This is a genomic window from Sandarakinorhabdus sp. FBCC-B8862 (assembly GCF_059745315.1).
In genome coordinates, this window is record NZ_CM185574.1 from 168,128 (window position 1) to 279,684 (window position 111,557).

A 111,557-nucleotide genomic window follows, 5' to 3' on the forward strand; every position below is an offset into this window, starting at 1 on the left:
TTTCGCGCTGAACAGTATCAGGCACTTGGCCTTCGCCCGGCCTGTGGCACGGAAATTGCACGCCAAACTGTGAAAAACACGAACATACGGGCGCGATGTCAAACTGGTTTCAGAATGCGCACAGCAGCCGCATCGTCTGGATTGCGGGCCTGATCGTTGGCGCCACCGCCGGTGGGGTGGCCGGCTGGCTGCTCGGCCACTGAAACCGGCCGGCGGGTACCGCCAGCCCCCTTATCGCCAACCCAACGCTTCCACCATGATGTGGAAGATCAGATTTTGCTCCATCACGCCGCGTACCAGGTCAGCGCGTGGGCCTTCGCCAAACAGCGCCACATCCTCCCCGCCATGGCTTTCGCTGCCGGTGCCATAGGTCTTGATGGCGAGATAATTGGGATCATTGGGCGGCAGCGTGCGTGACAGGCCGCGGCTGACAAACGGGCCGTTGGCATAGCTGAGCGTCGTCATCGGCTGGCCGCGGTCATCAAGCGCATAGCCCTCCGGGCTCAGGCCGCCATCGCCCTCCCCGCCGGATTTCGGCGGCTTGATATAACCCAATATGTCGTTGCCGCGCTCGGGATAGCCAGCAATGGTCAGCACATGGCTGTGATCGGCCGTGACCAGCACCAGCGTTTCATCAAGGTTCACCGTCTTCAGCACTTCCGCCACCGTCGCGCTGAACATCTGCGCTTCCTTCAGCGCGCGATAGGGATTGCTGCCATGGTGGGCATGATCGATGCGGCCGCCCTCGATCATCAGATAATAGCCTTTGCCGCCGCGCGCCTTGGCGCCGGCTTCCAGCTTGGCCAGCGCAAAGCGCGCCATCTCGGGCAGGCCAGGCTCCGCCTCGTCCTTGCGGTCATGTTCAAAGCTGATGTGATCGGCGTTGAACAGGCCCAGCACCGGGGCCATGTCGCGGCTGGCCAGGGCGCGCAGGCCCTTGGCATCGCCCACAAAGCGGCCACTCGACGCCTTGCTCCATTCCTCGATCAGGTTGCGGCCATCGTCGCGGATGCCGCCCTTGCCCATGGGGAGGAAGCGGGCGAGGCCGCCGCCAAGCGCCACATCGAAACCGCCCTTGAAGGCCACCAGCTGCGCCGCCAGATCGGGGCAGCCCGATGTGCGCGCCGCCGCCGGATAGGCACGGTCCGCCCCTTCCCAATCGCGGGACGGCACATGGCCATAAACGGCGGCCGGCGTGGCATGGGTGATGCGGGTGGTGGTGACAATGCCCAGCCCCATGCCGTTGGCCCGCGACATTTCGGCCAGCGTGCGCGGCAGTTTCTCGGGCGTCTTACAGGCTTCGGGCCCCTGATCGGCGCCGAAATTGATCACGCCGATGCGGGTTTTGACGCCGGTGTTGAAGCTGCTGGCCGTCCCGGCGCTGTCGGGCACCTGGGCGTTGCTGTTGTAGGTCTTCACCAGCGCGGTGTTGGTCATCCGGTCCCACGCCAGGCTGTTTTCCTCGCCGCTGGACGGCGCGCGGCCATCGATCGGGCGCTGGCCATCAAAGATGCGGGCCGCGGTGATGGTGGAAATGCCCATGCCATCGCCCACCATCAGGATGACATTCTTCGCCCGCTTCGGCCGGTTCACCACTTTCAGCCGGGCCTCCAGCGCGGCGCGGCCATCGGCCCACCACTGATCCTTCACCGGCGTGTCGAGCACCGGCGCGGCAAACACGGGAGTGGCCAGCACGGCAGCCAGCAGCAAAGCACGCATGATCATGAAAACCCCTCTGCCCCAGGCGTGTTACAGCAATTTGATGTCGCGCAGCCGTTCCATCAGATAATCATGCGCGGTGATGGCCGGCTCTGCACGCGGTCCGCCGGGCAATGCCTCGATCAGATAATCCGGGCGGAAATGCAGGAAGAACGGTGTTGAATAACGCGCCACGCCCATGCGTTCCGGCGCCGGGTTGACGACACGGTGGGTGGTCGATGGCAACCGGTGCCCCGTCAGCCGTTGCAGCATGTCGCCCACGTTGCACACCAGGCTGCCCGGCGGCGCATCGATGAAGCGCCATTCGCCATCCTTGCCCAGCAATTGCAGGCCGGCCTCCTCGGCGCCCAGCAACAGGGTGATGACATTGATATCCTCATGCGCGCCGGCCCGGATCGCCCCGGCTGTTTCCGGCGGCACCGGCGGATAATGCAGCAGGCGCAGGATCGAATTTCCGTCGCGCACCGGGTCCACGAAGAAATCCGGCGCCAGGCCCAGGTGCACGGCAATGGCGCGCAGCATCTTGGCCCCGGCCTTGTCCAGCGCATCGAACAGCGCCCACACGGCGGGGTGGAATTCCGGCACCTCGGTTGGCCACAGATTGGGCGGCATCACATCGGCATAGGGGTGGCCGGCCGGCAGCTCGCGGCCGACATGCCAGAATTCCTTCAGGTCGGCCTTCGCATGGCCCTTGGCCGCCTCGATCCCGAACGGGGTCAGGCCGCGCTGGCCGCCGCCGCCGGGCACGACATAGGCACGCTTCACATCCTCCGGCAGAGCAAAAAAGGCCTTGGTGGCGGCATTGGCGCGATCGATCAGGCCCTGATCGATGCCATGATCGGAAACCACGGCAAAGCCGGTGCGGGCAAAGGCATCGCCAAACCCGGCAGCCGCGGCGGCCAGATCGGTGTCAACCAGCGAAAGCGGGATCGGCTTGATATCGGCAGAAAGCGTCATGGCTTCCCTTTGCCCCGGAATTTGCCGGCGTGCCAGTCCCCAAGAATACGGATGCAGGCTGTTGACCGCGCCGTGCCCGGCTGGCCACAAGGCCATCATGCGCGCCCTTCGTCTTGCCCTGCCCCTGTCGCTGTTCGCCGCCCCGGCCCTGGCCGAACCGATTCCGCCGCCGGTCGCCGCGATGATCGATGCCGCCGCCGCCAATCCCGATCAATTGAAGGTGGTGGCCGACATCGCCCGGAAAACCAACCCGGCCAGCATTGCCGAAATCGATGCCAAGGTCGCCGCCATCAATGCCGCCGCCGCCCGGGCGCGGGAGGAGCGGCTGGCAGCCCAGGGGTTGTTCGAGGGCTGGACCGGCAACGGCGAATTGGGTGGCTTCATCTCGAGCGGCAACACCGAAAACCGCGGACTGGCTGTCGGCATCAACCTCACCAAGGAAACCCGGCGCTGGAAGCACGGGCTGCGCGGCCAGGTGGATTATCAGCAGGATCAGGGCGTCACCTCGCGCGAACGCTATTTCGCCGGTTATGAAGGCAACTGGAAGTTCAGCCCGCGCGGCTTTGCCGTGCTGGCGCTGAACTATGAGCGTGACCGCTTCACCGGCTTTTCCAGCCGCTTCACCCAGGCGCTCGGCCTTGGTTACCGGCTGGTCGATGGCGCACGCCTGACCATTGCCGTCGATGGCGGCCCGGCCTTGCGGCAGACGCGCTTCACCACCGGCAACAGCGAAAGCGTGCTGGCGGCGCGCGCCGCCGTGAACGGCAAATGGCTGATCACGCCCAACCTGACGCTCACCGAAACCGCCACCTATTATGCCGACAATGTGAACAGCTCGCTGCTGTCGCTCACCCAGCTTTCGGCCCGGCTCAACGGCCGGCTTTCGGCGCGGCTCAGCCTGCAGATCAACAACGAAGGCAATCCGCCGCCGGGCCGCGAAAACACCGATACGGTGACGCGCGCGACCTTGGTGTACAACTTCTGAAAGCCGCCGCCAAAGCCTGTTGACCCGGTTTGGAGGCGCCACTATAGCAGCGCCTCCCGCGACCGTGTGGCAGCGTAGCTCAGTTGGTGAGAGCGCCGGATTCATAACCCGGAGGTCGGCAGTTCAAATCTGCCCGCTGCTACCATCCCGCAATCGGAAACGCCCATGAACCCACCCGCCTGGTCGCTTGTTGTCCACGGTGGCTGCGGGCAGTTGACGCCCGATACCCTGCCGGGGCCGGAGGCGGACTGTCGCGCCGGGCTGGCTGCGGCGCTTGCCGCCGGCAAGGCAGTGCTGGCGGCGGGCGGCACCGCGGTGGATGCCGTCGTCGCCGCGGTGAGCGCGCTGGAGGATCATCCGCTGTTCAACGCCGGGCGCGGGGCGGTGTTCACCGCCGAGGGCCGCACCGAACTGGATGCGGCCGTGATGGACGGGGCGCACCGCAAGGCCGGTGCCGTGGCCGGGGTGACGCGCACGAAGAATCCGGTGCAACTGGCCCGCGCGGTGATGCAAAATTCGCCGCACGTGCTGCTGGCCCGCGATGGCGCCGATGTGTTCGCGCTGGAACAGGGGATGGAGCAGGTGGAGCCCGGCTGGTTCCGGGTCGAAAGCCGCTGGCAGGCGCTGCAGGCCATGAAGGCGGCGGCGGCGCGGGGCGAGGATGTGTTCGATGCCGATCTGAAATATGGCACGGTCGGCGCGGTGGCGCGCGATGCCCATGGCCATCTGGCGGCGGCCACTTCCACCGGCGGCCTCACCGGCAAGCGCTGGGGCCGGATTGGCGACAGCCCGCTCATCGGCGCCGGCACCATCGCCGATGATCGCAGCCTGGCTGCATCCTGCACCGGTTCGGGCGAAGCCTTCATCCGCGCCGGCGTGGGGCATGAAATGGGCGCGCTGGTGCGGCTGGCCGGGCTTTCGGCAGCGCAAGCGGCGGCGCACGCGCTGGCCGATGTGCAGGCGCTGGGCGGCACCGGCGGCATCATCTACATCGGCAGCGATGGCCGGCCGGGCTGGGCCTTTTCCACGCCCGGCATGTTCCGCGCCCGCGCCACAGCCTGCGACGAGGATGAGGTGGCAATCTGGGGCCGCGACGGCTAAGCCTCTCTCCACACACTGGGGAGATTAGCCATGTCGATTCCTGCTGCCTGGGCCGGCCGCCTGTCCATTCCGGTCATCGGTTCGCCGCTGTTCATCATCTCCGTCCCGGAACTGGTGATTGCCCAGTGCAAGGCCGGCGTGATCGGCAGCTTCCCCAGCCTCAACGCCCGCCCCATCGAACAGTTCGAGGAATGGCTGCAGCGCTTGAACCGCGAGCTGGGGCCCAATGATGCGCCTTATGCCGTCAACCTCATCGTCCACCGCTCCAATGATCGGCTGATGGCCGATCTGGAACTCTGCGTGAAATACAAGGTGCCGATGATCATCACCTCGCTGGGCGCGCGCGAGGATGTGAACGAAGCGATCCACAGCTATGGCGGGATCGTGATGCACGATATCATTAACGACAAGTTTGCCCGCAAGGCGGTGGAAAAGGGCGCCGATGGCCTGATCGCCGTGGCGGCCGGGGCCGGCGGCCATGCCGGGACCACCAGCCCGTTCGCGCTGATCCAGGAAATCCGCGAATGGTTCGATGGCCCGCTGGCGCTTTCGGGCTCGATCGCCACCGGCGATGCCGTGCTCGCCGCCCAGGCGATGGGCGCCGATTTCGGCTATATCGGCAGCGCCTTCATCGCGACCGAAGAAGCCCGCGCCGCCGAAGGCTACAAGCAGATGATCACCGAAAGCGCCTCGTCGGACATCGTCTATTCCAACCTGTTCACCGGCGTGCACGGCAATTATCTGCGCCCGTCGATCGTCAAGGCCGGCATGGACCCTGACAATCTGCCGACCAGCGACCCGTCGGCGATGAACTTTGGCAGCGGCGGCAACACCGAAGCCAAGGCCTGGAAGGACATCTGGGGCTGCGGCCAGGGCATTGGCGCGGTGAAGCAGGTGGTGCCGGCCGCCGACATGGTCGCCCGCCTGGTGCGCGAATACAACGCCGCCAAGGCCCGGTTGATGGGCGCGGCGGCATGACCGTCGAACTCAACGCCCGCACCCGCCTGATCTGGCTGGCCGGCGCCATCGTCATGGGCCTGATGAGCCAGTGGTGCATGGCCTTCGGGCCCTGCGGCGCGCCGGTTTGACCTGAACATCCTCCCCCTCTGGGGGAGGTGCCCGCAGGGCTGAGGGTGCGGCAAGGATCGCGCTTGCAGGCCCCCTCCGCCTCCCTGCGGTCGGCACCTCCCCCAGAGGGGGAGGACCATTTTGCGTACCGTCTGGTTGGCGTTCAGCCCCTCAGCCGATCCGTTCGGCCCCGGCCGCCCGCTTGTCTTCCGGCGCTGCGGCGCGCGGCTTCACGCCCAGGCTGATCAGCAGCGAAGAGGACACGAAGATCGACGAATAGGTGCCAACCACGATGCCCAGCACCATCGCCGCGGTGAAGCCGAAGATCACTTCCGGGCCCAGCACCAGCAGCGCGATCAGCGCGGCGAGCAGCGTGACCGAGGTCATCACCGTGCGCGGCAGGGTCTCGTTCACCGAAAGATCGATGATCTGCTTGATGTCCATCTGGCGATATTTGCGCAGATTTTCGCGCACGCGGTCGTCGATCACCACCTTGTCGTTCAGGCTGTAACCGATGATGGTCAGCACGGCAGCGACGATGTTGAGATCGAACTCCAGCTGGGTGAGGCTGAAGAAGCCCAAAGTCACCACCACGTCGTGCACCAGCGCCACCACGGTGGAGACGCCGAAATACCATTCGAAGCGGAACCATGTGAACAGCGCGACGAACAGCATGGAGAGGCCCACGGCCCACAGCCCATCCTTGATCAACTCGCCCGACACCTTGCCTGACACGCTTTCGACGCGGGCGAACTTGACGCCCTGATAATCCTTCTCCAGCGCGCCGCGCACCTTGGCGACCACGCGCTGCACGGCGGCCTGATCGCCTTCCGGCAGCGGCAGGCGGATGAGGATGGTGCGGTCGTTGCCGAATTCCTGCAGGGCGCTGTCGCCCACGCCGATACGGTCCACCCGTTCGCGCAGGCCGTCCAGCGCTGGGGCCTGGGCAAATTCCACCTGCATGGTGAGGCCGCCGACAAAATCGACGCCCAGGTTGAGGCCGCGCACCGCCAGCAGGCCGGCCGCGCCAATGGTGAGCAGCAGCGTCAGCGCGAAGGCGACGAAGCGGAGTTTGACGAACCCGATGTTGGTGTTGTCGGGAACAAGCTTCAACGGCATGGCCTTATCCTTTCCCGATCAGATGCTCAGGGCCTGCGGCCGGGCCTTGGCAACCCAGCGCGACACCATCAGGCGCACCACGGTGACGGCGGTGAACACCGAAGTGGCGATGCCGATGGAGAGCACCACGGCAAAGCCCTTGATCGGGCCGGAGCCGAAGGCGAACATGATGATGGCAACGATGATGTTGAGGCTGTTCGCGTCCCAGATCGTGCGCGTGGCTTCCTTGAAGCCCGTTTCGATGCTGGTGACGACGCCCCTGCCCTTGCGCTGTTCTTCGCGGATGCGTTCGTTGATCAGCACGTTGGCATCCACCGCGGCACCGATGGTCAGCACCATGCCGGCAATGCCTGGCAGCGTCAGGGTAAAGCCGCCGGCCGACATGATGCCCAGGATCATAATGACGTTGATGGCCAGCGCCGCCACGGCATAGATGCCGAACCGGCCATAGCACAACACCATCAGCAGCGAGACCGCGAACACCGCCACGCCCGAGGCGATGGCCCCGGCGCGGATCGAATCGGCGCCCAGATCGGGGCCGACGGTGCGTTCCTCCACCACCTTCAGCTCCACCGGCAGCTTGCCGGAGCGCAGCAGGATCGCCAGTTCATTGGCGGTCTGCACGGTGTAATTGCCCATGATGATGCCGCTGCCGCCCAGGATCGGCTCGTTGATGTTGGGCGCGGAGATCACCACGCCATCGAGGATGATGGCAAAGGGCCGGCCGACATTCTCGGTGGTGGCCTGGGCAAAGCGGCGGCCGCCGGTGCTGTCAAAGCGGAACGACACGGCCGGCGCGCCATTCTGATCGGTGGAGACCTGGGAGTCGACCAACTGGTCGCCGGTGATGATCGCGCGGCGCTTCACCACCATCTGCCCGCCCTGCTGAACCGGCAGGATCTGGCTGCCGGGCGGGGCGCGGCCGGCGGCCACTTCGGTGGGGTCGGCGGTGATGTCGGCCAGCTTGAATTCCAGCTTGGCGGTCTTGCCGAGCAGCGCCTTCAGCGCTTCGGGGTCCTGCAGGCCGGGCACCTGCACGACGATGCGGGTGGCGCCCTGGCGCACGATCGTGGGTTCACGCGTGCCCAGCTCGTCGATGCGCTTGCGGATCACTTCCACCGCCTGGGCCATCGCGCTGTCCACCGCGGCGTTGATGCCGGCCTGGGTGGGCGTCAGGATGATCTGCCCCGGCGCATCGCCGCGCGCCACATCCACTTCCCGTGATGTCGACAGGCCCAGCGGCGAGGTCACCTTGGTCAGGATCTGCACCGCCTGATCGACACGGGCCGGATCATTCACCGTGAAGCTCAGCCGGTTCTGGGCCAACGACAGATCGGTGAAGGCAATCGGCCCGCCTTCGGCCGCGCGCAGTTCGCCGCGCACGGTTTCTTCCAGGCTCTCCAGCTTGGCCTTTTCAACATCGGTCGGCAGCGCTTCCAGCATGAGGTGGGAGCCGCCGCGCAGATCGAGGCCCAGGGACAATTGGCTCTTCGGCAGGCCATCGGGGATGCTGGCCAGCATCGAAGGCGGCAGCGCGTTGGGCAGCGCCAGCAGCGCGCACAGGCCGATCGTCAGCCAGATCGACCAGATTTTCCACTTCGGAAAGTCGAGCACGGGCTTATTTCTCGTTCGCCGCCGCCGGAACCCCGCGCGGCTTCACATCGGCCAGGGTGGATTTCAGCACGACAAAGCGCACGTTCGGCCCGGCTTCCACCTCAACCTCATTCTCGGTAACGCGCACGGCCTTGCCGATGATGCCGCCGCCGGTCACCACATCATCGCCCTTCTTCACCGCATCCACCATGGCGCGATGCTGCTTCACGCGGTTCTGCTGCGGGCGGATGATCAGGAAATAGAAGATGGCGAAAATGGCCAGATAGGGCAGGAAACCGATCAGAGCGGCCGTGCCGCCGGCCGCCGCCGCGCCCCCTGCTGCCTGGGCATAGGCCGGGCTTGCAAACATCGCTGTCTCGCTTTCAATAGGCTGGAAATCTAAAGTTCGCCACAGGCTCTAGCGGCTTGCACAGACACGTGCAACCGCGCCAGACCCGGCGGCGATCCCAAGCCCATATCAGGTGCACGATGACATTCGACAAGAGCCATGCCTTGCTGGAACGGATCGCCACCGCGCTGGAACGGCGTTACCCGCCTGCACCACCCGCCGCTGATCCGGCCCATGGCCATTGGTTCGGCTGGAACGGCCATGGCCTCACCGCCCTGCCCCCGGCCCGCACCACGCCACTGGCGCTCTATCAGGGCGTGGATGCCCAGGCCGCGGCTTGCCTCGAAAACAGCCGTCGCCACGCGGCCGGCCTGCCTGCCCATGATGTGCTGCTGTGGGGGGCGCGCGGCATGGGCAAATCCAGCCTGGCGCGCAGCGTGGTCGCTGATCTGCTGTCTAGCGGCCATGATATCGCGCTGGTGCAGCTGATGCTGCCGGCGCTGGCCAGCCTGCCCAGCCTGTTTGCCGTGCTGGCCGACACCAGGCGACCCTTCCTCCTGTTCCTCGATGATGTCTCGCTGGGCGCCGATGCCGCCGAAGTCCATGCCCTGCGCTCCCTGCTGGATGGCGGGGTGCAGGCCCGGCCCGATCATGTCCGCCTGATCGTCACCAGCAACCGCCGCCAGCTGGTGCCGCGCAGCATGGCCGACAATGATGCCATCAACCCGCGCGATGCCGCCGACGATCATCTGGCGCTGGCCGACCGCTTTGGCCTGCGCCTCGGTTTCCACCCGTGTGATCAGGCCGATTATCTCGCCATGTGCGCCGCCTATGCCCAGGCCCATGGCCTCACCTTCGATCCCGCCGCTGCGCTGGCCTGGGCCGTGGCGCGCGGCGCCCGGTCGGGCCGGGTGGCCTGGCAGTTCACCGTCGAACAGGCCGGCGCACAGGGCGTGCCATTGCCAAGCTGAACGGCCGACAACCGGCCATTCAGGGCCGGCTCACGCCGCTGCGGCCACTCTGGCCCCGTCAACCAGAGAAAGGCCCGCGATGCGTCCGATGCTTGCCCTTGCCGCCCTGCTGCCCCTGCTCGCCGCCCCCGCAGCAGCCCAGTATCGCGGCGATGATCGTGCCGGATGGGGCGGCGGCTGGGGCGGCAACCAGCTGATCCGCCTGCGCTGCGAAAGCTGGAATTATCGCGAAGCCACCTGCGCCGCCCCAGTGCCAATTGCCAGCGTGCGACTGGCCCGCGTTATCGCCGGCGATTGCCGCGATGGCGCCACCTGGCGCTGGGATCGCGGTGCCATCCAGGTGCGCGGCGGCTGCCGGGCCGATTTCGAGGTCATCGCCGCCAGCAACCAATGGAACGGCGGCGGCCAGTGGGGTGGCAACCAGTGGGGCGGTCGCGACATCGCCTGCGAAAGCTGGAACTGGCGCCCGGCAAGCTGCCCGGTGCCGGGCGCGCGCGGCGTGCGGCTGGCCCGCGTGCTGGGCGGCACTTGCATTGAAGGCCGCACCTGGACCTATGATCGCGGCCTGATCCGGGTCCGCGATGGCTGCCGGGCACGTTTTTCGCTGTATTGATGTGCTGCGACACTGCCGGGCGGTTGCCCTTGCCGGGCTCCGCCCTATATTGCCGGGCGATCTTCCTTACTGAGGCGAAGTCCGTTGAAATTGCTTGGCACGTTGTGGCGCGTTCTGGTCGGCATCAAGGATCTGCTGGTCCTGCTGTTGCTGGCGATCTTCTTCATCGCGCTGTCGGCGGCGCTGTCGTCGGGCAAGGTCGCGCGGGTGCCCGATGGCGGCGCCCTGGTGATCGCGCTCGATGGCGCCATTGTCGATCAGGCCAGCGAAACCACCCCGTTCAACGCCGCCAGCGGCAATGTGCCGGCCGAAGTGCAGACCCGCGATCTGGTGCGCGCCATCGATGCCGCCGCGGCCGACAAGCGCATCAAGGCGCTGGTGTTGGAACTGGATGGCTTCATGGGCGCCGGCCAGGCCAATATCGAAACCGTGGTCGCCGCGCTGGAACGATTCAAAAAGGCCGGCAAGCCGATCCACGCCTGGGCCACCGCCTACACCGACGACAGCTGGCTGCTCGCCGCGCCGGCCACGCGCATCTGGGCCAATCCGCTGGGCGGTGTCATCCTCACCGGGCCGGGCGGTTCCAACCTCTATTTCGCCCGCGCACTGGACAAGCTCAAAATCGATGTGAACGTGTTCCGGGTTGGCACCTACAAGAGCTTTGTCGAGCCCTACACCCGCGCCAGCGCCTCGCCCGAAGCGAAGGCCGCCGATCAGGCCCTGGTCAACAGCCTGTGGCAAAGCTGGCTGGCCGAAGCGAAGCGCCTGCGGCCCAAGGCCGATATCCCGGCCTATATCGCCCAGCTGCCGCAGCGGCTTGGCCGCTTTGGCGGCGATGGCGCCCGCGCCGCGCAGGATGCCGGGCTGGTCGACCAGCTGGGCAGCCGCGATGATCTCGATGCCGCCATGGTCAAACTGGTGGGCGAGGATGAGCTGGCCGATTGGGGCCACTATGCGGGCGTCAGCCTTGACGATTATCTGAACGCCATCGGCGGCCAGCAGAAGAGCAGCGGCGACGCCGTGGGCGTTGTCTATGTCACCGGCAATATCGTGGATGGCGAGGCCCCGCGTGGCACCGCCGGCAGCGCCACCATCCGCGCCGCGCTGGAAGAAGCGCTGGAGAAGGAACCCGATATCAAGGCGCTGGTGGTGCGGGTGGATTCCGGCGGCGGATCGGTGACGGCATCGGAAGAAATCCGCGCCGCGCTGGTGGCGGCCAAGGCCGATGGCCTGCCGGTGGTCGCCAGCTTTGGCCCGGTGGCGGCCAGCGGTGGTTACTGGGTCGGCACAGCGGCGGACGAAATTTATGCCCAGCCCTCCACCATCACCGGTTCGATCGGGGTGTTTGCCATCCTGCCGAGCTTCCCGCGCGCCCTCAACGAGATCGGTATCAACGCCGATGGCGTGAAGACCACGCCCTACAGCGGCGAGCCCGATGTGGTTGCCGGCCTGTCGCCCGAAGTGCGCCAGGTGCTGCAGATGGGGGTGGAGGATATCTACCGCCGCTTCCTGGGCGTCGTCTCCACCGCCCGCAAACTGCCGGTGGCGGAGGTTGACCGCATCGCGCAGGGCCGCGTGTGGGCCGGCGCCGAAGCGCAGAAGCTGAAGCTGGTCGACAAGTTTGGCACGCTGGATGCCGCCGTGAAGGCCGCCGCCGCCAAGGCCGGCATCAAGGGCGAACCCCGGGTGATCGACATCGAAAAGCCGGTGCCGGAATGGCAGAAGGCACTGGAAAGCTTTGGCAAGGCCGAGGCCGACGAACAGGCTCAGGCCCGTGACCCCTGGGCCCGGTTGATGCAGGCCTCCCGCCTGCGCATGGCGGCCGCAGTGGCCGATCTCGGCACCATGGCCAGCGGCCGCAGCGCCACCATGCAGGCCGCCTGCGTGGAATGCGCCGTCGCCGGCTCCCCCCGCCCCGCCGCGCAAGCGAAAGCCGAACACTGGCTGGCCCGCCTGATCCGCGCGCAATAAGGCAACATCATCCTCCCCAAACTCGTTTGGGGAGGTGGCGCCGCAGGCGACGGAGGGGCCTCGACGCCCTGACAAGAGATCCTCCCCCTTTGGGGGAGGTGCCGACCAACGGGAGGCGGAGGGGGCTGTGCTGGGCCGGCATGTCGAAAACAAGCCACCCTTGCCGCGCCCCCTCCGCCCTGCGGGCACCTCCCCCGGAAGGGGAGGATCATACCGCCCCTCAATCCTCCCGATACCCCGGCAGCTTCAACCCGGTGCGAATGGCCAGCGCCCTCAAGCCAAAACCCGCCGCCGCCCCGGCCAGCCCCGCCGGCCAGGCCGACAGGCCCACCAGCGTCAGCCCAACATAAACCCCCGCCCCCAATGCCGAGGCCGAGACATAAATCTCCTTGCGCAGCAGGATCGACGGCTCGCCCGCCAGAAGATCGCGCACAATCCCGCCGAACGTGGCCGACAGCACGCCCATCACCACCGCCGGCAGCGGCGGCACGCCCAGGCTGAGGGACTTGGCCGCGCCCAGCACCGAATAGGCACCCAGCCCCACCGCATCGAACCACAGCAGCGCGTTCAACTGCCAACGGTCCGCCCGCAGCATCCACACGGCGGCGGCCGCCACCAGGCAAACGCCGAGATAATCCGACCGGCCAACCCAGAACACCGGTGCACCGATCAGCAGATCCCTGAGCGTGCCGCCGCCAATGCCGGTGACGGCGGCGAAGAAGGCGAAGGTCACGATGGTCTGCTTTATGCGCGCGGCGGCCAGCGCGCCTGACACGGCAAACACCGCGACCCCCGCCATGTCGAGCGCGGCCAGCACCGGTTCGATCGGCACGGGAAGTGCCAAGGGACCAATCGGCGCTGCCATCACCGCCGCCAGAAATGCCGGACGGTGAGCAGCGCCCCGGTGAGGACAACGCCCAGCGACAACAGGGTGGCGATGATGATCAGCGGGTGGTGGGTGTTCTCGCGCTCGGTCCAGTCCATGATATGCAGGCCCCAGAACAGATCATAGAAGCGCCACCACGGCGTGCGGACGGCGCCAATCTCGCCCTGGCTCGTGACATAGACGCGGGTGTCATCGCCGAACGCCACCCGCCAGCCCCTGGTCTCGCGCCAGTCGTTGGCCGGCTGTGCGGGCGTCACCGGTGTGACCACCGCCGGGCCAGTCATCATCGTGCCCGCCCGCGCCACCGCTTCCGCTTCGCGCGCCGTGATGGCAATGGGCAGGCCGGTCGCGGCATCGATCAGGCGCTTGCCCTGCCCGTCGGTCAGCTTCCACACCGGCCGGCCGAGCAGCTGGCCCAGTTCCAGCCGTTCCACATCCGCCAGCGCCGGCAGCCGCGCCGGCATCGCCAGCGAGGTGGGAGCAGTCTTGCGCAGATCGGTGCCGCGCACCGTGTCCATCGGCCGGGCCACCATCACCAGCCCCGACGCCACCCACAGGATGATCTGGATGCCCACAATCACCCCACCCCAAAGGTGGAGCCAACGGACTATGCGGGTGGCGCGCGGCGAGAGCATGGCGCCGGTGTAGCCGGGAGAGCGTCGGTCGTCACCCCTGCCCCCTGCTGACCTGCCGCAACGCACACAACCCGTCGCCCCGAACATGATCCGGGGCTTGGCTTTGCTCCCTAGACCCGATTGCGTTTTTTCTGGAATCCCAAACCCGCTCATGCCGAGCTTGTCGAGGCACGCACTGCGCTTGTGGCGTGCCTCGACAAGCTCGGCATGGGCGGCTCGATCCAGCTGCAATCGAGTCTAGCCGCATTTTCCCGCGGTGCGCCAGCCGTCACCCGCGCCAGACCTGCGGACACCAGCGCCGCCCCGTGCAGGCACCGCCGCACCGGCTGCGGTCACCGCACCCCCAAATGCGGCCACCCTTTTGGCCACATTTGCTACGCCCTTCCCGCCGATTCGACCGCAATCAAGCTTGGCTAGGCCGGCTGAAATCAAATTTCTGTTTTGTATTCAGATGCTTGGTTCAGCCGCTGTCCTACACCTGCCAGGATATGAGACATTTGGCTGTTCCTTGAAAATTCACCATCCAGCGCCGTGCCGTCAGCGCGGCAGAGCCAATCAGTCGGCCCACTGCAATCCCTGCGGCAGACTGTCGGCGCTATAGTCCAGTTGCAGAACCCTGCGCCGGCCCGGCGTACTGGCGCGGTCCGATCGGTGGAAGATGGGTGTTCGGTAGATCCAGAGGTCGCCCGCCTCTGCAAGGCAGTGCCGGCGGGGGAATTGCTCGGCCAAGCCGGCAACATCTGCGGCCGCAGCACGCTGCCGGTGCGAACCAATGGCGACTTCGAGCGGTGCATTGCTTGCGGGGCAATCATCGATGTGCAGACGCACGGTCAGCATGGCGGCCAGCAGTGCGAACGGGGGTTCGACATGGCACACGCCCTGCTTGATCGACCAGGGGCCATAGCCGGCAACTGCAAAACGCTCCCGCACAGCGATCGTGCGATCCTGATGCCATGGCACAAGCCAGTTGGCAGCTTCTGTCTTGTCGAACCAGAGGGCACGAATGGCGCGCGCACCTGGCAGCAGCGGGTCAATTGTTGCGGAAAGGGAACGCAAGACAGGTGCCAGCGCCGGATCGGCAGTGGACAACCTGGCACCGGCCCTGACCATCCCCTGGCTTTCGGTGAGTTCCGCCAGAAGCGGGCGAGCGACAACCGCCCGGACCATCAGACATCCGTCGCGATCAAGGCGTTCGCGATCGCTTGTCATCACATGTGGATGGGCTTGCCCGTCACCGCCATGGCAGCTTCCTTCAGCGCTTCCGAATGGGTCGGATGGGCGTGGCAGGTCAGCGCGATATCCTCGCTCGATGCGCCAAACTCCATCGCCTGCGCGGCCTGGGCGATCATCGTGCCGGCCATGGCGCCGATGATGTGGACGCCCAGCACCCGGTCGGTCTTCGCATCGGCGAGGATCTTCACGAAGCCATCGGTGTCGCGGTTGGTCTTGGCGCGGCTGTTGGCGGCAAACAGGAACTTGCCGGCCTTGTAGGCAATGCCTTGCGCCTTCAGTTCTTCCTCGGTCTTGCCGACGGTGCCGACTTCCGGGTGCGTATAGACCACGGCCGGGATCACGGCGTGGTTCACATAGCCGGCAAGGCCCGCGATATTGTCGGCGCAGGCCAGGCCTTCGTCTTCGGCCTTGTGGGCCAGCATCGGGCCTTCCACCACGTCGCCAATCGCCCAGATGCCGGGCACGGCGGTGGCGAAATGATGATCGATGGGGATGCGCCCCTTGGCATCGAGCGCAAGGCCGGTGGCCGCAAGGTTCAGCCCATCGGTGTTGGGCCGGCGGCCGATGGAGAGCAGGACGACATCGGCCTCGATGGTTTCAGCAGCCCCGCCAGCGGCCGGCTCAACGGTGACCGTGGCCGCATTGCCATTGCGCGCCACGCTTACCACCTTGGTTGAGGTTTTCAGCACAAGGCCCTGCTTTTTCAGGATACGGGCAAAGGCGTCGGCCACTTCGATATCCATCGCCGGCACGATGCGCGGGGCATATTCCACCACGGTCACCTTCGCGCCCAGCCGCCGCCACACGCTGCCCATCTCAAGGCCGATATAGCCGCCGCCGATCACCACCAGGTGGCCCGGCACCTTGGGCAGGCTCAGCGCTTCGGTGGAGGTGACGATCACCTCGCCATCCGGCACCATGCCGGGCAGAAGCGCCACTTCGGAGCCGGTGGCGATGATGAAGTTCCTGGCGGTGAACGTCCGCTCACCCACCTTCACCGACTTGGCATCGACAAAGCTGGCTTCGCCCTTGATCCATTCCACCTTGTTCTTCTTGAACAGCATCTCGATGCCGCCGGTCAACTCCTTGACCGCCTTGTCCTTTTCACCCAGCAGGGCAGACAGGTCGAAGCTGATGTTGTCGGCCTTCACGCCAAACTTGGCGAGATGCCCGCCGGCCAGTTCCTCATAAAGATGGCTGCCATTCAGCAGCGCCTTCGACGGGATGCAGCCGACATTCAGGCAGGTGCCGCCCAGTGTGCCGCGCTTTTCGATGCAGGCCACCTTCAGCCCATGCTGCGCCGCGCGGATGGCGGCGACATAGCCGCCGGGGCCGCCGCCGATGACGACGACATCAAATTCGGGACTGGCCATGGTCTGGCTCCTTAAAGGTCGATCAGCAAACGGGCTGGATCTTCAATGGCTTCCTTGACGCGAACCAGGAAGGTCACCGCCTCCTTGCCGTCGATCAGCCGGTGATCGTAGGACAGCGCCATGTACATCATCGGGCGGACGACGATCTGGCCATTGCGCACCACCGGCCGGTCCTCCACCCGGTGCAGGCCGAGGACGCCCGATTGCGGCGGGTTGAGGATTGGGGTGGAGAGCAGCGAGCCGAACACGCCGCCGTTGGAAATGGTGAAATTGCCGCCCTGCATTTCCTCGATCTTCAGCGTGCCCTTGCGGGCGCGCTCACCGAAATCGGCGATCTGCTTTTCAATCTCGGCAAAGCTCTTGGCCTGAGCGTCCTTCAGGATCGGCACAACCAGGCCGCCCGGCGAGGAGACGGCGACGCCGAGGTCGGCATAATCCTTGAACACGATCTCGTCGCCTTCGATCGCGGCGCCAACGGCCGGCACATCCTTCAGCGCCAGCACCACGGCCTTGGCAAAAAACGACATGAAACCAAGGCGAACGCCGTGTTTCTTCTCGAAATGATCCTTGTATTTCGCCCGCGCCTCGATCACGGCCGACATGTCCACATCGTTGAACGTGGTCAGCATGGCGGCGGTGTTCTGGGCTTCCTTCAGGCGGCGCGCGATCGTCTGGCGCAGCCGGGTCATCTTCACCCGCTCCTCGCGCCGCGTGGCCGGGGCCGTGATAGCAACCGGCGCAGCCGCAACCGGGGCGGCTGCGGCCGATTTCACCCGGGCGGTGCCGGCTTCAATGGCGGCCAGCACATCCCCCTTGGTCAGGCGGCCATCCTTGCCGGTGCCGCTGATGCTGGCCGGATCGAGATTATAGGTGTCGATCAGGCCGCGGACGGCCGGGCTGATGGCGTCATAGGCCGGGGCCTCCACCACCGGCGCCGGCGCGGCAACGGGGGCTGCAACCGGGGCCGCAGCAGGCGCCGGTGCCGGGGCAGCGGCGGCGCCGCCTTCGAGGATACGGGCGATCAGCGCGCCCACCGTCACCGTGTCGCCGGGCTGGAACATCTGTTCGCCCATCACGCCGGCCACTGGCGATGGCACTTCTACCGCCACCTTGTCGGTTTCCAGCGCCACGATCGGCTCATCGGCGGCGACCGCCTCGCCCGGCTGTTTCAGCCACTGGCCCACGCTGGCTTCGGTGATGGATTCGCCCAGGGTGGGCACGATGACATCAGTGGCCATGTTCTTGCCTTCTTACTTCTTCTTGAGACCGCCGCGGATCGCGGCCTTGACTTGGGTCGAGGTGGCGCCCAGCGCCTCGGCCACCAGCTTGGCCTGTTCGGCGTTGTGGCGCTTCAGCAGGCCTGTGGCGGTGGCGGCCGCGGCGGCGCGGCCGGCATAGACCGGGCGGCGGCCCAACGCCTGTTCGATGCGTGGGGCAATGAAGCTCCAGGCGCCGCCGTTCTGCGGCTCTTCCTGGGCCCAGACCACGGTTTCCAGATTGGGGAACTTGGCGGCATATTCGGCCACGACATCGCCCGGGAAAGGATAAAGCTGCTCGACACGGAGCAAATAGACATCGTCGCGGCTGTCCTTCTCGGCAGCGTCGAGCAGGTCATAATAAACCTTGCCGGTGCACAGCACGAGCCGCTTGATCGCCTTGGGATCGCAAGGCTTCAGATCGTCGAGGCAGCGGTGGAAGGTGGTGGCGGGGCCCATTTCCGCCAGGTTCGACACCGCCCGCTTGTGACGCAGCAGCGACTTGGGCGTGAACACCACCAGGGGCTTGCGGAAATCGCGCAGCATCTGGCGGCGCAACAGGTGGAAGAAATTGGCCGGCGTGGTGCAGTTCGCGACCTGGATATTGTCTTCCGCGCACAGGCTCAGGAAGCGTTCGACGCGTGCCGAGCTGTGTTCCGGGCCCTGCCCTTCGTATCCGTGCGGCAGCAGCATGACGAGACCGTTGGCGCGCAACCACTTGATTTCGCCCGATACGATGAACTGATCGATGATGGTCTGGGCGCCGTTGACGAAATCGCCGAACTGGGCTTCCCACAGGATCAGGCTTTTCGGATCGGCCAGCGCATAGCCATATTCAAAGCCAAGCACGCCGAATTCCGACAGCGGGCTGTCCAGCACCTCGAACCGGCTGTCCATCGCCTTCAGCGGCACATAGCGGCTGCCGTCCTTTTGGTCGGTCCACACCGCGTGGCGCTGGCTGAACGTGCCGCGGCCGCAATCCTGGCCCGAAAGCCTGACGCCATAGCCATCCTTGAGCAGCGAGCCAAAGGCCAGCGCCTCGCCCGTGGCCCAATCGACATTGGCGCCAGTGGCAAACATCTCGGCCTTGGCATCGAGCACGCGGGCGAGCGTGCGGTGGATGTTGAAGCCATCGGGCACGGTGGTGAGCTGCTTGCCCAGTTGGTGCAGTTCGGTCATCGACACGCCGGTCATTGCGGCGCGGCGGCTGTCGATCGCTTCCTTCGGCCGGCCCAAGCCCGCCCAGCGGCCACCAAACCAATCGGCAGCATTGGCCTTGAAGCCGGCAGCGGCATCGAATTCCGTCTCCAGCATGGCGACATAGGCATCGATCATCGCCTTGTAGCCATCGGCCGGCACCACACCTTCGCGCGCCAGGCGCTCGGCATAAATCTCGCTGACCGGGCGCTTCTTGCCGATCACGGCATACATCAGCGGCTGGGTGAAGCTGGGCTCATCGCTTTCGTTGTGGCCAAAGCGCCGATAGCACCACATGTCGATCACCACATCGCGGCCAAAGCGCTGGCGGAATTCGGTGGCGACCTTGGTGGCATAGGTCACGGCTTCGGGATCATCGCCGTTCACGTGGAAAATCGGCGCCTGCACAATCTTGGCTACGTCCGACGGATAGGGCGAAGAGCGGGCGAACTGTGGGCTGGTGGTGAAGCCGACCTGGTTGTTCACCACGAAATGGATGGTGCCACCGGTGTTGTAGCCATTGAGGCCAGAGAAGCCGAAGCATTCGGCCACGATGCCCTGCCCGGCAAAGGCGGCATCACCGTGCAGCAGCACCGGCATCACCTGGCGGCGGGCTTCATCGCCCATGATGGTCTGGATGGCGCGCACCTTGCCCAGCACCACCGGGTCCACCGCTTCCAGGTGGGACGGATTGGGCACCAGCGACAGGTGTACGCGATTGCCATCAAATTCGCGATCGGTGCTGGTGCCGAGGTGATATTTCACATCGCCCGAACCGCCGACATCATCGGGATTGGAGGAGCCGCCGGCAAATTCGTGGAAAATGGTGCGGAACGGCTTCTGCATCACGTTGGCCAGCATGTTGAGCCGGCCGCGGTGTGGCATACCGAAGACGATTTCGGTAACGCCCAGCTGGCCGCCGACCTTGATGATCGATTCCATCGCCGGGATCATCGCTTCGGCGCCATCAAGGCCAAAGCGCTTGGTGCCGACATATTTGCGGCCCAGGAACTTTTCATACTGCTCGGCTTCGACCAGCTTGTTCAGGATGGCGCGCTTGCCGTTGGCGGTGAAGTGGATTTCCTTGTCGCGCCCCTCGAACTTCTCCTGCAGGAAGCGGCGTTCCTCCACATCGTTGATGTGCATATATTCGAGGCCGACATTGCCGCAGTAGTTGCGCTGCAGGATGCCGACGAGCTCGCGGATGGTGGCCGTTTGCAGGCCGAGCGCGCCACCGATGTGGACGGGGCGATCAAGATCATTCGGGCCAAAGCCATGATAGCCCGGCGTGAGATCGGCCGGCAGATCGCGGACGGCAAGGCCGAGCGGATCGAGATTTGCGGCAAGGTGGCCACGCACGCGATAGGTGCGGATCAGCATCAGCGCGCTGATCGCATCCTGGGCGGCCCGCGCGATCTGTTCCGGGCTGGCACCAGCGGCGGCAGCCTGGGCCGCGGCCTTGCCGGCGGTCTTGGCGCTGCTTTCGGCGAACATGCCGGCCGCATCCAGGCCACGTGTCAGATCATCGCCCGGCAGGATCGGCCAGTTTGGCCTGGCCCAACTCGGCCGCGGCCGGTCATCGGCGCCGGGCAGCAGGGCTTCATTGTCCATCGTGGCAGTCCTTAACTCTGGCCTCAGCTCTCGCGATTCTGCCTTGTTTAACGGCACATGGCGGGAATGTCATGACAAACTGTCGCATGCCGGCCATGCAAGGAGGGCATGCGGGGGTCGGTCCTCCCCCTGTGGGGGAGGCGCCCGCAGGGCGGAGGGGGACGCCCCCGCCCCTCCATCGCCTTCGGCGGTCCCCCTCCCCGCCCTTCGGGCAGGGAGGATCAATCAGCCCTTCAGCACCTCAACCAGGGTTTCGCCCAGCAGCGACGGCGACGGCGACACGCGGATGCCGGCGGCTTCCATCGCAGCAATCTTGCTTTCGGCATCGCCCTTGCCGCCCGACACGATCGCGCCGGCATGGCCCATGCGGCGGCCGGGAGGCGCGGTGCGGCCGGCAATGAAGCCCACCATCGGCTTCTTGCGGCCACGCTTGGCCTCGTCGATCAGGAACTGGGCGGCCTGTTCCTCGGCGTCGCCACCGATTTCGCCGATCATGATGATGGATTGGGTCGCCTCGTCGGCGAGGAAAAGTTCCAGCACGTCAATGAAATTGGTGCCGTTGACCGGGTCACCGCCGATGCCAACGGCCGTGGTCTGGCCCAGGCCGACGTTGGTGGTCTGGTGCACGGCCTCATAGGTGAGCGTGCCCGAACGCGAGACGACGCCGACGCTGCCCTTGCGGAAAATGTTGCCCGGCATGATGCCGATCTTGCATTCGCCGGGGGTGAGCACGCCGGGGCAGTTCGGCCCGATCAGGCGGGTCTTCGAACCTTGCAGGGCGCGCTTGACGCGCACCATGTCGAGCACCGGAATGCCTTCGGTGATGCAGACAACCAGCGGGATTTCGGCGGCAATGGCTTCGCAAATGGCGTCAGCAGCGCCGGGCGGCGGCACATAGATGACCGAGGCATCAGCACCCGTGGCTTCGCGGGCCTGGGCCACGGTGTCAAAGACCGGCAGGCCGAGGTGGGTGGAACCGCCCTTCCCCGGCGCGGTGCCGCCGACGACCTTGGTGCCATAGGCGATGGCCTGTTCCGAATGGAACGTGCCCTGCTTGCCGGTGAAGCCCTGCGTGATGACGCGGGAGTTTGCGTTGACGAGGATCGACATGGCTCAGGCCGCCTTCTTCACTTCGGCGACGATCTTGGCCGCCGCATCACCCAGATTGTCGGCCGACACGATCGGCAAACCGGAACCGGCAAGGATCTGCTTGCCGAGCTCGACATTGGTGCCTTCAAGGCGCACCACCAGCGGCACCGCGAGGCTGACCTCCTTCGCCGCAGCGATGATGCCTTCGGCTATGATGTCGCAGCGCATGATGCCGCCGAAGATGTTGACCAATATGCCCTTCACCGCCGGATCCTGCAGGATCAGCTTGAAGGCGGCCGTCACCTTCTCCTTGGTGGCGCCGCCGCCGACATCGAGGAAATTGGCCGGTTCGGCGCCGTTCAACTTGATGATGTCCATGGTGGCCATGGCGAGGCCGGCGCCGTTGACCAGGCAGCCGATGTCGCCATCCAGCTTGATGAAGGCCAGATCATATTTGCTGGCTTCCACTTCCGCCGGGTCTTCCTCGGTCAGGTCGCGCAATTCGGCCAGATCGGGGTGGCGGTACATGGCGTTGCTGTCGAAGCCGACCTTGGCATCAAGCACCATCAGCTTGCCATCATCGGTAATGGCCAGCGGGTTGATCTCCATCTGCGCCGCATCGGTGCCGATGAAGGCGGCATAGAGGCGGGTGGTGACATGCTCGGCCTGCTTGGCGAGATCGCCGGTGAGGCCAAGCGCAGCGGCCACGGCGCGGCCATGATGGGGCATGATGCCGGTGGCCGGATCGATGGTGATGGTGTGGATCTTTTTCGGGTGGTGGTGGGCCACCTCTTCAATGTCCATCCCGCCTTCGGTGCTGGCGACGATGGCAATGCGGCCGGTGGCGCGGTCGACCAGCATGGCCAGGTAAAGTTCCTTGGCGATATCCACGCCGTCGGTGACGTAGAGGCGATTGACCTGCTTGCCGGCCGGGCCGGTCTGGATGGTCACCAGCGTGTTGCCCAGCATGTCGGTGGCGGCGGCGCGCACATCATCAGCCGAACGGGCCAGGCGCACACCGCCCTTGGCTTCCGGCGGGAGTTCCTTGAACTTGCCCTTGCCGCGGCCGCCGGCGTGGATCTGCGCCTTCACGATATAGAGCGGGCCGGGCAGCTTGGCTGAGGCCGCCACCGCTTCATCAACGCTCATCGCGGCAAAGCCGATCGGCACCGGAACGCCGAACTTGGCCAGCAATTCCTTGGCCTGATACTCATGAATGTTCATTGAAAATCCTCACCCCTCGATCGCCGTGATGCTGCCCCTGGTTCAGGCCAGCGACGGATCGATGCCCTTGCAGGCCGCCAGCAGTTCCTTCACCGCATCCACGCTCACCTGGAAATTGGCCTTTGCCGACGGCGACAATTCGATCTCGACCACGCGCTCGACGCCACCGGCACCAAGGATGACCGGCACGCCGACATAAAGATCGGATACACCATATTGGCCGGTCAGGTTCACGGCACAGGGCAGCAGGCGCTTCTGGTCATAGAGATAGGCCTCGGCCATTTCGATGGCGCTGGTGGCGGGCGCGTAATAGGCGCTGCCGGTCTTCAACAACGCGACGATCTCGCCGCCACCCGAGCGGGTGCGCTGCACGATGGCATCGATACGCTCCTGCGTGCTCCAGCCCATCTTGATCAGATCGGGCACCGGAATGCCGGCAACGGTCGAGTATTCGATCACCGGAACCATGGTGTCACCATGGCCGCCGAGCACGAAGGCGTTCACATCCTTGACGCTGACCTTGAACTCATCGGCGAGGAAGTGGCGGAAGCGGGCGGAGTCGAGCACGCCGGCCATGCCGCAGACCATGTGATGCGGAAGGCCCGAAAACTCGCGCAGCGCCCACACCATGGCATCCAGCGGGTTGGTGATGCAGATTACGAAGGCGCCCGGCGCATGAGTCTTGATCCCCTCGCCCACCGCCTTCATCACCTTCAAATTGATGCCCAGCAGGTCATCCCGGCTCATGCCCGGCTTGCGGGCAACACCGGCGGTGACGATGATCACATCGGCACCAGCAATATCGGCATAATCGTTGCTGCCCTTCAGGTTCACGTCAAAGCCTTCGACCGGGCCGCACTGGGCCAGATCAAGCGCCTTACCCTGCGGCACGCCTTCCACCACGTCAAACAGCACGATATCGCCCAGCGCCTTCTGCGCGGCGAGGTGCGCCAAGGTGCCGCCGATGTTGCCGGCGCCGATCAGGGCGATTTTCTTGCGAGCCATGGGGTGGGCCTTTCTCTCTTGAGTCGGTCAGAATGTCGCAGGTTGGATAGAGGCTGGCGGCCCAGTGTGCAACCGCAGCAATTCCCTATCCGGGCAAAAGAGGGAGGCCGTTTCAGCCGCCGTGGCCAAGCGCCAGATAATCCGCCGACTGCATTTCCATCAGGCGGCTGACCGTGCGTTCAAATTCGAAGCTGGAATCGCCGGCAGGATAGAGATCAGCCGGCTCGGCATCCGCCGCGGCGATCAGCTTGACGCGTCGTTCGTAGAGTGCGTCGATCAGGTGGATGAAGCGGATCGCCTCGTTGCGATTTTCCGGGTTCAGGCGCGGGATACCGACGATGATCAGCGTGTGATAATGGCGCGCAATCGCCAAATAATCGGCCGCGCCCAGTGGCTGCCGGCACAGGCGGGCAAAGCTGAACACGGCAACGCCCTTAAGGGATTTCGGCACATGCAGCAGGCGTCCACCGCCGACCGGCAGCTCGGCCGAGGGCACATGGGCACGATCTTCTGGGGGATAATCGGTGAGGCGGAAGAAGGCGGCCGAGCAGGCTGCCGTGGCCTCCGGACCATTGGGCACATGCCAGGTGGCGCCGCCGCCAAGGCGCTGCAGCCGATAATCAGTGGGGCCATCCAATGTAACCACGTCCATCCGCTGCCCAATCAGATCGATGAAGGGCAGGAACAGGTGGCGGTTGAGGCCGTTGAGGTAGAGGTCCTGCGGCGGGCGGTTGCTGGTGGTGACGATGGTGGTGCCACGCTCCATCAGGGCGGTGAACAGGCGGGACAGGATGGCCGCATCGGCGATGTCCTTCACCTGCATTTCATCGAAACACAGCAGTCTTGCCTCGGCCGCGATGGCATTGGCGACGCTGATCAGCGGGTCAGTCTCTCCGGCTTCGCGGGCGATGTGGATGCGGCCATGCACATCGGCCATGAACTCGTGGAAATGGGCACGACGCTTGGGGGTAACGGCAGACGTGGCAAAGAACAGGTCCATCAGCATGGACTTGCCGCGACCCACGCCGCCCCAGACATAGACGCCCCTTGGCGGCACCGGCGCGGCCCTGCCAAACAATCGGCCAAGCAGGCCGGGCGCCGGAGCCGGGCGGACCAGATCCGCCTCCAGCGCGGCAAGGCGGCGGGCCACTGCGGCCTGGGCGGGATCGGGTTTCAGTTCCCCCGCCGCCAGCAACTGGTCATAACGGCTGAGAAGATCAGTCAACCTGGGTTTCGCCCGGCCTTGTGGCATGGCCTTCGCCGGTTGGCCTCGCGGTGCGCGGGATCTTGCGCATCGTGCCGGTGAAGCTGGCGAGGTTGACACCATCCTGCGTCACCAGCCCGCGCACGAACAGCATCTTGCCGGTTTCCTTCAGGATCTCGCCATGCGCCTCGATCGGCTTGCCGACGATTCCGGCGGAGAGAAAATCGGTCGCGCACGACAGGGTGACGGCGGCGCTGTTTTCCAGCTGACGGAAGATGAAGGCGAACATCGCCATGTCGATGAACGACATGATGAAGCCACCGTGCAGATAGCCCAGGCCGTTCGAATGCTTGCGCGCGGTTTCCATGCGGCACTCGACGCCGCGGGCGCCTTCGCGGAAATAGAAATCGCCGAGCATGGAAGCAAAGCGGCCATCCGGATCCCGGCGCCAAACAGTCCAGCCCGCGTTGGGCCCTTCGGTGATGGTTTCGCGTGACATGGCGTGGCGGTTAGCGCCGCTGGGCCACAGCGTCCAGCTGGCTTGGCATCAGGCGCGAGCCTTGACCAACGCGCCGGTGGGCGCCGGGCGGGCGGCGGCCAGGGCTTCTTCAGCCAGTCGTTTGTCTTGCATCCGCTTGGTGGCGACGATCAGACCACAGAACAGGAAGGCGAGATAGGCCGAGTCCGTGTTGCTGACCACGGCGCAGTTGATGGTGTAGCCAATCAAGCCAACTGCGGCGGCACCGGCATATTCCTCCACCTCATTCGCCGCACGCATGAAGCATCTTATGCCGAGCCAGGCACTGCGCAGGAACATGCCGAAATAGGCGATGAAGCCCAGAAAACCGAGATCGACCAACATGTTGATATAGAGGCTGTCAACGATCTTGCGGCCGCGCACATCAATCCCGACCTGTTCGATGGAGTTGCCGAGCCCGATGCCGACCGGGTTCTTGCGCAGCTGTTCGCGCGCATTGGCCCATTGCTGTTCGCGCGCATCGTTGCTGCCGGCGTGCTGCTTGCCGCCAAACACATACATCTGGGCGGTGTGGCTGGTGGCGAGCACGCCGCCCATCATGCCGATGATCAGCAGCACGATGGTGGCGCGAATGGAGAATTTCAGAATATCGCGGCGGTTGCCATCGGCCAGGCTGCGCACCACCGTCATCACCGAGAAGCAGACGACCGGCACGATACAGGCGATGATGGCGGTGCGGGCATTGGCAAACCAGGCGGTGTGGAGGATCAGCGGGATGATTGCGAGGCCGAGGATCCGGAACCGGCCTGTCATGCGGGTAATGGAATACATCACCATCGGCATCATCAGGCTGAGGTAAAGCGTGTAGTAGAGCACGACCGGGAAGGTGGAGCGGATCCGGTAGCGGCTGTCACCGATGCGGGCCTGCGGCGACAGGATGCGCGCCAGCCACTCATCATCGATGCGCATGAACGACGGAATATGCTCTGCCCAGGGCGGGATCTGCATATAGTTTTCCAGCACCGCGACCATCATCGAATAAATCGCCGTGCAGGTAACAACCGCATAGATCAGCTTGAAATTGCGCGGCTTGTGCAGCATCGACGCGGCCAGGATCACGGCAGAGAAATTCATCAGATCCTGCAGCGCCCAGAAGGACAAGGTGTCGGGGATGCTCGGCGCCATCGGCAGCACGACGATATTCAGCAGTTCATACAGAAGGAACAGGCTGATCAGCGTGCGATCATAGGACAGGATATCGACGATCTGGGCCCGCGTGTTGCTGCGCTGTGGGAAATAGATCAGCATCAGGCTGAGGATCACGGCCAGCACGATGCGCGGTGGTGTCAGCCACGGCAGGCCGGGAATGATCACGGCCATATAGGAGGGCCAGACGATGATGCTGGCAATGAAGGTGAGCAGCACCGGCATGAAGGGCAGATCCTGCGCCTGGCCCTTGCTGTGGGCATCGGCATCGGGCAGCATCCAGATCACCACGCCGAGCAGACCCAGCACCGGCAGCATGGCGACCTTCAGCAACTGGGTGCCCCCAAGGGCTGTCATCCCGCAGGCATAGACCACCATGATCATCATGATTGTGATCAGGCTGATCTTCAGCACCGGGAACCAGGGCTGGAATTCCAGGCGGTTGTAGGGCGGCAGGATGCGGGTTGACCGGCGGATCAGCGCAGTCTGGCTTGCCAATGCAATGCTCACCCGGTTCACCCCATCTTCACACGACGTTCCAAGTCCGCCAGACGACGGCCCTGTTGCACAATACGGCACCCACAGCAGCAGGTTGCAGTGCAATGGCTATCATTGCCGATGCTGCACTGCAAGGTAGGCGTTCACCCACGGCTACCGTGACGCCCTGGCTTCAGCCTGCGCGTTCCAGCATCATCAGCTTGATTTCGGCAATTGCCTTGGCCGGGTTCAGCCCCTTGGGGCAGACATTGGCACAGTTCATGATGGTGTGGCAGCGATAGACGCGGAACGGGTCCTCCAGCGCATCCAGGCGCTCGCCGGTCATCTCGTCACGGCTGTCGGCCAGCCAGCGATAGGCTTGCAACAGGATGGCGGGGCCGAGGAACTTGTCGCTGTTCCACCAGTAGGACGGGCAGGCGGTAGAGCAGCAGGCGCACAGGATGCACTCATAGAGGCCGTCAAGCTTCTCGCGCTCTTCAGGCGACTGGATCCGCTCTTCCCCAGACGGCGCCGGGGTCACGGTCTGCAGCCAAGGTTTGATCGAGGCATATTGGGCATAGAAATGCTTGAAATCAGGGACGAGGTCCTTGATCACCTCCATGTGCGGCAGCGGGGTGATCACCACCTCGCCCTTTACCTCCTCGATCGGCTTGGTGCAGGCCAGCGTGTTGGCGCCATCAATGTTCATCGAGCAGGAACCGCAAATGCCTTCTCGGCAGGAGCGGCGGAAGGTGAGCGTGGGGTCCACCTCGTTCTTGATCTTGATCAGCGCGTCCAGAACCATCGGGCCGGTGGCATCGAGATCGAGCGCGTAGGTGTCATAGCGCGGGTTCTGCCCATCGTCCGGGTTCCAGCGGTAGATCCTGAAGTTCTTGGTCCGCGTCGCGCCAGCGGGGGCCGGATAGGCCTTGCCGTTGCCCTTGATGACGCTGTTGGGGGGGAGAGAGAATTCAGCCATGGTCCATTACCGCCTGATCAATAGGTCCGCGCCTTGGGCTTGATATATTCGATCTCGTCCGACAGCGTGTAGGTGTGGACCGGGCGCTTGGCGAGTTCCACTGCGCCATCGCGGAACCAGCCGAGGCTGTGCACCATCCACTGATTATCGTCGCGATTGGGAAAATCCTCGTGCATGTGGGCGCCGCGGCTTTCATGGCGGGATTGCGCCATGTGCATGGTCAACACGGCTTGGCCAATCATGTTGTCGAGCTCCAGCGTCTCGATCAGATCGGTGTTGAACACCATTGAACGGTCGGTGGTGCCGATATCGGCCATGCGCTGATAGACGGCGTCGATCTTCCGCACGCCTTCATCAAGAATTTCGCTGGTGCGGAACACGCCGGCATTGGCCTGCATCGTCTTCTGCATGGCGAGGCGCACCTCGGCTGTGCTGGAACCGCCCTTGGCATGGCGGAAGCCATCAAGGCGGCCCAAGGCGAAATCGGCATTGTCGGCCGGCAGCTTCTGGTGCGGGGCGTTCGCTTTCTGGATGTTGGCAATGCGATGCGCGGTGGCGCGGCCGAAGACGACCAGATCGATCAGGCTGTTGGACCCGAGGCGGTTGGCACCATGCACCGAAACGCAGGCGGCTTCGCCCACGGCGAACAGGCCGGGCACGACCTGATCAGGGTTGCCATCCTTCAGGGTGACGACTTCGCCGTGATAATTGGTCGGGATACCTCCCATGTTGTAGTGGACGGTCGGCACCACCGGGATCGGCGCCTTGGTCACATCGACGCCGGCAAACACCTTGGCGGTTTCGGAAATCCCAGGCAGCCGCTGGGCCAGCACGCTGGCATCAATGTGGTTGAGGTGCAGGTGGATATGGTCGCCTTCGGCACCAACGCCGCGACCTTCGCGGATTTCCATGGCCATCGACCGCGAAACCACGTCGCGGCTGGCAAGATCCTTGGCCGACGGGGCATAACGCTCCATGAAGCGTTCGCCCTTCGAATTGGTGAGATAGCCCCCCTCCCCGCGCGCGCCTTCGGTGATCAGCACGCCGGCGCCATAGATGCCGGTGGGGTGGAACTGCACGAATTCCATGTCCTGCATGGCAACGCCGGCACGGATGGCCATGCCGCCGCCGTCACCCGTGCTGGTGTGGGCAGAGGTGGCGGAGAAATAGCAGCGGCCATAGCCACCGGTCGCCAGCACCGTCTGGTGGCTGCGGAAGCGGTGGATGCTGCCGTCTTCCATGTTGAGCGCGATGACGCCCTTGCACTCGCCATTCACCATGATCAGATCGATGGCGAAGTATTCGATGTAGAAATCGCAGCTGTACTTCAGGCTCTGTTGATAGAGCGCGTGCAGCATGGCGTGGCCGGTGCGATCGGCTGCGGCGCAGGTGCGCTGGGCGGGCGGGCCGGCGCCCATGTTCTGCATCATGCCGCCGAACGGGCGCTGATAGATGCGCCCGGCTTCGGTGCGGCTGAACGGTACGCCGAAATGCTCAAGTTCATAGACGGCGGCTGGCGCTTCGCGGCAGAGATACTCGATGGCGTCCTGATCGCCCAGCCAGTCCGAACCCTTCACCGTGTCATACATGTGCCAGGTCCAGTGATCCGGCCCCATGTTGCCCAGCGCGGCCGCGATGCCGCCCTGCGCTGCCACCGTATGGCTGCGGGTGGGGAAGACCTTGGTGATGCAGGCGGTTTTCAGGCCGGCTTCGGCGATGCCCATGGCGGCGCGCAGGCCAGAGCCCCCGGCCCCCACCACAACCGCATCATAGACGTGATCGATGATCTGATAGGCTTGCACCACGAAATATCCTCAGGCGGCAGACAGGGCGATCTTCAGCACCGAAAACAGTGCGAAGGCAGCCAGAACGAATGTGTAGAAATTCAACGCGAGCATGGCGATGACGCGCTTTGACCCATGGAGATAATCCTCCAGCATGACCTGAACGCCCAGGCGGAAGTGCCAGAAAACGCTGACGACCAGCAGGCACATTGGCACTGCCACGATCGGTTGCGACAGCCACAGGCGGGCGCTGGCATAATCAAGGCTGGGCAGCCGAGCGAGGCTGAAGACGAACCACAGCACCAGGAACAGGCTGGCGACGGCCGTCACTCGCTGGAGCCACCAATGATGGACCACACCGCCGCCGGCCGCACCAAGACCGCGAACCTTGCCCAGTTGAGTCCCATTGCCCATGATCAGAGCCCCTTGCCGAGCAGGATATAGGCCCAGAAGGCCAGGGTGGCGATGGCGCCAAACACAAAGGCGCCCTGCGCCATGCGGCGCGAGGTGACGAGGTCATAACCTTCGCCGGCATCCATGATGAAGTGGCGCAGCCCGCTGCCCATGTGCTGGAACATCGCCCAGGTCAGGCCAAAGCCGACAATCACGCCCAGTGGCGAGAAGACGACATCCTGGAAGAAACGATAATATTCCGGACCGCTGGCCAGGGCCGCCAGCCACCAGGCAAAAATGACCACGGCACCAAAGGCCAGGGCATGACCAGTGACGCGGTGGACGATGGAGACCGCCATGTGCACCCGCCATTTCCAGATGGTGAGGTGCGGGCTCAGCGGGCGCGGAGCGGGCGCAGTTGGACGAGAAGCCATTGATCCCCCTTTCGCCCAGCACCGGGTGTCCCGGTGCGGGCGTGATCATCACATCAGCGCTTTCATAACGCGCTGGCGCTGCGGTGCAACAGAGAAGCCACTGCCACGTTCAGCCGCACTGGATGAGCACGGTTCGTTCGAGGCCGGCATAACGATGCACCAGCGCGTCGCGATAGGCATCATTGGCCATCATGTTCAGGAAATGTTGGCGGCTGGGATAGCGGACCAGCAGCAGCTTGTCCCAATCGGTTGCATCGGTGCCGGGCTGGCCGATGAAGACCTGTTCGCACGGGCCATCATAGAGCACCTCGGCCTGGCTGATGGCACCCACGGCCACGGTAAAGGCGTGCTGATAGCGATCGTAAGCCGCCTTCCCGGAGCAGGCGGCCATGCCCAGCTCCTGTGGATATTGGGCGGTATCGCGGAATTTCAGCAGGTTCATCATCACCACCGGGCCGTCGCGTCCATGGTCGCGCAGGTGTCGCACCTGGTCGCGGGTGGGGTCGATGCCGGCATCGTGGTTGCTGTGGGATGGAATGGCCATGTCGGGACTCGCGGTTGTGGACAATCGAGCGTAGCATGCGCTCCAAGACCGCCAAGAGGCGGCGAACATGGGGAGGATATCATGGCGACTCTGTCACCCGCCGCCGGCCTTGATGTGCCACTGTCGGCCATCGATGTGTCGGACGCGACGCTTTATGCCACCGACAGCTGGCGGCCGGTGTTCGCACGCCTCCGGGCCGAGGCGCCGGTGCATTTCCAGCCAAACAGCCCGTTCGGCCCCTATTGGAGCGTGAACCGCCATGCCGACATCATGGCGGTAGAGGCCCGACCCGACATTTTTTCGAGCAGCCATGAATTTGGCGGCATCACCATCCTGGACCTGTTTGACGAGTTCAACCTGCCGCAGTTCATCGCCATGGACCGGCCCAAGCACAGCGAGCAGCGCCGCGTGGTGGCGCCGGCCTTCGGCCCGTCGGAAATTGCGCGCATGGCCGTGGCGGTGCGGCGGCGCACGCAGGAACTGCTCGACAGCCTGCCGGTGGGCAGCGAATTCGACTGGGTCGATCAGGTGTCGATCGAACTCACCACACAAATGCTGGCGATCCTGTTTGATTATCCCTGGGAAAAGCGCCGCGATCTGACCCTGTGGTCGGACTGGGGCGGCGATATCGAGGCGGCGATCAACCCGGCGACCAACCTGATCCGCCACCAGCATATGCTGGACATGACCCACGCGCTCGACGCGCTGATGGCGGAGCGCAAGGCCAAGCCGCCCAGCGGCGACCTGATCAGCGCCATGGCCCACAGCGAGGCGATGGGCGACATGCCGTTCAAGGAACGCACGGGCAATTACATCCTGCTGATCGTTGGCGGGAACGACACCACGCGCAATTCGATGTCGGGCCTGGTGCAGGCTTTCAATCGTTTTGATGGCGAGTGGGCCCGTCTGGAAGCCGATGCCAGCCTGATCCCCAATGCGGTGAGCGAATTGATCCGCTGGCAGACGCCGCTGGCCCATATGCGCCGCACCGCGCTGGCCGACGCCGAAATCGCCGGCGTGCCGGTGAAGCAGGGCGACAAGATCGTGCTGTGGTACATCAGCGGCAACCGCGATGAAGATGTGTTCCCCGATGCCGAGCGCTTTGATGTCGGCCGTGCCAACGCCCGGCGGCACCTGTCATTCGGCTTTGGCGTGCACCGCTGCGTCGGCGCGCGGCTGGCCGAACTGCAATTGTCGGTGCTGATCGAGGAATTGCTGGCGCGCCGGCTGTTTCCGCGCCAGACCGGCCCGGCCGAATATGTGCCGCAGGCGTTCGTGCATGGTTTCCGCAAGCTGCCGGTTGTGCTTGAACGGCGCTGATGCCGAAGATTGATCCCGCTGCCCTGCCCGTCAACCGAGGCTCCAACTATCTGCCGCCCTATCAGGAGGCGGTGGCCGGCCGCGTTTGGCAGGCGGTGGCGGCGGCCGGTGAGCTGACGCAGTTTGGTGCCAATCTGGTCACCTTGGAGCCCGGTGCCTGGTCGAGCCAGCGCCATTGGCACAGTCATGAAGACGAGATGGTGGTGATGCTGGCTGGCGAGGCGGTGCTGGTGGAGGAGGATGGCGAAACGCTGCTGCGGCCGGGTGACATCGCCTGCTTCCCGGCCGGCAGCGCCAACGGCCATCATCTGCAGAACCGCAGCGCCCTGCCCTGCCGATTCCTCGCCATCGGCACGGACCGGATCGAGATCGACGAATGCCATTACCCCGATATCGACATGCACCTGGATCCCCAAGGTTTTCGGCGCAAGTCATGATGGGGCGGCGCCGCTTTCTGGCCGCTGGCTTGGCCAGCCTGCTGCCGGCCCGCCTGGCTGCTAGCCCGCTGCGCCAGGGGGCAACGGCACCGGGCATCCGGATCGCGCCTGATCGGGAAGCCATGGTGGCCGTGCCCGGCGGGCGCATTTATGTGCGGATCAATGGTGCGCTGGATGGGCCGCGCCCGCCAGTTCTGTTCATCCACGGCGGGCCGGGCGGATCGCACTGGGGCTGGCTGAACGCCACGGCATTGGCCGACGAGCGGGCGGTAATCCTGTATGACCAGCTGGATTGCGGCCGATCGGACCGGCCGGGCAATCCGGCCAATTGGACGGTGCCGCGCTTCCTGGCCGAGATCGAGGCGATCCGTACGCACTTCGGCATCGCGCGGTGGCATGTCCTGGGCGGCAGCTGGGGCGGCACGTTGGCGCTGGAATATGGCGCCACACGGCCGGCGGCACTGGCCAGCCTGGTGCTGCAATCGCCGCTGGTGGCAACATCAGTGTGGCTGGAGGATGCCGCGTTGCTCAAGGCCGACATGCCTGCCGATGTGCGGCAGCTGCTGGATGCCTGTGACACGCCGGGCGCGGCCCCCGAAGCCGCCTGCCAGGCCGCCACGGATGCCTTTTATGCGGCCCATGTCCGCCAGGTGATGCCGCCGCCGGCCATCGCCGCCTATCGCGATGCCCTGCCTGCGCCCTTTGCCGCCGGGCTCTACAACCATATGTGGGGCCGCGCCGAATTCACCTGCACCGGCACATTGAAGGACTATGACGGGCGGCCGCTTCTGGCCCGGCTGACTGGCCCGCGCAGCCTTTTTGTGGCCGGCATTGATGACGAGGCCCGACCGGACACCGTCCGCCGCTTCGCCGATCAGGCCGGCGCCCAATTTGCAGCGGTGCCGGGCGCAGCCCACAGCATCATGCTCGACAATCCCGCCGCTTACCTCGCCTTGCTCAGCCCGTGGCTGAAGCAGCAAGACGCTTGAACGTGGAGTAGCGCGGATTGTCGACGGCGCATTTGGCCTGTGCAATAGCCAGCAAGGCATCGATCAGGCCCGGTGTCGCTTCGCACTTGCGGCCATCGCGGAGATCGGCACACAGGCTGGCACGCAGCGTGTCGAGGCTGTCATCCCGGCCCATCACCCCAGCCAGCAGTGCCTGTTCCCTTGCCTGCGGGGTTTGGGCCAGTTCGCGTGCCACGATGGCCAGCGCGTTTTGCGCCACCTTGGCATGAAAGGCGCGACGGCCCGAAATTTCGGGTTCCAGCTCGGCCAGGAAGAGCTGCACCGCTTCGATCAAGGTGGTGGCTTCGATCTGTTCGGCCATCACAGGCTCCCGAACTTCAGCAAGTGCATCAGGTCAAGCTCCACCTCGCTCACACGGCGGCCGATTGCAGCGCGCTCCACATTGCGCAGCCGGCCCGACACATGGTCGTCGCCCAATTGCAGGCAGGCAATCCCCCATTTCAGCGTGCCCCACACTTCCCACACATGGGCGCGCGCCCGGTCCACCGGGCCACCGCCGGCGGCTTCATAGGCCTGATAAAGAGCATCGCGTTCGCCAAAGCCGCCCACAGGCTTTTCCCACAGGCCAAAGCGCCAGGCGTTGCAGCACAGCCAGCCCAAATCCTCGTGCCCGTCGCCCAGATGCGCCAATTCCCAATCGAGCACCGCCACCAGGCCATCGGGCGCCACAAGGAAATTGCCGGACCGGAAATCACCGTGGACGATTGCAATGGCCGGCCTGTCCTCCACCCGGTCCTTGAGCCATGCAAAGGCCAGATCGAACACCGGCGAATTGACGCCAAAGCGGCGATAATTGGCGAACATGCGCGCCAGGCCTTCCGCCGTGCTGCCGGTCGGCAATTTGAGGCCAGCGGCGCTGGCCAGCGGCAGGCGGTGCAGCTGCGCCAGCACGGCGCCGCATTGGCCGGTCAGGATGGCGCGCGCCGGGGCGTAATCAGGCAGCTTCAGCCATTTCGGCGCCAGCGCCTCGCCCGGCAGCCGCGCCATGATGAAACCCTCACCCAGGCCATCCTCGGGACCGAGCACCCGCACCACCTCGGCCACCGGCAGGCCGGCCTCGAACGCGATCTGCTGCAACCGGGCCTGATCGGCGCGCGGCAGCCCGCCTTCGGGCACTGTGCCGGTGGCGGCGCACTGCAGGATCAGCGGCCAGGGCTGGCCATCGCGCACCGCATCCACGGAATAGGTGGCCGACGATGCCCCGCCTGACAATTGCTCGATCCGCACCACATCGGCGTCGATCAGCGTAGCTACATGGCCAGGCGCGGGCGTTGCCATCAATCGCTGACCAGGCGGGCGTAGGACAATTCGTCAAACCATTGATCACCTTCGCGCCAGCTTTGGATGAAGCGGCCTTCGAGGCGGAACCAGTTGCGCTCCAGTACACGCTGGGCGGCGCGATTGCGAATGTCGGTCACAGCCATCACCCGGCGGCGACCACGGTGGAACAGCAGGCGCAACATGCCCTCCACGGCTTCGCTGCCAATGCCCTTGCCGCGTTCGGCCGGATCCACGGCAAAGCCAATTTCGGCCGTGGCGTTGAACGGCGGCGAAAAACGGATACCCAGATCCCCGATCATGCGGCCATCCTTGGACAAGATGCTGAACTGTTGCCACCCATCGGAATCGGGAGCCGCGCGGCTCTGCATGGCGGCGATCATCGCCACGCTTTCATCCATGCTGCGGGTGACTGGATCATAAAGGGCGCTGGCACGGATGATGTGCCACTCGCGCGCTTCGGCCACCCGCATCGGCCGGATCGACAGTCGTTGTGTGCTGAATTCCCAATCGGCCATGGGCGGGCGGACTCCGTTGTTATGTGACATGTTCGTTGCACGGCGGCCACAGTGGGGCAAGCATGATGCGCCCCCCCCGTTGCAAATTGGTTTACGCGCTGTAATCCTTGCTTCGTTGCCCGATCAACGGGAACAATCGGGGCTGCCCCCTGTCAAACGGGCCCCGGATTTTGGGAAGGATTGTCATGCGATTGAACGATATTTCGCGTCAGGCTGCGTTGCGCGCACTGTTCCTGCTTGGTGCCGCCAGCCTTGCCGCCCCGGCGCTGGCGCAGGCGGCTGCCCCCGCCGCCGCTGCTGACGAGACTGCAGAAGATGAAGTGATCATCGTCACCGCGTCGAAGCAGGCCAAGACCCTGATCGACACGCCGATTGCCGTTTCGGTGGCCAGCAAGGCGACGCTGGAAGTGGCGCAGATCCGCGACGCGCTTGATCTGCAGACGCTGGTGCCCAGCTTGCGTGTGTCGCAGTTGCAGTCTTCGGCCAACACCAACTTCATCATCCGCGGTTTCGGCAACGGTGCCAACAACGCCGGTATCGAACCGTCGGTCGGTGTGTTCATCGATGGCGTCTATCGCAGCCGTTCCGCCGCCCAGATCGGCGACCTGCCCAGCCTGGAGCGGGTGGAAGTGCTCCGTGGGCCCCAGTCGACCCTGTTCGGCAAGAACGCCTCGGCCGGTATCATCTCGGTCGTCACGGCCGAGCCCAAGTTTGATTTCGGCGGTTCGGCCGAACTTTCCTATGGCAATTACAACGCGGTTGTCGCCCGCGCCGAAGTGACCGGCCCGATCAGCGACACCATCGCCTTCAGCCTGGCGGGCAACTACAACCGTCGCGATGGCTATGTGCGCAACGTCACGCTCAATCGCGACGACAACGAGCGCAACCGTGGTGGCATTCGCGGCCAGCTGCTGTTCAAGCCGTCGGATGATTTCAAGCTGCGCCTGATCGCCGATTACGACAAGATCGACGAAGTCTGCTGCTCGGTGGTCAACATCGTCGATGGCCCGACCGGCAATGCCGTGCGGGCGCTGGGCGGCCAGCTGATTTCCAACCAGCCGCTGGCGCTGACCTCCGCCACCAACTTCCCGTCGACCAACAAGATCGACAATTATGGCGTGTCGGCGCAGGCCGATTACAAGGCGGGCCAGTTTGACCTGACCTTCATCGGCGCCTGGCGCGGCGTGAAGCTCAACACCAATGCGGACAGCGACTTCACCAGCGCCGACATCATTGGCGCCAACCGTGGCCGCAACGCGATTGACACCTACACCGCCGAATTCCGCATCGCGTCGAAGTTCGATGGGCCGATCAACTTCCTGCTTGGCGCCTTCTATTTCAACGAAACCATCGATGCGCAGGCGGCGCTGACGTTCGGCCGCGATTTCCGCGGCTATGCCAGCGCACTGTCGGGCGGTGCCTACACCAACCTGGAACCGACGCTGCGCGCGCTGCTGCCGGGCACCCCGGCCGGCCAGTTCGGCGGCCAGGGCCAGGGCCGGTTCGAAGATTATGACTACAAGAACCGCGCTATTTCGCTGTTCGGCACCGTGGATTGGGAACTGCTGGACGGCCTGACGTTCACCGCTGGCGGCAACTACACCCATGACAGCAAGCGGGTGGCCACCAATGTGACCAGCACCGATGTGTTCTCGGGTCTGGATCTGGTCCGTGCTGGTGTGAATGCCGGGGTGCCGGCCACAGTTGCGGCCAACCCGCAGTTCAACCCGTTCCTCGGCCTGCGCGCGCTGCAGTTCCTGCCGCCGTTCCTCAACTTCCCGAACGCGGTTGAAAATGGCCGTACGTCTGACAGCAATTTCTCCTACACGCTGCGGCTGTCGTACAAGTTCAATGAAAACCTGAACCTCTATGCAACGCACGCGACTGGCTTCAAGGCGAGCTCGTGGAACCTGTCGTCGGATTCGCGGCCGTTTGCGACCGACTTCATCCCGGGTTCGACCGCACAGTCGCCGGCGCCGGCGGCGTCGCCGATCCGCACCGCGCTGGGCGCGAACCTGCCGGTGAATCTGACCACCGGTTCGCGCTATGCCAATCCGGAATATGCCACCGTCTATGAAGTTGGCATCAAGGGCCAGTGGGAAGGCTTTGCCATCAACTTGGCGGCTTTCCGCCAGATCCTGAATGGCTTCCAGAGCAACGTGTTCTCCGGCACCGGCTTCATCCTGGCCAATGCTGACCAGCAATCGGTCAACGGTCTGGAAATCGACACCTCGATCTCCCCGATCCGCGACCTGCGCGTGACGGCCAGCCTGACCTATCTGGATGCGAAGTTCGATCGCTTCCCGGGTGGTGCTGCGCTGGTGGCGGGCAGCTTCTCTACAGTGCCGCTGGATCTTAGCGGCCAGCGCGTGGCAGGCACGCCGCAGTATGCGGCTTCCTTGGGCGTGGATTACACCGCCCGGCTGACAGATGCGGCCAAGCTGATCTTCCACGCCGATTATCAGCATGAAAGCCCGACCCAGATTGCCCAGGGCACGGTGACGCTGCGCCGGACCGTGGACAATCTGAACACCTCGGTCACGCTGAACCTCAACAACAAGTTCGACATTTCGGTTTGGGCCCGCAACCTGACCAACCAGGCCTGGATCACCACAATCTTCCCGGGCGTGGCGCAGGCCGGCACCCTGTCGGGCTATCGCAACCAGCCGCGCACCTTTGGTGCCCTGGTGCGCTATCGCTTCTGATCAGGCGGTCTTGCTGCGACAAAGGGGGCGCGCCGGCAACGGTGCGCCCCCTTTTTCTTGCAAAAGCCCACGCAGGCAGGCTTAAGGCGCGGCGTGAATCCGTGGGAAATCCTGGCGGCGGGCTTTGGCCTGGCCAACATGCTGCTGCTGGCGCGGCGGTCGGTGTGGAATTATCCGGCCGGCATGCTGATGGTGGCGATCCTGGCCGGAGTGTTCCTGCAATCGAAACTTTATGCCGTTGCCGGGCTGCAGCTGTTTTTTTTCGTCGCGCAGGCGCAAGGGCTTTGGGCCTGGCTGCGGGCGCCGAGGCAGGATGATGGCGCAATTGACGTGCGGCGGATGCCGCGCCGAGGCTGGCAGACCGTGATCGGCGCCGGCCTGGGAGCATCCGTGCTGCTGGCAATGTTGCTGCATGAAACCGATGCGGCAGCGCCCGTTGCCGATGGCACGGTGGCGGGTTGGTCATTGGTGGCGCAGTTGCTGACCAATGGCCGCTATCTGGAAAGCTGGCCGGTCTGGGTGTGGGTGAACATCCTGTCGGTCTGGCTTTATGCCAGCCAGGCTTTGTGGGTGACGGCGGCGCTCTATGCCGTTTTTCTGGCCGTTGCGCTGTTCAGCTGGCGGTTGTGGCAGCGCGCTGCCGTGGTGGAGCGGGCCTGAACGCGATGCTGCATGTGTGCTTTACCGGCGTGGAATCCACCGGAAAATCAACCCTGGCCGAAGAGCTGAGCGAGCAGTTGGGCGGCGCGTTGATGCCGGAATATGGACGCGAATATGCCGAAACCATCGGCACCGATTTCACGCCGGATGCGCTGCGCCTTATCGCGGTGGAGCACGAACGGCGGCGCGGCGCTCTGATCGCGGCGCAACCGGCGCTGTTGATCGAGGATACCGATATTGTCACCACCGCCGCCTGGTTCCGCATGCTGCACCGGACACGTGATCCGATGCTGTCGGCGATGCCGGCGCGGGCGGATCTCTATCTGCTGTTTGCGCCCGATACGCCTTGGGTGGCCGATGGCACGCGCCAGTTTGTTGGCACGGAGCGGTTGCGGTTCCAGCGGGTGATCGAGAATGAACTGGCCTTGCGCGGCATTGCGCCCGTGCTGATTTCGGGCAATTGGGCCCAGCGGCGCACACAGGCCGAAACCGCCATCCGCACCACGCTTGCCAAACGGGAGGCCCTGTCATGACGACCATCCTGCTCACCGGCGCGTCGCGCGGCATTGGCGCTGCCGCCCATGTCGCCCTGGCTGGCGCTGGTTGCACAGTGATTGGCCAGTCCACCGCCGGCGGCAACGGCCTGATTGCGGCCGATTTTGCCCAGCCGCGCGCCGCCGATGTTTTGTGGGCGCAGGCGCTGGAACTGGCCTGTGGGCGTATCGATGTGGTGGTCAACAATGCCGGCGTGTTTGAAGCGGCTGATATCGAAGACGCCGATGGCTTTGCTGATGCGTGGGCGCGCAGCATCGCCATCAACCTGCAATCGGCCGCCGACCTGTGCCGCCATGCCGTGCTGCATTTTCAGCAGCATGGCGGTGGCCGCATCATCAACGTGGCCAGCCGCGCCGGCCATCGCGGCGATTCGCCGAAGCATTGGCATTATGCGGCGGCCAAGGGCGGCATGCTGGCCATGACCAAGAGCATCGCCCGCGCCTATGCCGAGCAGAATATCCTGGCCTTTTCGATCACACCCGGCTTCACCATGACGGGCATGGCGGAGGATTATCTGGCCAGCCGCGGCGGCGACAAGCTGCTGGCCGATATCCCCCTCGGCCGGGTCGCAATGCCGGACGAGGTAGCCGAGACCATTCGCTGGCTGGCCACCACGGCGCCGGCCTCGCTCACCGGGGCGACCATCGATATCAATGGCGCATCCTATGTGCGCTGATGTGAGGAACTGAGATGCCGAACGTCACGGTTGTGGGCGCCCAGTGGGGCGATGAGGGCAAGGGCAAGATTGTCGACTGGCTGTCGGCCCGTGCCGATGTCGTGGTGCGCTTCCAGGGCGGACACAACGCTGGCCATACGTTGGTGGTGGGTAACCAGACCTACAAATTGTCTCTGCTGCCATCTGGAATCGTGCGCGGCACCCTGTCGGTGATCGGCAATGGCGTGGTGTTCGATCCCTGGCATTTCCGCGATGAAGTCGCCCGCATTGCCGGCATGGGTGTTTCGATCACGCCCGACAATCTGGCCGTATCGGAATCCGCCCCGCTGATCCTGCCGCTGCACCGCGATCTGGATGCCCTGCGCGAGGATGCGATGGGCGCCGGCAAGATCGGCACGACCCGGCGCGGCATCGGCCCGGCCTATGAAGACAAGGTCGGCCGCCGGGCGCTGCGCGTGATTGATCTGGCGCATCTGGATGCGATCGAACCGCAGCTGGAGCGGCTGCTGGCCCACCATAATGCCCTGCGCGCTGGCTTTGGCGTGGCGCCGGTGGATGCGGCCGAGTTGAAGGCACAGCTGGCCGATGTGGCGCCGGCCGTGCTCCCCTACATCCAGCCCGTCTGGAAGCGGCTGCGCGATGCGCGCTGGCGGCGGGACCGCATATTGTTCGAGGGCGCGCAGGGCGTGCTGCTGGATGTTGATCATGGCACCTGGCCCTTTGTCACCTCGTCCAACGTGGTGGCCGGCCAGGCGGCCGCCGGTTCGGGCATGGGCCCGGATGCCACCGGCTATGTGCTCGGCATCGTGAAGGCCTATACCACGCGGGTCGGTTCCGGCCCCTTCCCCACCGAGCAGGACAATGCAGTGGGCGAACGGCTGGGTACGCGTGGCCATGAATTCGGCACGGTGACGGGCCGCAAGCGCCGCTGTGGCTGGTTTGATGCCGTCCTGGTGCGCCAGGCCATCGCCGTGGGCGGCATCACCGGCATGGCGCTGACCAAACTGGACGTGCTCGACGGGCTGGAGACGATCATGATCTGCACCGGCTATCGCCTTGATGGCCGGGAGTTGGATTATCTGCCCGCGCATCCCGCCGAACAGGCCCGGGTCGAGCCGGTCTATGAGGCGTTCGAAGGCTGGAGCGAATCGACGGCCGGTGCGCGCAGCTGGGCGCAACTGCCGGCGCAGGCGATCAAATATATCCGCCGCATCGAGGAATTGACCGAATGCCCGGTGGCACTGGTTTCGACCAGCCCCGAGCGCGACGATACCATCCTGGTGAAGGATCCGTTCCGCGATTGAGCGATGAGAACAGGTCAAGTACAAGCCTGTCATGTCGCTTGTCCCCCTGTTGCTTGCTGCCGCCACCAGCTTCAGTTGCATCGCCCCGACCCATCATGATGGGGACAATGTGCGCTGCGCCAATGTGGAGGAGAGCATCCGGCTGCAGGGCATTGATGCGCCGGAGATGCCGGGCGCCTGCCGGCCAGGCCGGCAATGCACCCCGGGCGATCCCTATGCGGCGCGCGACCATCTGCGCGGGCTGACCCGGGGGCGGCCCCTCGCCTGCGAGGCCGAAGATTACGACCGCTATGGCCGGGTGATCGCCCGCTGCAGCGTGGATGGCGTGGACTTGAGCTGTGCGATGATCGCATCGGGACTGGCGGTGCCGCGTTATGCCGCCATTGATTGCGGCAACGTTGCGGCGCCGTCTGAGCCGGAGGTGGCCCAACCCGCACCGCAACAGCCGATGGCCGAACCCGAGTGGCCGGTGATTGACCGGGTGGTGGTGCCCGATGATGCGCCGCCGGCCGCCATGCAATTGCCGGACTGGCCATGGCTGGCGGCAGGCTGGTTGGCGCTGATCAATCTCCTCACCTACATCATGTTCGCTATCGACAAGGCGCGGTCCCGCGCGGCGCGGCTGTGGCGGGTGCCGGAACGCTGGCTGCACAGCCTGGCGGCGCTGGGTGGCAGCCCGGCCGCCTGGCTGGCCATCCATCGGCTGCGCCACAAGAGCGCCAAGGGCAGTTTCAAGCTGCCGCTGCTGTTGATCAGCGGCTTGCAGATTGGCGCGCTGGCGGGCGGCATCTGGTGGTGGCTCAATCCGCTGGCCCGGTGACGGAGACCGTCCGGCCGCGCGGCAATTGCAAAACGTCGGAAGTTGACGAAGTTGACACAATTTCCCAGTGCGACAATTGAAAACAGGCAATATTTCTCCATGCTGTCCGCATGGATCAATTGGAAATTTTACATTTTAGACAGAGCCACAAGACGGAATGATGACAGGTTTGGCCGATGTAGGACAGGCCTGAAGAGCTGGATTGGGTGTTCCTGCTGGCTGTTGCTGCCCACATTGATCGCCTGCGTCGCTCAGGCCAACCGGGCAATTTGATTGGCGCTGCCGGCCGTGCGGGCTTATGGAACGGCCATGAGCACATATGATTTCGACCTTTTCGTGATTGGTGCTGGTTCGGGTGGGGTGCGGGCCAGCCGCATTGCCGCCGGCCATGGCGCGCGCGTGGCGGTGGCCGAGGAGTTTCGGGTTGGCGGCACCTGCGTGATCCGCGGCTGCGTGCCCAAGAAGCTGCTGGTCTATGGATCGCACTTTGCCGAGGATCTGGAGGATGCCGCGCGTTTCGGCTGGCAGATCGAGGCCAAGCGCTTTGACTGGCCGACGCTGCGGGACAATGTGGCGGCCGAAGTCGACCGCCTGAACGGCCTGTATCAGAACACGCTCGACAACAACAAGGTGACGACCCTTTTGGGCCATGCCCGGCTGGTCGATGCCCACACGGTCGAGGTGGACGGAGAAGACGGCGTTCGGCGCCACACGGCCGGCACCATCCTGATCGCCAGCGGGGCGCGGCCGTTCATTCCCGATGTGCCGGGTGCCGAACATGGCATCACGTCGAACGAGGTGTTCCACCTGCCCGAACTGCCGCGGCGCATGGTGATTGCCGGTGCCGGCTATATCGCCACCGAATTTGCCGGGGTGTTCCACGAACTGGGCAGTGATGTGACGCTGATCAACCGCAGCGACACCATCCTGCGCGGCTGGGAACCGGCGCTGGCCGATCGGCTGCTGACCATTTCCATGGCCAAGGGCATCAATTTCAAGCTGAACTGCCGCCTGGAACGCATTGAGAAGACGGATGCTGGCCTGGTGCTGCACTTTGCCGATGGCAAGCGCATCGAAACCGATGTGTTGTTGTGGGCGCTGGGCCGGGTGCCCAACACCGAAGGGCTGGGCCTAGCCGAGGTGGGCGTTTCCCTCAACGACAAGGGCGCGATTGCGGTGGATGCGGACAGCCGCACCAGCGTGGCGAACATCTTTGCTGTGGGCGATGTGACCGATCGGGTGCAGTTGACGCCGGTGGCCATCCGCGAAGGCCACAGCTTTGCCGACCGGCAGTTTGGCGGCAAGAGCTGGCATGTCGATTACCGCGCCATTCCGTCGGCCGTGTTCTCCAACCCGCCGCTGGGCAGCGTGGGGATGACCGAGGCCGAAGCGCGCAACGCCTATGGCCAGGTGAAGATCTACACATCCGATTTCCGGCCGATGAAGAATGTGCTGGCCGGCCGCAACGAGCGCGCGCTGTACAAGCTGGTGGTGGATGCGGCGAGCGACCGGGTGGTGGGTGCCCACATGATCGGGCCCGATGCGCCGGAAATCCTGCAGGCTGTGGCCATCGCGGTGAAGGCCGGGCTGACCAAGGCGCAGTTTGACGAGACAATGGCGCTGCATCCGACGATGAGCGAGGAGCTGGTGCTGATGCGCTGAAGCGCGGCCAACGCGCGGACTCGCGCGAAGCCCGTTCGACGTCACAAACGCCCCTGCCCCTTCGGGCCCCTCCGTCGCCCTGCGGGCGCCACCTCCCCAAACAAGTTTGGGGAGGATTGTTGCACCCACGGGCAAAATGCCGCAAAGCACCACCGTCATGACGAAGAACTGGTCCCCCGACAGCTGGCGTGCTTGTGAAGCGCGGCAATTGCCCACCTACCCCGATGCCGGGGCTTTGAAGGCTGTGGAGAGCGAGCTGCGCTCCTATCCGCCGCTGGTGTTTGCCGGGGAAGCCCGTGACCTGACCGACCGGTTGGCCGATGTGGCGGCCGGCAAGGCCTTTCTGCTGCAGGGCGGCGATTGCGCCGAAAGCTTTGCCGAATTCCATCCCAACACCATCCGCGACACCTTCCGCGTGCTGCTGCAGATGGCGGTGGTGATGACCTTTGCCAGCAAGATGCCGGTGGTGAAGGTGGGCCGCATGGCCGGCCAGTTTGCCAAGCCGCGCTCCGGCGATTTCGAGGAGCAGGACGGTGTGTCGCTGCCCAGCTATCGCGGCGACAATGTCAACGATATCGCCTTCACGCCGGAAGCGCGCACGCCTGATCCGCAGCGCATGGTGCGTGGCTATCTGCAATCGGCAGCCACGCTGAACCTGCTGCGGGCCTTTGCCAGCGGTGGCTATGCCAATCTGCACCAGGTGCACAAATGGAACCTGGACTTTGCCGCGCGCAGCCCCTGGGCCGATCAATATGCCCAGCTGGCCGACCGGATCGGCGAAGCGCTTGATTTCATGGCCGCCATTGGCCTGTCGCCCGATACGGTGCCGCAGTTGAAGGGCACGAGCTTCTTCACCAGCCACGAGGCGCTGCTGCTGGGCTATGAAGAGGCGATGACCCGGCAGGACAGCCTGACCGGCGATTGGTATGACACGTCGGCCCATATGTTGTGGATTGGCGATCGCACCCGCTTTGCCGGTTCGGCGCATGTCGAATTTCTGCGCGGGGTGGGCAATCCGCTGGGCCTGAAATGTGGCCCGTCGCTGGAGCCGGACGATCTCATCCGCCTGATCGACACGCTGAACCCCGGCAATGTGCCGGGCCGGCTGACCCTGATCACCCGCTTTGGCCATGACAAGGTGGAGCAGCATCTGCCGCGCCTGATCCGCGCCGTTGCCCGCGAAGGCCGGCATGTGCTGTGGAGCTGTGACCCGATGCACGGCAACACGATCAAGGCGGCCGGTGGCCTGAAGACCCGGCCGTTTGACCGTATCCTGATGGAAGTGAAGAGCTTTTTTGCTGTGCACCGCGCCGAGGGCAGCCATGCGGGCGGCATCCACCTGGAAATGACCGGGCAGGACGTGACCGAATGCACCGGCGGCGCCATCGCCATTTCGGATGAAGGCCTGGCCAGCCGTTATCAGACGCAGTGCGACCCGCGCCTGAACGCCAGCCAGAGCCTGGAAATGGCGTTCCTGATTGCCGAGGCACTGAAGGCCGAACGCGAGGCGATTGAAAGCAGCCGCGCCGCCTAAAAATCGACGCGGCATTTACAATATTGTGACGAATCGCGTGTATTGGCGAAAGCCAAGGCACTCGATTGGCCATGCGCGCGGTTTAACCGGTTGCAAACATTGGTTGACGATTGCTTGCGTTGCCAGTTGCGTTGCATTGCAGCTTGTGATCACCGGCCATTGTGATTTGGCCGGATTGGCGTTTGATTTGTTTATATTGTTGTTCGTTCAAATATCGGAACCAGGATTACCGGCAGCGCGCCGTGTGAGGGGGGAAAGAGCCGGCCCTGTTGCAGGGGTCCGGCTCTTTCTTTGTTTGTATCCCTCTGGAAACTGGCAATGGCGGCCTGTGGGCCAACACCGCATGCAGGGCAGAGAAAGGATCTTGCCATGCCCTATCCCCTGCCCAACGCCAGCCATGATCTGACCGGCCAGCTTGCCATCATAACCGGCGCGTCGTCGGGACTGGGTGCCCGCTTTGCCCGCGTGCTGGCCGCCGCGGGCGCAACCGTGGCCGTTTGTGCCCGCCGGGTGGACCGTTTGGAGGCGCTGGTGGCAGAGATCAGCGCCGCCGGTGGCAAGGCCCGGGCCTTTGCCCTGGATGCCGCCGATCAGGCCCAGTGCGTTGGCCTGGCCGAACGGGTGGAGGCGGAACTCGGCCCGGTATCCATCCTGATCAACAATGCCGGCATTCCCGATGCAGCGCGAGCGCACAAGGTGAGCCTGGAGCTGTACAACCAGGTGATGGCGGTGAATGTGAATGCGCCCTGGCTGCTGTCCACCAGCCTGGCGGCGCGGCGGCTGGCCGACGGCGGGGCCTTGCGCATCGTCAACATCGCATCGATGGCGGCGTTTGAATACAACGGCCATGGCGCGGCGCTGTACAGCATGACCAAGGCCGCCGTGGTGCGGATGACCGAGGTGCTCAGCGTGGAGTGGGCGAAATTCCCGATCAACGTGAACGCCATCGCGCCCGGCGCCTTTGCCAGCGAGATGATGGACGGGATGATGAGCCGCATGGGCGACATCACGCAAGCGTTCCGCCGCAAGCGGCTGGGCGATCCGGCGATGATGGATTCGACCCTGCTCTATCTGGTCAGCCCGGCCGGCGAAGCGGTGACCGGCACGATCATCAAGATTGATGACGGCCAGTCAAACCGCTGAGCCCCTGCCCTATTTGCCGGCTGCTTCCTTGGCCTGCAGCTTCTTGGCCTGTTCGCCGACATAGGCGCGCACCGCTTCAACCTGGGCGGGCGTGTACCAGCGGCTGAAGGCGATCATGCCGTTGGCCTTCAGCGCGCCATCATGCACGACGGCCTTCCAGGCTTCGGCATCGCTGAGCAGGCCGGAGCGGCGCAGATCGGGCAGCACGCCTGAGGCATGGGCATCGGGACCATGGCAGAAGGCGCAGTTTGAACTGTAGATGGCGGCACCCTCGCTGATCTGGGCCGGGGTGAACATGTCCTTCGGTGGGTTGGCGGCGGCGAACACAGGCTCGGTGGCCTTGGGCAGTTTGGCCTTGCCGCCCAGCTTGAACACCAGCAGCCGGCCGTTGCGGGCCTCACGCGGGTCTTCAAAGGCGCTGGTCAGCGGATAGGCGCCGCCATATCCGACCATGATCGCCACATATTGTTCGCCCTTCACGGCATAGCTGATCGCCGGGGCGATGATGCCAGTCTGTGCCTTGAAGTTCCACAGCTTGGTTCCGGTGCTGGCGTTGAAGGCCTGGAAATCCCCGGCGCCGTTGCCCTGGAACACCAGATTGCCGGCGGTGGCCAGCGTGCCGCCGTTCCACGGCCCGTCATAAGTGATTTCCCAGGCCGGTTTCTGTGCCACCGGATCCCAGGCGATCAGCCGGCCTTTCAGCGAGGCCTTGATCGCCTTGAACTGGGCCATGTCGTCGGGCACCGAACCGGCATCGGTGTTGATGCCCAGGTTCCAGGCGCCTTCGCGCCGCACGAAGCCGGCCTGCGCCATGTAGAGCTGCGGGATTTCCTGTGCCGGCAGATAGACGAGGCCGGTGCGCGGGCTGTAGCTCATCGGATGCCAGTTGTGCGCCCCCAGTGGTGAGGGGAACACCACGGCGCCGGCGGTGCGATAGCGGGCTTCGGGCACTTCGATCGGGCGGCCGGTCTTCATGTCGACGCCGGTGGCCCAGGTCTGGCTGGCAAAGCTCTTGGCCGAGATGAGCTGGCCATTGGCGCGATCGATCACATAGAAAAAGCCATTCTTGGGCGCCTGCATCAGCACCTTGCGCGGCTTGCCATCGATCATCAGGGTCGAAAGGATGATCGGTTGGGTGGCGGTATAGTCCCAGGTTTCGCCGGGCGTCGTCTGATAATGCCAGAGATATTCGCCGGTTTCGGGCTTGAGCGCCAGGATCGAGGACAGGAACAGATTGTCCCCCTTCCCGTCCGACCGGATCATGTGGTTCCAGGGCGACCCGTTGCCGACGCCGATATAGAGCTGATCCAGTTCCTGATCATAGACGATGGCATCCCAGGCGGTGCCGCCGCCGCCGCCCTTCCAATATTCGCCGAACCAGGTGCCCTGCGCCTTGGCCGCCAGCACGCTGTCAGACACTTCGCCATCGGGGCCGTTGGCCGGGTTGCCGGGCACGGTGAAGAAGCGCCACTTCTTCTTGCCGGTCATCGCATCATAGGCGGTGACATAGCCGCGCACGCCCAGTTCGGCGCCGCCGTTGCCGATGATCACCAGCCCCTTCACCACGCGCGGCGCACCGGTGATGGTGTAGGGCTTGGTCGTATCGGTGAAGGTTTGTGTGGACCATTTGGGCTTGCCGGTGGCGGCATCCAGCGCGATCAGCCGGCCATCCAGCGCGGCAACGAAGACGAGGCCGTTCCACACCGCGACGCCGCGATTGACGACATCGCAGCAGGCGCTGTGGCCGCGGCCCTTGTCCACCTTGGGGTCGAAATGCCATTTCACCCGGCCGGTGACGGCATCAAGTGCCATCACGTTGGACCAGCTGGTGCTGGTGTAGATGGTGCCATCCACCACGATCGGTGTGGATTCCTGGCCGCGGTTGGTGGGCAGATCGGCATACCAGGCAAGGCCCAGCCCGCCGACATTGCCGCTGTTGATCTGGGTGAGATCGGCAAAACGCTGTTCGGCGTAGGAGCCGCCATGCGTCATCCAGTTGCCCGGTTCGGTGCGGGCATTGGCCAGGCGCTGGGCATCCACGCCGCGCACCCCGCTGCCGGGCCCGCCCGAAACCGCACCGGCTCCGGCCAGCAGCCCGGCTGTTGCCAACAGGCAGAACGCCTTGGTTCGCCGCTTCATTGCACCCTCCCCAGTGTGACTTTCGGATCAGACTATGGGCGCGGTGGAATCATGCAAGCCTGATAATATCACAGGCCCGGCGGCAGGCGACCGTGGTTCAGCGGCCGCTGGTCTGGGTTGGCGCCGGCTTGGCAGGCGCGCGCTGCGCCTGTTCCTGCTTGCTCTTGGCGGCGGCGGTCGTTGCCTGCGCCTTTGCCTTGGCCTGCTGCAGATAGACGAGATCGGCGTGGCGCTGGGCCAGCGCCGGTGTGGCGGTGAGCGCGGCGGCGATCAGGGCCAGAGCGGCGGGGCGAAACATGGTCATCGGTCCATTCCTGTTTTTCATTACCAGGGTGTAATGTTGTTGCGATGACACAAGAAATCAAGGCCGATGCTCAAAATATGTGCAAACTACGCCTCACCTGGGCACGTTTTGCATTATTTTGCCTGCAATCGGCGCGATTCAGCCCGGAATGGGCAGGCTGTTGATCCAGGCGTTGAACGCCACCACCACGCCGGCCACCATCATCAGCACCGCCTTGGTGCGATTCCCGCCGGGCTGGCGCAGCAGCCACAGGCCGCCCAGCACCAGTGCCAGCGCCGCCACCAGCGCCAGGCCGGTGACGGGCGTGATCTCGGCCGGCATCAGGCCAGCACGCGGGCGATGGCCGCCTGCCATTGCGCCCGGCGATGGCCGCGGGCGGCGGCATCGATGGCGGGGTGGAAGCTGCGATCGGCGGCGGCCATGGCGGCGGCGGCGCTTTCCAGATCGGCAAACAGGCCGGCGCCCACACCGGCCAGCATGGCAGCGCCCATGGCGGTGGTTTCAATGACGCGCGGCCGTTCCACCACCAGGCCCAGGCTGTCGGCCAGATCCTGGCACAGCCAGTTGTTGGCCACCATGCCGCCATCCACGCGCAGGCGGGCGGCGGCGACGCCATCGGCGGCGAGCGCATCGACCAGATCGGCGGTCTGCTGGCCCTGCGCCTCCAGCGCGGCGCGCACGATATGGGCGCGGGTGGTGCCGCCCGACAGGCCGCAGATCAGACCGCGCGCATCCGGGTTCCAATAGGGCGCGCCGAGGCCGGCCAGCGCCGGCACAAAGCTGACGCCGCCATTGTCGGCCACGCTTTGGGCCAGGCTTTCGGATTCGGCGCTGCTGGCGATGATGCCCAGCCCGTCGCGCAGCCATTGCACCGCCGATCCGGCGACGAAGATGGCGCCTTCCAGCGCATAGGCCGGTTTGCCGGCCAGCCGCCATGCGACGGTGGAGAGCAGCCGGTTGCGGGAAACCGGCGCGGTGGCACCGGCATGGGCGAGCAGGAAGCAGCCGGTGCCATAGGTGGCCTTCAGCGCGCCAGGTGACAGGCAGCCCTGGCCAATCGCGGCGGCCTGCTGATCCCCCGCAGCGCCGGTGATCGGCACCTCGCGGCCGAGGAGGCTGGTGTGGGCGAGCGTGCCGGCGCAATCGGTGATGGCCGGCAAGACCGCCGCCGGCACGCCGAACAGGGCAATCAGCTCCGCATCCCATTCGCAATTGGCCAGATCCATCAACAGGGTGCGGCTGGCGTTGGTGGCATCGGTGACATGCGCGGCGCCGCTGCTCAATTTCCAGATCAGCCAGCTTTCGACCGTGCCCACGGCCAGGCGGCCATCCCGGGCGGCGTCGGCAACCATCGGCCAATTGTCCAGCGCCCAGCGGATCTTGGTGGCGGAGAAATAGGGATCGAGCAGCAGGCCGGTCTTCGCCTGCACGCGCGGTTCGAGGCCGGGATCGGCGGCCTTCAGTTGCGCGCAATAGTCGGCGGTGCGGCGATCCTGCCAGACGATGGCATGGCTCAGAGGTTCGCCGGTGGTGCGATCCCAGAAGCAGATGGTTTCGCGCTGGTTGGTGATGCCGATGGCGGCGATGCGATCGATGCCGACGGTGGCGGCCACCTCCTCGAGGCAGGCCTTTGACAGCGCCCAGATTTCGCCGGCGTCATGCTCCACCCAGCCGCTGGCGGGATAATGCTGGGTCATCGGGCGGCCCGCACTGGCGATGATGTCGCCGCTGCCCGAAAAGGCAATCGCGCGGGTGGAGGTGGTGCCGGCATCGAGCACGAGGATGAGCTGATCTGTCATGTCGCCTTTTCTAGGACCAGAAAGGCCGTTAGGGAAGGCGCGTGAGCGATATCAACACCCTCTTCGATCTGGCCATCATCGGCGGCGGCATCAATGGCGCCGGCATTGCCCGCGATGCCGCCGGGCGCGGCTTTTCGGTGGCAGTGATCGATGCCGGAGATGTGGGCGGCGCCACCTCTTCGGCCTCGACCAAGCTGATCCATGGTGGACTGCGCTATCTGGAATATTATGCCTTTGGCCTGGTGCGAAAGGCGCTGGCCGAGCGGGAGGTGCTGCTCGACATCGCGCCGCATATCACCTGGCCGCAGCCGTTCGTGCTGCCGCACGCGCCGGGCATGCGGCCCGAATGGCTGCTGCGGCTGGGCACGTTCCTTTATGACAATCTGGCCCGGCGCGAAGTGGTGCCGGGATCAGCGAAGATTGATCTGCGCAGCGAGCGCGCCGGCCGCGCGCTGGCCAGCGATTATCGCAGCGCCATGCGCTATTGGGATGGCTGGGTGGATGATGCCCGGCTGGTGGTGGAAAATCTCAAGGATGCGCGCGAACGCGGCGCGCTGGTGCTGCCGCGCACGCCGGTGGCCCGTGCCGCCCGCGTTGGCGATGTCTGGGAAATCACGCTGGCCGATGGCCGCCAGATCCGCGCGCTGCGCCTGGTCAACGCGGCCGGGCCGTGGGCGGAGGATGTGGCGCGGCGGGTGATGGGCCTGAATGATGCGCCGCCGCTGCGGCTGGTGCAGGGCAGCCATATCGTGACGCGGCGGGTGCACCTGGGCCGCGATGCCTTCATGCTGCAGCAGCCCGATGGCCGCATCATCTTCATCATCCCCTATGAGCGGGATTATTCGTTGATCGGCACCACCGAAGGCGATGTGCAGCGGCCCGAAGATGCGGCGGTGAGCGATGCCGAGGTGGACTATCTGCTGGCGGCTGCCAACCGCTATCTGGCGCGGCCGTTGACTCCGGATGATGTGGTGCACCGCTTCGTCGGCGTGCGGCCACTGATCCTGGAAACCGGCAAGGGCGACAAGGAGACCACCCGCGATTACCGGCTGGTCGAACATGCCGGGCTGGACGCGATGACCGTGGTCGGCGGCAAGATCACCACCTATCGCGTGCTGGCCGAGGATGTGATGGCGCGGATTGCGCCCAAATCGAAACCCTGGACCGGCAGTGCCCCCCTGCCCGGTGGTGCCATCGAACGGGCGCGCGGCGAGCATGGCCAGGCCGCCTTCAAGCGCTGGCTGGAGATGCTGCAGCGGCGCGAGGCCAATTATGATCCCAAGCTGATCAAGCGGCTGGCGACCACCATTGGCGCCCCGGCCGAGGCGCTGCTGGCCGGCGGGCTGGGCCGCAACCTGGGCGGCGTGTTCGAGGCCGAGCTGGACTATTTCCGGGCCCAAGAATGGGCGCAATCGAGCGCCGATGTGCTGTGGCGGCGCACCAAGCTGGGGCTGCATCTGGATGCCGCCGCGCAAGGCCAGGTGGCGCGCTGGTTTGGCGAGGAGCCGGTGGCGGCGACCGAGATTCCGGCGGGGCATCGCTTTGCGCGGCCAGGTATCGCCTGAGGAGCCGTGACATGCCGCTGACCAGCCTGTTGATCGCCGCCGCCGCGCCGCTGGCCGGGCTGTGGGTGGTGGGCGAAGCGGCCGATTGCAGCAAGCCGGGCGCCAACGCCTGGGTGTTGATGGCCGATGGCATTTATGCCGAAACCACCCTGCCCCAGGGCCCGATCACCGCGGTTGGCCGCTGGCGGGATGGCGGCGACCGTTTGATCTATACCCACGCCCATATTCCGTTCACCGCCGATGCGCCGGAACGGGCGATGGTGATGACCGAGCGGACGGATCAGCGCCTGGCGATGACCGCGCCTTCGGGCCGCAAGCGGGTGTTCAGCCGCTGCCCGGCCGGCAGCCTCAGCGCGCCGCCGGGGCAGCCGCAGCACTGACCGCCCGGCGATAGAGATGCCAGGTGGCGTGGCCGAGCACCGGCAACACCACCAGCAGGCCGAGGAACAGCGGCAGCATGGCCAGGAACAAGCCGGCGGCGATCAGCACCGCCCAGGCGAGCATGATGGCGCCATTGGCCCTGACCACGGCAAAGCTGGTGATGATGGCGCTGAGGAAATCGACGTCGCGGTCCACCAGCATCGGCAGGCTGATCACGGTGGCGGCATAAAAGGCCAGTGCGATGATGCTGCCGACCCCGCCGCCGACCAGCAGCATGATGGCGCCGGACGGGGTGAGCAGAAAGGCCAGCGATTCGGATTTGGTGCCGGATTCGGCCAGCGCGACGGCGAAGATGCCATGGGCGATCATCAGCCAGAAGCCGAAGGCGACGAACAGCACCACGCCCATCGCCAGCAATTGCTGATCGCCATGGCCCTTGAGCGCGCCGAGCACCGGCGGCCAGCGCAACGGCAGGCCCTGCTCCCGCCGGCGGCTCACCTCGTAAAGGCCGACGGCGCAGAACGGCGCCAGCAGCGGAAAGCCGGCCGCCGCCGGGATCAGCGAGAAGAGATCGCCGCGCCCGGCCATCACCCAGGTGAGCGCCAACCCAACCAGCACATAGACCGCGGCAAAGCCCAGCCCGAACTGGGGTTGGGCGCGATAATCCTGCCAGCCGGCGGCCAGTGCTGATTTCAGATCGGCAAGGCCCAGATCAAGCGCCACCTGGCGGCGCAAGGCTTGGGTGGTGCCGGCACCGGGATTGGCAATGGCCATTGGCCTGTCCCCCCAAAGGGCGCCCTTTGCGGGCGTCGATTGCAGGCATGGTGGCCCGGCAGACCGAGGTCGGCAACTCCGTATCAGCGCGGAGGCGGTGCCTGTCCCCGGCGCTTGCCGTCGCGCCAGATTGACCAGCCCAACCCGGCAAAGATCAGCAGGAACACGGCAAACAGCCGGTGGTCGGCCGACGGATCATAGGGGTGTGCCCGCTCCCACGCCGCCTGCTCGTCGATCGCGGCCAGGGCGGCAGCGCGGTTGATGATGATCCGGCCCGCCGTGTCGCGGATCTCGAGCGGCAGGCGATAGCCGCTGGCGGTTTCCACAAAGGATATGCGCACCGCGTCGGGCAATGCCGCCGCCTGGGTGCCGGCGGGCGGACAGGCGGTTGCAGCGACGCACGAAAAGCGCAGCCGTTTGCCGGTGGACAAGTAAAGGTCAAAGCCGGGAAAGCTGAAACGTCCGCCGCCGCGACCGGGATAGCGTTCGGTCTGCCAATTGGCATGGCCGGTCAGCTGGCGCGGCGGGGCGGTGCGTGCGGTTCGGTCGAAGGCGGCAATGTCCGCACTGAGCCGGCGATTCTGAGGGATGCCCAGCAGCGGCGCGAACAGGATGAACAGCATCAGCGCCGCGATGACGGCCACGACGGCCCAGACGAGCCGCGTGCCGAGGCGTCCAAGCGACGCCTCGAGCCCGGCCTTGGGTTGTCTGCCAGCGCACCGTTGTCCATCAGGCATGACCGGCTTCGGCAAGACAGGCGGCCATCACCTCGGGATCGATATTGCCGCCCGACAGGATCGCAATCACGGTCTTCCCCTTCACATCCACCTTGCCGGCCAGCAGTGCAGCGAGGGTGACGCTGCCGCCGGGCTCCACCACCAGCTTCAGCTCGCGGAAGGCGAAGGCGACGGCGCGGGCGACCTCGGCCTCGCTCACCGACACGCCGGTGGCGCCATGGTGGGTGAGCGTCGCGAAGGTGATTTCGGCCATGCGCAGGGTCTGCAGCGCGTCGCAGCGGGTGGGGCCGGGGTTTTCCACCGGCAGGATGCGGCCGGCGGCGAGGCTGCGGCAGACATCATCATAGCCTTCGGGTTCGACGATCACCGTTGGCAACTGGCTGCCGGCGGCGAACCCGCCCGAAAGGCCGCCGCCGCCACAGCAGGTGAGCGCCAGATCGGCAGTTTCGCCCCTGGCGGCGAGATCGGTGACCGCCTCCAGCCCGGCGGTGCCCTGCCCCGCGATGATCAGCGGATCGGCGAACGGCGGCACGATCAGCGCGCCCTTGGCTTCGGCAATGCCGGCGGCGATGGTTTCGCGGGCTTCGGTCAACCGGTCATAGAAGACAACCTCGGCGCCATCGGCGCGGGTGCGCTCCACCTTCAGTTTGGGGGCATCGCTGGGCATCACGATGGTGGCCGGCATGCCGAGCAACCGGGCGGCGCGCGCCACGCCCTGGGCATGGTTGCCGGAGGAGTAGGCGACCACGCCGCCGGCCCGCGCCTCGGCCGGAATCGCCAGCAGGCGGTTCATGGCGCCGCGGAACTTGAAGCTGCCGGTGTGCTGCAGATTCTCGGGCTTCAGCCAGATGCGGCCACCGCACAGGGCATCAAGCGCCGGCGAATTCAACAGCGGGGTGCGCACCGGCCAAGTGCCCAGCCGGGCTGCGGCAATTTCGACATCGGCGAGCGTGACGGGGGAAGTCATTGAAAAACGGCCTTTTCAGTTGCAGCGACACCCTAGGGCAAGCCCTTGAAAGGGCAACGCAAAAGCGCATTTTTCGCTGTAACAAAAAATCGCTTTACACGGCCGTCATGCTTTCATAACAAACGCGCCGCTGCCCCATGGGACTTCCACCGCAAGGCAGCTTTGGTGTCAATGCCGGCGATCGACCGGGCGGGGTTTCGGCCTCATCCGTTCAAGCGCGCAGCTGCGACATGCTTTGCCCACCCGGAGGTCCCTTGAGTTGCTCAAGCACCATAACGCGCTGGGGGTAGCGCTGTCTCTGCGTCCGACGCAGCCAGCCACCCTTGTTCGCCCGCACGCCGCACGCCGCGCTGCCCGTTTCTTCATGTCGAAGTTTCCGGGCACGTCGATGTATGCCGTGAAGGCCAATCCCTCGCCCGATCTGATCCGCACTCTGTGGGATGCAGGGCTGACGCATTTTGACGTCGCCTCCATCGCCGAAGTGCGGCTGGTGCGCGACGTGGCGCCCAACGCCACCTTGTGCTTCATGCACCCGGTGAAGGCGCCCGAAGCCATTGCCGAGGCTTATCACACCCACGGCGTGCGCGTGTTCAGCCTCGATTCGGTTGAGGAGCTGGACAAGATCGTGGCGGCGACCGCGCGTGATGGCGTGGCGGCGGCCGATCTCACCCTGTGCGTGCGGCTGCGGGTGTCGTCCTCCCACTCGAAACTGTCCCTCGCCTCCAAGTTCGGTGTGCCGGCCGATGAAGCCGCCCCCGTGCTGATGGCCGCCCGCCAGGTCGCCGATGCCTTGGGCATCTGCTTCCATGTCGGCAGCCAGGCGATGAGCCCCCAGGCCTATGGCGATGCCCTCGCCCAGGTGCGTGCGGCCATCGTGGCGGCGGGTGTGACCGTTGACATCGTGGATGTCGGCGGCGGCTTCCCGTCCGTCTATCCGGGCATGGAGCCGGGCCGGCTGGAAGCCTATTTCGAGGTCATCCACCGCGGTTTCGAAGCGCTGCCGATTTCCTATTCCGCCGAGCTGTGGTGCGAACCCGGCCGCGCGCTGTGCGCCGAATATTCATCGGTGCTGGTGCGGGTGGAAGCGCGCAAGGGCGATGTGCTCTACATCAACGATGGTGCCTATGGCGCCCTGTTCGATGCTGCGCATATCGATTGGCGGTTCCCGGTGACGCTGGTGCGCGAAGAGGCATCGCGGGCCAAGACCATGGAGTTCAGCTTCTGGGGCCCGACCTGCGATGACATGGACTATATGCGCGGTCCCTTCGCCCTGCCGGCCGACATCGCGGCTGGCGACTATATCGAGATCGGCATGCTGGGCGCTTATGGCGCGGCCATGCGCACCGGGTTCAACGGCTTCACCGCCGGCGAGACGGTGATGGTTTCGGATGAACCGATGGACACGCTCTACGCTGTCACGGAAGAGTCGCCGGACAAGATTATCCAGCTGCGCCAACACTGAGTCTTCAGGCCCCCGCATCGCTTGCGGGGGCCGCTTCCCCGCTCGGCGCCGGACTCCCCCGGCCGCGGGCGGCGTTTCGTTCGGAACGCCGGGCCATCACGCACTTTTCCGGGAGCACACCCATGAGCACCGAAACGCTGAACCATGTTGTGACCGAACTCAGCCCGGCCGAGCGCCAGCGCAAGGCCGAGCTGCTGTCCACCCTGGTTGAACATATCGACATCACCAGCTTTGACGCCCGCCCGATCATCGACGGAATGTCGAAGATGAGCTTCACGAGCCGCGATCTGGCCCGCGCCACCGCCATCTACAACCAGATGCTGCAGGACCCGGATTGCACCATCTTCCTGGTCATCGCCGGCTCCACCTCGGCCGGCGGCTGCATGGATCTTTATGCCGAGCTGGTGCGCAACAACATGGTCGACGGCATTGTCGCCACCGGCGCATCGATCGTGGACATGGATTTCTTCGAAGGCCTTGGCCACAAGCATTATCAGGCCCTGGAAGTGCCGGATGACGACACGCTGCGCTCGCTGCTGATCGATCGCATCTATGACACCTATATCGACGAAGAGGCGTTGCAGCAGACCGATCACACCATCGGCGAGATTGCCAACACGCTGGAACCGCGTGGCTATTCGAGCCGCGAGTTCATCCGCGAGATGGGCAAATATCTGGTTGAGCACGGCAAGAAGGACAACAGCCTCGTCAAGCTCGCCTATGAGCATGATGTGCCGATCTTCTGCCCGGCCTTTGTCGACAGCTCGGCCGGGTTCGGCCTCGTCAAGCACCAGGTGGACCGGGCCAAGGCCGGCCAGCCCTACATGATGCTGGATGCCATCGCCGATTTCCGTGAGCTGACCGAGATCAAGATCAAGGCTGGCACCACCGGCCTGTTGATGATCGGCGGCGGCGTGCCGAAGAACTTCATCCAGGATACCGTTGTTTGCGCCGAAATCCTGGGCCACCATGATGTGGAAGTGCACAAATATGCAGTGCAGATCACCGTGGCCGACGTGCGCGATGGTGCCTGCTCGTCCTCCACGCTGCAGGAAGCGGCCTCGTGGGGCAAGGTCAACACCGGCATCGAGCAGATGGTGTTCGCCGAAGCCGGCAGCGTGATGCCGCTGCTCGCCAGCGACGCCTATCACCGCGGCCACTGGAAGACCCGGGCCAAGCGCGCTTGGGGGAAGCTGTTCGCCTGATTTGACTTCCGGCCAAAATGAAACAACCCTCCCTGTCACAAACAGGGAGGGTTTTTTCATGGACACGCACCAACCGATCCTGCTGCCGATGCTGGTGCTGGCGGGCTGGACGATGATTGTCTGGCTGTGGATGTATGCCACCCGCTTGCCCGCCATGTCGCGCGCCGGGATCGACGGCACCAAGATGGTGGGCAGCACCGGCAAGAGCCTGCGCGATGATCTGGTGGCCGCCGGCGAGGTGAAGGCCAGCTGGGTGGCGGACAATTACAACCATCTGATGGAGCAGCCGACGCTCTTCTATGCCACCGTGCTGGCGCTGGCGCTGATGGGCGCCGGGACCGGCATGGCGGTGCAGCTGGCCTGGGGCTATGCGATCTTGCGTGTGCTGCACAGCCTGGTGCAGATATTGTCCAACCGGGTGCTGGTGCGCTTCCTGGTGTTTGCGCTGGCTTCGCTGTGCCTGTTCGGGCTGGTGGCGCTGGGGCTGGGCGCGGCGATGGCATAGGGCGCACGGCGCGGTCTTCCGCCAGAGGGGGAGGCGCAAGGGGCTGGTCCGAGAATATCGAGTTCAGCGCCTGCGGGCCCCCTCCGCCCTGCGGGCACCTCCCCCAGAGGGGGAGGATCTTCAGGCGAACGTCGGGCTCAACATTTCTCATATTTCCAGTTGAGTCGTTTGCCCTCGGCCGCCTGGGCCACCGTGGTGTCGATGCGCTTGGCGCGGGTGGCGGGTTGCTTGGCGCTGGTCACCCATTCCAGATATTCGCGCCGGCAGCCGGGCGGGAAGCTGGCGAAGTGCGCCTGGGCTGAAGGGTTGGCGGCCAGCGCTGCGGCCAGATCATCGGGCATGGCGATCTCCGCCTTCGGCGGGCGCGGCAGGCGGGCAGATTGGCGCATGCCGCCGCCGCCGGCCGCAATCAGGGCCAGTGCCTGGTTCAGCCGCTCCACCAGCGTGGCATCTGAGGGCAGATCAGCCCGGCTGGCCAGCTTGCCGAGGTTGCCCATCCCCTCTCCGCTGGCCATCGGGCTGCCGTCGAAAATGCCGATGCCGGCATGCGCCTTGAACGCGGCCATCATGGCAAGCGGCCGCCCCTGGAATTCGAAGAAGGGCATGCCCCATTTGATGGTTTCGCTCGCATCCGGCACATGGGCGTGGATGAGGCCACGCAGATGGTTGAGGATCGGCTGGGCAAACGCGGCCCGGGCAGCGATATAGGCGGTGACGCGGTCATCGGTCGGCATGGTGAACCCTCCCCTGCTGCGCCAGACTACCCCCGTTCGAAGCGCGCCACCAGTTCGACGTGGGAGGACCAGCGGAACTGCGCCACGGGCCATAGGGTCGTCAGCCGCCAGCCGGCCTCCATCAAAATCTTCGCATCCCGCCCGAACGTGTTGGGATTGCAGGAAACAGCGACAATCACCGGCACCGCGCTGGCGGCCAGCGCCTTCGCCTGCGCCTCCGCCCCGGCGCGCGGTGGATCGAACACCACGGCATCGAGCCCGGCCAGTTCCTTGCCCGAAAGCGGTCGGCGGAACAGGTCGCGGTGTTGCACCTCCATGCGCCGGCCGGCGCGGCGGGCGGCGGTGCCCAGCGCCATCACGGCCGGGCCGGCGGCATCGACCGCCTGCACGGCAGCCGTGGTGGACAGCGGCAGCGCGAAGGTGCCGAGGCCGCAGAAGAGATCGGCGACGCGGCCGGCGTTGCCCACGGCTTCGCGCACGGCGGCAACCAACGCCGCCTCCCCTTCACGCGTGGCCTGCAGGAAGGGGGCGACCGGCAGCGCCACCTCCACCCCGCCCATGGCCAGCACCGGCGCCCGGCGTTCGACCAGCGTGTCGATGCCGCCGGGCCCTTCGATCGACAGGCGGGCGAGATCATGGGCGGCGGCAAAATCGGTGAGCGCCTCGATCGCGGCGAGGCCTTCGGCGCTGACATTGGCGAGCAGCACATCGACCCCGCTGTCAGACGCGGTCAGCGCGATGCCGGCGCCCTGCCCGTCCTTCAGCCGGGCCTTCAGCAGGCTGCGCAAGGGGACCAGCAGCGCCATCAGTTCGGGCGCCAGCACCGGGCAATCGCTGATATCGACCAGGGCGTGCGTGCCCTCGCTGTGGAAGCCGAGGCTCAGCTTGCCGCCGCGCTTCAAGGCCTTCAGGCTGGCACGGCGGCGGCTGCGTGGTGGGGACAGCGCCACGGTACGCACATCGGGCGGCAACGGCACGACGCGGGCCAGGCGATCAATCACGAAATCGCGATAGGCGGCCTCGTCGAGATGCTGGAGCTGGCAGCCGCCGCAGGCCGGATAATGGGCGCAGGCCGGCGCTGCGTGGTGCGGGCCGGGCAGGATGCGCGGCGGATCGCTGCCGAAATCGATCAGGTCGCCCACGGCCGCCAGCGGCACGAAGCGGCCATCTTCGGTGATGCCGTCGCCGCGTGCGGCCAGCCTGACGATGGGGACGGGCATGGTCACAGCCCGGCCAGCACCTCGGGCAGGATGGCGACGAGATCATCGGCGATGCCGCCCGGCCCCAGGCGCAGGCCGGCATCGCCATGCAGCCAGGCGGCGGCGCAGGCGGCTTCGAACAGGGGCTGGCCCTGGGCGAGCAGGGCCGCGATCATGCCGGCCAGCACATCGCCCGAACCGGCGGTGGCCAGCCAGGCGGCATTGTGGTTGTTGAGCGCCACCCGGCCATCAGGGGCGGCGATCACCGTGGTTGGGCCTTTCAGCAGCACCACCGCCTCGGTGATGCGGGCGGCCTGTTGCACGGCAGCAATCACGTCATCGCCGATGGGGCCGAACATCTGGACAAACTCGCCTTCGTGCGGGGTGAGCACGGCCGGCGCGCCCACCGGTTCTTCGGCAAGCAGGCGCAGGGCGCCGGCATCGATGACCAGCGGCTTGCCGGCCCAGGTGAGGCGTTTCAGCCAACCGCGCGCGCGCGTGTCGGGCAGCATGCCGGGGCCAATGATCACGCTGCCCAGCCGCCGGTCGTTCAGCAGGCTGGCGGCTTCCTCGTCATCACGGCGCATCACCGCCATGGCGGGCAGCTCCGTGCCCGGCCCGGCAATGGTGACAAGGCCAGCGCCGCTGCGCAGTGCCGCGAGGGCCGACAGGCGGGCGGCACCACCATGGCCGGCCTCGCCTTCGACCATAAGCACCCAGCCGCGGTCATATTTGTGGGCGATCCGGGCGGGGCCGATCAGGCGCGGCGCTTCCACAAGGGCCATATCGGTGGTGACCGACAGGCCGATATCAACCACGGCCAGGCGGCCGGTGTGGGCCGGGCCTTCGCCGAGCACATGGCCGGGCTTGGCCGCAGCAAAGGCGATGGTGAGATCGGCCACCAGCGGCCGGCCCAGTGCGGTGCCGCGATCGGCGTGGAGACCGGAGGCAATGTCGATCGCCACCACCCGGCCCTGCCCGCGCAACCGGTCGAGCACGGCTTGGGTAGCGGCATCCAAGGGCCGGTCGAGCCCGATGCCGAACAGCGCGTCGATGATGAGCGGTGCGGCCGGGGCTTCGGCCAGCGGCACCACCGGTCCGGACCAGCGCGCGGCCATGGTGGCAGCGGGCTCGGCCCGGGGCGGTGCATCGGCCGCAACGGTCACGGCAACGCCGGCCGCAGCCAGCGCGATGGCAATGCCATAGCCATCGCCGCCGTTGTTGCCGGTGCCGCACAGCACGGTGGCGCGACGGGCCGGCAGATGGGCAAGAATGGCCCGGGCCGCGCCGTCGGCCGCCCGTTCCATCAGGGCAAGCGCCGGGGTGCCGCCGGCAATCGCGGCGGCTTCGGCGTTGCGCATGATGGTTGCGGCCACCACGGGCAGGCCGGCACGGATTTCGAACATGGGCTGTTCCTTGCAAAGCGGTCGGGGCGAGGCAAGCCCCCTGCCCGGGCCCCCGGCGAATTTTCCATCACCACCACTGGTGACGGCCGCAGCGCGCCCTATATTGCCGCCATGCGCCGCTTTTCCGCACCCCGCCGCCCGCCGGCCCTGCCGCTGGTTGGCCTGGTTTCGGCCGCCGTGGTGGGCGGCTGCACGCCCGACATGGATGATGCCACCACCCGGCTGTGCCGTGATGGCATGGGCCGCCGCGTGGCCGAGGCCAACTGCAGCAGAAGCGGCAGCGCCGGGCGCGGCTTTTCCTATGCCTATGTCGGCCGGGGCCAGCCGATCCCGGCCGAAGGCGCCAGCATCGGCACCTATCGCGACAGCCCCGGCAATGGCGAGGTGCGCAGCCCGGAAGGCCGGGTGGTGCGCGGCGGCATCGGTGGTTCGGCGCGCGGCAGCGTTTATTCATGAGGCGCATCATATGCACGCCGCGCCCGGACTGGCCGGCGCGGGTGAGCGCGCTGGGGTTGGTGTGGCACAGCCAGGCCGATGGCCGCCCCTATTGGGATGAAAGCGCCGCCTGGCTGTTCACGCCGGATCAGGTGGCGGTGCTGGAGGATGCGACGGCCGAGCTGTACCGCCTCTATCTCGCGGCCGGTCAGCATGTGATCGATCATGACCGGCTGGGCGAACTGGGCATTCCAGCCTTCTGCCACCAGGCCATCCGCGACGCGTGGGAGGGTGCGCCGCGGGCGCTGAACCTCGGGCGGTTCGATCTGGCGTGGAACGGCGAAGGGCCGCCCAAGCTGCTGGAATATAATGCCGACACGCCGACCAGCCTGCTGGAGGCCGCCGTGGTGCAGTGGGACTGGAAGGCTCAGCTGTTTCCCGCCAACGACCAGTTCAACAGCCTGCACGAGGCGCTGGTGGCGCGCTGGCGCGAGATTTCCCCGCCGCCGGGCACCAGCCGCCTCTATCTGGCAGGCATGGCCGAGGCGAGCGGCGAGGATGCGGTGACGCTTGCCTATCATGCCGATTGCGCGGCCGAAGCCGGCATCGACACCAGCCTGATCGCCATTGACGACATTGGCTGGGATCCGGCGCTGCTCCGCTTTGTCGATCTGGATGGCCGGGCCATGCGGGCGATCTTCAAGCTCTATCCGTGGGAATGGCTGCTGCGCGATGCATTTGCGCCGCAGGTGCTGGACAGCCTGTCTGACACGCTATGGATGGAGCCGATCTGGAAAATGCTGTGGTCCAACAAGGCGATGCTGGCGATCTTGTGGGAATTGTTCCCCGGCCATCCCAATCTGCTGGAAACCCGCCGCATGCCGCTGACGGGCGCGCAGGTGGAAAAGCCGATCCTGGGCCGTGAAGGCGCCAATGTGCGGATCATCGGCAATGGGGTGGAACTGGCCAGCGATGGGCCCTATGGCGATGAAGGCTTTGTCTATCAGGCGCTTTATCTCCTGCCCGGTGCGGGTGACCAGCGGCCGGTGATCGGCAGCTGGACGGTGGATGGCGCGCCGGTGGGCATCGGCATAAGAGAAGATGGCGCCATCACCGGCAATCTGGCGCGGTTCGTGCCCCATCTGATCAGGGAGGCTCCATGAGCGGCATCACGGTTCGTCCGGTCACCAGTGCCGATGCTGCGGAACTGGCCGAATTGCTCAATGCCATCATTGAACGGGGTGGCACCACGGCGCTGCAGGTGCCCTACACGCCGGACGGGCTAAGCCATGCCTATCTCACCGGGCCGGATGTGATCTGCTGCTTCGTTGCAGAAGCCGATGGCCGGTTGCTGGGCTTTCAGACACTGGGGCGCTATCCCGGCCTGCCGGATGATGTGGGCGACATCGGCACCTTTGCCAGGGTGGGCGGCACCCAGGCCGGTGTGGGCAGCGCGCTGTTTGCGGCGACGAGGGACCGTGCCCGGCAGCTGGGCCTGTCGGCGCTCAACGCCACTATCCGGGCCGACAACGCGGGCGGCCTCGCCTTTTACAGCCGCATGGGTTTTGTCGACCATGATGTTCTGGCCTGCGTGCCGCTCACTGACGGCACGCCGGTTGATCGGGTGCGAAAGCGTTATCCCCTTTAAATATCGGCAAACATGTGGGTTTCGGCCTTGGCGCCGGGGTGGGTGACGGCGCCCAGCCGGGCCGGGCCGACGGTTTGCGCGAATTTCCAGATGGCGCCGGACTGGTAATTGGTGCTCCGCGGCTGCCAGTTGGCGCGGCGGGCGGCCAGCGTGGCCTCGTCCACATGCAGATCGATGGTGCCGGCAACGGCATCAATGCTGATGATGTCGCCATCCTCGACCAGCGCGATCGGGCCGCCGTCGGCCGCTTCGGGGCCGACATGGCCGATGCAGAAACCGCGGGTGGCGCCCGAGAAACGGCCATCAGTGATCAACGCCACTTCGGCGCCCAGGCCCTGGCCATAAAGCGCGGCGGTGGTGGAGAGCATTTCACGCATGCCCGGCCCGCCCTTGGGCCCTTCATAGCGGATGACGATCACACAGCCCTTTTCGATGCCACGCTCTTCGACTTGCCTGAAGGCATCTTCCTCGCAATCAAACACCCGGGCCGGGCCGGTGAAGCGCAAATTCTGCATGCCGGCCACCTTCACGATGGCGCCTTCGGGAGCGAGGCTGCCCTTGAGGCCGACGACACCGCCGGTGGGGGTGATCGGGTTCGCCACCGGATAGATGACCTTCTGGTTGGGGTTCCAGCTGATCTCCTCGATATTCTCGGCCAGGGTCTTGCCGCTGACCGTCATGCAATCGCCGTTGATGAAGCCGGCGTCGAACAATGTCTTGAGCACCATGTAGACGCCGCCGGCATCATACATGTCCTTCGCCACATATTTGCCGCCGGGCTTGAGGTCGGCGATGTAGGGCGTGGTCTTGAAGATTTCGGCCATGTCGAACAGGTCGAACTTCACGCCGCATTCGTTGGCCATCGCCGGCAGGTGCAGCGCGGCGTTGGTCGAACCACCGGTGGCCGCAACGATGCGGGCCGCATTTTCAAAGGCTTCTCGGGTGCAGATGTCACGCGGGCGCAGGTTGCGCTCAATGAGTGTCATGATCTGCTTGCCGGCGGCGATGGCGATATCGGCGCGGCTGCCATAGGGCGCGGGGGCCATGTTGCTGTTGGGCAGCGACAGGCCGATGGCTTCGCCAACGCAGGCCATGGTGTTGGCAGTATATTGGCCGCCGCAGGCGCCATGGCCGGGGCACGCCACCTTTTCCAGCGCGGTCAGCCGGGTGAGCGGGCAGTTGCCGGCGGCATGGCCGCCCACCGCCTCGAACACGTCCACCACGGTCACATCCTTGTCTTCAAAGCGGCCGGGCAGGATGGAGCCGCCATAGACGAAGATCGACGGCACGTTCAGCCGCAGCATGGCCATCATCATGCCGGGCAGCGACTTGTCACAGCCGGCAAAGCCGATCAGCGCGTCATAGCAGTGGCCGCGCATCGACAGTTCCACCGAATCGGCAATGCAGTCCCGCGACACAAGCGACGCTTTCATGCCCTGGTGGCCCATGGCGATGCCGTCGGTGACGGTGATGGTGTTGAACCGGCGCGGCATGCCGCCGGCCTCGTTCACGCCGATGCGGGCCGCATCGGCCTGGGCATCCAATGTGGTGTTGCACGGCGCCGAATCATTGCCGGCCGAGGCGATGCCGACGAACGGCCGGGCAATCTCCTCCTCCGACAGGCCCATGGCATAATAGTAGGACCGGTGCGGCGCCCGCTCGGGGCCGACCGAAACATGGCGGGATGGCAGTTTTGACTTGTCGAATCTTGTCATTTGAGGGCCTCAATCGATAACATTATTGCCCTGCCAAAGCGGGGCGTGCCGGTCAAGCCGGTTATGGCCCCATGCTGGCCGCATACAAGGCGCGGCACGTGCATCATGCCCGGTTTCAGCGGTGTAAGACAGCGCAGCGCTTGCCGAACGGCCGGCGGGCGCGCAGGCTGCTCAAAATGGGCAGCAGGAGCAGACCATGGGCGTGGAGGGCATCGGCGGCATCTTCTTTCGGGCGCGCGATCCGGAAGGCTTGTCGGCCTGGTACAAGGCGCATCTCAACATCGGGGCCGGCTGCAACGCCGATGCCACGGGGCCGGTGGACGAATGGGCGTGGATGACGATGGCCGGCCCGCTGGTGTTCGCCCCCTTCCCTGCCGACACCGCCTATTTCGCGGCGGACAAGGCGTTCATGCTCAACCTGCGCGTGTCGGGCATCGATGGCCTGATCGCGGCCTTGCGCGCTGATGGCATTGCCGTGGAAACGCGCGACGAATGGGATGCGCCGGAAACCGGCCGCTTTGCCCGGCTGCACGATCCGGAGGGCAATGCCATCGAGCTGTGGCAGCCGCCGGGTTAGGCCGTGAACGAGAGCCCGCGCCGCACGCTTGTGATGCAATCGGCAAGAATATGCGTCCAGCGGGCGATGCCGGCCTTGTCCGCCAGACCGTCGTTGCGCACCTCGATGCCGAGATAGGGGATGCCAGCCGCTTCGGCGTGACGGTCCATCGTGTAGTTGAGGTCGCGGCCCGAATAGGGCTGGTTGTCGCCCACGTGGAGCCCGCGCGCGGCCAATGCGACGAGGCCGCGGCGGGCGGCGCGGTCATCCTGATTGTAGAGGATGCCCACCGGCCAGGGGCGCTGCTCATCGGGCCGCGTGGCAAGCTGCGGCGTGAAGCTGTGGATGGAGATGATCAGCGCCGGGCGCCTGGCGGCGATTTCGGCTGCAATCACATCATGATAGGGCACATGGATGGCGGCCACGCGCAAGGCCCGTTCGGCATCGGGCAGGTTCCAGTTGCCGGGAATCATGTGGCCATCGCTGCTGGCTGGCACGGCGCCAAGATCGGCCGGATCGCGGTTGAGATCGACAACCAGGCGCGAGACGGTGGCGATGATGGCCGGGGCAGACAGGGTGCGGGCCAGACGGCGGGTGAGCACATCGGTGCCGATATCCACCGCGACATGATCGGCCATCAGCGCCGGCGGCACGCCCAGATCGATGCCGGGCGGCACATCGGCAGAGGCATGATCGGCGATCAGCAGCAGATCGGCGGTGCCGGGCAGGATTTCGGGCAAGCGCATCGCGCTGTCCTTACCGGAGTGCAGCCAACAAGAAAATGGCCCGGCGGGGGGCCGCCGGGCCATGAAGTTCATCCTTGGGTGAGGATGGAAGGGAGAGAAAGGCCCGGACTGGCCGGGCCAGAGGCTTACTGGCCGGCGACGGCGGTCGGCAGGGCAGCCAATTCGGTGCCGAGCAGCTTGGCAGCGGCGGCAAACTTCTTGCCGGCTTCGAACTTGGCATCGGCTTCGCACAGCTTTTCACCGGTGGCGACCAGCTTGATGGCCTTGCCGGCTTCTTCGCCGCCCTTGGTGGCAGCCAGGGTGCGGATCTGGGCCGGGGTGGCCTTGCAGCTGACTTCGGCGGCGTTGGCCGGGGCGGCGGCGGCGCCAACGAAGGTGGCGGCGGCGGCGATGGCGAACGGCAGGGCGATCAGACGGTTGAACATGGTGCTTCTCCTGTTGCAGCGGGGGTTGGCCGCAGAGCTTTGAAATTCCGGCTGATCTGAACAGTGCTGGCCGGCCCGAGGGGGGAGGGTTGAGCTCGGCTGAGCACTGCTCAAATCAACTGAGGCCGGTTTAAGCGTGGCTCAGTTCCTCGTCAACAGCTATTTTGAGCGTCAATCAGCTTGCTGCAGTGCGGCACAGCAATATCAACGATTTGGACAAATGACGTAGGGGTTTTTACGGCGTCGCACCCATGCCGCAGGCGGCCTTTTCGAGCACGACTCAGGCGACGTTTCGAGTCGCGCTTCAATCTGTTGAGTGCGACTCGGGTTCAGCGAATCGCCGTGGCGCAAATCCACCAGCCGGTGCCCGCCAGCGCGTCGGCCGTGGCCGCCATCTGCTCCGGCGTGGCAAAAAGCGCGAGGCAGGTGGCACCCGAACCGCTCATCCGTGCCAGGATCGGATCGTGGGCCGCAAGCTGCGCCAGCACATCGGCGATCACCGGCTGGAGGGCAACGGCGGCGGCCGTCATGTCGTTGCGCAGCGCGCTCAAGGGGGCGGAACGGTCGATGCCGCCGCGATCCTGCCTGTCCCACCCGGCGAACACCGGGCCAGTGGGCACCGCCACGCGCGGGTTGACCAGCAGCAGCGGCGTGCCGGCCATGCTGCCGGGCCAGGGCGACAATTGCTCTCCCTTCCCGGCCCCGAACATCGTCTGGCTGTGGACGCACACCGGCACATCGGCCCCAAGCGGTTCGGCCAGCATCGCCAGCCGATCGAGCGGCCAATCCAGCCCCCACAGGCGATTCAATAGCCGCAGCGCCGCCGCCGCATCGGCCGAGCCACCGCCAAGCCCGGCTGCGACCGGGATGCGCTTTTCCAGATGCAGACGGGCACCGGCGCTGATGCCGGCCGCCGTTGCCAGGGCGCGGGCGGCGCGCAGCACCAGATTGTCATCGCCGACATCGGCCGCGGCGGCCATCGGGCCCGAAAGGGTGAGGCTGAGCCCGTCGGCAGCTTCGCCAGTGAGCGTGTCGCCAAACTCGGTGAAGGCGAACAGGCTTTCCAGATCATGATAGCCATCAGGTCGCCGCCGGCGCAGGTGCAGCGCCAGGTTGATCTTGGCCGGGGCGGGTTCGTGCAGCATGGCTGGGCATTGGCGCGGCTGCGGCGTCGGTTCAAGCCCTAACGGCGCAATCAGCGCTGGGCCAGCATGGCGGGCGCGGCATCCAGGCCATAGTCCAGCCGCGCCTGCAGGCGGCGCTTGTCTTCGGCCTCGCTGGCGGCGGCCAGCGCCTGGCGCCAGCGGAAGCGGGCTTCGATGCGGCGGCCTTGGCTCCACAGCGCGTCACCCAGATGGCCGATCAGGGTCGGGTCCTCCGGCTCCAGCGTGAGCGCGCGTTCCAGCGTGGTCACCGCTTCATCCACCCGGCCCAGCTTCAACTGCAGCCAGCCCAGCGAATCGATGATGCCGCCATCACCGGGGCGCAGTTTTGCGGCCTTTTCGATCAGAGCCTGGGCCTCGGCCAGCCGCTCCCCCCGCTCCATAAGCGTGTAGCCGAGATAGTTCATCACGCCGGCTTCATCGGGAAACAGCGTGAGCGCGGCCTTTAGATCCGCCTCAGCCCCCGGCCAGTCACCAGCGCGATCGCGCATGATGGCGCGCAGATAATGGAGGTTCCAGGCCTGGGCGCCCATGCTGGCGCCGAACCGGTCGATGGCGGTGCCATAGGCGGCGGCGGCTTCGGCATGGCGGCCGGCGCGTTGGTGCCAGGCGGCGAGGCCGACCAGATCCTCCACACTGGCGCCGGGCGCGGCGGCGGCGGCCTGCAGCAGATCGCCAGCGGCCTTGCCGGCGCCCATCGCCTCCAGCGCTTCGGCGCGGCGGCTGCGCGCCAGTTCGTCAAGGCCAAGGCCAGCGGGCACCCGGGCCAGCGCGGTGAGCGCGGCCTGGTTCTGCCCGGCCTGGGCGAGATGATCGGCGACGCTGAGCCAGGGCAGCGGCTGTTCCGGGGCCATGAAACTGGCCAGCCGTGCAAAGAACAGCGCCAGCGGCTCGGCCCGTTCGCGGGCAAGATCGTCGGAGAGGCGCAGGAACATCCAGGCCATGGCAGTGCGGGCATCGGGCGCCAGCGGGCCGAGGCGCTTGCCGGCCTCCAGCCGCTGGCGCGCCACGGCGGTTGGCCGGTCTGACGGGAAGAGCAGCGCCAGCGCTTCATCCTTGCGGCCGGCCATGGCCAGCGCATCGGCCTGGCCCTGGCGCAGGAAGGCCGCCGTGGTGCCATTGCCGGCGCGCGACTGGCGATAGGCGTTGGCCGCAGCATCCCAGCGGCCGAGCGCAGCCAGCATGTGCGCCCGCTGTTCCGCCACATAGGCGCGCATGAAGCCCTGGGTGCGTGCCGGTTCCATGGCGGCGAGCGCGCCATCGGTGTCGCCACGGGAAAATTGCGCCCAGGCATCGATGATCGGCCCGGCCACCTGCGGCCAGCCAACACTGCCAAGGCCGGGGCGCAGCTGGGCGACAGCGGCCCAATCCCTTTTCAGCACGGCATCGGCCAGCCGGGTCACCACCACTTCCGGATCGCGGTTGCCGGCGCTGCCCATGGCCTGTGCCAGCTTGAAGGCGCGCGGGCCATCACCGGCGGCGACCGCCAGTTCCCAGGCCTGGCGGGTGATACTGGCCGAGGCGGGATCGGCGGCGCGGGCGGTTTCGAGCAGGCGGGCGGCCCGCTCCACATCATGATCGAGCCAGGCATAGCGGCCGAGCACATAGGCGGTGCGAGGCAGTGCCGTGGGCGTGGCCAGCGTCGGAGCTGCGGCGGCAAGGATCAGGAGGGCGGCAAGGCTGCGCATGTGGGGCAGACATTGGCCGGGCGGGCGCGGCTTGTCGAGGGGTGTGGGGGTCGCGGGGGATTTCGCCTGATGCGCGCAGCCGGCGGCAAAGCCGCCGAGTCTGCTTGGATTGGTTAGGATGAAAGGCAGGAAGAGCGTGGCAGAGCCACGCCGTCGGGCGACACACGAAAAAGGCGGCTGGAGAGCCGCCTTTTTTGGTCGCCGGCCGAGCTTGCCGGAGTCGGCGCGCGGCTCGCGCGCTCGCCCGGCTGCGCTACATATTCGGATAATTCGGCCCGCCGCCGCCTTCCGGCACCACCCAGTTGATATTCTGGGTCATGTCCTTGATATCGCACGTCTTGCAGTGGACGCAGTTCTGGGCGTTGATCTGCAGGCGCGGGGCGTTTTCTTCGATGCCGACGATTTCATAAACGCCAGCCGGGCAATAGCGCTGGGCCGGTTCGTCATAGAGCGCATAGTTGACCTCGACCGGCACCGACGGGTCTTTCAGCGTCAGGTGGCAGGGCTGGTCTTCCTCGTGATTGGTGTTGGAGAGGAACACGCTCGACAGACGGTCAAAGCTGATGACGCCATCGGGCTTGGGATAGACGATCTTCGGCGCTTCGTCCTTCCGCCGCATGTGCGTGTTGTCGGGCGTCAGCTTGAAGGTGAAGGGCAGTTCATAGCCCAGATATTCCATCCACATCATGATGCCGCCCATGGCGGTGCCGATGGTGGTGCCGAATTTCTCAACCGCCGGCAGCACGTTGCGCACCATCTTCAGCTCATCATGCACCCAGCTCTTCTTGTAGGCGGCGTCATATTCGGCCAGCCGGTCGCCGCCGCGCTGGGCGGCGATGGCGGCGACGGCGCATTCGGCGGCCATCATGCCGGTCTTCATCGCGGTGTGGCTGCCCTTGATGCGCGGCACGTTGAGGAAGCCGGCCGAACAGCCGATCAGCGCGCCGCCGGGGAAGGACAGTTGCGGCACCGCCTGCCAGCCGCCATCGTTGATGGCGCGCGCGCCATAGGAAACGCGGCGGCCGCCTTCCAGGATCTCGCGGATCGCCGGGTGGGTTTTCCAGCGCTGGAATTCCTCGAACGGGGAGAGGTGCGGGTTGTCATAGTTGAGCCACACCGAAAAGCCCAAGGCCACCTGGCCATTGGCCTGGTGATAGAGGAAGCCGCCGCCATTGGCGTCGGAGAGCGGCCAGCCCTGGCTGTGGATCACCCGGCCCGGCACATGCTTGGCGGGATCAATGTCCCACAGCTCTTTCAGGCCAATGCCATAGATTTGCGGCTGGCTGTTCTTGCGCAGATCAAAGCGGTTGATGATCTGCTTGGAGAGGTGGCCGCGCGCGCCTTCGGCGAAGAAAGTGTATTTGGCGTGGATTTCGAGACCCGGCGTCCAGCTGTCTTTCTTGCTGCCATCCTTGGCGATGCCCATGTCGCCGGTGGCGACGCCCTTCACGCTGCCATCATCGTTGAACAGCACTTCAGCGGCGGCAAAGCCGGGGAAGATCTCGACGCCCAGCGCCTCGGCCTGGGTGGCGAGCCAGCGGCACAGATTGCCGAGGGAGACGGTGTAGCAGCCCTTGTTCTGCATGAACGGCGGCAGCAGCGCGTGGGGGAAGTCATATTTCCGGGTTTCGGTGAGCACCCAGTGGTGGTTTTCGGTCACCGGCACGGTGAGCGGCGAGTCCATCGTGCGCCATTCCGGCAGCAGTTCATCGAGCGCCTTGGGATCGACCACCGCGCCCGACAGGATATGGGCGCCGATTTCGCTGCCCTTTTCAAGGATGCAGACCGAAAGCTCCACACCCAGGCGCTGCGCTTCCTGCTTGGCCCGGATCGCGGCTGACAGGCCGGCCGGCCCGCCGCCCACGATCACCAGATCATAGGGCATGGATTCGCGTTCGCTCACTGTACGTCATCCCCATCCTGGCCACGGCAGCACGCCGCAGCTTTGCCATGTTTCACCAGATAGCGGCACTGCCTAGGCTTGACCAGACGGGCGACACTGGTGCTTTTGGCAAGCGTGTCGCAGCCTGCCCCCCTTTCGGCCGAACAGGCCCGTGCCGCATTGGCCTTTCTGATGGCGTCCGGGGTGGATGTGGCGGTGGATGATGCGCCGCGCCGCTGGCTGGAGGCGGTGCCGGAGCCGGTGCCAGAGCCCGTGATACAGCCGGTGCCGCCGCCAGCGATGGAGAAACCCGCGCCCGCGGCCAGGCCGGCCGCTGCCAAGCCGGCGCCCGAACGCCACCCGGCGCTGGATTGCCCGGATGTGCCGGCGCTGCTGGCGCTGCTGGGCAAGTTTCCGCAGGCACGGCAAACCCCGCCATTGCTGTTCCACGGCGCGGTGGAAAGCGGCGTATGGCTGCTCATTGACCGGCCGGATGAAGACCCGGCGCACCGCGACACCATCGATCGCATGCTGGCCGCCGTTGATCTGGATTGGAACCGGGCGGCGCTGGTCAGCCGCCTGCCCTTCCCCTCGCCCGGCGATGCCGAGCCGCCGCCGGGGCATTTCACCCGCTTTGGCCCGGTGCTCGACCAACTGGTGCGCTTCCAGCCGCCGCGATTGGTGCTGGCTTTGGGCCAGGGCGCGGCCGACGTGGCAGGTCCGCAGGCGCGGCTGGCGAGCAGCCGGGGCAAATGGTTTGATTGGGGCCCGGCGCAGTTGCTGCCGAGTTTCCACCCGCGCACCATGCGCGGCGACAAGGAGTTGAAGCGCCAGGCCTTTGAGCATCTGAAGCTGTTCCGGGCGGCAATCGCATGATCGGGCTGGGAATATTGCTGGTGGCGGCCCAGATGGAGCCGCTGCCGCCGCCGGCATCGCCGACCATCACGGTGGTCGCCCCCACCGGCATCACCGAGCGTCAGCGCCGGGTGCCGCCGCAGCTGACCGAGGCGGAGCGTGCGGCCTATCGCCAGATTTTCCTTGATATCGACGCCGGGCGGTTGACCAAGGCGGAAACGGCGCTGGCCGTCTTGCCCGCTGGTCTGCTCAGCGAAAGCGCGCGCGCCGCGCTGATCGTGGCGCGCGGGGCCGGCGTGAAGCTGACCCGCGCCGAGCTGGCGTCCTGGCTGGCAAGCAATGCCGATCTGCCGCTGGCGGGCAAGGTGGCGAAGCTCGCCGAGACCATGCCGGGCGCCGATGCCGCGCCGCTGCCGCTGCTGCCCGAGGTGCGGCCGGTGCGGCCTGCCAGCGCCGCCGGATACAGCATCGCGCCGGGGCCCGTGGATGGCGACATCGGCAGCCGGCTGAAGCCCCTGCTGGCAGCCGACCGCAATGACGAGGCGGAGCGCATCTGGCTGGCCGAGGCACCACGGCTTTCGGGCTTTGCCCGCGCCGATTGGGCGGCGCGCATCGCCTGGAACCATTATCGCATGGGCGATGATCTGGCGGCCTGGCGCATGGGGCTGGAGGCGACCGCCGGGTTGGGCCGGGGCGCGTCTGATGGCGCGTGGACGGCCGGGCTGGCGGCCTATCGCCTGGGCCGCTGGCGCGATGCGGCGCAGGCCTTTGATCTGGTGACGGACGGGCGCGAGGATGCGCTGGCCGCCGCTGCCTTCTGGGCGGCGCGGGCGTGGGGGCAGTTGGGCGATGCCGGAAGGCGGGCCGACCGGCTGGGCAAGGCGGCGGGCGCGGCCGGCACATTTTACGGCATATTGGCGCGACGCAGCCTGGGGGTGGACCAGGGGCTGGATTGGCGCGAGCCGGATTTCATCACCGCCGACTGGAATTATCTGAAAGATGTGCCGGGCGCGAAGCGGGCCGCCGCGCTGGTGGAAATCGGCCAACTGGGCCTGGCTGACCGGGAATTGCGGCATCTGGCTGCCACGGCGCCGGCGGATGCCTTTCCAGCCATATTGCGGCTGGCGACGCGGCTTGATCTGCCGGCAACGCAGTACAGCCTGGCGGTGAAGCCGCCGCTGGGGCTGGAGGCGCCGTTGAGCGCGCGTTATCCGGCGCCGGATTGGGTGCCGTTTCGCGGCTGGCGGGTGCCGCGCGCCCTGGCCTTTGCCCATGCCCTGCAGGAATCGGCCTTTGCCACCACCGCCACCAGCCGGGTGGGCGCGCGTGGCCTGATGCAGTTGATGCCCGACACGCGGGCGCTGGTGGCGGCGCGGATTGCGCGGGAGAATCCGGAATATCTGCAGGGGCCGCTGGGCGCCGGTGACATGAGCGACCCGGCCTATAGTTTCGAGCTGGGCCAGACCTATCTGGAGGTGCTGGGGCGCATGGGGCTGACCGCCGGCCTGCTGCCCAAGGTGATCGCGGCCTATAACGCCGGGCCGGGTGCGGTGCAGACCTGGAACCGCACGCTGGACGACCAGGGCGATCCGCTGCTGTTCATCGAATCCATCCCCTATCGCGAGACCCGCCATTATGTGGAAATCGTGCTCAGGAATTACTGGATCTATGCCCTGCGCGATGGTGAGCAGCCGGTGGCGCTGGACGCGCTGGCGCAAGGCCTGTGGCCGCGCCTGCCGGGCATTGGCGGGCCGGCCATGGTGAAGCTGCAACCGGCGGCGGTGCGGCCCCGCCCCGAACCGGGCAGTTTCCGGCCCGAACTGTGGAATGACGACGAACGCGCAGTTGCTGGGGGGAAATGAGGCGTCAGCCTTGCTGCGTCAGGCTGAGCAGATTGCCCTCGCTGTCGTTGAACCAGCCGATCACGGCGCCGCCATCAGGCGAGTGCCACAGGCCCAGATCATCCTGATCAAAGCCGGGATAGCGCAGCAGCGCCACACCGGCCGCCACCAGCGCCCGGCCCGCGGCGGTGGCATCATCCGCCTGCCAGCCCAGCACCGGATATTGGCCCGCCTGCCAGCCAGGGATGGTGGTGAGGCGGATGAAGCCGTCGCCGCAGGGAAATTGATCGCCGAACGGATCGATCGCCGGTGCGCCGATGCCGAACACCGGGCCCAATATGTCGCTGTAAAACGCCCGTGCGCGGTCCCGGTCTGCCACGCACAACAAGGCCATTACCCGTGCCATATCGCCCCCCGCTGTTCTGCCACCATGACAAGGCGACAATCAGCAGCTTAGCTTGTTTCATGGCCATTGATGAGTCGCTTGCGTTCCTGCCGCTGAACATTGCCGTGGCCACGGTGAGCGACACGCGCGTGGCGGCGACCGACAGGAGTGGCGACACGCTGGTGGAACGGCTTATGGGCGCTGGCCACCGGCTCGCCGCCCGCGCCATCGTGCGGGATGAGGTGCCGGCTCTGGTGGCGCAGTTCAACGCCTGGATTGATGATGCGGGCGTTGATGTGATCATTTCGACCGGCGGCACCGGCGTGACCGGCCGCGACGTGACGCCCGAAGCGCTGGATGCGGTGGCCGAAAAGCTGATCCCCGGCTTTGGCGAGCTGTTCCGCTGGCTCAGCTTCCAGTCCATCGGCACCTCCACCATCCAGTCCCGCGCCTGTGCGGGCGTGGCGCGCGGCACCTATATCTTCTGCCTGCCCGGCTCCACCGGCGCCGTGAAGGATGGGTGGGATGGCATATTGGCCGCCCAGCTCGACAGCCGGCACCGGCCCTGCAACTTTGCTGACCTTATCCCCCGCCTCAAGGAACGCTGAGGCGATGCGCTATTTCCTCGATTGCGAATTCAACGGCTTTGACGGGCCGTTGATTTCGATCGCGCTGGTGCCGGAGCTGGAGGGGCATGGCGATTTCTATGCCGTGCTGCCCTGCCACCGGCCGCTGCGCTGGGTGGCGGAGCATGTGATGCCCAAGTTGGGCGCCGCCGCGCAGAGCCGGGCCGAGGTGGTGGCCGGTCTGGCCGCCTATCTCGCCGCCGATGCCGAATCGGTGCTGGTGGCGGACTGGCCGGAAGATATTGCCCATGCCGCCGCGCTGCTGGTGTTCCAGGGCCGGCGCATGGTGCCCCATGTGCGCTTTGACCTCATCAACCTGCCCGGCTTTGAGACCGCCCGGCAAAGCGCCCTGCCCCACAATGCCCTGGCGGATGCCCATGCCCTGCGCCGCGAGGTGTTGACGCGCGAGGCGCTGGCGCTGGGGCATGTCGCGGCCTGAGAGCCAAATTGGCGCTGGCCAGCGGTATTTGTTCCTGATACGTTCGCATCCATGCGATGGATGATCGGGGCCTTGCTGATGATGGGTGCGATGCCGGCGGGCGCGGCCGAGGCCACTGGCCAGTTCAGCGTGCAGTTGACGCCCCTGCCCGCCGCCCCCGGCAGCATCGGGCAATATCGGCTGGACAAGCAGTTCAGCGGCGATCTGGTTGCCAGCAGCAGCGGCGTGATGTTGAGTGGCGGTGATCCGGCCAAGGGGGCTGCCGGCTATGTCGCGATGGAACAGTTGACGGGCCGATTGGCCGGCCGCAGCGGCGGCTTTGCCCTGCAGCACAATGGCACGATGAGCGGCGATGGCCAGCAGTTGCAGATCGCCATTGTGCCGGGATCGGGCACGGGTGCGCTGGCCGGTATCAGCGGCACGATGACGATCCGCCTCAGCGGCAAGGATCATTTCTACACGCTGCGCTATGAGCTTCCCGCCGCGCCCTGAGCGAGGCCGCGGCGCCCCGGCCAATGCGACTCCAACCCGCTTTGGCCTGGCGGCGCGGCAGGCGGATGGCGATTGGGCGGATGATCAGGCGCTGGTGGATGGCGAAGCGCCCGCCTTGCGCACCACGGTGACGGTGGAACGGCCGCGCACGATCATCACCCGCAACCAATCCCCAGATGTGCCGTTCGACCGGTCGATCAACGCCTATCGCGGCTGTGAGCATGGCTGTGTCTATTGCTTCGCCCGGCCCACCCATGCCTTTCACGATCTCTCGCCGGGCCTGGATTTCGAAAGCCGGTTGTTTGCCAAGCCGGATGCACCAGCGCTGTTGAAAGCGGAACTGGGCAAGCGCGGATACCAGTGCCAACCGATTGCGCTGGGCACCAACACTGATCCTTACCAGCCCATCGAACGGGACTGGAAGATCACTCGGCAAATTCTTGAAATCCTGCGGGATTGCCAGCATCCGGTGACCATCACCACCAAGAGCGACCGTGTGTGCCGCGATCTCGACATTCTGGTTCCCATGGCACTGCGCGGCCAGGCGGCGGTGATGATCAGCGTGACGACTCTGAATGCCCGCCTCGCCAGGTTGATGGAGCCGCGCGCTGCGACGCCCAGCCGCCGGATTGCCGCGATCCGCACCCTGTCGGATGCGGGCGTGCCGGTGTTTGTCTCCCTTTCACCGATGATCCCGGCGATCAATGATCATGAGATCGAAGCCATCGTGGCCGCTGCTGCCGAAGCCGGGGCGGTGGGCGCCTATTCCATCCCGGTGCGGCTGCCGCACGAGGTGGCGCCGCTGTTTCGCGATTGGTTGAACCTGCATTTCCCCGACCGCGCCGTCCGGGTGATGCATCATGTGCAGACCATGCGGGGCGGCAAGGACAATGATCCCCGCTTCTTTGACCGGTTCCGCGCGCAAGGCCACTATGCCCAGTTGATGCAGCAGCGCTTCCAAAAAGCCTGCACCGCCCACGGCCTCAGCCGGGAGCGGATTGCCCTTGATTGCACCCGCTTCCGCCCGCCAACCGATCAGTTCAGCCTGTTCTGATTTTGCGAGATGGTAAATTGCGCTTGACGGTTTGATTGCATCGGCAGAGCATCGACGGTCCGGCATCGGTATGGTCCAGTCCCGGCAACCGGGGTGGTGGTGTTCATGGCCGATCTTGATATGGACAAGTTGAACGCGTTTGTTGGCAAGATGCTGGGCGATCTTGGCGGGGCATTCAGTGTGCCGACAGCACGGATTGGCTTCAGGCTTGGCCTGTTCAAGGCCTTGGCCGATGCCGGCCCACTCACAGCCGGGTCACTTGCTGCCCGCACCGGCTTTGCTGTGCGGTATGTGCAGGAATGGGCGATGGCGCAGGCGTGCAATGGATATATCAGCCTGGATCCAGCCTCGGGCGGTTTTTTCCTGACGCCGGAACAGGCGATGGTGTTCGCAGTGGAAGACAGCCCGGTCTATCTGGCCGGTGCTTTTGATCTGGCCGCTGCCATGGTGGACGGCCAGCCCAAGGTGGAAGCGGCCTTCCACACCGGACACGGTGTTGCCTGGGGTGACAGTGGCGGATGCCTGTTCTGTGCCGTCGGAGCGTTTTTCCGGCCTGGTTATGTCAATGCGATTGTCCAGGCCTGGCTGCCGGCACTGGATGGCATGGTTCCAGCGCTGGAGCGCGGTGTGCGCGTGGCCGATATCGGTTGCGGTGTCGGCTTTTCCACCCTGCTGATGGCGCAGGCGTTCCCGAACAGCCAGTTCATCGGCTATGATTTTCACGCTCCGTCGATCGAACAGGCGAATGCCCATGCCGCTGCGCACGGCGTTGCCGACCGGGTGCGGTTCGAAACCCTTGCCGCCAAGGACATCAAGGAGCGCGATTTCGATCTCGTCACCATGTTCGATTGCCTGCACGACATGGGTGATCCGCGCGGTTGTGCTGCCCATATCCGCACGCTGTTGAAGCCCGATGGCCGCTGGATGCTGGTGGAGCCGATCGCCGGCAACTCGCCGGCTGATGCCGTGGGCAATCCGGTGAGCCGGCTCTATTACAACGCTTCGACGATGATCTGCGTGCCAACATCGCTGGCGCAAGAGGTGGGCGAAGCGCTTGGCGCGCAGGCCGGCGAAGCAAGGCTGACCGATGTGTTGAAAAGCGCCGGCTTTGGCCATGTTCGCCGCGCCACCGAAGGGCCGTTCAACATGGTGCTGGAGGCCCGGCCCTGATCGCTGCTTGACCAGTGGGGTGCAGATGGCATGACAAGGCCATGACCACCCCACTGATCAGCATGCAAGATTTCCTGGCCGTGGATATCCGCGCCGGCACCGTGATCGCCGCCGAGCCGTTTCCGGAGGCGAAGAAGCCGGCGATCAAGCTGCGGATCGATTTCGGGCCGGAGATTGGCGTGAAGAAAAGCTCCGCCCAGATCACGGTGCATTACAGGCCCGAACAGCTGGTTGGCCGGCAGGTGATTGCCGTCGTCAACTTCCCGCCCCGCCAGATCGGCAAGTACATGAGCGAGGTGCTGGTGCTCGGCCTGCCGGATGCGGATGGCGCGGTGGTGCTGCTGGGGCCGGATATCGCGGTGCCCAACGGCGGGCGGATGCATTAATCGACGACGCTCTTGCCCGGCGGATACCAGGTCACCTCCACGCGCAGGCCATCGGGATCGGGCATGAACAGCGCGTGCGCGCCGCCAAGATGCTGGACGGGCTGGATTTCATGCCCCTTGGCCAGCATCGCCGCGCGCAGGTTCGCGACGAAATCCGCATCCGGTGCGCCGAAGCCGAGGTGATTCAAGCCCGGCCCGCGCCGCTGATAGTCGCGGGTGCCGGCTTCTGCCGCCAGCACTTGCAGGTGCAGGCCTGCGGCGTTGACCCAGACATCCTCCCGCCGCTGCACGAAGCCGAGCAGCGGCAGCAGGTCGCCATAAAAGGCCCGGCTGGCGGCCACATCGCGGGCCATGATGACGAGATGATCGAGGGGAAGGTTCATCGGATCGCTCCTTTGAACGCCATGTGATGCCTGCACCTCAGCAGGTCCATGGCCGGGCAGGTCAAGGACGTCTATCGACCACGAAAGCTGCCCTTTGTCCCCGGCAACCCGCCCACCTCATCACGCCGTCGGCAGCTTGTAGTCCTTGTACTGCTCGCGCAGGGCGGTTTTCAGCAGTTTGCCGGTGGCGGTGTGCGGCAGGCTGGGGACGACGAGCACATCATCGGGCGTCCACCATTTGGCGATGCGGCCGTCGAGATAGGCCAGCACGCTGTCCTTCGTCACGGCCGCACCTTCTTTTGGCACCACCAGCAGCAGCGGGCGTTCGTCCCACTTGGGATGGTGCACGCCGATCACGCAGGCTTCGGCCACGCCGGGGGCGCCGACGGCGACATTTTCCAGATCGATGGACGACACCCATTCGCCGCCCGACTTGATCACATCCTTGGCGCGATCGACGATCTGCATATAGCCGAGCGGGTCCAGCGTCGCGACATCGCCGGTGTCGAACCAGCCATCCTCGAACGCGGAGGCGCCATCGCCCTTGAAATAGCTGCCGACGATCCATGGGCCCCGCACGAGGAGGCGGCCAAAGGCCTTGCCGTCGCGCGGCAGTTCGCGGCCATCATCGTCCACGATCTTCATCTCGACCCCGAAGATGCCGCGGCCCTGCTTGATACGCATATCAAGCTCCTGCTCATAAGGCATTGAATCGGTTTCCGGCAGGCCGACACCGACTGTGCCGAGCGGGCTCATCTCCGTCATGCCCCACAGCTGAAGCACGCGCACGCCGAGCTTGTCATAAGCCTCGATCATGGCGCGCGGCACGGCCGAACCACCGATGGCGGTGCGGTCAAGTTTCCCAAGGGTTTCGCCGGTTTTCTCAAGATATTGCATCATGCCCAGCCAGATGGTCGGCACCGCCAGCGCCAGATCGACGCCTTCATCGACGATCAGCTTGTGCAGCGTGGGCGGATCGAAATTGGGGCCGTTCATCACCAGCTTCGCCCCGGCGCAGGCGGCGGTGTAGGGGATGGACCAGGCGTTGGCGTGATACATGGGCGCCACCGGCAGCACTGTCGTCTTGGCGCTCATCCCGAACGTGTCGGTGGCGCAGGCGGCCATGGCGTGCAGCACGTTGGAGCGGTGGCTGTATTGCACGCCCTTGGGATTGCCGGTGGTGCCGCTGGTGTAACACAGGCCCGCCGGGGCATTTTCGGGCACCGCCACCCACTCCGCCTCGTCATGCGCGGCGAGCAGATCCTCGTAACACAGGAGGTTGAGGCTGGTATCGGCCGGCATGTGGGCGCGATCGGTCAGCAACACATAATGTTGGATCGTCTTGAACTGCGGCGCCAGCTTCTCGACCAGCTTGATGAAGGTGAGATCGAAGAACAGCACCCGGTCTTCGGCGTGGTTGGCGATATAGGTGATCTGTTCTTCAAACAGGCGCGGGTTGATGGTGTGGGCCACCGCGCCGGCGCCGGAAATGCCATACCAGCTTTCGACATGGCGCCAGGTGTTCCAGGCCAGGGTGGCGACGCGGTCACCCGGTTGCACGCCCAGGCCCTGCAGCGCGGCCACCACACGGCGGGCGCGGCCGCGCACTTCGGCCCAGGTGGAGCGGTGGACATGGCCTTCGCAGGCCAGGCTCACCACCTCACGGCCGGCGTGGTAAATGGCGGCGTGGTCGATGATCTTGTGCACCAACAGCGGCCAATCCTGCATGGTTCCGTGCATCTGTGTTCCTCCCGGCGGCTGGCTGCTCCCCGCAGCGGCCGCGTTGCGAAATTGTCATAACGCCCGGGACGGCCGGCGAAAAGGCCTGTTGACACACGGAACAGAAACGGAACATAACAATGCGAACGAAAGCGGAACATTGACGCGATTCGAAGGAGACGGGCGATGACGATGCTGTTGATCCTGGCGTGTCTGGCGGCCTGGGCGCTGGTGGCGCTGATGCTGGGCGATGCCGGTGTGGCGCTTTGCGCGGCGCTGCGTGGTGAGGTGCGTCAGGCCTGGATGCCGGCACCGGCGCGGCGGGCGGCTTCCTCGCGCGCCTTCATCCGCGCATAGGAGCGGATGGCAAAGGGCACGGTGAGGGCATAGCCGGCGCTGAAGATGGTAAGCGTGGCCCAGGGATTGGTGAACAGCGCGCCGGCGAGCAGGCCTACGCCGGCCAAGGCCGGGAAGCGCCACGAAGGCCGCAGCCGCACCGAACCCCAGCTGTAGGTGGGCAGGTTTGACACCATCATGAAGGCGACCGCGAGGCCAACGACGGCAACGATGGTGGCGCGGATGACCGGATCCTGCAGCCACACAGGCTCGAGCCAGAATTGCACATAGAAGGGCGTGAGGGCAAGGCCGGCACCGGCCGGGGCCGGGATGCCGGTGAGATAGCCCAGCCGCTTGTGCGGTTGATCGGCGGCATCAATCTGGGCGTTGAAACGCGCCAGGCGCAGCGCGCAGGCGATGGCATGGGCAAGCGCGATCATCCAGCCCAGCCGGCCGGGCAGATATTGCAGCGCCCACAGATAGGCCAGCAGCGTGGGCGCCACGCCAAAGGCGGTGACATCGGACAGCGAATCAAGCTCGGCGCCAAAGCGGCTGGTGGCCTTCAACAGCCGGGCGATGCGGCCATCGATGCCATCCAGCACCGCGGCGAGCAGGATGAAGGTGACGGCCTTCTCCCACTCCCCACCGATGGCGAAGCGCACACCGGTGAGGCCGCAGCCCAGCGCCATCACGGTGACGGCATTGGGCACCACGGCGCGCAGCGGAATGCCGCGTCGGCGGGGCGGTTCGGCTTCGATCATCGGCAAAGCATCAGCCGGGCAGGGTGAAGTTGCAAGGCTTACTGGCTCTGCGCGCCCTTGAGGAGCGGCGTGCCCTTCACGGCCAGGATGGTTTCGCCAGCAATACTGCGCTGGCCCACGGCGACGGCCGGCACATAACCGGCCGGCAGGAACACATCGACCCGGCTGCCAAAGCGGATCAGGCCGAAGCGTTCGCCCACCTTCAGCATCTGGCCCACCGCCACCCATTTCATGATGCGCCGTGCCACCAGGCCGGCGATCTGCGTGAAGGCGATTTTTTCGCCCGCGGCATTTTCCATGACGAAATACTGCCGCTCATTCTCCTCGCTGGCCTTGTCGAGCTCGGCATTGAGGAATTTGCCCGGCACATAGACGATGCGGGTGATGCGGCCGGCCACCGGCGCGCGGTTCACGTGCACATCGAACACGTTCATGAACACGGTGACCCGGGTGACCATGCCGGGGTTCAGCCCCCCTTCCCCGACCAACTGGCGCGGCACCTCGACATTGGTAATCAGGCTGACGAGGCCATCGGCGGGCGAGACGATCAGATCATCGCCCAGCGGCGTGACCCGCACCGGATCGCGGAAGAAGGCCGCCACCCAGATCGACACGCCGAGCAGGATGAAGCTCAATGCCGTCCACTGCAGCCAAAGGCCCGAGACCAGCACCGCCAGCAGGGCCAGCCCCAAGAACTTGCGGCCTTCGGGGTGCATGTCCGGGATATTGTATTTGGCGGTCTCGCCCGGCACCAGCGGCAGCGGGCCGGGCGGCACTGGCGGCGGTTCCGGCAGGCTGGTGGGCGCTTCGGCGGCGATGGGCGCCAGATCGGGTTCGGCCGGCACCGGCGGGGCGATCGGCGGTTGCGGCGGGGTTTCAGGTTCGTTCATGCCTGCTGCTTTAGCCGGCCGATACGGCGCTTGGCAAATCGGTGGTGATTGCGCGGCTGCCCGCTTTGGGCCACAGGCGCTGCCATGATCCGTTCGCTCCTGCTGTTCTGTGGTTCCCGTGCCGGCCATGATCCGGCCCATGCCGAGCTGGCCGATGGCCTGGGCCGGCTGTGCGCGCGCGCTGGCGTGACGCTGGTTTATGGCGGCGGACGCGTTGGCCTGATGGGCATTGCCGCCCGGGCCTGCAAGGCCGAAGGCGGCCGGGTGATCGGCATCATCCCGCGCCTGTTGATGACCACCGAGGTCGCGCAGGATGGCCTGGACGAGCTGCACGTGGTCGAGACCCTGCACGAGCGCAAGGCGCTGATGCACCGGCTTTCCGATGCCATCATCGCCCTGCCCGGCAGCATCGGCACGCTGGACGAATTGTTCGAAAGCCTGACCTGGCGTGAGCTTGGCATCCACGACAAGCCGATCTGGGTGCTGGGCGGCAATGGTTATTGGGCGCCGCTGGAAGCGCTGCTGGCCCATATCGGCACGGCCGGCTTTGGGCCGCCGCATCTCGCCCGGCTGGCCGAACCGCTGGACAATCTTGCTGCCCTGTCGGAAAAGCTTGGGGAAACAGGGCCGCGTAACCATTGACCGGACCGGCCTCGAACCCCTAAGACACTGCTACATTACGTCGCAGTATGACAGGAACAGGACGATGCCGAAGATCAAGGTCGAAAACCCCGTTGTCGAGCTGGACGGCGACGAGATGACCCGGATCATCTGGCAATGGATCCGCGAGCAGCTGATCCTGCCCTATCTCGACGTCGATCTGAAATATTACGACCTGGGCATCGAGAACCGCGACGACACCAACGACAAGGTGACAGTGGAATCGGCCAATGCCATCAAGGAATTTGGCGTTGGCGTGAAGTGCGCCACCATCACGCCCGACGAGGCCCGGGTGAAGGAATTCGGGCTGAAGCGGATGTGGAAATCGCCGAACGGCACCATCCGCAACATCCTTGGCGGCGTGGTGTTCCGCGAGCCGATCGTCATCAAGTCTGTCCCGCGACTGGTGCCGGGCTGGACCGATCCGATCGTGATCGGCCGTCACGCCTTTGGCGACCAGTATCGCGCCACCGATTTCAAGGTGCCCGGCCCCGGCAAGCTGACCATGCGCTGGGAAGCCCATGATGGCAGCAGCGTGATCGAGGAAGAGGTGTTCGAATTCCCGTCGGCCGGCGTGGCCATGGGCATGTACAACCTCGATGACAGCATCCGCGACTTTGCCCGGGCCTGCATGAACTATGGCCTGGATCGCGGCTGGCCGGTCTATCTTTCGACCAAGAACACCATTCTGAAGGCCTATGACGGGCGCTTCAAGGATCTGTTCGAGGAAGTGTATACCGAGGAATTCAAGAGCCAGTTCCGCAAGGCCGGCATTGTTTACGAGCATCGCCTGATCGACGATCTGGTGGCCTCCGCCCTGAAATGGTCGGGCAAGTTCGTCTGGGCCTGCAAGAATTATGACGGCGACGTGCAGTCAGACATGGTCGCCCAGGGCTATGGCAGCCTTGGCCTGATGACCTCCATCCTGATGACTCCCGATGGCAAGACGGTGGAGGCCGAAGCCGCCCACGGCACCGTGACCCGCCATTATCGCATGCATCAGGAAGGCAAGCCGACCAGCACCAACCCGATCGCCAGTATCTTTGCCTGGACCGGCGGCTTGAAGCACCGCGGCAAGCTGGACAACACGCCCGAGGTGACGAAGTTCGCCGCCGCGCTGGAGCGCATTTGCGTCGAAACCGTGGAATCGGGCGCGATGACCAAGGATCTGGCGCTGCTGATCGGCCCGGATCAGGCCTGGATGACCACGGAGAAATTCTTCGAGGCCATCCGCGCCAATCTGGATGCGGCGATCGCCAAGGGCCTCTAAGCCGCAGCACGAGGCGAGGCGCTTGCATCCCTCCCCCCGCCGCTCCAAGAGGGCGGCGAGGGAGAGATGCATGACCGAATTCGCAATTGATCGCCGCCAGTTGCTGGCCGGCGCTGCGCTGGCCACACTGGCCGGACCTGTTGCCGCCCAAACCGCCTCACCCACCACCGAAGACGCCAGGCTGCTGGCGCTGTTCGATGCCTTCTTCAATGAAGGCGTGGATGAAAGCCCGGAGCAGGCCACCAGCCTGGGGCTGGACAAGGGCAAGCGCGCCGCGTTGAAATCGCAATTGTCGGATGCATCACGCGCCGGCCGGGATCGGCGGCAGGCCCGCACGGTTGACCGGCTCGCCCGCCTGCGCGCCATCGACCGCGCGGCGTTGAGCCCCAACCGCCAGCTTGATTTTGATGTGGTTGACTATGATCTGTCGCGCGCGGTCAGCGCCGGCCAGCGCTTCGCATTTGGCGAGGCGCGCGGCAATTTCCAGCCCTATGTGATCAGCCAGCAGCATGGGCCGTTCACGCGGACGCCGGATTTTCTCGACACCAACCACCGCATCACCAACGCCGAGGATGCGGAGGCCTATCTGGCCCGGCTGGCCGCCTATGGCCGCACGCTGGACGAAAATCTGGCCTGGGCGCGGGAAGATGCCGGCAAGGGCGTGATTGCGCCCGATTTCGCACTCGATCTGGCGCTGGCGCAGCTGCGTGCCATCCGCAACTTGCCGCCGGCCGAAACCGTGCTGGCCACCAGCATCGCCCGCAAGGTGAAGGCCGCCAATGTGCCCGGCGACCATGCCCAGCGCGCTGTCACGATCATCGAGACTGAGGTCTATCCGGCCTATGACCGCTATATCGCCGGGGTCGAGGCGTTGCGGGCCAAGGCGACCAGCGATGCCGGGGTGTGGAAGCTGCCCGATGGCGCTGCTTATTATGATGCCGGGGTGAAATCATCCACCACCACCAACATGACGCCGGAAGAGGTGCACCGGCTCGGCCTTGCCCAGGTGGCGGACATCAGCGCCCAGCTGGACGTGATGCTGAAGGCGCAAGGGTTGACCAAGGGCAGCGTCGGTGAGCGGTTGACCGCGCTGGGCAACCGGCCAGACCAGCTGGACGGCAATGATGCTGCCGGGCGCGAGGCGATCATCAAGCGGCTGAATGCCCAGATCGCCGATGCAATGCCGCGCCTGCAAAATCTGTTCATAACCCTGCCGAAGGCGGCGGTGGAGGTGCGGCGGGTGCCGGAATTCATCCAGGATGGCGCGGCCAATGGCTATTATCAGGGCCCTGCCCCCGATGGCTCGCGCCCCGGTGCCTTTTACATCAATCTGAAGGACACGCACGACTGGCCGCGCTTTACCCAGGCCACGCTCACCTATCACGAGGCGGTGCCGGGCCATCACATGCAGGTGGCGATTGCACAGGAAAGCCCGGACATTCCGATGATCCGCCGCCGCGGCGGTTACAGCGCCTATTCGGAAGGCTGGGCGCTGTATGCCGAGCAGGTGGCCGACGAGCTGGGCGTGTATGAGGGCGATCCGCTGGGCCGCATCGGCTATCTGCAGAGCTTCCTGTTCCGTGCTGCCCGGCTGGTGGCCGACACCGGCATCCACCACAAGCGCTGGAGCCGCGAGCAGGCGACGCGCTATCTGGCAGACACCACTGGCTATGCCGTGCCGCGCAGCCAGCGTGAGATCGAGCGTTATTGCGTCAACCCCGGCCAGGCCTTGAGCTACAAGATTGGCCATATGCAGTGGGTGCGACTGCGTGATGCGGTGCGGGCCAAGCAGGGCAAGGCTTTTGATCCGCGGCAGTTCCACGAGATCTTGCGGCTGGGCGCCATGCCGCTGGTTCTGCTGGAACGCGAAGTGATGCGCCGGGCGTGAGGAGAATGGACATGATGATCAATCGCCGCGATCTTCTGGCTGGCGCCGCCACCACGGCCGCGCTCAGTGCCACCGGCGTGCGGGCGCAAGGCCAGAGCCCGGCCGACACGGCGCTGCTCGCGCTGTTCGAGACGATGTTTGCCGAGGATATTGCCGATTCGCCCGAACGCGCCACGGCGCTGGGCCTGGATGTGGGTGCCAATGCCGATCTGAAGGGCCAGCTTTCCGATTACAGCCGCGCCGGGCGGGACAAGGCGCTGGCGCGCGCCACCAGCCAGCTGGAGCGGTTGCGGGCGATCGGCACTGGCCTGAGCCAGCCGCGCCAGCTCGACAAGGATGTGGTGGAATATGATCTGTCGCGTCGGGTGGCCAACGAACGCCGCTTTGGCTTTGGCAGCGCCGGCGGCAATTTCGCGCCCTATGTGCTGACCCACAGCGAAGGCGCCTATCGCGAGGTTCCGGGGTTCCTGGAGAACCAGCACCGGGTGCGGAACGCCGATGATGCGGAAGCCTGGCTCTCCCGCGTCAATGGCTTTGCCACGGCACTGGATCAGAACACGGCGCGGTTGCAGGCCGAAGCTGCGATGGGCGTGGTGCCGCCGGCCTTCCTGCTCGATCTGGCGCTGCCGCAGATGAAGCGCCTGCGCGATGCCCCGGCGGCACAGAGCGTGCTGGTGACGGCGCTGGCCGCCAAGGCGGGTGCGGCCGGCGTGCCCGGCGACTGGGCCGCCCGTGCCACAACGCTGGTGGCGCAGGTGGTGCAGCCGGCGCTCGATCGGCAGATTGCCGCCGTCACAGCGCTGCGTGCCACTGCCAGCATGGATGCCGGCGTGTGGAAGCTGCCCGATGGCGCCGCCTATTATGATGCCGCGGTCAAATCATCGACCACCACCAACTACACCGCCGAAGAGGTGCACCAGCTGGGCCTGGCGCAGGTGGCGGAGATTTCGGCGCAGCTCGATGGCCTGCTGAAGGGACAGGGACTCACCCAGGGCACGGTGGGTCAGCGGCTGGTGGCGCTGAACGAGCGGCCGGAACAGGTCTATCCCAACACCGATCCCGGCAAGGAGGAACTGCTGACCGAGCTGCGCGGCCATGCCGCCGCCATGTATCCGCGGCTAGACAAGCTGTTCATTTCGCAGCCCAAATCGAAACTGGACGTGCGCCGGGTGCCCCCGGCCATCCAGGAGGGCGGCGCCGGTGCCTATTATAATTCCGGCACGGTCGATGGCAGCCGCAACGGAACCTTCTTCATCAACCTGACCGACAGTTTCGACCGGCCGAAATTTGGCCTGCCCACCGTGACCTTCCACGAAGGCGTGCCGGGCCATCATTTCCAGGTGATGCTGGCGCTGGAAAGCCCGGACGTGCCGCCGATCCGCCGCCGTGCCGGCTACAGCGCCTATACCGAGGGCTGGGCGCTCTACGCCGAAACCCTGGCGGACGAGATCGGCTATTACGATGGCAACCCCTTGGGCCGCATCGGCTATCTGCAGAGCCTGTTGTTCCGCGCCACAAGGCTGGTGGTGGACACCGGCATCCATCACAAGCGCTGGACCAAGGACCAGGCGATCGACTGGATGGTGGGCGCCACCGGCTTTGCCAAGGGCCGCACCACGCGCGAGATCGTGCGTTATTGCGCGGCGCCGGGCCAGGCCTTGAGCTACAAGATCGGCCACACCAAGTGGCTGGCGGTGCGGGAGGCGGTGAAGAAGAAACAGGGCAAGGCGTTCGACATCCGCCAGTTCCACGAGATCCTGCGGCTGGGCGCGATGCCGCTGGTGTTGCTGGAGCGGGAGGCGATGCGGCGGGCGTGACTTTGGCGGCTGGTGCCGCCAAGGTGCGGTGATGGCCCTGCCCTTCGAATCCTCTGCCTTCAAGGACATGGCGCTGGTGCTGGGCGCCGCCGGCCTGGTGATTCCAGCCTTTGCCGCGCTGCGCATCTCGCCGGTGATCGGCTTCATCCTGGTGGGCGTGGCGGCCGGGCCGTTCGGGCTGGGCCAGCTGCCGGGGCTGGGGATGCTGGCGCTGTCGAACCCCGATGCGCTGGCGGCGCCGGCCGAACTGGGCATCGCGCTGCTGCTGTTTGCGCTGGGCCTGGAATTGAGCGTTGACCGCATCCGCACCATGCGCAGCCTGATCCTGGAGCTGGGCGGGATGCAACTGGCCAGCTGTGCACTGCTGATTGCCGGTGTGCTGTGGCTGGCCGGCCTGCCGCCGGCCCAGGTGGCGGTGCTGGCGGTGGCGCTGGCGCTGTCGTCCACGGCGGTGGGCCTGCAGCTGCTGTCGGCCAGCGGCCAGATCAACAGCCGCACCGGGCGCACCGCGGTGGGTGTGCTGCTGTTCCAGGATCTGGCGCTGGCACCAATCCTGCTGCTGGTCGGCGCGGGCAGTGGTGGCAATTTCGGCCTGGCGCTTGCCAGGGGCGTGGCGGCGCTGGCGATCATTGCCGTCCTGATGCGCACGGCGGCCCCGCCGCTGTTCCTGCAGGCGGCACGCACCCGGCGCAGCGAATTGTTCATGGCGGCCGCGCTGGTGGTGTTGATCGGATCGGCCGGGCTGGCGGCGGCGGCTGGCCTGTCGCCATCGGTGGGGGCGCTGATGGCCGGCCTGATGCTGTCGGCCAGTGATTATCGCCGCCAGGTGGAAGCGGCGGTGCAGCCGTTTGAAGGCCTGTTGCTGGGCGTGTTCCTGATCTGGGTGGGCAGCGGGCTCGATCTGGCGGCGCTGGCCGCCAATCCCTGGCCGGTGCTGGGCGGCACCGCGCTGGTGCTGGGGCTGAAGGCCGGCGCGGTCTATGGCATTTTGCGCGTGCGACGGTTGCGGCGCGGCGTCGCCGGCCATATCGCCCTGTTGCTGGCGGCCCCGTCGGAAACCAGCCTGATCGTGATCGGCGCCGGGGTGGCCGCCGGGCTGATCACCGGTGGCACGGCCGAAGCCGCGCTGGCCGTCGCCTCCCTCACGCTGGCGCTGGCGCCGCTGCTGGGCCTCGCCGGTGCCCGGCTGGAGGCCGTGACCACCGACGAGCTGGACGGCGAGGCGAATCCGGAGACCAATGGCCAGACGGTGATCATCGGCTATGGCCGGGTCGGCCGGCTGGTGGCCCAGATGCTCGACATGCACGGCCAGCCCTGGCTGGCGGTGGACAGTGACCCGGACGAGGTGCAGCGCCTGCGCCGGGCCGGCAAGCCGGTGATCTATGGCGATGCACGGCGGCCGGAACTGCTGGACCGGTTGAAGCTGGACCAGGCGCGCGCCGTGGTGCTGACCATCGACGACATGCGGATGCTCGATCTGCTCACCAAGCGCATCCGTGAGCGCCATCCCGATCTGTGCATCGTGGTGCGCGCCCGTGATGCCGATCATGCCGGCACGCTCTATGCCGCTGGCGCCACCGATGCCGTGCCGGAAACCGTGGAGAGCAGCCTGCAACTGGCCGAGGCGGTGCTGGTTGATCTGGGCGTGCCGATGGGGCCGGTGATCGCCTCCATCCACGAAAAGCGCGACGAGCTGCGCGGGCGGATCAAGGCCAGCGGCGCACCGTTGAAGCGGCCGCCGCTGCGCACGCTGCGGGGCAGCAAGCCCGAGTGATCAGGGCTTGCGCCACAGCATGATGTGGAAATTCGGCACGCGGTTGTACCGGTCGCGCTTGTCGGCCGGGCCGCCGGTGGCGGGCGGTTCATCGAAATGGGTCAGCACCAGGCCGTGGCCGAGCAGCGCCTGCATGTAGCTTTTCAGCGGCCGGTGATGGTTGGTGATGTCGATGCCGCGCCAGGCGGTGCGGCGCGGGCGTTCCTCCAGATAATGATCGATGGGGAAGCTGGGCTCGCCAATCAGCGGCTTCACCCAGCCCAGGTGCACGGCCGCCGTGTTGAAGGCGGTGAGATTGGCGATCAGCAGATGGCCGCCGGGGCGGATGGCAGCGACGATGCGTGCCAGCGCTGCACCAAGATCGGGCATGTCGATCAGGCTGAGATAGCAGACGACAAGATCATATTGGCCCACCGTCATCGCCTCGGCCGGCTCCACCCGGTAATCGCCGTCGGGGTGCAGGGCACGGGCGCGATCGATCAGGGCGGTGGTGGGATCAATGCCGCAAGTGGCCATCCCGCGCGCGGCCAACATCCGGCAGAAGCGCCCTTCCCCGCAGCCGACATCGAGCACGCTGGCCGGCGCGAGCTGCTCCACCAGCGCCAGCATCGGCGCATCAAGCACATGCACCCGGCCGAAATCGCCGACTTCGCCCTGCACGTCGATCCAGGCCTGTGCCGATGCATCCCAACCGCTCATTGTCGCTCCTGGCTTCAGATCCTATCCCCACGCCCACAGGATCAGTGGCGTGCCCAAAATGAGCACCATCAGGCTGATCGGTGCGCCGATACGGGCATAATCGCCAAATTGATAGCCACCTGGCCCCCACACCAACGTGTTGGACTGGTGGCCAATGGGCGTGAGGAAATCGCAGGATGCGGCAACACCCACCGCCATCAGCATGGCATCGCTGCCGATCCCATTGGCCGCGCCAGCACTGACCGCCATCGGTGCCATCATCAGCACGGCAGCGGCGTTGTTTACAAAGGGCGTGACCGCCATGGTGAGGGCCAATACCATCGCCACCATCAGCCACGCCGGTTGGCCCTGGCCCAAGGCCGCCAACAGATCGGCAAGCCGGCCCGCCAGATCGCTTTTCCCGAATGCGGCTGCCACGGGCAGCATGGCCGCCAGCATCACGATCACCGGCCAATCAATGGCGCGATAGGCATCGGCAGACAGCCGGCCGGCCAGCGCCAGCAGCAGCACGCCCAGCAGCAGCGCCATGGCCAGCGCCATGGCACCCGTTGCCGCCGCAAGGATCGCCCCCAGCAGCACCAACACCGGCAGCAGATCCCGGGTGCCCAATCCCAGGCGCAAGGGCCGCGGTGCCAACGGCAACAGGCCCAGACGCTCTGCCACGCCGGGGCGCTGATCGTCGGCCAGTTGCAGCAGCAGCACGTCGCCGGCCTGGGGCTGTTGCGCGGCCAGGCCTTCGGCAATGGCCTTGCCGCGCCGGCTGATCGCCACCAGCGCGGCGCCCTGTTGCGCCAACACTTGCCCCGCTTGCGGATTGCCCAACAGCGGCGATGGATCGACCACGACAAATTCGGCCAGCGCGCCTTCCAGCAGATCATCCTCGGCATCGCTGGCGATTTCCAGGCCCCAGCGGGCCACCGCCCGTTCCACCGCCATGGCCCGGCCCTCCACCTGCACCACATCGCCGGGCAACAGCCTGCGCGTGGCGCGCGGCGCCGTGACCAGCATGCCGCCGCGATCGATCGCGTGGACCTGCAGCCCATCATCACCGGCTGCCAGCCGCTCGACGGTCAGATCGTCTGCCACGCCATCGGGCACCCGCAGCTCGAACAGATAATCGGCGACGCGGAACTGCAGTGGCTGGTCGTCACGCTGGGCCCGCACCGGCAGAAAGCGCACCAGCAAGATGGTCATGACCGTGCCGACCAGCGCGAGCGGCAGGCCAACACGGGCAAAATCGAATAGGGCAAAGCCGGTGCCGGTCAACTCGGCACGCAGGTCAGCCAACAGGATGTTGGGCGGGGTGCCAACCATCGTCACCAGCCCGCCCAACAAAGAGGCAAAGGCCATCGGCATCAGCACCCGGCTGGGCGAGACTTGGGCCGCCCGGCAGCTGCCCAGGGCTGCCGGCAGCAGCAATGCCAGCGCGCCAACATTGTTCATGACGCTGGATGCCGTTCCGCACAGCAGCGCATAGATGGCAGCGATTGTGGTTTCGCGGCCCAGCAAGGGTTGCAGCGGGCGCAGCAGCCGTTCCAGCACCCCCGAGCGCGATACCGCCGCACTGATCAGCATGATGCAGGCCACGGTGATCACGGCCGGATCGCTGAAGCCGGCAAATGCCTCCCGCGCTGGCACCAGGCCAAGGAGAACGCAGGCAGCAAGCGTCAGCAGCGCCACGAGATCGTGCCGGATGCGGTTTGAGGCGAAGCCGACCATGCCCGCCCCGAACACCAGCATGACAAGCAGGCCATCTGACATCTGATCAGCGTACGGCCGCAGCTAGCAGTTTCAAACGTGCACGGTCGGCCAACGCGACAAGGCGCCTGCCTGGGTGGGTGAGCCGTGGCGGGTTCAGGCCGGCAGCGCAGCCTTCACCGCAGCGATGGCCTGGGCCGCCTTGGCGCCATCGGGGCCGCCGGCCTGGGCCATGTCGGGCCGGCCGCCGCCGCCCTGGCCGCCGAGCGCGGCCGCCGCCACGCGCACCAGATCGACAGCGCTGACGCGGGCGGTCAGATCTTCGGTGACGCCGACGGAGACGCTGGCGCGGCCGTCGTTCACGGCGATCAGCACCGCGACACCGCTGCCCAGGCTCTGCTTGGTCTCATCGATCAGGCCGCGCAGCGATTTGGGATCAAGGCCTTCGAGCACGCGGCCCTGGAAGGCGATGCCGTTCACCGTTTCGACCGCCGCCGCGCCACCACCGGTGGCCGGGCCAGCGAGCGCGAGGGCCTTCTTCGCCTCCGCCAGTTCGCGTTCCAGGCGCTTGCGCTCATCGATCAGGGCGGCGACACGGGCCGGCACTTCCTCCGGGCGGGCCTTGATGGCGCCGGCGGTTTCCAGCAGCAGCGCCTCACGCTCGTTCAGCCATTCGCGCGCGGCGATGCCGGTCTTGCCTTCGATGCGGCGCACCCCTGAAGCCACCGCGCTTTCGCTGGTGATCTTCAAGAGGCCGATATCGCCGAGCGCGCCGACATGGGTGCCGCCGCACAGTTCGACGCTGTAGATGTCCCCTCCATCATCCGCGCCCATCGAGAGCACGCGCACTTCCTCGCCATATTTCTCGCCAAACAGCGCCATGGCGCCGGCTTCGATGGCGGCGTCCGGCGTCATCAGCTTGGTGGACACGGCGCGGTTGCCGAGGATCTGCGCGTTCACATCGGCTTCGACCTGCGCCAGTTCGGCCGGCGTCATCGCCTTCTGGTGGGAGAAATCGAAGCGCAGATAATCCTGGCCGACATAGCTGCCCTTCTGCGTCACATGCGTGCCAAGACGGCGGCGCAGCGCGGCGTGCAGCAGGTGGGTGGCGCTGTGGGCGCGGCGATGGGCGCCGCGCTGCGGCGCGTCAACATCCAGCTTCACCACATCGCCAACGGCCAACGGCCCGGCGGTGAGCGTCACATCATGCAGGTGCAGCTTGCCCAGCGCTTTCCGCGTGTCGGTCACGCGGCTGGTCAGCCCCTCGCCCCAGCTGATGCTGCCGCCGTCGCCGGCCTGGCCGCCGCTTTCGGCATAGAAAGGCGTCTGGTTGGTAATGACCACCAGCTTGTCGCCGGCATCGGCGCTGGCAACCGTCACGCCGTCCTTCACCAGGGCAACGACCTTGGCCTCCCCGGTCAGGCTGGTGTAGCCGGTGAATTCGGTGGCGCCTGTCGCGTCGGCAATGTCGAACCACACGGCCGCATCCTTGGCTTCGCCGGAACCGCTCCAGGCGGCGCGGGCGGCGCGCTTCTGTTCGGCCATGGCGGCATCAAAACCGGCGCGGTCCACGCCCAGCCCGCGGGCGCGCAGGGCATCCTCGGTCAGATCATAGGGGAAGCCATAGGTGTCATAGAGCTTGAAGGCGACATCGCCGCCCAGCGTGCCGCCGGCCGGCAGTTTGGCGGTTGCCTCGTCGAGCAGGCCGAGGCCGCGCTCCAGCGTCTGGCGGAAGCGGGTTTCCTCCAGCTTCAGCGTTTCCTCGATCAGGGCCTCGGCGCGGCCCAGTTCCGGGAAGGCCTGGCCCATGGTGGCCATCAGGGCCGGCACCAGTTGGTGCATCAACGGCTCTTTCGCGCCGAGCAGATGGGCATGGCGCATGGCGCGGCGCATGATGCGGCGCAGCACATAGCCGCGGCCTTCGTTGGCCGGCAGCACGCCATCGGCGACCAGGAAGCCAGAGGAGCGCAGATGATCGGCGATCACCCGGTGGGAGGCGCGGGCTTCGGCGGTGAGCGCCTTGCCCACCTTGTCCTCACTGGCGGCGATCAGCGTCTTGAACGTGTCCGTATCATAATTGTCGTGCACGCCCTGCAACACAGCGGCGATGCGCTCCAGGCCCATGCCGGTATCGATGCTGGGGCGCGGCAGGTTCAGGCGGGTGTCGCGATCAACCTGTTCATATTGCATGAAGACCAGGTTCCAGATCTCGACGAAACGGTCGCCATCCTGGTCCGGGCTGCCGGGCGGGCCGCCAAAGATATGATCGCCATGATCCCAGAAGATTTCGCTGCACGGCCCGCACGGGCCGGTGTCGCCCATCGACCAGAAATTGTCGTTGGTGTCGATGCGGATGATCTTGTCTTCGGGAAGGCCGGCGATCTTCTTCCACAGGCCGGCGGCCTCGTCATCGGTGTGATAGACGGTGACGCACAGGCGGTTCTTGTCCAGACCCCATTCGCGGGTGAGCAGATCCCAAGCCAGCGTGATCGCCTGTTCCTTGAAATAATCGCCGAACGAGAAATTGCCCAGCATTTCAAAGAAGGTGTGGTGGCGGGCGGTGTAGCCGACATTGTCCAGATCATTGTGCTTGCCACCGGCGCGCACGCATTTCTGGCTGCTGGCGGCCTGGCTGTAGGGTCGCGATTCCAGGCCGGTGAAGACATTCTTGAACGGCACCATGCCGGCGTTGGTGAACATCAGCGTGGGATCATTCTGCGGCACCAGCGGCGCCGACGGCACCACCGTGTGCCCGGCCTTGCCGAAATGATCGAGGAAGCTGCGGCGGATGTCGTTCGAGGAGATCATGCCTCAGCGCTTAACGCCGTGATGCGCCAGCGTAAAGGGCGGCGCGTCACGCACGTGCCGTCACCAGCCAGACAGCGCCAGGCAGCGCCACCCCGCCATCGTGCAGCCAGGGCTGCAGGGCGGCGGCCAGCAGCGGCTTGGCCGCATCGCCAATACCGGCCTCGCGCACCGCCTTTGCCGCCGGTCCGATGCGCAGGTTGAACTGCACGGCGCTGGCAATGGGATCATCACCGTCGCCCACCCGCATGGCAAAGGGCAGGCTGTGGCAGGCGACATCCTGCCAGCCGGCGCCTTCGAGGACGGTCGCCACCCGCGCGGCATCGGCAAAGGCGAACGGGCCGGGCGCGTGGGGATCGGCCGGTGGTTGCGCGGGCAGCAGGCCTGCAAGGGCGGTGAGCGGCAGGGTTGCCCACAGATTGCGGGCGGCGGGCTGCCAGCAGGCGAACACCAGCCGGCCGCCGGGCGCTGCCAGGCCGTGAAGATGGGCAAAGGCGGCCGCCGGATCGGCGAAGAACATCACGCCAAAGCGCGACATGATGAGATCAAAGCCTTCGTCCTCAGCCCAGGTGGAGGCATCGGCGGCGATGAAATCGGCCTCGCTGAGCAGTGCTTCGGCCCGTTCGCGGGCGCGGGCCAGCAGCGGCTCGGAAATATCGAGACCAATGGCGTGGCCGTTCTCTCCCACCGCAGCGTCCACCGCCAATGTGGTTTCGCCGGCGCCGCAGCCGATATCGAGCACGAATTCGCCAGGCTGGGGATTGGCGGCGGCCAGCAGCGCGCCGGTGACGGGGGTGAGCGCGGCGTCCATCCGTTCCTGCATCAGCACCCAGGTCTCGCCAACCTTGCCGTTCCAATATTCGATCTGCTCGGCGTTCGACATCATGTGGTCCTTCCGCTGTGCTGATTGCGGCGCTTCCCGGCCAAGGTCAATCATGGCAACGGGAAAGCATGATGATGAAGCGATTTCTGTCCCTCATGGCGCTCGCCATGGCGCTGCCGGCGCTGGCCAAACCGGCCGATGACGAAATCGCCGTGACGGCCGAACGGCTGAGCCGGGCGGCGCTGCGGGCCGAGGCGGAGCGTTTCGTGCGCAAGGCTGTGGCCGATACCCGCAACAACCAGAATGCCCGGTTCGTGAAGCCCTTGTGCGTCGAAAGCATCGGCGTCACGCCGGAGGTGGGCCACATCTTCACTGGCCGGGTGACCGAAGTTGCGCGCCATGTCGGGCTCGAGATTGCCAATCCGGGGTGCGAACCCAATCTGGTGCTGGTGTTCACCGGGGATGCCGCGCAGCTGATCAAGGCAATCGCCAAGCGCAACAGCCGCTTTCTGGACGGCCTGCCCGGCCCGGACCGGGCCTTGCTGAAAATGCCTGGCCTGCCGGTGCGCTGGTGGCATCACACTGCACCCGAGGCCAGCGATGGCCGGCCGTTCTCACCAGCCGGCTTTGGCATTGGCGGCGGTGTGCCGGGCGATGTGACCTACAATAATTATGCCCGCGGCAGTCGCATCGATGAACAGTCGCGGGTGGCAATTACCGGCGCGGTGGTGATGGTGGACATCAATCTGGTCGGCAAGGTCAGCCCGGCGGCGCTGTCGGATTATATCGCACTCGTTGGCCTGAGCCGCATGCGAATGGACCCGGCCAACCGGCCCACGCCCAGCATCCTGCAATTATTCGATCCCGGCGGTCAGGCGATTGCCGGCTTTTCGCCACAGGATGAGCTGTTCATCGAAAGCCTGTATCGTACCAAGGCGAATCTCACCGGGGCGGATCAACGGGCGGCCATGGCCAGCTATATCGCCAATGAGGCTGTGAAGGCCGCCGTGCCGCCGAAATGAAAAAGGGGCGGCCAGTGGTGGGCCGCCCCTTCTCTTGGGAACACCGCCAAAACGGCGGATCACATGTCGCCGGCATCATCATCGGCCGACGGGCCGACCATCAACGCATCGGAAATGCCGGCGGCATTGTCGCGGATCACCTTCTCGATGCGGGCGGCGGTCTCCGGATTCTCCCTGAGATATTTCTTGGCGTTTTCACGGCCCTGACCGATGCGCACGCTGTCGTGGCTGAACCAGGCGCCGGATTTCTCCACCACGCCGGCCTTGACGCCGAGATCGAGGATTTCGCCGATCTTGGAGACGCCTTCGCCATACATGATGTCGAACTCCACCTGCTTGAACGGCGGCGCCACCTTGTTCTTCACCACCTTAACCCGCGTGGTGTTGCCAACAATATCGTCACGATCCTTGATCTGGCCGGTGCGACGGATGTCGAGACGGACGGAGGCATAGAATTTCAGCGCGTTGCCGCCCGTGGTGGTTTCCGGGTTGCCATACATCACGCCGATCTTCATGCGCAGCTGGTTGATGAAGATGACCAGGCAGCGCGAGCGGCTGATCGAGCCGGTGAGCTTGCGCAGGCTCTGGCTCATCAACCGGGCCTGCAGGCCGACATGGCTGTCTCCCATCTCGCCTTCGATTTCGGCGCGCGGCACCAGCGCGGCGACCGAATCGATCACCAGCACATCGATGGCGTTGGACCGCACCAGCGTGTCGACGATTTCCAGCGCCTGTTCGCCGGTATCGGGCTGGGAGACAATCAGTTCGTCGATATTGACGCCGAGTTTCCGGGCATAAACCGGATCAAGCGCATGTTCGGCATCGACAAAGGCCGCAGTGCCGCCACCCTTCTGGGCTTCGGCAATGGCGTGCAGCGCCAGCGTCGTTTTGCCCGAGCTTTCGGGGCCATAGATTTCCACGATGCGGCCGCGCGGCAGACCGCCAATGCCCAGCGCCAAATCCAGGCTGAGCGACCCGGTGGAGATCGCCTCCACCTCCATCGCGTCACGCTGGCCCAGTTTCATCACCGAGCCCTTGCCGAACGCCCGATCAATCTGGGCCAGGGCCGCTTCGAGTGCCTTTTGCCGATCCATTCCCGATTCCACCACTTTAAGCGCCGATGCCATGACCCGTTCCTTCCCTGAAGCGATGGGTTGCGTTCGTCAACGGCTTTCGATGTACCGCAAATGTTCACGTGGAACAAGTGGGGAACGAAAATTTCCTACGCGCTGGCGGTGCGGGCGCGGGACAAGGCGGTAAGCAGGTCACTCATTGTGAACGGCTTGCTGAGGAAGCGCACGCCCAAGGCATCGGCTTCGCGGCGGCGGGGCAGTTCTGCATAGCCAGACATCAGCACCAGCCCCATGCCGGGCCGAAGCTGGGCGGCGTTTTCCACAAGTTCCACGCCGTCCATCCCCGGCATCATCACATCGGACAGCAGCACATCAAATTTGGCGCCGGCATGGAGATGTTCCAGTGCCGCCTCGCCGCTGTCCGCGGCAGTGACGCGGCAGCCCTTGCGCTCCAAACCGCGCGACAGGACGAGGCGCACCGAGGCCTCATCCTCCACCAGCAAGACCGATAGCGGCCCGCCCAGGCCATCCTGGGCAACAGCGGGCGCAATCGCCGGCGGCGATGCCAGCGCAGGATCGGGCACATGGCCAGGCAAATAGACGATGAAGCTGGTGCCGCGCCCGTTGCGGCCGGGCTGGGCAAAGATGAAGCCTTCGGATTGCTTGACGATGCCATAGACGGTTGACAGACCCAGACCGGTGCCCTGCCCCATCGGCTTGGTGGTGAAAAACGGCTCGAAGATCTTGCCGATGATGTCAGGCGGGATCCCGGTGCCGGTATCAGTCAATTCAATGCCGACATAATCGATTGACGGCATGATCCCATGGCCCAACGCCGGCACATCGGCGGCAACAACATCGTGAAATCGGATGCTGATCCGGCCATGCCCGTTCATTGCATCACGGGCGTTGATGGCGAGGTTGACGATCACCTGTTCCAGCTGACCTGGATCGGCCTTGACCCAGAAACGCTCCTGCCCGGCATGGAGATCCAGTTCCACCGCCGGGCCGACCAGTTTCTGCAGCAGCGGGGTGAGTTCGTTGACCAGGTCGCGCGCGCACAGCAGGTGCCGGCGCTGGGGCTGCTGGCGGGCAAAGGCCAGCAACTGCGCCACCAGCTTGGCACCGCGGTGGGCGTTGCGCCGCACCTCCTCCAAACCGGCGCGATCGACCGGCTGGCCGGGATCGGCATCCAGCATCTGTTCAACCATGCTAAGAATGCCGGTGAGCAGATTGTTGAAATCATGCGCGATGCCACCAGCCAGCTGGCCCACGGCCTGCATGCGTGTGGCGGTGGCGACCTGCCGTTCCAGGCGAAGCTGCTCGCGAATGTCGCGCATCGCCAGCATGGCGGCAGCGCCAAGGCCAGGCGGGAACGGGATCACCCGCACATCCTGAACATCATCGGGCTGGCTTTTCAGCGCCACGCGCAGGGTGCGCCCTTCCCCACCGTTCAGCACGCCGGCAATGGCCGCGCGCATGCGCATCTGGCTGTCGGGCACCAGCAGCTCTTCCGGATGCATGCCCGGACGCCAGGCGCTGCCGGCGGTGGCGGCCAGTGCATCATTGCCGGCAAATATGCGGCCCGACGAATCGAGCAGCGCCAGCGCCATCGGGATGCCATCGAGCAGGGGCGCAAAGCCGGGGCTGCTCGCCCCTTGTGCATACGGGGCAGGCCAAGAGGCGGCAACCGGATCGAATTTGGCCCAATCAGAGGCGGGATCGTCAGGAATAGCGCTGCTCCGTCCAGGGATCGCCATCATTGTGATAGCCGCGCACCTCCCAGAAACCCGGCTTGTCGACTGCCAGCACCTCGATGCGGACGAGCCATTTGGCTGATTTCCAGAAATACCAGCGCGGGATGATCGCCCTGACCGGGCCACCGTGATCGCGGCTCAAGGGCAGGCCATCATGGGCGTGGGCGATCAGGCAATCATCGCCCGCGAACCGTTCCAGCGTGACATTGGTCGTATAGCCATCGGCGCCGTGCAGCACGACGACATTGGCGCCTGGCAGCGGCTGCGCCACGCTGAGCAGATGGCTGGTCGCCACGCCGTTCCAGCGATTGTCGAACCGCGACCATTGGGTGACGCAATGGATGTCGGACACGTCCTCCACCTGCGGCTGCGCCTGATAGGCGGCCCAGTCCCACACCAGCGGGTTGGCGACGGCTCCATCCACGGTCAGCCGCCATTCGGCCTTGCTGATATCGGGCTTGATGCCGAGATCGAGCACCGGCCAGTTGGTGACCATGCGCTGGCCGGGCGGCAGGCGGTTTTCATGGGCAGGATCGGCCTTGCCGGTGAGCAGGCGGCCGCTTTGCGCCCAGGCCTGCTTGATGGCAACGAGCCTTTCCTTAAAGCCATTCCCGGCCATCAGCCGCGATCCCGCATCAGGCGCTGCTTGTCGCGCTGCCAGTCGCGTTCCTTCACCGTTTCGCGCTTGTCGTGCAGCTTCTTGCCCTTGCCCAGCGCCAGTTCCACCTTGGCGCGGCCGCGATCGTTGAAATAGATATTCAAGGGGATCAGCGTCATGCCCTGGCGGGTGACGGCGCTGTTCATCTTCTCGATCTCGCGGGCGTGCAGCAGCAGCTTGCGCGGCCGCTTGGGCTCGTGATTGAAGCGATTGCCGTGGGAAAATTCGTTGATGGTGGCGTTGATCAGCCACATCGCGCCATCCTTCACCTCGGCAAAGCTTTCGGCGATGCTGGCCTGGCCGATGCGCAGGGATTTGACCTCGGTGCCGGTGAGCATGATGCCGGCTTCTACGACATCTTCGATAAAATATTCAAAACGCGCGCGGCGGTTTTCGGCGACAGTCTTCACCTTCACCCCAACCGCAGGCTTGGGACGCGCCATCAGACGAGACCGGCATGGGCCAGCGCCGCATCGACCGCCGCTTTTGCGGCATCGGACGGTGCGGTGATCGGCAGGCGGACATGGGTGGCCATGCGTCCCAGCCGGCTGAGCGCATATTTGGTCGGCCCCGGTGAGGTGTCGCTGAACAGGGCAGCGTGCAGCGGCTGCAGCCGGTCGTTGATGGCGAGTGCAGCGGCATAATCGCCCTTCAGCGTCGCTTCCTGCATCTGCGCACACAGGCGCGGCGCGACATTGGCGGTGACGCTGATCGCCCCCACCCCGCCCTGGGCGTTGAAGCCCAGCGCCATGTCGTCATTGCCGGAAAGCTGGATGAATTCGGCGCCACAGGCCAGCCGCTGCTGCGCCACGCGGGCGATGTTGCCGGTGGCATCCTTGACACCGATGATGCGCGGCAGCTTCGCCAACTGGGCCATGGTTTCCACGCTCATGTCAGCCACCGATCGGCCGGGGATGTTGTAGATGATGATCGGCAATGTGGTCGCATGGTGCAGCGCGGTGAAATGCGCGATCAGGCCGGCCTGGGACGGTTTGTTGTAATAAGGCACGACGATCAACGCAGCATCGGCCCCCACTTTCTGCGCATGCGCCAGGTGGGCGATGGCGGTGCGGGTGTCGTTGCTGCCGCAGCCGGCGATCACCGGCACGCGCCTGGCCGTCACCTCCACGCAGGTGGTGATCACGGCATAATGTTCCTCGTGGGTGAGCGTCGGCGATTCGCCCGTGGTGCCCACCGGCACCAGGCCATGGCTGCCTTCGCCGATCTGCCATTCGACATGGGCGGCAAACGCATCGAGATCCACGGCCAGGTTCGGGCCATCGGCCTTGAACGGCGTGACCAGCGCCGGCATCGATCCCCTGAACATCGATCCACTGAACATCATGTCGTTCATTGCCCGTTCCTTTGCGCCAGCCTATCACAGGCGCATGAGTTTCGCGCGTGATAGAAGCGGCTGGGCGATGCTGTCCAGCCTGTCGGTGGCCGCAGGGTTGATGCTGGCCGTGCCAGCCGGCGCCCAGGCACTGGATGCCGCCACCATCGCCCGTTACCGCGCGCAGCTGGCCGACAATGAGTCGGGGCGGTTTTCCTTGCTGCCGGCCGCGCCGTTGATGGGTGGGCAAAACGTGCCGGTGCTGGACGAGGTGGTGACGTGGGACCGGCTGCGGCGGGAGGCCTACAAGGCCAGTTTTGCCGATTATGCCGCCTTTCTGGCCGATCATGCCGATTGGCCGGCGGCCAGCACCATCCGCCGCCTCGCCGAACGCAGCATCGGCGATGACACGCCCGGCGATGCCATCATCCGCCATTTCGGCCGTTTGCCGCCGCTGACCGCCGAGGGCAAGGCGCGCCATGCCCTGGCATTGGCCGGTGCCGGCCAGGCCGCCGCCGCCAGCTGGGCCCGCGATGCGTGGGACAGCGCCGGGCTTGACGAGGCGCTGGAGGCCCGGCTGCTCGCCCGCTTTGGCGATCGCTTCACCCCGGCCGATCATGCAGCGCGCATGGACCGGCTGTTATGGGCCAGCCGCATCACGCCGGCAGGGCGCATGCTGGCGCGGGTGGACACCGACACGCGACTGTGGGCGCTGGCCCGCATCGCCCTGCAGAAGAACGCGCCCGATGTGGCAGCGCGGCTGGGCGTCGTGCCGGATCGGCTGCGCCGCGAAATGGGCCTGATGCTGGACGAAGCGCAATGGCTGATCCGCAACAACCGCGCCGATGAAGGCCAGGCCCTGCTGGCCGGCGGCGGTGCCACGGCGCGGGTGCCGGGGCAGCCGGGCGTGGGGCTGGAAAGCTGGCTGAAGGCGCGGCTGGAGATTGGCCGCGGCCTGTGGCGCGCCGGCAAGCCCGATCTGGCGCGGCGGGTGCTGGCCAGCCACGGGCTTGATGCCAATGCCATGCAGCGCCAGCCGGTGGCGGAGCGTGGCCTGTTTCTGGACAGTGAGTGGCTCGCTGGCTGGCTGGCCTTGCGCCAGCTGGAGCAGCCGAGCATGGCGCTAGTGCATTTCCGCAACGCCCGCGCCGTCGCCCAGGCGCCGATCAGCCAGGCGCGCGGCGATTATTGGGCCGGGCGCGCGGCCGTGGCGGCTGGCCAGCCGGCACTGGCGCGGCAATATTTTGCCGAGGCCGCCCGCCATCCGGATTATTTCTATGGCCAGCTGGCCAGCGAACGGCTGGGCCAGCCGCTGGCGCTGAGCGCCACGCCCCTGCCCGCCGCCGATCCGCGCACGGCCGGCAATTTCCGCGCCGAAGGCCGGGTGCGGGCGCTGTTCGCGTTGGCCGATGTGGACCGGGCGCGGCAGACGATCTTCCTGAAGCAACTGGCCGACACGGCGCAGACAGCGGAACGGGCGCAGCTGGTGGCGGGCCTGGCTGGGCCGCTGAACAGGCCGGACGCCGGGGTGCATGCCGGCAAGGCGGCGCGCGGCACCGCCGAGCTGGCGATGATCAGCGCCGCCTTCCCGGTGCTGCCGCTGCCCGACGATCTGGTTCCGCGCTTTGCCATCATCCACGCCATCAGCCGGCAGGAAAGCCAGTTTGACCGCACCGCCCGTTCCAGCGCCAATGCGCTGGGCCTGATGCAGCTGGTGCCGGCCACCGCCGCCGAACAGGCGCAGAAGATGGGCCTGCCCGCCAGCCCGGCCAGCCGGTTGACCTATGATCCGGTGTGGAATGTCACGCTGGGCGGCGCCTATGTCGAACGGCTGCGCGCGGCCTTTGGCGGTTCGGCGCCGCTGGCGGTTGCGGCCTACAACGCCGGGCCGGGCAATGTGCGCAAGTTCCTGGCCATGAACGGCGACCCGAAGGATGGGGACATCATTGACTGGATCGAGAGCATCCCCTTTGCCGAAACGCGCAATTATGTGCAGCGCGTGCTGGAAAATGCCGTGGTGTATGAAACGCTCTATCCGGCGCGGGCCGTGACCAAAGGGCCGAACCGGCTGAGTGAGTGGCTGGGCAAGAGCACGCCGGGTTAAGGAACGCCCTGAAAGATATGGTCATGCTGAACTTATTTCAGCATCCATGGCGCAAATGCCCCGCCGGGCGCACCTTGCATTGTCGTCCGCCAATGGATGCTGAAACAAGTTCAGCATGACGAAATCTGGTTGGAAGAGGGCCAACTCAAACGAGTTTTTTGCCCAGCGCCTTTTCGGCCAGCTTCACCAGATCCGGATCAGGCGCCGGCCAGCTCAGGTCCACACCCTCGCCCAGTGCCTCGCAGATCAGTTCCAGGCTGCGCACCCGCGCCCATTTCTTGTCGTTGGCGGCCACGACATGCCACGGCGCGGAAGGCGGGGAGCAGCGGCGGAACATCTCCTCATAAGCCTTCACATAGGCGCTGCGCATCGAGCGGTTGTGATAATCATCAGCGCCGGTTTTCCAGCGTTTCCAAGGGGTTTTCAGCCGTTCTTCCAGTCGTTTGTCCTGTTCATCCTGCGTGATGTGCAGGAATATCTTCACCAGTCGCACGCCATCGGCCTGCAATTGCGCCTCGAACGCGTTGATCTCGTCATAGGCGGCGCGCCAGCGCGGCTCGGGCGTGAAGCCATCCACCCGCTCCACCAGCACCCGGCCATACCAGGTGCGATCGAACACGGCGATTTCGCGATTGCCGGGCAGGCGCCGCCAGAAGCGCCAGAGATAATGGCGGGCCGCCTCCTCTCGGCTTGGCGCCGAGATCGGCCAGACCTTGCAATAACGCGGATCGAGTGTGGCGTTCATGCGGGTGACGAGGCCACCCTTCCCCGCCGCATCCCAGCCTTCGATGGCGACAATGCCCTTCAGCCCCTGTGCGATATAGGCGGCCTGGATCAGTTCCAGCCGATGCTGAAGCGCCTCGAGCCGGCTTTCATATTGGTCGCGCGGCAGATCATGATCGGTTTCGAAATCGGCAAGGCTGTGCGGGCTCATGGGTGGGAGGCTGGCAGCGCACCGCAGTTCTGACAAGCCCGTCTCAAATCCGCATGACAAAGACCCTGGCATCAGTAGCCTATTCAGGGCCAAGACGCTGCCTTCGCTTTGTCGAGAGCCTGACAACCAAGGCAAAAGCGCAACCGGTAAAACCTCCAAGCGCCCCGGCCAGAGCGTGAAGCTTCATGTTCTGCACCAATGTCTTGTCCGACAGCGGAGTGACAGAAAGATTAAGCGGGATTATGAATACCGAACAAAGTGCAATCCCAACAATGAAGCCCGCCAGAAGATAATATGCCATGCTTGTGACGTTGAGCCGCTGCAATACCCAGTGGATTGGCAATCCAACCACCAGACAGGCTGGCCAAGCAATCAACAAACTGGCCCCGAACGCCCACAACCCCACCCCTGTCTGGCCGACGAACGCAAAGCCGAACAAGAGCAGGGATGCGGTAAAAATTGGCGCAGCTAGGGCAGGAAAAAGGGTGCGTAACACGTCGAGTCGAACAATGCGCCTCGTCAATAGTTGTTGCAACACCTCCCTGTTGGGCGGCTTGGAGAATTAATCCACCACCCTGATATGCAGTTCCCGTAGCTGCTTCATCGTCACCGGGGCGGGTGCGTTCATCATCAGGTCTTCGGCCTTCTGGGTCATCGGGAAGACGATGACCTCGCGGATGTTCGGCTCATCCGCGATCAGCATGACCATGCGGTCCACGCCCGGTGCCGAGCCGCCGTGCGGCGGGGCGCCAAATTTGAAGGCATTGATCATCCCAGAGAAGTTCGCGTCCACCTGTTCGCGCGTGTAGCCGGCGATTTCGAACGCCTTGTACATGATGTCGGGCCGGTGGTTGCGGATCGCGCCCGAGGAGAGTTCGACGCCGTTGCAGACAATGTCGTACTGATAGGCCTTGATGGTCAGCGGGTCCTGGGTTTCCAGCGCCTCCAGCTCGCCCTGCGGCATGCTGAACGGGTTGTGGCTGAAATCGATCTTCTTGGCGTCCTCGTCATATTCGAACATCGGGAAATCGACGATCCAGCAGAACTTGTAAGCATTCTGCTCGATCAGGCCGAGTTCGGTGCCGACGCGGGTCCGGGCCAGGCCGGCCAGCTTGGCGGCGTCCTTCTCCTTGCCGGCGGCAAAGAAGCAGCCGTCATCCGGGCCAAGGCCCAGCGCGTCATAGAGCGCGATCATGCCGGCCTCGCCATGGTTCTTGGCGATGGGGCCGCCAAATTCGCCGCCCTTGCGGGTGACATAGCCGAGGCCGGCATAGCCTTCGGCCTTGGCCCAATCATTCATATCGTCAAAGAATTTGCGGCTCTTGTCGGCCGTGCCCGGCGCCGGGATGGCGCGCACGACATTGCCGGCCTCCACCATGCGGGCAAAGATGCCAAAGCCCGAGCCAACGAAGTGGCTCGACACGTCGGTGATGACCAACGGGTTCCGGAGATCCGGCTTGTCGTTGCCATATTTCAGCATCGATTCGGCATAGGGAATGCGCGGAAAGGCGCCCTTGGTCACCGACCAGGGCTGGCGGCCGCCAAAGCCGGCAAATTCCTCGAACACGCCGGCCAGCACCGGTTCGATGGCGGCGAACACATCGTCCTGGGTGACAAAGCTCATTTCGAAATCGAGCTGGTAGAATTCACCTGGGCTACGGTCAGCGCGGGCATCCTCGTCGCGGAAGCAGGGGGCGATCTGGAAATAACGGTCAAAGCCGGCGACCATCAGCAGCTGCTTGAACATCTGCGGTGCCTGCGGCAGCGCATAGAATTTGCCGGGATGCACACGGCTGGGCACCAGATAATCGCGCGCGCCTTCCGGGCTGGAGGCGGTGAGGATCGGCGTCTGGAATTCGGTGAAGCCCTGATCGATCATGCGGCGGCGCAGGGAGGCAATCACCTGGCTGCGCAGCAGGATATTCTGGTGCAGCCGGTCGCGGCGCAGATCGAGGAAGCGATATTTCAGGCGGATATCCTCAGGATATTCGGCCTCGCCCGCCACCGGCATCGGCAGTTCATCGGCGGCCGATTGCACGACGATCTCGTGTGCGCGCACCTCGATCTCGCCAGTCGGCAGCTTGGGGTTGATGGCGCCGCCTTCGCGCAGCACCACTTCGCCCACGATCGTCACCACGGATTCGGCGCGCACGCGATCCAGCACCGGAAAGGCCGCAGACGACGGGCCGGCAACGATCTGGGTGATGCCGAAATGATCGCGCAGATCGACAAACAGCACGCCGCCATGGTCGCGCTTGCGGTGGACCCAGCCGGACAATTTCACGGTCTGGCCGGCATCGGCGCTGCGCAGCGCGGCGCAGTTGTGGGTGCGATAGGCGTGCATTTTGGTCGTTCCAGAGCTTTTGTTCAAAGCCGGGGCTGACACACGTCATTCAGCACTTTGTCAAGCGGCGAGATTGGCGTAACGGGGGCCATGCAGATTCATCCGCTGGTGACCGACACCGCGACGCTCGAAGCCCTGTGCGCCCGATGGGCCACCGCCGATTTCATCGCGGTGGACACCGAATTCATGCGCGAGAGCACCTATTATCCCGATCTGTGCCTGGTGCAGGTCGCCTGCCCCGACGAAGCCGCGGCGATCGATCCCAAGAGCCCCGATCTTGATCTCGCCCCCCTCCTCCGCCTGCTGGTGGAAGAGCCGGTGCTGAAGGTGTTCCACGCCGGCGGCCAGGATCTGGAAATCATCTACAACTTGACCGGCAAGACGCCGCAGCCGCTATTCGACACGCAGATTGCCGCCATGGCGCTGGGGCTGGGCGAGCAGATCGGCTACACCAACCTCGTCGCCGCCTATGCCAATGTGCATATCGACAAGGGCGCCCGCTTCACCGATTGGGCGCGCCGGCCGCTGAATGACCGCCAGCTCGAATATGCCATCGGCGATGTCACCCACTTGGCCCGCATTTTCCCCAAGATGGTCGACAAGCTGCGGCGCACCGGCCGTGGCGAATGGCTCGACGAGGAAATGGCCCGCGCCGGCGATCCGGCCACCTATGCCAATGATCCGGAAAAGGCCTGGGAACGGCTGCGGCTGCCGAGCCGCAAGGCCGATGTGCTGGGCCGGCTGAAGGCGCTGGCGCGCTGGCGCGAGCTGGAAGCGCAGGACAAGGATGTGCCGCGCGGCCGCATCGTGAAGGACGAAACGCTGGCCGATCTCGCCTCCTCGCCGCCCCGGTCCCAGACGGATCTGGCCAAGGTGCGCGGCCTGTCGGCGGCCTGGGCCGGCAATGCCATCGGCGCGCGCCTGATGGCCGCCATTGATGCGGCCGAGCCGCTGAGCCCCGAGGACATGCCGGCGCGCGAGCCGCAGCGGCCGGGGTTGAGCTCCGAAGGCGCACTGATTGCCGATCTGTTGAAGCTGCTGCTGAAGATCCGCGCCAAGGAGGCCGGGGTTGCGCCGCGCCTTATCGTGCGCGCCGATGATCTGGAGGCCCTGGCCGCCGGCCAGCGTGACGGGCTGGACATGCTGCAGGGCTGGCGCCGGGAGATTTTCGGCGCCGATGCGCTGGCGCTGGTCGAAGGCCGGCTGGGCTTCGCCGTCACCGGCGGCAAGCTGAAGATGAGCCGGATCAGCGACTGACGCGGTTCAGGCCGGCTGTGGCACGGCCAGATGCGGCATCACGGCCGCGCGGGCGGTTTCGACATAACGCGCCTTTTCACCAACCGGCGCCACATAATGCAGCGCCGCCGCCGCCGCATCCCAGCCGGCACCGCGCGCGATGATCCAGGCGGCCAGATAGGGTGAGGCCAGGCAACCGCCAGCGGTGGCGACATTGCCGTGCGCCACGAACGGCGCATCAATCACGTCCACACCGGCGGCCTGCACCCAAGGCTTGCTGACCAGATCGGTGCAGGCCGGCAGCGTGCCAATCAGGCCGAGCCGGGCCATCAACAGCGTGCCCGAACATTGCGCGCCAATCAGCTGGCGGGCGGGATCAAGCCCGATCTGCGCAAGCAGGCCGGCATCTTCGGCAATGGCCCTGGTGTTGATGCCGCTGCCGATGATCACCGCATCGGCGCTGTTGGCAAAGGCCAGCGGCTGCTGCCGTTCCACCACCACGCCGTTCATCGACGTGACCTTGGCGGTGGGTGCGGTGATATGGGCCCGCCAGCCTTGCGGGCGCAGCCGGTTCAGGATCGCGGCGGCAACGAAACTGTCAATCTCGTTGAAGCCGTCAAAGGTGAGGATCGCAACCTGCATCAGCCGGTCACCAGCCGCGACCCAAGGCCAAGGCCATTGCCCAGCAGCTTCAGCCGCCGCTGCACGGCATCGCCAGCGAGATCGGCATGGCCGGTGCCAAGGCGCAGCTGCACGGCATCGCCGGCCCGTTCCAGCCGGCTGGCAGCGAGCGCGACGGCGGTGCCGCCGGTGAGCCGCTGGCCCAGCCGCAGGGCAAGGCCCCAGATGCGGGCGCGGGCGAGCAGTGCTGGCGGTGCCAGCCGGGCCAGCGTTGCCATGATCGGTGCATCGGCGCTGCCGCCAAAGTTATGGTGCAGCGCACAGGCCAGCGCCGCCCGCTCGGCGGCCGTGACTGCCACCCAGTTGCCGTGCAGCGCCACGTCGACACCGCGTTCTGGGCGGAAATCCGGGTGGGCGCGCCAGGCGATGTCCGACAACAGGCACGCCGCCAGCCGCAGCCGGCGCTGGCTGGCCGGTTCATCGGCAAAGAGCGGGTCCATCCAGTCGAACAGCATGTCGCCATGTTCGGGGAAGCGGCCCTGGCGGGCGCCTTCGGCCCGCGCCGCCTCGATCAGCGGATCAAGACTGCGCACCTCGGGGGGCAGATCGGCGAACAACAGGCCTTCGCGCAGGCCAAAGCCCGAAGCGATGACGCTGGACGAGCCCAGTTTCTTGACGACGGCGGCCAGGAGCATGGCAGCGCCCGGCAGCGACGGCAGCCGGCTGGTCGAAAGATGCGGCACCGCCTTCAACGTGGCGAGATCGGTGTGCGAGAGGCTGCGGAACAATTTGCCCGGCGCATCGGCCGGCATTTCATACTGGTGCACGATTGGCAGCGGATGGTCGCTGCTCCAGATATGGATCTGCGCCAGCGCCCGCCACGAACCGCCGACCATGTAGAAGGGCCGGCCCCGTCCCTCGTCGGCCCAGCCGACCTGGTCCAGCGCCTTGGCAATGAACGGCCCCAGCGCCCGGCGGTCGCGCTTCCTCACCGCGTCGAGCCGCAGCGCACCGATCGGCAGCGAGATGCGGTGGCCCATCTCGCCGCCCTTCACCCGGATCAGTTCCAGGCTGCCGCCTCCGAGATCGCCGACCACGCCATCGGCATCGGGAATGCCCGACACCAGCCCCAGCGCCGCGCCGCGGGCTTCGGCCTCGCCGTCGATGGTTTCGAT

General features: G+C 65.8%; 104 protein-coding genes and 1 tRNA gene (1 of these 105 cut by a window edge). 45 read left to right on the plus strand and 60 right to left on the minus strand.

From position 1 onward, the window contains the following. Positions 1-231: 231 nt before the first annotated feature. Together AC6BOR_RS00915 and AC6BOR_RS00920 are read right to left on the minus strand one after the other, a co-directional pair. Positions 232-1,725 carry an alkaline phosphatase gene (locus tag AC6BOR_RS00915; protein ID WP_498059366.1) on the minus strand — a complete coding sequence of 498 codons (1,494 nt, stop codon included), beginning with the start codon at positions 1,723-1,725 and terminating at the stop codon, positions 232-234. 24 nt (positions 1,726-1,749) lie between these two features. After that, on the minus strand, positions 1,750-2,676 hold the full coding sequence (locus tag AC6BOR_RS00920; RefSeq protein ID WP_498059367.1) for an isopenicillin N synthase family dioxygenase: 927 nt from the start codon (positions 2,674-2,676) through the stop codon (positions 1,750-1,752). A 97-nt stretch (positions 2,677-2,773) separates the two neighbouring features. Between AC6BOR_RS00920 and AC6BOR_RS00925 the strand changes: the two genes are divergently transcribed. The 4 genes from AC6BOR_RS00925 to AC6BOR_RS00940 all read left to right on the plus strand — a co-directional run bounded on the left by AC6BOR_RS00925 (position 2,774) and on the right by AC6BOR_RS00940 (position 5,740). Then, positions 2,774-3,661: a DUF481 domain-containing protein gene (locus tag AC6BOR_RS00925; protein ID WP_498059368.1), complete on the plus strand. Its 888-nt coding sequence runs from the start codon at positions 2,774-2,776 to the stop codon at positions 3,659-3,661. A 68-nt stretch (positions 3,662-3,729) separates the two neighbouring features. Next, a tRNA-Met gene (locus AC6BOR_RS00930) sits at positions 3,730-3,806 on the plus strand. Positions 3,807-3,826: 20 nt separating this feature from the next. Then, positions 3,827-4,762, plus strand: a complete 936-nt coding sequence (locus AC6BOR_RS00935) for an isoaspartyl peptidase/L-asparaginase family protein (protein WP_498059369.1) — start codon at positions 3,827-3,829, stop codon at positions 4,760-4,762. Positions 4,763-4,792: 30 nt separating this feature from the next. Continuing rightward, positions 4,793-5,740, plus strand: coding sequence for an NAD(P)H-dependent flavin oxidoreductase (locus tag AC6BOR_RS00940; protein WP_498059370.1), 948 nt, complete (start codon positions 4,793-4,795; stop codon positions 5,738-5,740). 261 nt (positions 5,741-6,001) lie between these two features. Here the strand turns inward: AC6BOR_RS00940 and secF are convergent, their stop codons facing one another. Genes secF through yajC form a run of 3 tightly spaced genes read right to left on the minus strand, consistent with a single transcriptional unit; the run spans position 6,002 to position 8,912 of the window. Next, positions 6,002-6,949: a protein translocase subunit SecF gene (gene secF / locus AC6BOR_RS00945; RefSeq protein ID WP_498059371.1), complete on the minus strand. Its 948-nt coding sequence runs from the start codon at positions 6,947-6,949 to the stop codon at positions 6,002-6,004. An 18-nt stretch (positions 6,950-6,967) separates the two neighbouring features. Next, positions 6,968-8,563, minus strand: coding sequence for a protein translocase subunit SecD (gene secD, locus AC6BOR_RS00950; protein WP_498059372.1), 1,596 nt, complete (start codon positions 8,561-8,563; stop codon positions 6,968-6,970). Positions 8,564-8,567: 4 nt separating this feature from the next. After that, positions 8,568-8,912: a preprotein translocase subunit YajC gene (yajC, locus tag AC6BOR_RS00955; protein ID WP_498059373.1), complete on the minus strand. Its 345-nt coding sequence runs from the start codon at positions 8,910-8,912 to the stop codon at positions 8,568-8,570. A 119-nt stretch (positions 8,913-9,031) separates the two neighbouring features. Between yajC and AC6BOR_RS00960 the strand changes: the two genes are divergently transcribed. From AC6BOR_RS00960 to sppA, 3 genes are all read left to right on the plus strand, one after another. Beyond that, a complete protein-coding gene (locus AC6BOR_RS00960) occupies positions 9,032-9,862 on the plus strand; it encodes a DUF815 domain-containing protein (RefSeq protein ID WP_498059374.1) in 831 nt (276 codons plus the stop codon). An 88-nt stretch (positions 9,863-9,950) separates the two neighbouring features. Continuing rightward, on the plus strand, positions 9,951-10,475 hold the full coding sequence (locus AC6BOR_RS00965) for a DUF3011 domain-containing protein (protein WP_498059375.1): 525 nt from the start codon (positions 9,951-9,953) through the stop codon (positions 10,473-10,475). An 84-nt stretch (positions 10,476-10,559) separates the two neighbouring features. Beyond that, complete coding sequence (sppA, locus tag AC6BOR_RS00970; RefSeq protein WP_498059376.1) at positions 10,560-12,446, plus strand: signal peptide peptidase SppA; 1,887 nt, start codon at positions 10,560-10,562, stop codon at positions 12,444-12,446. A 220-nt stretch (positions 12,447-12,666) separates the two neighbouring features. On the opposite strand, the gene AC6BOR_RS00975 is transcribed toward sppA, so the two are convergent. The 17 genes from AC6BOR_RS00975 to AC6BOR_RS01055 form a co-directional block, all read right to left on the minus strand. After that, a complete protein-coding gene (locus AC6BOR_RS00975) occupies positions 12,667-13,311 on the minus strand; it encodes a trimeric intracellular cation channel family protein (RefSeq protein ID WP_498059377.1) in 645 nt (214 codons plus the stop codon). Then, the gene (locus tag AC6BOR_RS00980; protein ID WP_498059378.1) at positions 13,311-13,907 is read right to left on the minus strand and encodes a PepSY domain-containing protein; all 597 of its coding nucleotides are present in this window, start codon (positions 13,905-13,907) and stop codon (positions 13,311-13,313) included. The genes AC6BOR_RS00975 and AC6BOR_RS00980 overlap by 1 nt, the downstream gene beginning before the upstream one ends. Before the next feature lie 615 nt (positions 13,908-14,522). After that, positions 14,523-15,176: a phytanoyl-CoA dioxygenase family protein gene (locus tag AC6BOR_RS00985; RefSeq protein WP_498059379.1), complete on the minus strand. Its 654-nt coding sequence runs from the start codon at positions 15,174-15,176 to the stop codon at positions 14,523-14,525. After that, positions 15,176-16,573 carry a dihydrolipoyl dehydrogenase gene (gene lpdA, locus AC6BOR_RS00990; RefSeq protein ID WP_498059380.1) on the minus strand — a complete coding sequence of 466 codons (1,398 nt, stop codon included), beginning with the start codon at positions 16,571-16,573 and terminating at the stop codon, positions 15,176-15,178. Before lpdA ends, AC6BOR_RS00985 begins: the two co-directional genes overlap by 1 nt. Before the next feature lie 11 nt (positions 16,574-16,584). Continuing rightward, positions 16,585-17,811 (minus strand): 2-oxoglutarate dehydrogenase complex dihydrolipoyllysine-residue succinyltransferase, encoded by a 1,227-nt coding sequence (gene odhB, locus AC6BOR_RS00995; RefSeq protein ID WP_498059381.1) that lies wholly within the window; start codon positions 17,809-17,811, stop codon positions 16,585-16,587. A 12-nt stretch (positions 17,812-17,823) separates the two neighbouring features. Next, positions 17,824-20,637 (minus strand): 2-oxoglutarate dehydrogenase E1 component, encoded by a 2,814-nt coding sequence (locus tag AC6BOR_RS01000; RefSeq protein ID WP_498059382.1) that lies wholly within the window; start codon positions 20,635-20,637, stop codon positions 17,824-17,826. Between the two features lie 225 nt (positions 20,638-20,862). Beyond that, on the minus strand, positions 20,863-21,747 hold the full coding sequence (gene sucD / locus AC6BOR_RS01005; RefSeq protein WP_498059383.1) for a succinate--CoA ligase subunit alpha: 885 nt from the start codon (positions 21,745-21,747) through the stop codon (positions 20,863-20,865). Positions 21,748-21,750: 3 nt separating this feature from the next. Beyond that, positions 21,751-22,950, minus strand: coding sequence for an ADP-forming succinate--CoA ligase subunit beta (gene sucC, locus AC6BOR_RS01010; protein WP_498059384.1), 1,200 nt, complete (start codon positions 22,948-22,950; stop codon positions 21,751-21,753). A 42-nt stretch (positions 22,951-22,992) separates the two neighbouring features. After that, a complete protein-coding gene (gene mdh / locus AC6BOR_RS01015) occupies positions 22,993-23,955 on the minus strand; it encodes a malate dehydrogenase (RefSeq protein WP_498059385.1) in 963 nt (320 codons plus the stop codon). Between the two features lie 112 nt (positions 23,956-24,067). Further along, on the minus strand, positions 24,068-25,180 hold the full coding sequence (gene zapE, locus AC6BOR_RS01020) for a cell division protein ZapE (protein WP_498059386.1): 1,113 nt from the start codon (positions 25,178-25,180) through the stop codon (positions 24,068-24,070). Continuing rightward, on the minus strand, positions 25,173-25,658 hold the full coding sequence (locus AC6BOR_RS01025; protein ID WP_086117997.1) for a PaaI family thioesterase: 486 nt from the start codon (positions 25,656-25,658) through the stop codon (positions 25,173-25,175). The genes zapE and AC6BOR_RS01025 overlap by 8 nt, the downstream gene beginning before the upstream one ends. A 48-nt stretch (positions 25,659-25,706) precedes the next feature. Continuing rightward, positions 25,707-27,353 (minus strand): O-antigen ligase family protein, encoded by a 1,647-nt coding sequence (locus AC6BOR_RS01030; protein ID WP_498059387.1) that lies wholly within the window; start codon positions 27,351-27,353, stop codon positions 25,707-25,709. A gap of 160 nt (positions 27,354-27,513) precedes the next feature. After that, complete coding sequence (locus tag AC6BOR_RS01035; RefSeq protein WP_498059388.1) at positions 27,514-28,299, minus strand: succinate dehydrogenase iron-sulfur subunit; 786 nt, start codon at positions 28,297-28,299, stop codon at positions 27,514-27,516. Between the two features lie 17 nt (positions 28,300-28,316). Continuing rightward, entirely contained in the window at positions 28,317-30,104 is a 1,788-nt protein-coding gene (gene sdhA, locus AC6BOR_RS01040) for a succinate dehydrogenase flavoprotein subunit (protein WP_498059389.1), read from the minus strand. A gap of 9 nt (positions 30,105-30,113) precedes the next feature. Continuing rightward, entirely contained in the window at positions 30,114-30,497 is a 384-nt protein-coding gene (gene sdhD, locus AC6BOR_RS01045) for a succinate dehydrogenase, hydrophobic membrane anchor protein (RefSeq protein WP_498059390.1), read from the minus strand. A gap of 2 nt (positions 30,498-30,499) precedes the next feature. Then, positions 30,500-30,910: a succinate dehydrogenase, cytochrome b556 subunit gene (gene sdhC / locus AC6BOR_RS01050; RefSeq protein ID WP_498059391.1), complete on the minus strand. Its 411-nt coding sequence runs from the start codon at positions 30,908-30,910 to the stop codon at positions 30,500-30,502. Positions 30,911-31,019: 109 nt separating this feature from the next. Further along, on the minus strand, positions 31,020-31,454 hold the full coding sequence (locus AC6BOR_RS01055) for a DUF1330 domain-containing protein (protein WP_498059392.1): 435 nt from the start codon (positions 31,452-31,454) through the stop codon (positions 31,020-31,022). Positions 31,455-31,535: 81 nt separating this feature from the next. On the opposite strand from AC6BOR_RS01055, the gene AC6BOR_RS01060 reads away from it, so the two are divergent. From AC6BOR_RS01060 to AC6BOR_RS01070, 3 genes are read left to right on the plus strand one after another with little or no spacing between them, the layout of a single operon-like run. Further along, positions 31,536-32,774 carry a cytochrome P450 gene (locus AC6BOR_RS01060; protein ID WP_498059393.1) on the plus strand — a complete coding sequence of 413 codons (1,239 nt, stop codon included), beginning with the start codon at positions 31,536-31,538 and terminating at the stop codon, positions 32,772-32,774. Continuing rightward, positions 32,774-33,211 carry a cupin domain-containing protein gene (locus AC6BOR_RS01065; protein WP_094473653.1) on the plus strand — a complete coding sequence of 146 codons (438 nt, stop codon included), beginning with the start codon at positions 32,774-32,776 and terminating at the stop codon, positions 33,209-33,211. The genes AC6BOR_RS01060 and AC6BOR_RS01065 overlap by 1 nt, the downstream gene beginning before the upstream one ends. Beyond that, a complete protein-coding gene (locus tag AC6BOR_RS01070; protein ID WP_498059394.1) occupies positions 33,208-34,200 on the plus strand; it encodes a proline iminopeptidase-family hydrolase in 993 nt (330 codons plus the stop codon). The genes AC6BOR_RS01065 and AC6BOR_RS01070 overlap by 4 nt, the downstream gene beginning before the upstream one ends. On the opposite strand, the gene AC6BOR_RS01075 is transcribed toward AC6BOR_RS01070, so the two are convergent. The 3 genes from AC6BOR_RS01075 to AC6BOR_RS01085 are packed head-to-tail and all read right to left on the minus strand — an operon-like array spanning position 34,169 to position 36,035. Then, positions 34,169-34,540: a DUF6285 domain-containing protein gene (locus AC6BOR_RS01075; RefSeq protein WP_498059395.1), complete on the minus strand. Its 372-nt coding sequence runs from the start codon at positions 34,538-34,540 to the stop codon at positions 34,169-34,171. The genes AC6BOR_RS01070 and AC6BOR_RS01075 overlap by 32 nt on opposite strands. Continuing rightward, positions 34,540-35,517, minus strand: coding sequence for a phosphotransferase family protein (locus tag AC6BOR_RS01080; protein ID WP_498059396.1), 978 nt, complete (start codon positions 35,515-35,517; stop codon positions 34,540-34,542). The genes AC6BOR_RS01075 and AC6BOR_RS01080 overlap by 1 nt, the downstream gene beginning before the upstream one ends. Beyond that, on the minus strand, positions 35,517-36,035 hold the full coding sequence (locus AC6BOR_RS01085) for a GNAT family N-acetyltransferase (RefSeq protein WP_498059397.1): 519 nt from the start codon (positions 36,033-36,035) through the stop codon (positions 35,517-35,519). Before AC6BOR_RS01085 ends, AC6BOR_RS01080 begins: the two co-directional genes overlap by 1 nt. Before the next feature lie 185 nt (positions 36,036-36,220). Here AC6BOR_RS01085 and AC6BOR_RS01090 point away from each other — a divergent pair, with 185 nt between their 5' ends. From AC6BOR_RS01090 to AC6BOR_RS01130, 9 genes are all read left to right on the plus strand, one after another. Further along, positions 36,221-38,740: a TonB-dependent receptor gene (locus AC6BOR_RS01090; protein ID WP_498059398.1), complete on the plus strand. Its 2,520-nt coding sequence runs from the start codon at positions 36,221-36,223 to the stop codon at positions 38,738-38,740. Positions 38,741-38,833: 93 nt separating this feature from the next. Beyond that, a complete protein-coding gene (gene pnuC / locus AC6BOR_RS01095) occupies positions 38,834-39,400 on the plus strand; it encodes a nicotinamide riboside transporter PnuC (RefSeq protein ID WP_498059399.1) in 567 nt (188 codons plus the stop codon). 5 nt (positions 39,401-39,405) lie between these two features. Beyond that, positions 39,406-39,933 (plus strand): AAA family ATPase, encoded by a 528-nt coding sequence (locus AC6BOR_RS01100; protein WP_498059400.1) that lies wholly within the window; start codon positions 39,406-39,408, stop codon positions 39,931-39,933. Next, a complete protein-coding gene (locus AC6BOR_RS01105) occupies positions 39,930-40,631 on the plus strand; it encodes an SDR family NAD(P)-dependent oxidoreductase (RefSeq protein ID WP_498059401.1) in 702 nt (233 codons plus the stop codon). Before AC6BOR_RS01100 ends, AC6BOR_RS01105 begins: the two co-directional genes overlap by 4 nt. A 14-nt stretch (positions 40,632-40,645) precedes the next feature. Then, on the plus strand, positions 40,646-41,935 hold the full coding sequence (locus AC6BOR_RS01110; protein WP_094473645.1) for an adenylosuccinate synthase: 1,290 nt from the start codon (positions 40,646-40,648) through the stop codon (positions 41,933-41,935). Positions 41,936-41,966: 31 nt separating this feature from the next. After that, entirely contained in the window at positions 41,967-42,755 is a 789-nt protein-coding gene (locus AC6BOR_RS01115; protein ID WP_498059402.1) for a DUF1294 domain-containing protein, read from the plus strand. 309 nt (positions 42,756-43,064) lie between these two features. After that, entirely contained in the window at positions 43,065-44,417 is a 1,353-nt protein-coding gene (gene gor, locus AC6BOR_RS01120; RefSeq protein WP_498059403.1) for a glutathione-disulfide reductase, read from the plus strand. Between the two features lie 157 nt (positions 44,418-44,574). After that, positions 44,575-45,951 (plus strand): class II 3-deoxy-7-phosphoheptulonate synthase, encoded by a 1,377-nt coding sequence (locus tag AC6BOR_RS01125; RefSeq protein WP_498059404.1) that lies wholly within the window; start codon positions 44,575-44,577, stop codon positions 45,949-45,951. Positions 45,952-46,320: 369 nt separating this feature from the next. After that, positions 46,321-47,094: an SDR family NAD(P)-dependent oxidoreductase gene (locus tag AC6BOR_RS01130; RefSeq protein ID WP_498059405.1), complete on the plus strand. Its 774-nt coding sequence runs from the start codon at positions 46,321-46,323 to the stop codon at positions 47,092-47,094. A 9-nt stretch (positions 47,095-47,103) separates the two neighbouring features. On the opposite strand, the gene AC6BOR_RS01135 is transcribed toward AC6BOR_RS01130, so the two are convergent. From AC6BOR_RS01135 to glpK, 4 genes are all read right to left on the minus strand, one after another. Then, positions 47,104-49,233, minus strand: coding sequence for a PQQ-dependent dehydrogenase, methanol/ethanol family (locus AC6BOR_RS01135; protein WP_498059406.1), 2,130 nt, complete (start codon positions 49,231-49,233; stop codon positions 47,104-47,106). A 97-nt stretch (positions 49,234-49,330) separates the two neighbouring features. Then, positions 49,331-49,537: a hypothetical protein gene (locus AC6BOR_RS01140; RefSeq protein WP_498059407.1), complete on the minus strand. Its 207-nt coding sequence runs from the start codon at positions 49,535-49,537 to the stop codon at positions 49,331-49,333. A 138-nt stretch (positions 49,538-49,675) separates the two neighbouring features. After that, positions 49,676-49,858 carry a hypothetical protein gene (locus AC6BOR_RS01145; protein WP_498059408.1) on the minus strand — a complete coding sequence of 61 codons (183 nt, stop codon included), beginning with the start codon at positions 49,856-49,858 and terminating at the stop codon, positions 49,676-49,678. Next, positions 49,858-51,336 carry a glycerol kinase GlpK gene (glpK, locus tag AC6BOR_RS01150; RefSeq protein WP_498059409.1) on the minus strand — a complete coding sequence of 493 codons (1,479 nt, stop codon included), beginning with the start codon at positions 51,334-51,336 and terminating at the stop codon, positions 49,858-49,860. Before glpK ends, AC6BOR_RS01145 begins: the two co-directional genes overlap by 1 nt. Before the next feature lie 41 nt (positions 51,337-51,377). Between glpK and glpD the strand changes: the two genes are divergently transcribed. Both glpD and AC6BOR_RS01160 read left to right on the plus strand, forming a co-directional pair. Beyond that, positions 51,378-52,901 (plus strand): glycerol-3-phosphate dehydrogenase, encoded by a 1,524-nt coding sequence (glpD, locus tag AC6BOR_RS01155; protein WP_498059410.1) that lies wholly within the window; start codon positions 51,378-51,380, stop codon positions 52,899-52,901. Between the two features lie 11 nt (positions 52,902-52,912). Further along, positions 52,913-53,281, plus strand: a complete 369-nt coding sequence (locus AC6BOR_RS01160) for a hypothetical protein (protein WP_498059411.1) — start codon at positions 52,913-52,915, stop codon at positions 53,279-53,281. On the opposite strand, the gene AC6BOR_RS01165 is transcribed toward AC6BOR_RS01160, so the two are convergent. The 3 genes from AC6BOR_RS01165 to AC6BOR_RS01175 all read right to left on the minus strand — a co-directional run bounded on the left by AC6BOR_RS01165 (position 53,250) and on the right by AC6BOR_RS01175 (position 55,760). Further along, complete coding sequence (locus AC6BOR_RS01165) at positions 53,250-54,056, minus strand: DUF2189 domain-containing protein (protein WP_498059412.1); 807 nt, start codon at positions 54,054-54,056, stop codon at positions 53,250-53,252. The genes AC6BOR_RS01160 and AC6BOR_RS01165 overlap by 32 nt on opposite strands. Positions 54,057-54,139: 83 nt before the next feature. Further along, positions 54,140-54,808 carry a hypothetical protein gene (locus AC6BOR_RS01170; RefSeq protein WP_498059413.1) on the minus strand — a complete coding sequence of 223 codons (669 nt, stop codon included), beginning with the start codon at positions 54,806-54,808 and terminating at the stop codon, positions 54,140-54,142. Continuing rightward, entirely contained in the window at positions 54,786-55,760 is a 975-nt protein-coding gene (locus tag AC6BOR_RS01175; protein WP_498059414.1) for a threonine ammonia-lyase, read from the minus strand. The genes AC6BOR_RS01170 and AC6BOR_RS01175 overlap by 23 nt, the downstream gene beginning before the upstream one ends. Positions 55,761-56,019: 259 nt before the next feature. Between AC6BOR_RS01175 and AC6BOR_RS01180 the strand changes: the two genes are divergently transcribed. The 3 genes from AC6BOR_RS01180 to AC6BOR_RS01190 all read left to right on the plus strand — a co-directional run bounded on the left by AC6BOR_RS01180 (position 56,020) and on the right by AC6BOR_RS01190 (position 58,932). Further along, on the plus strand, positions 56,020-57,222 hold the full coding sequence (locus tag AC6BOR_RS01180; protein WP_498059415.1) for a type III PLP-dependent enzyme: 1,203 nt from the start codon (positions 56,020-56,022) through the stop codon (positions 57,220-57,222). Positions 57,223-57,344: 122 nt separating this feature from the next. Continuing rightward, on the plus strand, positions 57,345-58,427 hold the full coding sequence (locus tag AC6BOR_RS01185) for a 1,9-bis(guanidino)-5-aza-nonane synthase (protein WP_086118024.1): 1,083 nt from the start codon (positions 57,345-57,347) through the stop codon (positions 58,425-58,427). 58 nt (positions 58,428-58,485) lie between these two features. Continuing rightward, positions 58,486-58,932, plus strand: coding sequence for an MAPEG family protein (locus AC6BOR_RS01190; RefSeq protein WP_498059416.1), 447 nt, complete (start codon positions 58,486-58,488; stop codon positions 58,930-58,932). A 137-nt stretch (positions 58,933-59,069) separates the two neighbouring features. Here the strand turns inward: AC6BOR_RS01190 and AC6BOR_RS01195 are convergent, their stop codons facing one another. The 3 genes from AC6BOR_RS01195 to AC6BOR_RS01205 are packed head-to-tail and all read right to left on the minus strand — an operon-like array spanning position 59,070 to position 62,271. Continuing rightward, on the minus strand, positions 59,070-59,666 hold the full coding sequence (locus AC6BOR_RS01195) for a YdeI/OmpD-associated family protein (protein WP_498059417.1): 597 nt from the start codon (positions 59,664-59,666) through the stop codon (positions 59,070-59,072). A gap of 26 nt (positions 59,667-59,692) precedes the next feature. Beyond that, complete coding sequence (locus AC6BOR_RS01200; protein WP_498059418.1) at positions 59,693-60,886, minus strand: class I SAM-dependent RNA methyltransferase; 1,194 nt, start codon at positions 60,884-60,886, stop codon at positions 59,693-59,695. Between the two features lie 2 nt (positions 60,887-60,888). Beyond that, positions 60,889-62,271 (minus strand): NAD(P)H-hydrate dehydratase, encoded by a 1,383-nt coding sequence (locus AC6BOR_RS01205; protein WP_498059419.1) that lies wholly within the window; start codon positions 62,269-62,271, stop codon positions 60,889-60,891. A gap of 111 nt (positions 62,272-62,382) precedes the next feature. On the opposite strand from AC6BOR_RS01205, the gene AC6BOR_RS01210 reads away from it, so the two are divergent. Genes AC6BOR_RS01210 through AC6BOR_RS01220 form a run of 3 tightly spaced genes read left to right on the plus strand, consistent with a single transcriptional unit; the run spans position 62,383 to position 64,354 of the window. Then, positions 62,383-62,727, plus strand: coding sequence for a hypothetical protein (locus AC6BOR_RS01210; RefSeq protein WP_498059420.1), 345 nt, complete (start codon positions 62,383-62,385; stop codon positions 62,725-62,727). Continuing rightward, on the plus strand, positions 62,724-63,869 hold the full coding sequence (locus AC6BOR_RS01215; protein WP_498059421.1) for a glutathionylspermidine synthase family protein: 1,146 nt from the start codon (positions 62,724-62,726) through the stop codon (positions 63,867-63,869). The genes AC6BOR_RS01210 and AC6BOR_RS01215 overlap by 4 nt, the downstream gene beginning before the upstream one ends. Beyond that, a complete protein-coding gene (locus AC6BOR_RS01220) occupies positions 63,866-64,354 on the plus strand; it encodes a GNAT family N-acetyltransferase (RefSeq protein ID WP_498059422.1) in 489 nt (162 codons plus the stop codon). Before AC6BOR_RS01215 ends, AC6BOR_RS01220 begins: the two co-directional genes overlap by 4 nt. Here AC6BOR_RS01220 and ilvD read toward each other — a convergent pair. Further along, positions 64,351-66,069: a dihydroxy-acid dehydratase gene (gene ilvD, locus AC6BOR_RS01225; RefSeq protein WP_498059423.1), complete on the minus strand. Its 1,719-nt coding sequence runs from the start codon at positions 66,067-66,069 to the stop codon at positions 64,351-64,353. The two genes, AC6BOR_RS01220 and ilvD, sit on opposite strands and share 4 nt — an antisense overlap. 196 nt (positions 66,070-66,265) lie before the next feature. Here ilvD and AC6BOR_RS01230 point away from each other — a divergent pair, with 196 nt between their 5' ends. Beyond that, complete coding sequence (locus AC6BOR_RS01230) at positions 66,266-66,646, plus strand: VOC family protein (RefSeq protein WP_498059424.1); 381 nt, start codon at positions 66,266-66,268, stop codon at positions 66,644-66,646. Here AC6BOR_RS01230 and AC6BOR_RS01235 read toward each other — a convergent pair. The 5 genes from AC6BOR_RS01235 to AC6BOR_RS01255 form a co-directional block, all read right to left on the minus strand. Next, positions 66,643-67,371 (minus strand): N-formylglutamate amidohydrolase, encoded by a 729-nt coding sequence (locus tag AC6BOR_RS01235; RefSeq protein ID WP_498059425.1) that lies wholly within the window; start codon positions 67,369-67,371, stop codon positions 66,643-66,645. The genes AC6BOR_RS01230 and AC6BOR_RS01235 overlap by 4 nt on opposite strands. Positions 67,372-67,496: 125 nt before the next feature. Further along, positions 67,497-67,796: a hypothetical protein gene (locus tag AC6BOR_RS01240; protein WP_086117436.1), complete on the minus strand. Its 300-nt coding sequence runs from the start codon at positions 67,794-67,796 to the stop codon at positions 67,497-67,499. Between the two features lie 329 nt (positions 67,797-68,125). After that, complete coding sequence (locus AC6BOR_RS01245; protein ID WP_498059426.1) at positions 68,126-68,941, minus strand: 4-(cytidine 5'-diphospho)-2-C-methyl-D-erythritol kinase; 816 nt, start codon at positions 68,939-68,941, stop codon at positions 68,126-68,128. 50 nt (positions 68,942-68,991) lie between these two features. Next, positions 68,992-70,647, minus strand: coding sequence for a tetratricopeptide repeat protein (locus tag AC6BOR_RS01250; RefSeq protein WP_498059427.1), 1,656 nt, complete (start codon positions 70,645-70,647; stop codon positions 68,992-68,994). A gap of 253 nt (positions 70,648-70,900) precedes the next feature. Further along, positions 70,901-72,550 (minus strand): electron transfer flavoprotein-ubiquinone oxidoreductase, encoded by a 1,650-nt coding sequence (locus tag AC6BOR_RS01255; protein WP_498059428.1) that lies wholly within the window; start codon positions 72,548-72,550, stop codon positions 70,901-70,903. A 114-nt stretch (positions 72,551-72,664) separates the two neighbouring features. Between AC6BOR_RS01255 and AC6BOR_RS01260 the strand changes: the two genes are divergently transcribed. Continuing rightward, positions 72,665-73,405 (plus strand): uracil-DNA glycosylase family protein, encoded by a 741-nt coding sequence (locus AC6BOR_RS01260; RefSeq protein WP_498059429.1) that lies wholly within the window; start codon positions 72,665-72,667, stop codon positions 73,403-73,405. Beyond that, entirely contained in the window at positions 73,402-75,246 is a 1,845-nt protein-coding gene (locus AC6BOR_RS01265; protein WP_498059430.1) for a lytic transglycosylase domain-containing protein, read from the plus strand. The genes AC6BOR_RS01260 and AC6BOR_RS01265 overlap by 4 nt, the downstream gene beginning before the upstream one ends. 4 nt (positions 75,247-75,250) lie before the next feature. Here AC6BOR_RS01265 and AC6BOR_RS01270 read toward each other — a convergent pair whose 3' ends face one another. After that, complete coding sequence (locus tag AC6BOR_RS01270) at positions 75,251-75,631, minus strand: VOC family protein (protein ID WP_498059431.1); 381 nt, start codon at positions 75,629-75,631, stop codon at positions 75,251-75,253. Positions 75,632-75,690: 59 nt separating this feature from the next. Here AC6BOR_RS01270 and moaB point away from each other — a divergent pair, with 59 nt between their 5' ends. From moaB to AC6BOR_RS01300, 6 genes are all read left to right on the plus strand, one after another. Next, positions 75,691-76,218 carry a molybdenum cofactor biosynthesis protein B gene (gene moaB, locus AC6BOR_RS01275; RefSeq protein WP_498059432.1) on the plus strand — a complete coding sequence of 176 codons (528 nt, stop codon included), beginning with the start codon at positions 75,691-75,693 and terminating at the stop codon, positions 76,216-76,218. 4 nt (positions 76,219-76,222) lie between these two features. Further along, complete coding sequence (locus tag AC6BOR_RS01280; RefSeq protein ID WP_498059433.1) at positions 76,223-76,675, plus strand: hypothetical protein; 453 nt, start codon at positions 76,223-76,225, stop codon at positions 76,673-76,675. A gap of 51 nt (positions 76,676-76,726) precedes the next feature. Further along, entirely contained in the window at positions 76,727-77,167 is a 441-nt protein-coding gene (locus AC6BOR_RS01285; protein ID WP_498059434.1) for a DUF3224 domain-containing protein, read from the plus strand. Then, positions 77,145-78,221 carry a PA0069 family radical SAM protein gene (locus AC6BOR_RS01290; RefSeq protein WP_498059435.1) on the plus strand — a complete coding sequence of 359 codons (1,077 nt, stop codon included), beginning with the start codon at positions 77,145-77,147 and terminating at the stop codon, positions 78,219-78,221. Before AC6BOR_RS01285 ends, AC6BOR_RS01290 begins: the two co-directional genes overlap by 23 nt. Positions 78,222-78,326: 105 nt before the next feature. After that, positions 78,327-79,391, plus strand: a complete 1,065-nt coding sequence (locus AC6BOR_RS01295) for a class I SAM-dependent methyltransferase (protein WP_498059436.1) — start codon at positions 78,327-78,329, stop codon at positions 79,389-79,391. 41 nt (positions 79,392-79,432) lie between these two features. Next, positions 79,433-79,777 carry a tRNA-binding protein gene (locus tag AC6BOR_RS01300; RefSeq protein WP_498059437.1) on the plus strand — a complete coding sequence of 115 codons (345 nt, stop codon included), beginning with the start codon at positions 79,433-79,435 and terminating at the stop codon, positions 79,775-79,777. On the opposite strand, the gene AC6BOR_RS01305 is transcribed toward AC6BOR_RS01300, so the two are convergent. Together AC6BOR_RS01305 and AC6BOR_RS01310 are read right to left on the minus strand one after the other, a co-directional pair. After that, the gene (locus AC6BOR_RS01305; RefSeq protein ID WP_498059438.1) at positions 79,774-80,160 is read right to left on the minus strand and encodes a VOC family protein; all 387 of its coding nucleotides are present in this window, start codon (positions 80,158-80,160) and stop codon (positions 79,774-79,776) included. The genes AC6BOR_RS01300 and AC6BOR_RS01305 overlap by 4 nt on opposite strands. Before the next feature lie 120 nt (positions 80,161-80,280). Beyond that, the gene (locus AC6BOR_RS01310) at positions 80,281-81,900 is read right to left on the minus strand and encodes a long-chain-fatty-acid--CoA ligase (protein ID WP_498059439.1); all 1,620 of its coding nucleotides are present in this window, start codon (positions 81,898-81,900) and stop codon (positions 80,281-80,283) included. 165 nt (positions 81,901-82,065) lie between these two features. On the opposite strand from AC6BOR_RS01310, the gene AC6BOR_RS01315 reads away from it, so the two are divergent. Beyond that, positions 82,066-82,236 carry a hypothetical protein gene (locus AC6BOR_RS01315; RefSeq protein ID WP_498059440.1) on the plus strand — a complete coding sequence of 57 codons (171 nt, stop codon included), beginning with the start codon at positions 82,066-82,068 and terminating at the stop codon, positions 82,234-82,236. Here AC6BOR_RS01315 and AC6BOR_RS01320 read toward each other — a convergent pair. Then, a complete protein-coding gene (locus AC6BOR_RS01320) occupies positions 82,173-82,976 on the minus strand; it encodes a CDP-alcohol phosphatidyltransferase family protein (RefSeq protein ID WP_498059441.1) in 804 nt (267 codons plus the stop codon). The genes AC6BOR_RS01315 and AC6BOR_RS01320 overlap by 64 nt on opposite strands. A 38-nt stretch (positions 82,977-83,014) precedes the next feature. Then, positions 83,015-83,866 (minus strand): phosphatidylserine decarboxylase, encoded by an 852-nt coding sequence (locus tag AC6BOR_RS01325; protein ID WP_498059442.1) that lies wholly within the window; start codon positions 83,864-83,866, stop codon positions 83,015-83,017. A gap of 84 nt (positions 83,867-83,950) precedes the next feature. Between AC6BOR_RS01325 and AC6BOR_RS01330 the strand changes: the two genes are divergently transcribed. From AC6BOR_RS01330 to AC6BOR_RS01350, 5 genes are all read left to right on the plus strand, one after another. Beyond that, positions 83,951-84,508, plus strand: a complete 558-nt coding sequence (locus AC6BOR_RS01330; protein WP_498059443.1) for an LOG family protein — start codon at positions 83,951-83,953, stop codon at positions 84,506-84,508. 64 nt (positions 84,509-84,572) lie between these two features. Next, complete coding sequence (locus AC6BOR_RS01335) at positions 84,573-85,796, plus strand: NADP-dependent isocitrate dehydrogenase (protein ID WP_094474079.1); 1,224 nt, start codon at positions 84,573-84,575, stop codon at positions 85,794-85,796. 70 nt (positions 85,797-85,866) lie between these two features. Beyond that, positions 85,867-87,684 (plus strand): DUF885 domain-containing protein, encoded by a 1,818-nt coding sequence (locus AC6BOR_RS01340; protein ID WP_498059444.1) that lies wholly within the window; start codon positions 85,867-85,869, stop codon positions 87,682-87,684. Between the two features lie 11 nt (positions 87,685-87,695). After that, positions 87,696-89,501 (plus strand): DUF885 domain-containing protein, encoded by a 1,806-nt coding sequence (locus tag AC6BOR_RS01345; protein WP_498059445.1) that lies wholly within the window; start codon positions 87,696-87,698, stop codon positions 89,499-89,501. Positions 89,502-89,532: 31 nt separating this feature from the next. Beyond that, on the plus strand, positions 89,533-91,275 hold the full coding sequence (locus AC6BOR_RS01350) for a cation:proton antiporter domain-containing protein (protein ID WP_498059446.1): 1,743 nt from the start codon (positions 89,533-89,535) through the stop codon (positions 91,273-91,275). Here the strand turns inward: AC6BOR_RS01350 and AC6BOR_RS01355 are convergent, their stop codons facing one another. From AC6BOR_RS01355 to AC6BOR_RS01370, 4 genes are all read right to left on the minus strand, one after another. After that, positions 91,276-91,974 (minus strand): class I SAM-dependent methyltransferase, encoded by a 699-nt coding sequence (locus AC6BOR_RS01355; protein WP_498059447.1) that lies wholly within the window; start codon positions 91,972-91,974, stop codon positions 91,276-91,278. A 21-nt stretch (positions 91,975-91,995) separates the two neighbouring features. After that, entirely contained in the window at positions 91,996-93,735 is a 1,740-nt protein-coding gene (locus AC6BOR_RS01360) for an SLC13 family permease (protein ID WP_498059448.1), read from the minus strand. A 93-nt stretch (positions 93,736-93,828) separates the two neighbouring features. Then, positions 93,829-96,480: an alanine--tRNA ligase gene (gene alaS, locus AC6BOR_RS01365; RefSeq protein WP_498059449.1), complete on the minus strand. Its 2,652-nt coding sequence runs from the start codon at positions 96,478-96,480 to the stop codon at positions 93,829-93,831. A 46-nt stretch (positions 96,481-96,526) separates the two neighbouring features. After that, positions 96,527-97,363, minus strand: a complete 837-nt coding sequence (locus AC6BOR_RS01370) for a class I SAM-dependent methyltransferase (RefSeq protein ID WP_498059450.1) — start codon at positions 97,361-97,363, stop codon at positions 96,527-96,529. A 65-nt stretch (positions 97,364-97,428) separates the two neighbouring features. Between AC6BOR_RS01370 and AC6BOR_RS01375 the strand changes: the two genes are divergently transcribed. Then, entirely contained in the window at positions 97,429-98,322 is an 894-nt protein-coding gene (locus AC6BOR_RS01375; RefSeq protein WP_498059451.1) for a hypothetical protein, read from the plus strand. A 59-nt stretch (positions 98,323-98,381) separates the two neighbouring features. Here AC6BOR_RS01375 and recA read toward each other — a convergent pair whose 3' ends face one another. From recA to dapA, 5 genes are all read right to left on the minus strand, one after another. Continuing rightward, on the minus strand, positions 98,382-99,449 hold the full coding sequence (gene recA, locus AC6BOR_RS01380; protein ID WP_498059452.1) for a recombinase RecA: 1,068 nt from the start codon (positions 99,447-99,449) through the stop codon (positions 98,382-98,384). A gap of 95 nt (positions 99,450-99,544) precedes the next feature. Next, positions 99,545-101,008 (minus strand): response regulator, encoded by a 1,464-nt coding sequence (locus AC6BOR_RS01385; protein ID WP_498059453.1) that lies wholly within the window; start codon positions 101,006-101,008, stop codon positions 99,545-99,547. Positions 101,009-101,120: 112 nt separating this feature from the next. After that, positions 101,121-101,771, minus strand: coding sequence for a sulfite oxidase-like oxidoreductase (locus AC6BOR_RS01390; protein WP_498059454.1), 651 nt, complete (start codon positions 101,769-101,771; stop codon positions 101,121-101,123). Then, complete coding sequence (gene smpB, locus AC6BOR_RS01395; RefSeq protein ID WP_086117407.1) at positions 101,771-102,253, minus strand: SsrA-binding protein SmpB; 483 nt, start codon at positions 102,251-102,253, stop codon at positions 101,771-101,773. Before smpB ends, AC6BOR_RS01390 begins: the two co-directional genes overlap by 1 nt. After that, on the minus strand, positions 102,253-103,137 hold the full coding sequence (gene dapA / locus AC6BOR_RS01400; RefSeq protein WP_498060684.1) for a 4-hydroxy-tetrahydrodipicolinate synthase: 885 nt from the start codon (positions 103,135-103,137) through the stop codon (positions 102,253-102,255). Before dapA ends, smpB begins: the two co-directional genes overlap by 1 nt. 61 nt (positions 103,138-103,198) lie before the next feature. On the opposite strand from dapA, the gene AC6BOR_RS01405 reads away from it, so the two are divergent. Further along, on the plus strand, positions 103,199-105,247 hold the full coding sequence (locus AC6BOR_RS01405; RefSeq protein WP_498059455.1) for a lytic transglycosylase domain-containing protein: 2,049 nt from the start codon (positions 103,199-103,201) through the stop codon (positions 105,245-105,247). A gap of 145 nt (positions 105,248-105,392) precedes the next feature. Here the strand turns inward: AC6BOR_RS01405 and AC6BOR_RS01410 are convergent, their stop codons facing one another. The 3 genes from AC6BOR_RS01410 to aspS form a co-directional block, all read right to left on the minus strand. Continuing rightward, positions 105,393-106,181 (minus strand): polyphosphate kinase 2 family protein, encoded by a 789-nt coding sequence (locus AC6BOR_RS01410; protein ID WP_498059456.1) that lies wholly within the window; start codon positions 106,179-106,181, stop codon positions 105,393-105,395. A gap of 79 nt (positions 106,182-106,260) precedes the next feature. After that, a complete protein-coding gene (locus tag AC6BOR_RS01415; protein ID WP_498059457.1) occupies positions 106,261-106,677 on the minus strand; it encodes a hypothetical protein in 417 nt (138 codons plus the stop codon). Between the two features lie 66 nt (positions 106,678-106,743). Next, positions 106,744-108,525 carry an aspartate--tRNA ligase gene (gene aspS / locus AC6BOR_RS01420; RefSeq protein WP_498059458.1) on the minus strand — a complete coding sequence of 594 codons (1,782 nt, stop codon included), beginning with the start codon at positions 108,523-108,525 and terminating at the stop codon, positions 106,744-106,746. Between the two features lie 90 nt (positions 108,526-108,615). Between aspS and rnd the strand changes: the two genes are divergently transcribed. Then, positions 108,616-109,782, plus strand: a complete 1,167-nt coding sequence (gene rnd, locus AC6BOR_RS01425; RefSeq protein WP_498059459.1) for a ribonuclease D — start codon at positions 108,616-108,618, stop codon at positions 109,780-109,782. 6 nt (positions 109,783-109,788) lie between these two features. On the opposite strand, the gene AC6BOR_RS01430 is transcribed toward rnd, so the two are convergent. Both AC6BOR_RS01430 and AC6BOR_RS01435 read right to left on the minus strand, forming a co-directional pair. Beyond that, a complete protein-coding gene (locus tag AC6BOR_RS01430; protein ID WP_498059460.1) occupies positions 109,789-110,403 on the minus strand; it encodes a DJ-1/PfpI family protein in 615 nt (204 codons plus the stop codon). Continuing rightward, positions 110,403-111,557 carry the 3' portion of a Ppx/GppA phosphatase family protein gene (locus AC6BOR_RS01435; protein ID WP_498059461.1) on the minus strand. It continues 381 nt past the right edge of the window, so 1,155 of the gene's 1,536 nt are visible here — the last part of the coding sequence; its start codon lies off the right edge, out of view; it ends in the stop codon at positions 110,403-110,405. Before AC6BOR_RS01435 ends, AC6BOR_RS01430 begins: the two co-directional genes overlap by 1 nt.

What these genes read in the sequence shown, in the direction of transcription:
- AC6BOR_RS00915 (WP_498059366.1), bottom strand. Translation starts at nt 1,725, where the DNA reads ATGATCATGCGTGCTTTGCTGCTGGCTGCCGTGCTGGCCACTCCCGTG.
- AC6BOR_RS00920 (WP_498059367.1), bottom strand. Translation starts at nt 2,676, where the DNA reads ATGACGCTTTCTGCCGATATCAAGCCGATCCCGCTTTCGCTGGTTGAC.
- AC6BOR_RS00925 (WP_498059368.1), top strand. Translation starts at nt 2,774, where the DNA reads ATGCGCGCCCTTCGTCTTGCCCTGCCCCTGTCGCTGTTCGCCGCCCCG.
- AC6BOR_RS00935 (WP_498059369.1), top strand. Translation starts at nt 3,827, where the DNA reads ATGAACCCACCCGCCTGGTCGCTTGTTGTCCACGGTGGCTGCGGGCAG.
- AC6BOR_RS00940 (WP_498059370.1), top strand. Translation starts at nt 4,793, where the DNA reads ATGTCGATTCCTGCTGCCTGGGCCGGCCGCCTGTCCATTCCGGTCATC.
- secF (WP_498059371.1), bottom strand. Translation starts at nt 6,949, where the DNA reads ATGCCGTTGAAGCTTGTTCCCGACAACACCAACATCGGGTTCGTCAAA.
- yajC (WP_498059373.1), bottom strand. Translation starts at nt 8,912, where the DNA reads ATGTTTGCAAGCCCGGCCTATGCCCAGGCAGCAGGGGGCGCGGCGGCG.
- AC6BOR_RS00960 (WP_498059374.1), top strand. Translation starts at nt 9,032, where the DNA reads ATGACATTCGACAAGAGCCATGCCTTGCTGGAACGGATCGCCACCGCG.
- AC6BOR_RS00965 (WP_498059375.1), top strand. Translation starts at nt 9,951, where the DNA reads ATGCTTGCCCTTGCCGCCCTGCTGCCCCTGCTCGCCGCCCCCGCAGCA.
- AC6BOR_RS00975 (WP_498059377.1), bottom strand. Translation starts at nt 13,311, where the DNA reads ATGGCAGCGCCGATTGGTCCCTTGGCACTTCCCGTGCCGATCGAACCG.
- AC6BOR_RS00985 (WP_498059379.1), bottom strand. Translation starts at nt 15,176, where the DNA reads ATGACAAGCGATCGCGAACGCCTTGATCGCGACGGATGTCTGATGGTC.
- lpdA (WP_498059380.1), bottom strand. Translation starts at nt 16,573, where the DNA reads ATGGCCAGTCCCGAATTTGATGTCGTCGTCATCGGCGGCGGCCCCGGC.
- odhB (WP_498059381.1), bottom strand. Translation starts at nt 17,811, where the DNA reads ATGGCCACTGATGTCATCGTGCCCACCCTGGGCGAATCCATCACCGAA.
- AC6BOR_RS01000 (WP_498059382.1), bottom strand. Translation starts at nt 20,637, where the DNA reads ATGGACAATGAAGCCCTGCTGCCCGGCGCCGATGACCGGCCGCGGCCG.
- sucD (WP_498059383.1), bottom strand. Translation starts at nt 21,747, where the DNA reads ATGTCGATCCTCGTCAACGCAAACTCCCGCGTCATCACGCAGGGCTTC.
- sucC (WP_498059384.1), bottom strand. Translation starts at nt 22,950, where the DNA reads ATGAACATTCATGAGTATCAGGCCAAGGAATTGCTGGCCAAGTTCGGC.
- mdh (WP_498059385.1), bottom strand. Translation starts at nt 23,955, where the DNA reads ATGGCTCGCAAGAAAATCGCCCTGATCGGCGCCGGCAACATCGGCGGC.
- AC6BOR_RS01025 (WP_086117997.1), bottom strand. Translation starts at nt 25,658, where the DNA reads ATGTCACGCGAAACCATCACCGAAGGGCCCAACGCGGGCTGGACTGTT.
- AC6BOR_RS01035 (WP_498059388.1), bottom strand. Translation starts at nt 28,299, where the DNA reads ATGGCTGAATTCTCTCTCCCCCCCAACAGCGTCATCAAGGGCAACGGC.
- sdhD (WP_498059390.1), bottom strand. Translation starts at nt 30,497, where the DNA reads ATGGGCAATGGGACTCAACTGGGCAAGGTTCGCGGTCTTGGTGCGGCC.
- sdhC (WP_498059391.1), bottom strand. Translation starts at nt 30,910, where the DNA reads ATGGCTTCTCGTCCAACTGCGCCCGCTCCGCGCCCGCTGAGCCCGCAC.
- AC6BOR_RS01055 (WP_498059392.1), bottom strand. Translation starts at nt 31,454, where the DNA reads ATGGCCATTCCATCCCACAGCAACCACGATGCCGGCATCGACCCCACC.
- AC6BOR_RS01060 (WP_498059393.1), top strand. Translation starts at nt 31,536, where the DNA reads ATGGCGACTCTGTCACCCGCCGCCGGCCTTGATGTGCCACTGTCGGCC.
- AC6BOR_RS01065 (WP_094473653.1), top strand. Translation starts at nt 32,774, where the DNA reads ATGCCGAAGATTGATCCCGCTGCCCTGCCCGTCAACCGAGGCTCCAAC.
- AC6BOR_RS01070 (WP_498059394.1), top strand. Translation starts at nt 33,208, where the DNA reads ATGATGGGGCGGCGCCGCTTTCTGGCCGCTGGCTTGGCCAGCCTGCTG.
- AC6BOR_RS01075 (WP_498059395.1), bottom strand. Translation starts at nt 34,540, where the DNA reads ATGGCCGAACAGATCGAAGCCACCACCTTGATCGAAGCGGTGCAGCTC.
- AC6BOR_RS01080 (WP_498059396.1), bottom strand. Translation starts at nt 35,517, where the DNA reads ATGGCAACGCCCGCGCCTGGCCATGTAGCTACGCTGATCGACGCCGAT.
- AC6BOR_RS01085 (WP_498059397.1), bottom strand. Translation starts at nt 36,035, where the DNA reads ATGGCCGATTGGGAATTCAGCACACAACGACTGTCGATCCGGCCGATG.
- AC6BOR_RS01090 (WP_498059398.1), top strand. Translation starts at nt 36,221, where the DNA reads ATGCGATTGAACGATATTTCGCGTCAGGCTGCGTTGCGCGCACTGTTC.
- AC6BOR_RS01100 (WP_498059400.1), top strand. Translation starts at nt 39,406, where the DNA reads ATGCTGCATGTGTGCTTTACCGGCGTGGAATCCACCGGAAAATCAACC.
- AC6BOR_RS01105 (WP_498059401.1), top strand. Translation starts at nt 39,930, where the DNA reads ATGACGACCATCCTGCTCACCGGCGCGTCGCGCGGCATTGGCGCTGCC.
- AC6BOR_RS01110 (WP_094473645.1), top strand. Translation starts at nt 40,646, where the DNA reads ATGCCGAACGTCACGGTTGTGGGCGCCCAGTGGGGCGATGAGGGCAAG.
- AC6BOR_RS01115 (WP_498059402.1), top strand. Translation starts at nt 41,967, where the DNA reads ATGTCGCTTGTCCCCCTGTTGCTTGCTGCCGCCACCAGCTTCAGTTGC.
- gor (WP_498059403.1), top strand. Translation starts at nt 43,065, where the DNA reads ATGAGCACATATGATTTCGACCTTTTCGTGATTGGTGCTGGTTCGGGT.
- AC6BOR_RS01125 (WP_498059404.1), top strand. Translation starts at nt 44,575, where the DNA reads ATGACGAAGAACTGGTCCCCCGACAGCTGGCGTGCTTGTGAAGCGCGG.
- AC6BOR_RS01130 (WP_498059405.1), top strand. Translation starts at nt 46,321, where the DNA reads ATGCCCTATCCCCTGCCCAACGCCAGCCATGATCTGACCGGCCAGCTT.
- AC6BOR_RS01135 (WP_498059406.1), bottom strand. Translation starts at nt 49,233, where the DNA reads ATGAAGCGGCGAACCAAGGCGTTCTGCCTGTTGGCAACAGCCGGGCTG.
- AC6BOR_RS01140 (WP_498059407.1), bottom strand. Translation starts at nt 49,537, where the DNA reads ATGACCATGTTTCGCCCCGCCGCTCTGGCCCTGATCGCCGCCGCGCTC.
- AC6BOR_RS01145 (WP_498059408.1), bottom strand. Translation starts at nt 49,858, where the DNA reads ATGCCGGCCGAGATCACGCCCGTCACCGGCCTGGCGCTGGTGGCGGCG.
- glpK (WP_498059409.1), bottom strand. Translation starts at nt 51,336, where the DNA reads ATGACAGATCAGCTCATCCTCGTGCTCGATGCCGGCACCACCTCCACC.
- AC6BOR_RS01160 (WP_498059411.1), top strand. Translation starts at nt 52,913, where the DNA reads ATGCCGCTGACCAGCCTGTTGATCGCCGCCGCCGCGCCGCTGGCCGGG.
- AC6BOR_RS01165 (WP_498059412.1), bottom strand. Translation starts at nt 54,056, where the DNA reads ATGGCCATTGCCAATCCCGGTGCCGGCACCACCCAAGCCTTGCGCCGC.
- AC6BOR_RS01175 (WP_498059414.1), bottom strand. Translation starts at nt 55,760, where the DNA reads ATGACTTCCCCCGTCACGCTCGCCGATGTCGAAATTGCCGCAGCCCGG.
- AC6BOR_RS01185 (WP_086118024.1), top strand. Translation starts at nt 57,345, where the DNA reads ATGAGCACCGAAACGCTGAACCATGTTGTGACCGAACTCAGCCCGGCC.
- AC6BOR_RS01190 (WP_498059416.1), top strand. Translation starts at nt 58,486, where the DNA reads ATGGACACGCACCAACCGATCCTGCTGCCGATGCTGGTGCTGGCGGGC.
- AC6BOR_RS01195 (WP_498059417.1), bottom strand. Translation starts at nt 59,666, where the DNA reads ATGCCGACCGATGACCGCGTCACCGCCTATATCGCTGCCCGGGCCGCG.
- AC6BOR_RS01200 (WP_498059418.1), bottom strand. Translation starts at nt 60,886, where the DNA reads ATGCCCGTCCCCATCGTCAGGCTGGCCGCACGCGGCGACGGCATCACC.
- AC6BOR_RS01205 (WP_498059419.1), bottom strand. Translation starts at nt 62,271, where the DNA reads ATGTTCGAAATCCGTGCCGGCCTGCCCGTGGTGGCCGCAACCATCATG.
- AC6BOR_RS01210 (WP_498059420.1), top strand. Translation starts at nt 62,383, where the DNA reads ATGCGCCGCTTTTCCGCACCCCGCCGCCCGCCGGCCCTGCCGCTGGTT.
- AC6BOR_RS01215 (WP_498059421.1), top strand. Translation starts at nt 62,724, where the DNA reads ATGAGGCGCATCATATGCACGCCGCGCCCGGACTGGCCGGCGCGGGTG.
- AC6BOR_RS01220 (WP_498059422.1), top strand. Translation starts at nt 63,866, where the DNA reads ATGAGCGGCATCACGGTTCGTCCGGTCACCAGTGCCGATGCTGCGGAA.
- ilvD (WP_498059423.1), bottom strand. Translation starts at nt 66,069, where the DNA reads ATGACAAGATTCGACAAGTCAAAACTGCCATCCCGCCATGTTTCGGTC.
- AC6BOR_RS01230 (WP_498059424.1), top strand. Translation starts at nt 66,266, where the DNA reads ATGGGCGTGGAGGGCATCGGCGGCATCTTCTTTCGGGCGCGCGATCCG.
- AC6BOR_RS01235 (WP_498059425.1), bottom strand. Translation starts at nt 67,371, where the DNA reads ATGCGCTTGCCCGAAATCCTGCCCGGCACCGCCGATCTGCTGCTGATC.
- AC6BOR_RS01240 (WP_086117436.1), bottom strand. Translation starts at nt 67,796, where the DNA reads ATGTTCAACCGTCTGATCGCCCTGCCGTTCGCCATCGCCGCCGCCGCC.
- AC6BOR_RS01245 (WP_498059426.1), bottom strand. Translation starts at nt 68,941, where the DNA reads ATGCTGCACGAACCCGCCCCGGCCAAGATCAACCTGGCGCTGCACCTG.
- AC6BOR_RS01250 (WP_498059427.1), bottom strand. Translation starts at nt 70,647, where the DNA reads ATGCGCAGCCTTGCCGCCCTCCTGATCCTTGCCGCCGCAGCTCCGACG.
- AC6BOR_RS01265 (WP_498059430.1), top strand. Translation starts at nt 73,402, where the DNA reads ATGATCGGGCTGGGAATATTGCTGGTGGCGGCCCAGATGGAGCCGCTG.
- AC6BOR_RS01270 (WP_498059431.1), bottom strand. Translation starts at nt 75,631, where the DNA reads ATGGCACGGGTAATGGCCTTGTTGTGCGTGGCAGACCGGGACCGCGCA.
- moaB (WP_498059432.1), top strand. Translation starts at nt 75,691, where the DNA reads ATGGCCATTGATGAGTCGCTTGCGTTCCTGCCGCTGAACATTGCCGTG.
- AC6BOR_RS01280 (WP_498059433.1), top strand. Translation starts at nt 76,223, where the DNA reads ATGCGCTATTTCCTCGATTGCGAATTCAACGGCTTTGACGGGCCGTTG.
- AC6BOR_RS01285 (WP_498059434.1), top strand. Translation starts at nt 76,727, where the DNA reads ATGCGATGGATGATCGGGGCCTTGCTGATGATGGGTGCGATGCCGGCG.
- AC6BOR_RS01290 (WP_498059435.1), top strand. Translation starts at nt 77,145, where the DNA reads ATGAGCTTCCCGCCGCGCCCTGAGCGAGGCCGCGGCGCCCCGGCCAAT.
- AC6BOR_RS01295 (WP_498059436.1), top strand. Translation starts at nt 78,327, where the DNA reads ATGGCCGATCTTGATATGGACAAGTTGAACGCGTTTGTTGGCAAGATG.
- AC6BOR_RS01300 (WP_498059437.1), top strand. Translation starts at nt 79,433, where the DNA reads ATGACCACCCCACTGATCAGCATGCAAGATTTCCTGGCCGTGGATATC.
- AC6BOR_RS01305 (WP_498059438.1), bottom strand. Translation starts at nt 80,160, where the DNA reads ATGAACCTTCCCCTCGATCATCTCGTCATCATGGCCCGCGATGTGGCC.
- AC6BOR_RS01310 (WP_498059439.1), bottom strand. Translation starts at nt 81,900, where the DNA reads ATGCACGGAACCATGCAGGATTGGCCGCTGTTGGTGCACAAGATCATC.
- AC6BOR_RS01315 (WP_498059440.1), top strand. Translation starts at nt 82,066, where the DNA reads ATGACGATGCTGTTGATCCTGGCGTGTCTGGCGGCCTGGGCGCTGGTG.
- AC6BOR_RS01320 (WP_498059441.1), bottom strand. Translation starts at nt 82,976, where the DNA reads ATGATCGAAGCCGAACCGCCCCGCCGACGCGGCATTCCGCTGCGCGCC.
- AC6BOR_RS01325 (WP_498059442.1), bottom strand. Translation starts at nt 83,866, where the DNA reads ATGAACGAACCTGAAACCCCGCCGCAACCGCCGATCGCCCCGCCGGTG.
- AC6BOR_RS01330 (WP_498059443.1), top strand. Translation starts at nt 83,951, where the DNA reads ATGATCCGTTCGCTCCTGCTGTTCTGTGGTTCCCGTGCCGGCCATGAT.
- AC6BOR_RS01335 (WP_094474079.1), top strand. Translation starts at nt 84,573, where the DNA reads ATGCCGAAGATCAAGGTCGAAAACCCCGTTGTCGAGCTGGACGGCGAC.
- AC6BOR_RS01340 (WP_498059444.1), top strand. Translation starts at nt 85,867, where the DNA reads ATGACCGAATTCGCAATTGATCGCCGCCAGTTGCTGGCCGGCGCTGCG.
- AC6BOR_RS01345 (WP_498059445.1), top strand. Translation starts at nt 87,696, where the DNA reads ATGATGATCAATCGCCGCGATCTTCTGGCTGGCGCCGCCACCACGGCC.
- AC6BOR_RS01350 (WP_498059446.1), top strand. Translation starts at nt 89,533, where the DNA reads ATGGCCCTGCCCTTCGAATCCTCTGCCTTCAAGGACATGGCGCTGGTG.
- AC6BOR_RS01355 (WP_498059447.1), bottom strand. Translation starts at nt 91,974, where the DNA reads ATGAGCGGTTGGGATGCATCGGCACAGGCCTGGATCGACGTGCAGGGC.
- AC6BOR_RS01360 (WP_498059448.1), bottom strand. Translation starts at nt 93,735, where the DNA reads ATGTCAGATGGCCTGCTTGTCATGCTGGTGTTCGGGGCGGGCATGGTC.
- alaS (WP_498059449.1), bottom strand. Translation starts at nt 96,480, where the DNA reads ATGATCTCCTCGAACGACATCCGCCGCAGCTTCCTCGATCATTTCGGC.
- AC6BOR_RS01370 (WP_498059450.1), bottom strand. Translation starts at nt 97,363, where the DNA reads ATGATGTCGAACGCCGAGCAGATCGAATATTGGAACGGCAAGGTTGGC.
- AC6BOR_RS01375 (WP_498059451.1), top strand. Translation starts at nt 97,429, where the DNA reads ATGATGATGAAGCGATTTCTGTCCCTCATGGCGCTCGCCATGGCGCTG.
- recA (WP_498059452.1), bottom strand. Translation starts at nt 99,449, where the DNA reads ATGGCATCGGCGCTTAAAGTGGTGGAATCGGGAATGGATCGGCAAAAG.
- AC6BOR_RS01385 (WP_498059453.1), bottom strand. Translation starts at nt 101,008, where the DNA reads ATGGCGCTGGCGCTGCTCGATTCGTCGGGCCGCATATTTGCCGGCAAT.
- AC6BOR_RS01390 (WP_498059454.1), bottom strand. Translation starts at nt 101,771, where the DNA reads ATGGCCGGGAATGGCTTTAAGGAAAGGCTCGTTGCCATCAAGCAGGCC.
- smpB (WP_086117407.1), bottom strand. Translation starts at nt 102,253, where the DNA reads ATGGCGCGTCCCAAGCCTGCGGTTGGGGTGAAGGTGAAGACTGTCGCC.
- dapA (WP_498060684.1), bottom strand. Translation starts at nt 103,137, where the DNA reads ATGTTCAGGGGATCGATGCCGGCGCTGGTCACGCCGTTCAAGGCCGAT.
- AC6BOR_RS01405 (WP_498059455.1), top strand. Translation starts at nt 103,199, where the DNA reads ATGAGTTTCGCGCGTGATAGAAGCGGCTGGGCGATGCTGTCCAGCCTG.
- AC6BOR_RS01410 (WP_498059456.1), bottom strand. Translation starts at nt 106,181, where the DNA reads ATGAGCCCGCACAGCCTTGCCGATTTCGAAACCGATCATGATCTGCCG.
- aspS (WP_498059458.1), bottom strand. Translation starts at nt 108,525, where the DNA reads ATGCACGCCTATCGCACCCACAACTGCGCCGCGCTGCGCAGCGCCGAT.
- rnd (WP_498059459.1), top strand. Translation starts at nt 108,616, where the DNA reads ATGCAGATTCATCCGCTGGTGACCGACACCGCGACGCTCGAAGCCCTG.
- AC6BOR_RS01430 (WP_498059460.1), bottom strand. Translation starts at nt 110,403, where the DNA reads ATGCAGGTTGCGATCCTCACCTTTGACGGCTTCAACGAGATTGACAGT.